General features: G+C 67.5%; 101 protein-coding genes, 2 tRNA genes and 2 pseudogenes (1 of these 105 running past the window's edge). 61 read left to right on the top strand and 44 right to left on the bottom strand.

Features of this window, described 5'->3' with window-relative positions; translation table 11 throughout:
* Positions 1-307: 307 nt before the first annotated feature.
* From ACP2AD_RS16435 to rpsF, 5 genes and pseudogenes are all read right to left on the bottom strand, one after another.
* Positions 308-553 (bottom strand): hypothetical protein, encoded by a 246-nt coding sequence (locus ACP2AD_RS16435; RefSeq protein WP_425231110.1) that lies wholly within the window; start codon positions 551-553, stop codon positions 308-310.
* A 182-nt stretch (positions 554-735) separates the two neighbouring features.
* On the bottom strand, positions 736-1,098 hold the full coding sequence (rplI, locus tag ACP2AD_RS16430; RefSeq protein ID WP_425231109.1) for a 50S ribosomal protein L9: 363 nt from the start codon (positions 1,096-1,098) through the stop codon (positions 736-738).
* Complete coding sequence (locus ACP2AD_RS16425) at positions 1,038-1,253, bottom strand: hypothetical protein (protein ID WP_425231108.1); 216 nt, start codon at positions 1,251-1,253, stop codon at positions 1,038-1,040. The genes rplI and ACP2AD_RS16425 overlap by 61 nt, the downstream gene beginning before the upstream one ends.
* An 11-nt stretch (positions 1,254-1,264) precedes the next feature.
* Positions 1,265-1,488 (bottom strand): annotated as a pseudogene (gene rpsR, locus ACP2AD_RS16420) (30S ribosomal protein S18); the annotation flags it as partial.
* Positions 1,489-1,632: 144 nt separating this feature from the next.
* On the bottom strand, positions 1,633-1,995 hold the full coding sequence (gene rpsF, locus ACP2AD_RS16415) for a 30S ribosomal protein S6 (RefSeq protein WP_425231107.1): 363 nt from the start codon (positions 1,993-1,995) through the stop codon (positions 1,633-1,635).
* 1,803 nt (positions 1,996-3,798) lie between these two features.
* Here rpsF and ACP2AD_RS16410 point away from each other — a divergent pair.
* From ACP2AD_RS16410 to fabG, 3 genes and pseudogenes are all read left to right on the top strand, one after another.
* On the top strand, positions 3,799-4,122 hold the full coding sequence (locus ACP2AD_RS16410) for a hypothetical protein (protein ID WP_425231106.1): 324 nt from the start codon (positions 3,799-3,801) through the stop codon (positions 4,120-4,122).
* Positions 4,119-4,511 carry a hypothetical protein gene (locus tag ACP2AD_RS16405; RefSeq protein ID WP_425231105.1) on the top strand — a complete coding sequence of 131 codons (393 nt, stop codon included), beginning with the start codon at positions 4,119-4,121 and terminating at the stop codon, positions 4,509-4,511. Before ACP2AD_RS16410 ends, ACP2AD_RS16405 begins: the two co-directional genes overlap by 4 nt.
* 439 nt (positions 4,512-4,950) lie before the next feature.
* Positions 4,951-5,661: pseudogene (fabG, locus tag ACP2AD_RS16400) on the top strand (3-oxoacyl-[acyl-carrier-protein] reductase).
* Here fabG and ACP2AD_RS16395 read toward each other — a convergent pair.
* A complete protein-coding gene (locus ACP2AD_RS16395; RefSeq protein WP_425231104.1) occupies positions 5,658-5,987 on the bottom strand; it encodes a hypothetical protein in 330 nt (109 codons plus the stop codon). The pseudogene fabG and the gene ACP2AD_RS16395 overlap by 4 nt on opposite strands.
* A 245-nt stretch (positions 5,988-6,232) precedes the next feature.
* Between ACP2AD_RS16395 and ACP2AD_RS16390 the strand changes: the two genes are divergently transcribed.
* The 5 genes from ACP2AD_RS16390 (at position 6,233) to mltG (ending at position 10,333) form a co-directional block, all read left to right on the top strand.
* Positions 6,233-6,469, top strand: a complete 237-nt coding sequence (locus ACP2AD_RS16390) for an acyl carrier protein (protein WP_425231196.1) — start codon at positions 6,233-6,235, stop codon at positions 6,467-6,469.
* A 245-nt stretch (positions 6,470-6,714) separates the two neighbouring features.
* Positions 6,715-7,974 (top strand): beta-ketoacyl-ACP synthase II, encoded by a 1,260-nt coding sequence (gene fabF / locus ACP2AD_RS16385; RefSeq protein ID WP_425231103.1) that lies wholly within the window; start codon positions 6,715-6,717, stop codon positions 7,972-7,974.
* 70 nt (positions 7,975-8,044) lie between these two features.
* Positions 8,045-8,662 carry a hypothetical protein gene (locus ACP2AD_RS16380; protein WP_425231102.1) on the top strand — a complete coding sequence of 206 codons (618 nt, stop codon included), beginning with the start codon at positions 8,045-8,047 and terminating at the stop codon, positions 8,660-8,662.
* 40 nt (positions 8,663-8,702) lie between these two features.
* The gene (locus ACP2AD_RS16375) at positions 8,703-9,212 is read left to right on the top strand and encodes an FUSC family protein (RefSeq protein WP_425231101.1); all 510 of its coding nucleotides are present in this window, start codon (positions 8,703-8,705) and stop codon (positions 9,210-9,212) included.
* A 125-nt stretch (positions 9,213-9,337) separates the two neighbouring features.
* The gene (mltG, locus tag ACP2AD_RS16370; protein ID WP_425231100.1) at positions 9,338-10,333 is read left to right on the top strand and encodes an endolytic transglycosylase MltG; all 996 of its coding nucleotides are present in this window, start codon (positions 9,338-9,340) and stop codon (positions 10,331-10,333) included.
* A 295-nt stretch (positions 10,334-10,628) separates the two neighbouring features.
* On the opposite strand, the gene ACP2AD_RS16365 is transcribed toward mltG, so the two are convergent.
* On the bottom strand, positions 10,629-11,393 hold the full coding sequence (locus tag ACP2AD_RS16365; RefSeq protein WP_425231099.1) for a hypothetical protein: 765 nt from the start codon (positions 11,391-11,393) through the stop codon (positions 10,629-10,631).
* A gap of 154 nt (positions 11,394-11,547) precedes the next feature.
* Positions 11,548-11,814, bottom strand: coding sequence for a hypothetical protein (locus tag ACP2AD_RS16360; RefSeq protein ID WP_425231098.1), 267 nt, complete (start codon positions 11,812-11,814; stop codon positions 11,548-11,550).
* A 355-nt stretch (positions 11,815-12,169) separates the two neighbouring features.
* Between ACP2AD_RS16360 and ACP2AD_RS16355 the strand changes: the two genes are divergently transcribed.
* Positions 12,170-12,718: an OmpA family protein gene (locus ACP2AD_RS16355; RefSeq protein ID WP_425231097.1), complete on the top strand. Its 549-nt coding sequence runs from the start codon at positions 12,170-12,172 to the stop codon at positions 12,716-12,718.
* 100 nt (positions 12,719-12,818) lie between these two features.
* Positions 12,819-14,015: a hypothetical protein gene (locus ACP2AD_RS16350; RefSeq protein ID WP_425231096.1), complete on the top strand. Its 1,197-nt coding sequence runs from the start codon at positions 12,819-12,821 to the stop codon at positions 14,013-14,015.
* Here the strand turns inward: ACP2AD_RS16350 and folD are convergent.
* Complete coding sequence (folD, locus tag ACP2AD_RS16345) at positions 13,968-14,849, bottom strand: bifunctional methylenetetrahydrofolate dehydrogenase/methenyltetrahydrofolate cyclohydrolase FolD (protein WP_425231095.1); 882 nt, start codon at positions 14,847-14,849, stop codon at positions 13,968-13,970. The two genes, ACP2AD_RS16350 and folD, sit on opposite strands and share 48 nt — an antisense overlap.
* An 82-nt stretch (positions 14,850-14,931) precedes the next feature.
* Here folD and ACP2AD_RS16340 point away from each other — a divergent pair, with 82 nt between their 5' ends.
* On the top strand, positions 14,932-16,236 hold the full coding sequence (locus ACP2AD_RS16340) for a hypothetical protein (protein ID WP_425231094.1): 1,305 nt from the start codon (positions 14,932-14,934) through the stop codon (positions 16,234-16,236).
* Here ACP2AD_RS16340 and ACP2AD_RS16335 read toward each other — a convergent pair.
* Entirely contained in the window at positions 16,233-17,261 is a 1,029-nt protein-coding gene (locus ACP2AD_RS16335; protein ID WP_425231093.1) for an NAD(P)/FAD-dependent oxidoreductase, read from the bottom strand. The two genes, ACP2AD_RS16340 and ACP2AD_RS16335, sit on opposite strands and share 4 nt — an antisense overlap.
* A 121-nt stretch (positions 17,262-17,382) precedes the next feature.
* On the opposite strand from ACP2AD_RS16335, the gene ACP2AD_RS16330 reads away from it, so the two are divergent.
* Positions 17,383-19,062, top strand: a complete 1,680-nt coding sequence (locus tag ACP2AD_RS16330) for a long-chain-fatty-acid--CoA ligase (protein WP_425231092.1) — start codon at positions 17,383-17,385, stop codon at positions 19,060-19,062.
* A gap of 82 nt (positions 19,063-19,144) precedes the next feature.
* On the opposite strand, the gene ACP2AD_RS16325 is transcribed toward ACP2AD_RS16330, so the two are convergent.
* Positions 19,145-19,534: a hypothetical protein gene (locus ACP2AD_RS16325; RefSeq protein WP_425231091.1), complete on the bottom strand. Its 390-nt coding sequence runs from the start codon at positions 19,532-19,534 to the stop codon at positions 19,145-19,147.
* A 446-nt stretch (positions 19,535-19,980) separates the two neighbouring features.
* On the opposite strand from ACP2AD_RS16325, the gene ACP2AD_RS16320 reads away from it, so the two are divergent.
* From ACP2AD_RS16320 to ACP2AD_RS16305, 4 genes are all read left to right on the top strand, one after another.
* Positions 19,981-20,379 carry a hypothetical protein gene (locus tag ACP2AD_RS16320; protein ID WP_425231090.1) on the top strand — a complete coding sequence of 133 codons (399 nt, stop codon included), beginning with the start codon at positions 19,981-19,983 and terminating at the stop codon, positions 20,377-20,379.
* A gap of 11 nt (positions 20,380-20,390) precedes the next feature.
* Positions 20,391-20,888, top strand: coding sequence for a DUF2793 domain-containing protein (locus ACP2AD_RS16315; protein WP_425231089.1), 498 nt, complete (start codon positions 20,391-20,393; stop codon positions 20,886-20,888).
* Between the two features lie 195 nt (positions 20,889-21,083).
* Positions 21,084-22,220, top strand: coding sequence for an OmpA family protein (locus tag ACP2AD_RS16310; protein ID WP_425231088.1), 1,137 nt, complete (start codon positions 21,084-21,086; stop codon positions 22,218-22,220).
* 586 nt (positions 22,221-22,806) lie between these two features.
* A complete protein-coding gene (locus tag ACP2AD_RS16305) occupies positions 22,807-24,123 on the top strand; it encodes a UDP-glucose dehydrogenase family protein (protein WP_425231087.1) in 1,317 nt (438 codons plus the stop codon).
* A 39-nt stretch (positions 24,124-24,162) separates the two neighbouring features.
* On the opposite strand, the gene ACP2AD_RS16300 is transcribed toward ACP2AD_RS16305, so the two are convergent.
* A complete protein-coding gene (locus ACP2AD_RS16300) occupies positions 24,163-24,639 on the bottom strand; it encodes an RcnB family protein (protein ID WP_425231086.1) in 477 nt (158 codons plus the stop codon).
* Positions 24,640-24,762: 123 nt separating this feature from the next.
* Positions 24,763-25,473 (bottom strand): YgfZ/GcvT domain-containing protein, encoded by a 711-nt coding sequence (locus ACP2AD_RS16295; protein ID WP_425231085.1) that lies wholly within the window; start codon positions 25,471-25,473, stop codon positions 24,763-24,765.
* A gap of 23 nt (positions 25,474-25,496) precedes the next feature.
* On the opposite strand from ACP2AD_RS16295, the gene pyrC reads away from it, so the two are divergent.
* Together pyrC and ACP2AD_RS16285 are read left to right on the top strand one after the other, a co-directional pair.
* The gene (gene pyrC, locus ACP2AD_RS16290; RefSeq protein ID WP_425231084.1) at positions 25,497-26,534 is read left to right on the top strand and encodes a dihydroorotase; all 1,038 of its coding nucleotides are present in this window, start codon (positions 25,497-25,499) and stop codon (positions 26,532-26,534) included.
* Complete coding sequence (locus ACP2AD_RS16285; protein WP_425231083.1) at positions 26,516-26,998, top strand: RES family NAD+ phosphorylase; 483 nt, start codon at positions 26,516-26,518, stop codon at positions 26,996-26,998. Before pyrC ends, ACP2AD_RS16285 begins: the two co-directional genes overlap by 19 nt.
* An 88-nt stretch (positions 26,999-27,086) precedes the next feature.
* Here the strand turns inward: ACP2AD_RS16285 and ACP2AD_RS16280 are convergent, their stop codons facing one another.
* Positions 27,087-27,824 (bottom strand): DUF1134 domain-containing protein, encoded by a 738-nt coding sequence (locus ACP2AD_RS16280; protein ID WP_425231082.1) that lies wholly within the window; start codon positions 27,822-27,824, stop codon positions 27,087-27,089.
* Between the two features lie 176 nt (positions 27,825-28,000).
* On the opposite strand from ACP2AD_RS16280, the gene ACP2AD_RS16275 reads away from it, so the two are divergent.
* Positions 28,001-28,090, top strand: a tRNA-Ser gene (locus ACP2AD_RS16275).
* A 454-nt stretch (positions 28,091-28,544) separates the two neighbouring features.
* On the opposite strand, the gene ACP2AD_RS16270 is transcribed toward ACP2AD_RS16275, so the two are convergent.
* The 7 genes from ACP2AD_RS16270 to ACP2AD_RS16240 all read right to left on the bottom strand — a co-directional run bounded on the left by ACP2AD_RS16270 (position 28,545) and on the right by ACP2AD_RS16240 (position 37,482).
* Positions 28,545-29,237, bottom strand: a complete 693-nt coding sequence (locus ACP2AD_RS16270) for an HWE histidine kinase domain-containing protein (RefSeq protein ID WP_425231081.1) — start codon at positions 29,235-29,237, stop codon at positions 28,545-28,547.
* A 391-nt stretch (positions 29,238-29,628) separates the two neighbouring features.
* Positions 29,629-29,934, bottom strand: a complete 306-nt coding sequence (locus ACP2AD_RS16265; protein ID WP_425231080.1) for a response regulator — start codon at positions 29,932-29,934, stop codon at positions 29,629-29,631.
* 178 nt (positions 29,935-30,112) lie between these two features.
* Positions 30,113-34,321 carry a PAS domain-containing protein gene (locus ACP2AD_RS16260; RefSeq protein WP_425231079.1) on the bottom strand — a complete coding sequence of 1,403 codons (4,209 nt, stop codon included), beginning with the start codon at positions 34,319-34,321 and terminating at the stop codon, positions 30,113-30,115.
* Complete coding sequence (locus tag ACP2AD_RS16255) at positions 34,239-34,913, bottom strand: GAF domain-containing protein (RefSeq protein WP_425231078.1); 675 nt, start codon at positions 34,911-34,913, stop codon at positions 34,239-34,241. Before ACP2AD_RS16255 ends, ACP2AD_RS16260 begins: the two co-directional genes overlap by 83 nt.
* A 194-nt stretch (positions 34,914-35,107) precedes the next feature.
* Entirely contained in the window at positions 35,108-35,299 is a 192-nt protein-coding gene (locus tag ACP2AD_RS16250; protein ID WP_425231077.1) for a hypothetical protein, read from the bottom strand.
* 41 nt (positions 35,300-35,340) lie between these two features.
* A complete protein-coding gene (locus tag ACP2AD_RS16245) occupies positions 35,341-36,306 on the bottom strand; it encodes a ribokinase (protein WP_425231076.1) in 966 nt (321 codons plus the stop codon).
* A gap of 9 nt (positions 36,307-36,315) precedes the next feature.
* Entirely contained in the window at positions 36,316-37,482 is a 1,167-nt protein-coding gene (locus ACP2AD_RS16240) for a glycosyltransferase (RefSeq protein ID WP_425231075.1), read from the bottom strand.
* Positions 37,483-37,651: 169 nt separating this feature from the next.
* Between ACP2AD_RS16240 and ACP2AD_RS16235 the strand changes: the two genes are divergently transcribed.
* The 11 genes from ACP2AD_RS16235 to ACP2AD_RS16185 all read left to right on the top strand — a co-directional run bounded on the left by ACP2AD_RS16235 (position 37,652) and on the right by ACP2AD_RS16185 (position 49,045).
* Positions 37,652-38,470, top strand: a complete 819-nt coding sequence (locus ACP2AD_RS16235; RefSeq protein WP_425231074.1) for a DUF2334 domain-containing protein — start codon at positions 37,652-37,654, stop codon at positions 38,468-38,470.
* A 10-nt stretch (positions 38,471-38,480) separates the two neighbouring features.
* The gene (locus tag ACP2AD_RS16230) at positions 38,481-39,413 is read left to right on the top strand and encodes a hypothetical protein (protein ID WP_425231073.1); all 933 of its coding nucleotides are present in this window, start codon (positions 38,481-38,483) and stop codon (positions 39,411-39,413) included.
* Positions 39,410-40,666, top strand: coding sequence for an LptF/LptG family permease (locus ACP2AD_RS16225; protein WP_425231072.1), 1,257 nt, complete (start codon positions 39,410-39,412; stop codon positions 40,664-40,666). The genes ACP2AD_RS16230 and ACP2AD_RS16225 overlap by 4 nt, the downstream gene beginning before the upstream one ends.
* 10 nt (positions 40,667-40,676) lie before the next feature.
* Positions 40,677-42,158, top strand: coding sequence for an ArnT family glycosyltransferase (locus ACP2AD_RS16220; protein ID WP_425231071.1), 1,482 nt, complete (start codon positions 40,677-40,679; stop codon positions 42,156-42,158).
* 71 nt (positions 42,159-42,229) lie between these two features.
* Positions 42,230-42,757 (top strand): DUF2141 domain-containing protein, encoded by a 528-nt coding sequence (locus ACP2AD_RS16215; RefSeq protein WP_425231070.1) that lies wholly within the window; start codon positions 42,230-42,232, stop codon positions 42,755-42,757.
* A 22-nt stretch (positions 42,758-42,779) separates the two neighbouring features.
* The gene (locus ACP2AD_RS16210) at positions 42,780-43,643 is read left to right on the top strand and encodes a glycosyltransferase family A protein (protein ID WP_425231069.1); all 864 of its coding nucleotides are present in this window, start codon (positions 42,780-42,782) and stop codon (positions 43,641-43,643) included.
* Between the two features lie 22 nt (positions 43,644-43,665).
* Positions 43,666-44,421 carry a ChbG/HpnK family deacetylase gene (locus ACP2AD_RS16205; protein ID WP_425231068.1) on the top strand — a complete coding sequence of 252 codons (756 nt, stop codon included), beginning with the start codon at positions 43,666-43,668 and terminating at the stop codon, positions 44,419-44,421.
* Positions 44,418-44,984: an RNA polymerase sigma factor gene (locus ACP2AD_RS16200; protein ID WP_425231067.1), complete on the top strand. Its 567-nt coding sequence runs from the start codon at positions 44,418-44,420 to the stop codon at positions 44,982-44,984. The genes ACP2AD_RS16205 and ACP2AD_RS16200 overlap by 4 nt, the downstream gene beginning before the upstream one ends.
* A complete protein-coding gene (locus ACP2AD_RS16195) occupies positions 44,981-45,925 on the top strand; it encodes a FecR family protein (protein WP_425231066.1) in 945 nt (314 codons plus the stop codon). Before ACP2AD_RS16200 ends, ACP2AD_RS16195 begins: the two co-directional genes overlap by 4 nt.
* Before the next feature lie 46 nt (positions 45,926-45,971).
* The gene (locus ACP2AD_RS16190; protein ID WP_425231065.1) at positions 45,972-48,263 is read left to right on the top strand and encodes a TonB-dependent receptor domain-containing protein; all 2,292 of its coding nucleotides are present in this window, start codon (positions 45,972-45,974) and stop codon (positions 48,261-48,263) included.
* 38 nt (positions 48,264-48,301) lie between these two features.
* Positions 48,302-49,045 carry a nitroreductase gene (locus tag ACP2AD_RS16185; protein WP_425231064.1) on the top strand — a complete coding sequence of 248 codons (744 nt, stop codon included), beginning with the start codon at positions 48,302-48,304 and terminating at the stop codon, positions 49,043-49,045.
* On the opposite strand, the gene ACP2AD_RS16180 is transcribed toward ACP2AD_RS16185, so the two are convergent.
* Genes ACP2AD_RS16180 through ACP2AD_RS16170 form a run of 3 tightly spaced genes read right to left on the bottom strand, consistent with a single transcriptional unit; the run spans position 48,976 to position 51,133 of the window.
* Complete coding sequence (locus tag ACP2AD_RS16180) at positions 48,976-49,161, bottom strand: helix-hairpin-helix domain-containing protein (protein WP_425231063.1); 186 nt, start codon at positions 49,159-49,161, stop codon at positions 48,976-48,978. The genes ACP2AD_RS16185 and ACP2AD_RS16180 overlap by 70 nt on opposite strands.
* A gap of 9 nt (positions 49,162-49,170) precedes the next feature.
* On the bottom strand, positions 49,171-50,403 hold the full coding sequence (locus ACP2AD_RS16175; RefSeq protein ID WP_425231062.1) for a tannase/feruloyl esterase family alpha/beta hydrolase: 1,233 nt from the start codon (positions 50,401-50,403) through the stop codon (positions 49,171-49,173).
* On the bottom strand, positions 50,378-51,133 hold the full coding sequence (locus ACP2AD_RS16170) for a phytanoyl-CoA dioxygenase family protein (RefSeq protein ID WP_425231061.1): 756 nt from the start codon (positions 51,131-51,133) through the stop codon (positions 50,378-50,380). Before ACP2AD_RS16170 ends, ACP2AD_RS16175 begins: the two co-directional genes overlap by 26 nt.
* An 83-nt stretch (positions 51,134-51,216) precedes the next feature.
* On the opposite strand from ACP2AD_RS16170, the gene ACP2AD_RS16165 reads away from it, so the two are divergent.
* On the top strand, positions 51,217-51,999 hold the full coding sequence (locus tag ACP2AD_RS16165; protein ID WP_425231060.1) for a helix-turn-helix transcriptional regulator: 783 nt from the start codon (positions 51,217-51,219) through the stop codon (positions 51,997-51,999).
* Positions 52,000-52,086: 87 nt separating this feature from the next.
* Here ACP2AD_RS16165 and ACP2AD_RS16160 read toward each other — a convergent pair whose 3' ends face one another.
* Both ACP2AD_RS16160 and ACP2AD_RS16155 read right to left on the bottom strand, forming a co-directional pair.
* Positions 52,087-53,379, bottom strand: a complete 1,293-nt coding sequence (locus ACP2AD_RS16160) for an MGH1-like glycoside hydrolase domain-containing protein (RefSeq protein WP_425231059.1) — start codon at positions 53,377-53,379, stop codon at positions 52,087-52,089.
* A 68-nt stretch (positions 53,380-53,447) separates the two neighbouring features.
* Positions 53,448-56,015: a TonB-dependent receptor gene (locus tag ACP2AD_RS16155; protein WP_425231058.1), complete on the bottom strand. Its 2,568-nt coding sequence runs from the start codon at positions 56,013-56,015 to the stop codon at positions 53,448-53,450.
* A 143-nt stretch (positions 56,016-56,158) separates the two neighbouring features.
* Between ACP2AD_RS16155 and ACP2AD_RS16150 the strand changes: the two genes are divergently transcribed.
* The 10 genes from ACP2AD_RS16150 (at position 56,159) to ACP2AD_RS16105 (ending at position 67,635) form a co-directional block, all read left to right on the top strand.
* Complete coding sequence (locus ACP2AD_RS16150; RefSeq protein WP_425231057.1) at positions 56,159-57,061, top strand: LysR substrate-binding domain-containing protein; 903 nt, start codon at positions 56,159-56,161, stop codon at positions 57,059-57,061.
* A gap of 68 nt (positions 57,062-57,129) precedes the next feature.
* The gene (locus ACP2AD_RS16145; RefSeq protein ID WP_425231056.1) at positions 57,130-58,527 is read left to right on the top strand and encodes a glycerate kinase type-2 family protein; all 1,398 of its coding nucleotides are present in this window, start codon (positions 57,130-57,132) and stop codon (positions 58,525-58,527) included.
* A complete protein-coding gene (locus ACP2AD_RS16140) occupies positions 58,524-59,603 on the top strand; it encodes an ADP-ribosylglycohydrolase family protein (RefSeq protein ID WP_425231055.1) in 1,080 nt (359 codons plus the stop codon). The genes ACP2AD_RS16145 and ACP2AD_RS16140 overlap by 4 nt, the downstream gene beginning before the upstream one ends.
* Entirely contained in the window at positions 59,600-60,847 is a 1,248-nt protein-coding gene (locus tag ACP2AD_RS16135; RefSeq protein WP_425231054.1) for an MFS transporter, read from the top strand. Before ACP2AD_RS16140 ends, ACP2AD_RS16135 begins: the two co-directional genes overlap by 4 nt.
* Positions 60,832-61,857, top strand: coding sequence for a zinc-binding dehydrogenase (locus ACP2AD_RS16130; RefSeq protein ID WP_425231053.1), 1,026 nt, complete (start codon positions 60,832-60,834; stop codon positions 61,855-61,857). The genes ACP2AD_RS16135 and ACP2AD_RS16130 overlap by 16 nt, the downstream gene beginning before the upstream one ends.
* A complete protein-coding gene (locus ACP2AD_RS16125; protein WP_425231052.1) occupies positions 61,857-62,819 on the top strand; it encodes a Gfo/Idh/MocA family protein in 963 nt (320 codons plus the stop codon). Before ACP2AD_RS16130 ends, ACP2AD_RS16125 begins: the two co-directional genes overlap by 1 nt.
* Positions 62,816-64,498: a glycoside hydrolase family 36 protein gene (locus tag ACP2AD_RS16120; RefSeq protein WP_425231051.1), complete on the top strand. Its 1,683-nt coding sequence runs from the start codon at positions 62,816-62,818 to the stop codon at positions 64,496-64,498. The genes ACP2AD_RS16125 and ACP2AD_RS16120 overlap by 4 nt, the downstream gene beginning before the upstream one ends.
* Positions 64,495-65,484 (top strand): UDP-glucose--hexose-1-phosphate uridylyltransferase, encoded by a 990-nt coding sequence (locus tag ACP2AD_RS16115; RefSeq protein WP_425231050.1) that lies wholly within the window; start codon positions 64,495-64,497, stop codon positions 65,482-65,484. Before ACP2AD_RS16120 ends, ACP2AD_RS16115 begins: the two co-directional genes overlap by 4 nt.
* Positions 65,481-66,626 (top strand): galactokinase, encoded by a 1,146-nt coding sequence (gene galK / locus ACP2AD_RS16110; RefSeq protein ID WP_425231049.1) that lies wholly within the window; start codon positions 65,481-65,483, stop codon positions 66,624-66,626. The genes ACP2AD_RS16115 and galK overlap by 4 nt, the downstream gene beginning before the upstream one ends.
* Before the next feature lie 7 nt (positions 66,627-66,633).
* The gene (locus ACP2AD_RS16105; RefSeq protein ID WP_425231048.1) at positions 66,634-67,635 is read left to right on the top strand and encodes a LacI family DNA-binding transcriptional regulator; all 1,002 of its coding nucleotides are present in this window, start codon (positions 66,634-66,636) and stop codon (positions 67,633-67,635) included.
* Here ACP2AD_RS16105 and ACP2AD_RS16100 read toward each other — a convergent pair.
* Complete coding sequence (locus tag ACP2AD_RS16100) at positions 67,624-68,643, bottom strand: YeiH family protein (protein ID WP_425231195.1); 1,020 nt, start codon at positions 68,641-68,643, stop codon at positions 67,624-67,626. The genes ACP2AD_RS16105 and ACP2AD_RS16100 overlap by 12 nt on opposite strands.
* 123 nt (positions 68,644-68,766) lie before the next feature.
* Here ACP2AD_RS16100 and ACP2AD_RS16095 point away from each other — a divergent pair, with 123 nt between their 5' ends.
* Positions 68,767-69,984, top strand: coding sequence for an MFS transporter (locus tag ACP2AD_RS16095; protein ID WP_425231047.1), 1,218 nt, complete (start codon positions 68,767-68,769; stop codon positions 69,982-69,984).
* A 134-nt stretch (positions 69,985-70,118) separates the two neighbouring features.
* On the opposite strand, the gene ACP2AD_RS16090 is transcribed toward ACP2AD_RS16095, so the two are convergent.
* Together ACP2AD_RS16090 and ACP2AD_RS16085 are read right to left on the bottom strand one after the other, a co-directional pair.
* Positions 70,119-72,608 carry a TonB-dependent receptor gene (locus ACP2AD_RS16090; protein WP_425231046.1) on the bottom strand — a complete coding sequence of 830 codons (2,490 nt, stop codon included), beginning with the start codon at positions 72,606-72,608 and terminating at the stop codon, positions 70,119-70,121.
* A 66-nt stretch (positions 72,609-72,674) separates the two neighbouring features.
* Entirely contained in the window at positions 72,675-73,751 is a 1,077-nt protein-coding gene (locus ACP2AD_RS16085) for a Gfo/Idh/MocA family protein (RefSeq protein ID WP_425231045.1), read from the bottom strand.
* 37 nt (positions 73,752-73,788) lie between these two features.
* Between ACP2AD_RS16085 and ACP2AD_RS16080 the strand changes: the two genes are divergently transcribed.
* The 4 genes from ACP2AD_RS16080 to ACP2AD_RS16065 are packed head-to-tail and all read left to right on the top strand — an operon-like array spanning position 73,789 to position 77,388.
* Entirely contained in the window at positions 73,789-74,700 is a 912-nt protein-coding gene (locus tag ACP2AD_RS16080; RefSeq protein ID WP_425231044.1) for an aldo/keto reductase, read from the top strand.
* A gap of 2 nt (positions 74,701-74,702) precedes the next feature.
* On the top strand, positions 74,703-75,779 hold the full coding sequence (locus ACP2AD_RS16075; protein WP_425231194.1) for an LLM class flavin-dependent oxidoreductase: 1,077 nt from the start codon (positions 74,703-74,705) through the stop codon (positions 75,777-75,779).
* A gap of 51 nt (positions 75,780-75,830) precedes the next feature.
* Entirely contained in the window at positions 75,831-76,997 is a 1,167-nt protein-coding gene (locus ACP2AD_RS16070; protein ID WP_425231043.1) for a molybdopterin-dependent oxidoreductase, read from the top strand.
* Positions 76,984-77,388 carry a hypothetical protein gene (locus tag ACP2AD_RS16065; protein ID WP_425231042.1) on the top strand — a complete coding sequence of 135 codons (405 nt, stop codon included), beginning with the start codon at positions 76,984-76,986 and terminating at the stop codon, positions 77,386-77,388. The genes ACP2AD_RS16070 and ACP2AD_RS16065 overlap by 14 nt, the downstream gene beginning before the upstream one ends.
* Positions 77,389-77,538: 150 nt before the next feature.
* Here ACP2AD_RS16065 and ACP2AD_RS16060 read toward each other — a convergent pair whose 3' ends face one another.
* On the bottom strand, positions 77,539-77,790 hold the full coding sequence (locus ACP2AD_RS16060; RefSeq protein WP_425231041.1) for a CBU_0592 family membrane protein: 252 nt from the start codon (positions 77,788-77,790) through the stop codon (positions 77,539-77,541).
* A 249-nt stretch (positions 77,791-78,039) separates the two neighbouring features.
* Here ACP2AD_RS16060 and ACP2AD_RS16055 point away from each other — a divergent pair, with 249 nt between their 5' ends.
* Positions 78,040-79,533, top strand: coding sequence for a deoxyribodipyrimidine photo-lyase (locus ACP2AD_RS16055; RefSeq protein ID WP_425231040.1), 1,494 nt, complete (start codon positions 78,040-78,042; stop codon positions 79,531-79,533).
* Positions 79,534-79,535: 2 nt separating this feature from the next.
* Here ACP2AD_RS16055 and ACP2AD_RS16050 read toward each other — a convergent pair whose 3' ends face one another.
* From ACP2AD_RS16050 to ACP2AD_RS16025, 6 genes are all read right to left on the bottom strand, one after another.
* Entirely contained in the window at positions 79,536-81,734 is a 2,199-nt protein-coding gene (locus ACP2AD_RS16050) for a PQQ-dependent dehydrogenase, methanol/ethanol family (RefSeq protein WP_425231039.1), read from the bottom strand.
* Between the two features lie 69 nt (positions 81,735-81,803).
* Positions 81,804-82,970: a hypothetical protein gene (locus tag ACP2AD_RS16045; protein WP_425231038.1), complete on the bottom strand. Its 1,167-nt coding sequence runs from the start codon at positions 82,968-82,970 to the stop codon at positions 81,804-81,806.
* Positions 82,967-87,871: a hypothetical protein gene (locus tag ACP2AD_RS16040; RefSeq protein WP_425231037.1), complete on the bottom strand. Its 4,905-nt coding sequence runs from the start codon at positions 87,869-87,871 to the stop codon at positions 82,967-82,969. The genes ACP2AD_RS16045 and ACP2AD_RS16040 overlap by 4 nt, the downstream gene beginning before the upstream one ends.
* Before the next feature lie 52 nt (positions 87,872-87,923).
* Positions 87,924-88,976: a hypothetical protein gene (locus tag ACP2AD_RS16035; RefSeq protein WP_425231036.1), complete on the bottom strand. Its 1,053-nt coding sequence runs from the start codon at positions 88,974-88,976 to the stop codon at positions 87,924-87,926.
* A gap of 68 nt (positions 88,977-89,044) precedes the next feature.
* Positions 89,045-89,503, bottom strand: a complete 459-nt coding sequence (locus ACP2AD_RS16030; RefSeq protein WP_425231035.1) for a hypothetical protein — start codon at positions 89,501-89,503, stop codon at positions 89,045-89,047.
* Positions 89,504-89,528: 25 nt separating this feature from the next.
* On the bottom strand, positions 89,529-90,536 hold the full coding sequence (locus tag ACP2AD_RS16025; protein ID WP_425231034.1) for a hypothetical protein: 1,008 nt from the start codon (positions 90,534-90,536) through the stop codon (positions 89,529-89,531).
* Positions 90,537-90,744: 208 nt separating this feature from the next.
* On the opposite strand from ACP2AD_RS16025, the gene ACP2AD_RS16020 reads away from it, so the two are divergent.
* Entirely contained in the window at positions 90,745-91,386 is a 642-nt protein-coding gene (locus tag ACP2AD_RS16020; RefSeq protein ID WP_425231033.1) for a response regulator, read from the top strand.
* A 24-nt stretch (positions 91,387-91,410) separates the two neighbouring features.
* On the opposite strand, the gene ACP2AD_RS16015 is transcribed toward ACP2AD_RS16020, so the two are convergent.
* Positions 91,411-94,686 carry a PAS domain S-box protein gene (locus ACP2AD_RS16015; protein ID WP_425231032.1) on the bottom strand — a complete coding sequence of 1,092 codons (3,276 nt, stop codon included), beginning with the start codon at positions 94,684-94,686 and terminating at the stop codon, positions 91,411-91,413.
* 75 nt (positions 94,687-94,761) lie between these two features.
* Between ACP2AD_RS16015 and ACP2AD_RS16010 the strand changes: the two genes are divergently transcribed.
* Entirely contained in the window at positions 94,762-95,079 is a 318-nt protein-coding gene (locus ACP2AD_RS16010; protein WP_425231031.1) for an Hpt domain-containing protein, read from the top strand.
* On the opposite strand, the gene ACP2AD_RS16005 is transcribed toward ACP2AD_RS16010, so the two are convergent.
* Together ACP2AD_RS16005 and ACP2AD_RS16000 are read right to left on the bottom strand one after the other, a co-directional pair.
* Positions 95,076-96,233 carry a serine hydrolase domain-containing protein gene (locus ACP2AD_RS16005; RefSeq protein WP_425231030.1) on the bottom strand — a complete coding sequence of 386 codons (1,158 nt, stop codon included), beginning with the start codon at positions 96,231-96,233 and terminating at the stop codon, positions 95,076-95,078. The genes ACP2AD_RS16010 and ACP2AD_RS16005 overlap by 4 nt on opposite strands.
* A 152-nt stretch (positions 96,234-96,385) precedes the next feature.
* On the bottom strand, positions 96,386-96,952 hold the full coding sequence (locus tag ACP2AD_RS16000; protein WP_425231029.1) for an HNH endonuclease: 567 nt from the start codon (positions 96,950-96,952) through the stop codon (positions 96,386-96,388).
* Positions 96,953-97,070: 118 nt separating this feature from the next.
* On the opposite strand from ACP2AD_RS16000, the gene gluQRS reads away from it, so the two are divergent.
* The 6 genes from gluQRS to ACP2AD_RS15970 are packed head-to-tail and all read left to right on the top strand — an operon-like array spanning position 97,071 to position 102,849.
* Positions 97,071-97,916 carry a tRNA glutamyl-Q(34) synthetase GluQRS gene (gluQRS, locus tag ACP2AD_RS15995; protein WP_425231193.1) on the top strand — a complete coding sequence of 282 codons (846 nt, stop codon included), beginning with the start codon at positions 97,071-97,073 and terminating at the stop codon, positions 97,914-97,916.
* A 9-nt stretch (positions 97,917-97,925) separates the two neighbouring features.
* Positions 97,926-98,159 (top strand): twin transmembrane helix small protein, encoded by a 234-nt coding sequence (locus ACP2AD_RS15990; protein ID WP_425231028.1) that lies wholly within the window; start codon positions 97,926-97,928, stop codon positions 98,157-98,159.
* Positions 98,160-98,163: 4 nt separating this feature from the next.
* A complete protein-coding gene (locus ACP2AD_RS15985) occupies positions 98,164-98,715 on the top strand; it encodes a cob(I)yrinic acid a,c-diamide adenosyltransferase (RefSeq protein ID WP_425231027.1) in 552 nt (183 codons plus the stop codon).
* A gap of 39 nt (positions 98,716-98,754) precedes the next feature.
* Positions 98,755-100,005, top strand: a complete 1,251-nt coding sequence (egtB, locus tag ACP2AD_RS15980) for an ergothioneine biosynthesis protein EgtB (RefSeq protein WP_425231026.1) — start codon at positions 98,755-98,757, stop codon at positions 100,003-100,005.
* Entirely contained in the window at positions 100,005-100,994 is a 990-nt protein-coding gene (gene egtD / locus ACP2AD_RS15975) for an L-histidine N(alpha)-methyltransferase (protein ID WP_425231025.1), read from the top strand. Before egtB ends, egtD begins: the two co-directional genes overlap by 1 nt.
* A 37-nt stretch (positions 100,995-101,031) precedes the next feature.
* On the top strand, positions 101,032-102,849 hold the full coding sequence (locus ACP2AD_RS15970; RefSeq protein WP_425231024.1) for an aminopeptidase P family protein: 1,818 nt from the start codon (positions 101,032-101,034) through the stop codon (positions 102,847-102,849).
* A gap of 160 nt (positions 102,850-103,009) precedes the next feature.
* Here the strand turns inward: ACP2AD_RS15970 and ACP2AD_RS15965 are convergent, their stop codons facing one another.
* Positions 103,010-103,168 (bottom strand): hypothetical protein, encoded by a 159-nt coding sequence (locus ACP2AD_RS15965; RefSeq protein ID WP_425231023.1) that lies wholly within the window; start codon positions 103,166-103,168, stop codon positions 103,010-103,012.
* A 67-nt stretch (positions 103,169-103,235) separates the two neighbouring features.
* Here ACP2AD_RS15965 and ACP2AD_RS15960 point away from each other — a divergent pair.
* Positions 103,236-103,310 (top strand) — tRNA-Thr (locus ACP2AD_RS15960).
* Positions 103,311-103,421: 111 nt separating this feature from the next.
* Here the strand turns inward: ACP2AD_RS15960 and ACP2AD_RS15955 are convergent.
* Complete coding sequence (locus ACP2AD_RS15955) at positions 103,422-103,688, bottom strand: GNAT family N-acetyltransferase (protein WP_425231022.1); 267 nt, start codon at positions 103,686-103,688, stop codon at positions 103,422-103,424.
* A 47-nt stretch (positions 103,689-103,735) separates the two neighbouring features.
* Here ACP2AD_RS15955 and recQ point away from each other — a divergent pair, with 47 nt between their 5' ends.
* The 5 genes from recQ to ACP2AD_RS15930 all read left to right on the top strand — a co-directional run bounded on the left by recQ (position 103,736) and on the right by ACP2AD_RS15930 (position 107,635).
* Entirely contained in the window at positions 103,736-105,511 is a 1,776-nt protein-coding gene (gene recQ, locus ACP2AD_RS15950) for a DNA helicase RecQ (protein ID WP_425231021.1), read from the top strand.
* Between the two features lie 41 nt (positions 105,512-105,552).
* Positions 105,553-105,993, top strand: a complete 441-nt coding sequence (locus ACP2AD_RS15945; protein WP_425231020.1) for a TIGR01244 family sulfur transferase — start codon at positions 105,553-105,555, stop codon at positions 105,991-105,993.
* Positions 105,990-106,406, top strand: a complete 417-nt coding sequence (locus tag ACP2AD_RS15940) for a hypothetical protein (protein ID WP_425231019.1) — start codon at positions 105,990-105,992, stop codon at positions 106,404-106,406. The genes ACP2AD_RS15945 and ACP2AD_RS15940 overlap by 4 nt, the downstream gene beginning before the upstream one ends.
* A 58-nt stretch (positions 106,407-106,464) precedes the next feature.
* Positions 106,465-107,370 carry a sterol desaturase family protein gene (locus ACP2AD_RS15935; RefSeq protein ID WP_425231018.1) on the top strand — a complete coding sequence of 302 codons (906 nt, stop codon included), beginning with the start codon at positions 106,465-106,467 and terminating at the stop codon, positions 107,368-107,370.
* Between the two features lie 73 nt (positions 107,371-107,443).
* Positions 107,444-107,635, top strand: coding sequence for a hypothetical protein (locus ACP2AD_RS15930; protein ID WP_425231017.1), 192 nt, complete (start codon positions 107,444-107,446; stop codon positions 107,633-107,635).
* Between the two features lie 198 nt (positions 107,636-107,833).
* Here the strand turns inward: ACP2AD_RS15930 and ACP2AD_RS15925 are convergent, their stop codons facing one another.
* The 3 genes from ACP2AD_RS15925 to ACP2AD_RS15915 all read right to left on the bottom strand — a co-directional run.
* On the bottom strand, positions 107,834-109,276 hold the full coding sequence (locus ACP2AD_RS15925) for an ammonium transporter (protein ID WP_425231016.1): 1,443 nt from the start codon (positions 109,274-109,276) through the stop codon (positions 107,834-107,836).
* A gap of 26 nt (positions 109,277-109,302) precedes the next feature.
* Positions 109,303-109,641, bottom strand: a complete 339-nt coding sequence (locus ACP2AD_RS15920) for a P-II family nitrogen regulator (RefSeq protein WP_425231015.1) — start codon at positions 109,639-109,641, stop codon at positions 109,303-109,305.
* 174 nt (positions 109,642-109,815) lie between these two features.
* Positions 109,816-109,963: the 3' end of a M13 family metallopeptidase gene (locus tag ACP2AD_RS15915; RefSeq protein ID WP_425231014.1), read on the bottom strand. 1,874 nt of this gene lie beyond the right edge of the window; only the last 148 of its 2,022 coding nucleotides appear in the window; its start codon lies off the right edge, out of view; its stop codon occupies positions 109,816-109,818.

The following is a 109,963-nucleotide window of genomic DNA, read 5'->3' as shown; positions in this document are numbered from 1 at the left end:
CTGCAAAGGGCTGGCAATGGCCCGGGGCCATCGACTGTGAGCGTGCCATCGAATGCCTTAATGCTTTTTAGTGCATCGAGTGGTGACGATGATGGCGCCCGTTCTGCGGCAATCGCGGCGGCCGGGAATAGCGACCCAGCCTGGGCAGAACGCTGAGGATTGATCTGCGGACGAGGCGGCAGGGCACGTGGGGCCAAGGGCGCAGGCAGCGTTGGGACTGAACCATGCGGCAGGGTGTCGAGGAAACTATGCGGTGCCAAGTTTCCGATAATGGCGCCCAACCCCGCCGCGCCAGCCATCACTTTGCCTAAATCGATCTTTTGCGGAACTCCACCGCAGCTGATGCTCGGTACACGGTGTTCTGACCATTGACGCTGTTGCCGCGATCATCGCTAAGGGCATAGTTGCCGTTAGCGCGGTCGAACGTAACGTGTAAATCGGTCGATACCCCCGTGTGCCTGGTCACGCTGCCATGGCTATTGTTGTTTTTCGGGGTTTCGGGTTTTTGCGGTTGGATGGACTCAACCGGGTCGAATGTGGTCGATTTCGTCATGGTGTTTGCTCCCTGTAGATTGTTTTTACGCAGATCTATGCCTGCCTCATTACTTTACTTGAAAGATATGACAGTTTGATGACGACCAACAAAAAACCCAACCGAATGGCTGGGTTTTTCATTTTCGTGATGCGGAAATAACCTAGGCTTCGGATTCTTCCTCGGCGGTGTTGGCTTCCGGCTCATCGAAACATTTCGGTGTTCGCTTCCGCTTTCGCATCGCCTTTGGCTTCCAGCTCCTGCGCGAGCAGGCCTTCGGCGTTGCGGGCAACCTGTACTTTTACTTTCACGTGAACTTCCGGGTGGAGGTTCAACGTTGCTTCGTATACGCCGAGCGACTTGATCGCGGTGGTAAGGTCGATGAAGCGACGCTCGACCTTGTGGCCGGCTTCCTGAAGCGCAACTTCGACGTCACGTGCAGCAACCGAACCGTAGAGTTTACCATCTTCCGAAGCCTGGCGGATGATGCTGACCGAAAGGTCCTTCATCGTCGCGGCCTGTTTCTCAGCAACCGCTTTGGTCTCCGAGTTCTGTTTTTCCAGCACGGCGCGGCGGCCTTCGAAGACTTGCTTGTTGTCTTCGGTGGCGCGCAGGGCCTTCTTTGCGGCAGGAGGAAGTTACGGGCAAAGCCGTTCTTTACTTTCACCACGTCGCCGACGGAACCGAGGCGGCTGATGCGTTCCAAGAGAATTACATCCATGATCTATACTCCTATGACTGGACGACGTAAGGGAGAAGGGCGAGGTTGCGGGCGCGCTTGATCGCTTGGGACAAGGCACGCTGCTTCTTCGCGGAAACGGCGGTGATACGGCTCGCAGGATTTTGCCACGCTCCGAGATGAAGCGGCCGAGGAGTTTCACGTCCTTGTAATCAACAGTCGGCGCGTTCGGACCGGTGAGGGGGCACGACTTGCGACGGCGGAAGAAGACTTTGCGGCCACCGGCGGCATCGCCTTCGGCACCGGGACGGGCCGGACGGCCTTCACGGTCACCGCCGCCGAAGCTACGGCCTTCACTGCGGCCACCGGCCGGACGGTCGCCACGAGGGGCGCGGGATTGGAAATCGTTCATGGTAGCTCCTTATGCGGCGGAAGTGAGATGGGATTCGTAGCTGTCGCCCGATTTGCTTTGCATCATGACGGTCGGGGTCGTGTCCATCGTGTCGGCACGCACGGTCAAGGTGCGGACGATGTCCTCGTTGATACCCATGTTGCGCTCGAGCTCTTTCAAGGTCGCGGCTTCGCAATCGATGCCGAGCATGGTGTAGTGGCCCTTGCTCATCTTGTTGATCTTGTAGGCGAGCTGGCGCAGGCCCCAGTATTCCGTTTTCACAATCGAGCCTTTACCGTCGGTGACAATCTTGCTCAACGTGTCGGTGAGTTTCTGGACGTCAGCGCGGGAAAAATCCGGACGCGTGACGAAGGTGCATTCGTAAAATGCCATTCTCTATCTCCCATTAACGGCCAGCGCGCTTGTAATTGATTTCCAGGGCCAACTACCCCATGTAGTGGTGTACGGATGACCTATGAATTAAGGTTCCCCCTTCGAGGGAGCCGGGCTTATAGGCGGTGGGAGGAGGATTGGCAAGGGGAAAATGGTAGTAAAAGGGACGTTTTTCTGCCGATTGTCACAAAAACTTCACAAATCTCCCGCGGAACTGTCACGAAACTGTCACATTGGGGTGGTACGTTGGGTGTGTCGACCTACGACACCAAAAAACAACAACATGATGGAGCAAACATATGACTCGACTGAGTACACCTAAACCATTATACTGACCAAGCTGATAGCCACTGCACCTGATTGCCCCTCCTGCCGCATGCAAGCGTGGACCCGTTATACTGCAGCCGCCGCCGCTGTCACGTTATCTTCAATACATTATCGAGCCTGCCGCCCCGGCTAGCTTGCGCTCGCGAGATAACCTAAGCAATGGAGCCAGCGTCCATGGCCACGCTAGCAGCGATAATGCGCCGGGAAGAACGTGGCGACACCCGCGCCAAGACCAATAACCCCGGCCACCTGCCGCGGCGTTTCGACAAGTTCTTTAAGTGCAGGCACTTCTTGCACACATGGTGACCAGTTCCCCGGTGATCCGCAGGGACGGATCACGAAGGATGCGACAAAGACAGGACATCGTGCGGTACGAACCTCTTACGCGCGATCGGCCATCCGCGCGAATGGTATCAATCAGGCGTACGCTGACGCCGTGACCCCAAAAACGGCCTCAAGGCAACATTGACGCTCAGTGAGTAAGCGACCCTCATAGTAAGGGGTATGAGGAGATTACGCGTCAAGAAAGTGCTGAGGCTTCGGGTTTACGTCGTCACCGACGTCACGCGTGAGAAAATCGTGGAGTTTACAAAGCGCAAACCGGCAAATCGCCGCGCAGCTTCCTACGCTGGCTGAACCTAGCGTTTATGATGCCTCCCCGACGGTCAATCCGTGTCATGTTGGCGGCACTGCAACACAGGATGCCTACGCACTGCCCAAGCCTGAAGCAACAGCGACTTAAGAAGCTGCAGTGATTTTGCGGAAGATCCCTGGGCACGTAACTCATTGCATGCTGACTTGCGACAAAATGGCCAGTGGAGCACACGTCCAGAGCTAAATCGGTTACCTCGTAGCGACGGTAGAAGTTAACCAAGCCTCATCTCCTTGACTGAGGAAATTTTTATGACCACCGCACTCGCTATTCAGGGCGTGCCCTGCACATGAGTTCTCAAATAAATCGTTGAACAGCTTAACAGAGCGATCGCCGCTGACGTGATGCTATTCCCCGCTAACCACGGGAAGTCCCCTTGCCCACCATAGTGGACAAATCCGTTGTCGTTCAAACTTTCAGCGCCTCATTGTTAACCGCAATGGGCCGGAAGCGTTTTTGACCGCGTACACAGAATGCGCAACCAGCTGATCATCCCGGGCATCGCTCCCGGCGATCCAGCCGCGTAATGCAGCAGCAACTCTAGGTTAGAGTTTGCTGCAACTGCCGGCATCCCGTGCACGTTGCCCGGGCATTCGACTAGTGCGGAGTATTGCGGCGCTGACGATGCGACGGGTAATATAAGCCGTGCTAAATGCGAAGGAGAAGAAATATGACCACCGCACTTGTATTCCCGAGGCCAAGCAGGTCCCGGTGCCATTGGTATGGGGCAGGGCGGGATGGTCGATACCTTCCCCGAGGCCGCGCGATGGTGTTGGTGAAAGAGATCGTGGACGACGCGCTGCAATTTCAAGCTTTCCGCGCTGATGAAAGATCGAGACCGCGAAGCCATAGCTCGACCGCTACCCAAAACGCCCAACTCGGCGATTATGGCGAAAGCGTCGATTGAGCTGGCATTTGACGTGGCGATGCAAAAGGGCGCGAAGCTGGGCATTGCCGCTCGTTGTCTCCGCTGGGTTCGATCTGCGTCGCCGATGGCACTCACTGCGGCGAAGGTGATGGAAGGCGCATTAACGGGCGCGCAGGTAAAAAATCCGCTAGTGCCGCTCATCGCCAACGTAACGGCGGCACGCCTCCTGGCGCATTCGCGGCAACGCGATGCAAGCACTGCTGGTGCCAGCGGGGCGTGACGGGCATGGTGGCGGTGATTGGCCCGGATAGCATCGAGAAGATGCGAGCGCCATTGTCATCGAAGCGCGTAACCGCGATCGGCCACGGCGAAATTATGCGAGATTGCGGGCTCATCAAGCGCATCGCACCGGAAATACCAGATTGTGACTTTCCGGAAGCGCGCGTGGGACCTGGACGCGTTCGCGATCGAAGGCGGCGAAAGAAAAAGGCCGCCAAGCGGCGGCATTCGCCGCTTGCCGCTTTCCGCATCCGTTTCGATTGCAGCCTGATGGCGCCCAGATCAATCTGCATTGGTGATGCAATGATGGCGGCTAAGCGGTCCTGCATGAACTTAAATCTCCCGCAGTGCCCCTCATTGCGCAACGTGACGCGCCGAGCTGGTTGTTGAGGCGGACCCCGCCTTCATGCAAGGAGCTATTGGTGCAGGCAAGTCGACACTGGCATGGTGCGGCTGGGTGGACAGCGATCGCGCGCATGAAAGGTCATCGGCGTCGGTGCGCAAGTCATGTGAAATCGGCGTTCACGGTTAGTATCGACCGACTTGTCGTGGCTTAATCAAACGCATCGCGCCGTGAGGACGCTTGCCGGCACGGCTGGTGAATATCGGGACGCCGCAGCGGATGCTGCGATGGCAAGTTCAGTAAAGCAGTGGTGAGTCCCCAACCAAGTCATAGCCGGACTTCATGGTACGGCATCCATCTTTTAAGATTCACTGAAGCGAAGACTGGACCTTCGCGCTTGATGAGGCAAGCCGGACAGGTTAGAGAAACGAAAATTGAGAATAGGAGGACATCCAATGAGCACACTTACAGGGAAAAAAGGCACTCATCACCGGCGCATCGGGCGGCATTGGTGGCGCAATCGCCAAGGCGCTAGTCGCTGCAGGGCGCGAGCGTGGCGATTTCCGGCACACGGGTCGAGGCGCTTGAGGCAGTTGAATGTCGGAACTGGGTGGCGTCGCGAAGATCCTGACATGCAACCTGACGGATGCGGTAGCGGTCGATGCGCTGCCGGGGCAGGCGGAAGCGGCGTTGGGCGGGCTGGATATTCTGGTGTGCAATGCAGGCGTGACCAAGGACGGACTTGCGATGCGGATGAAGGATGAGGATTTCGAAAGCGTGATTGCGATCAACCTGACTTCGACATTCCGTTTGAACCGCGCTGTGCTAAAACCGTTCATGAAACAGCGCAGCGGACGCATCATCAATATCAGTTCGGTGGTAGCGGTGATGGGTAATCCGGGCCAAGCGAATTACTGTGCGAGCAAGGCCGGGATGATCGGCATGAGTAAGTCATTGGCGCAGGAAGTAGGCAGCCGCGGCATCACGGTGAACTGTGTCGCGCCGGGTTTCATCAAGACGGCGATGACGGAGAAATTAAACGACGAACAGCAGAAGCGGATCACGGCTAATATTCCTGCCGCACGTTTCGGCTTGCCGGAGGATATCGCGGCGGGGGTGGCCTTCCTCGCGAGCGATGCGGCAAGCTACATTACGGGGCAGACGCTGCATATCAATGGCGGGTTGTTAATGGTCTAGCGTTCGCGCGAGGCTTTACAGAGATTGGGGATGGCATTGACTGGGGCTTGATAGAACCGTGTTCCGTAAAACGCATAACGCAATAAGTTCGAATCTACTTCAAACAAGTTGTACAGCATATGCGCAATTTCCGACTCTTGTGGCTTGCAGATTTTCTCTCCGGCACCATTGATGACAATTGCTGACATATCACCATAACGCACCAACTGATTGCCTTGCTGATCGGTCAAGGTCACAGAATCGGAAGGGATTGCAGACCTGAAGCCTATTCTCGTCAGCAACGAAAAATCAGATTGTTTTGTCAGTATATCTGTACTGTCGGCCATATTTTTATCCAAGTTTGGTATATATATATCTTACCTTCCACAAAACGTGAGTGTGTTAAGCTTTCATGACATTTGCTAATTGGCTGGTTGCAAGCTAGTGACAGGCGCAGGTGGTTGTTATATTCAGTAATATTTTTCTGGCCAAAGCATTCGAGCCTATGGTAAAGCCGCCAGACGTTCCCGAACTGGCCACGATAAACATAAATGCCGCTCGTTCGCTTGATTCACTAAACCATGAGGATTCCATGTCTGATACTGCAGTGCGCGTCAAAAAGATTGTCGTTGAACATCTCGGCGTTGAGGAAGCAAAAGTGACCCCCGAGGCGAACTTCATCGATGATCTGGGCGCTGATTCGCTCGATACGGTGGAACTCGTGATGGCGTTCGAAGAAGAGTTCGGCGTCGAGATCCCGGATGAAGCGGCGGAGAAGATCCAGACCGTAAAGAATGCCATCGATTTCATCGAGCAGAACGCGGCGTAAGCATTACGCTGAGAGATAATTGAAAAGCGCGAGCGAGCGACCTATTTTTAGGAATCTTGCCGCGCTTTTTGTTTTTAAGCCTACTGTTCACAATTATTTGAATTGATCGAAAGCTACCCGCACCGTCATTGGAGCACCTAAGCGAAGCAATCCATCCTGGCCAAATGAAGACAGATGGATCGCCGCGGCCTGAAGGCCTCGCAATGACGGGGTGAGGGTGGAACTAAATAGTCACAGGAGTTTTTATGAACCGTCGCGTCGTCATTACCGGCATGGGCCTCGTCACCCCGCTTGGGCCGAATGTGGACACCACATGGAAGAATTTGATCGCCGGGAAATCGGGTATTACGGCCATCACCAAATTCGACACAAGCGATTTGAAGGCGAAGATCGCTGGCCAAGTGCCGCGCGGCAAGGGCGACGGCGAATTCGATGTCGACCTGCATATCGAGCCGAAGGAACAGAAGAAGATGGACGAATTCATCCATTTCGCGATGGGTGCGGCGGATGAGGCGATCAAGCAATCTGGCATCGACCTGAGCACGGAAGAAAAACGCGTGCGTGCGGGCGTGATGATCGGTTCCGGTATCGGCGGCTTGCAGGCGATCGAGGAAACAGTGCTGATGATGAAGGAACGCGGGCCGAGCCGGGTGTCACCGTTCTTTATTCCGGCCTGCCTAATCAATCTCACGAGCGGCCAGGTGAGCATCAAGCACGGTCTGAAGGGCCCGAACCATTCAGTAGTAACGGCGTGCAGCACAGGGGCGCATGCAATCGGCGATGCGGCAAAAATTATTGCGCGTGGCGATGCGGACGTGATGGTCGCGGGTTCGGCGGAATCGGCGGTATGCCGGATCGGCATCGCGGGGTTCGCGGCGGCGCGGGCGCTCTCGACGAGCTATAACGAGACGCCGGAAAAAGGCTCGCGGCCGTGGGACCAGGGCCGTGACGGCTTCGTGATGGGCGAGGGGGCGGGCATCGTGGTACTTGAGGAATACGAGCATGCAAAAGCGCGCGGCGCGAAGATCTTTGCCGAGTTCGGCGGTTATGGGATGACAGGCGATGCGTATCATATTACCTCACCGAGCGAAGATGGCGATGGCGGTTTCCGCAGCATGCAAATGGCGCTCGCGGATTCCGGTTTGAAGGCGGAGGATATCGGCTACATCAACGCGCACGGTACGAGTACGCCGAAGGGGGACGAGATCGAGGCAGGTTCGGTACGCCGCCTGTTCGGCAATACCACGGTGAGCATGTCGAGCACGAAATCGGCGATTGGGCACCTGCTCGGCGGGGCGGGTTCGGTTGAGGCGATCTTCGCGGTGCTGGCGATGGTGCACGGGGTATTGCCGCCGACGCTGAACCTTGAGAACCCAAGCGAATCGGTCGCGGGCATGGACCTTGTGCCGTTGAAAGCCAAGGAAAAAAAGGTAGAGGCGGTGTTATCGAACAGTTTCGGTTTCGGCGGCACGAATGCAAGCCTGATCTTCAAAAAGGTGGCCTGAATCTTCACGTAACTGTCACATTATCCCCAGGCTTCCCAATATATATTCTCTTAAACCTTTGGAGGATAGCATGAGTGAAGCAATAATGAATACCGAAACAGGGCGGCTGGAAGGCGAGCGTGCTGCAAAGATCGCAAAGCGTTGGAATGAATTAGCGAGCGGCCGTAGGCACAGTCGTCGTCGTTACTGCGATGAAATTCCCGGGGTCGACGCGGACGTTCCGCCGCCAAAATCTTATATTGATGCGATCAGAGCGCATTCGATGAATGATAATGGCGAGCTCACTTACCCGCAGGAAATCGTATTCGCCGCCACGGTGGAAAAGCGTTTGAAGCGCTCGCCGTTGCAAAACCTCTCCGAAGGCGGCATTACGAACGTGGCGTTCGATCCGGATAAACAGGGCGGGATCATGATGTCGATCGAGTATGGCCACAGCAAAAACGACGGTTTCCTGAAAGACCTCGAAATCAAAGAATTCGGCGTTAAGGTCGATGCGTTGATTGCGAAGGCCGGTTCCGGCCAAGTGACGCGTACCGGGAATGCAGTTGCCATCCGTGGCGCGGATATGGAGCAAGTCATGGCGACGACCAATCACCTGATGGAATCCGTGACTCAGAAAAACACATTGAGACCGCAGGATTACCAGATCCGTCCGCAGGATTTCGGAATCAGCGTCGTCCAGCGTTAATACGGTTTACTTTTGACCGCGGATGATTAGCGTGCATGGCATGCCGATCACCTCCCATCACAAGAATATTGCGCTCTACATGGTGAAGTGCGTCGTCGGGTTCGTGGCGATCATGGGCGTAGGGGCCGCGTTTTCGATTCCCGATGTGACGTGGGTCGTCATCTCCATGCTGCTGGTGCTGTCGCCGGATAGTAAGGAGGTGATCCCGCTCACCACGACGCGTATCAAGGCGAACCTGGTGGCGAGTTTCATCAGCGTCGCGTGCGTCTTTCTGGTGCCGAACGTGACACTAGCCATCTGCATCGCCATCATCATCACTATCCTGGCCTGCGAATTGCTGAATTTGATGAGCGCGAGCCGTCCGGCACTGGCGGCGATCGTCATCGTCTCGCTGCATCCGGCGGGTGTGCATTTGTGGAGTACCGCGCTCGAACGCGTAGCGGCGGTGGCAGCGGGATGCATCATGGGGCTGTTGCTCACGTTCATTTTTCACCGGCAACTGCATTTCCGCCAGCGCATCCTTGGTAGCGGGCTGGGCGGCGATGCGTGATCGCAAGCGCGGCGATGATTGGTTTCTGGCCGCCCCCCCGGACAATCCTCGTTTACTTTCTTCACGCGTAACGATAGCTCTCAGGAATGAGAACATTACTCCTCAGCATCATCTTCGTCACTGCGTTGAGCGTACTGGGCTTCACGTTCTACAGTATCTCGGCGTACCGCACGCCGGGGCAGTATACAGCGACGACGGTGATCATTGCGCCGCATACAGGCGTGCGGCAGACCTTGGCGCAATTACATGACGCGGGCGTTATGCCGCCGACGCTGATGACGGCACTGCCGGTCGTTATGTCGCATCAGTATTCAGCATTGAAGGCAGGGGAATATTATTTCATGCCGGGACTCAGCCCGGCACAGGTCATCGGGCAGATCGTCCGTGGCGACATCGTGATCCATAAGGTGACGATCCCCGAAGGCTGGAATGCCTATCAGGTGCGCGCGGCGCTGTTGGGGGAACCTTTGCTCGCGGGCGAGGTGCCGCCAATCATCGAAGGCAGCGTGATGCCAGACACGATGCGTTTTACCCGCGGTGAAGCACGCGCGGTGGTGCTGGCGCGATTGCAGAAGGAACAGGCAGATTACCTGGCAAAGGCGTGGGAAGGTCGCGCGGCGGATTTGCCGGTGCATTCAGCGGAGGAAGCGCTGGTGCTGGCTTCGGTGGTGGAGAAGGAAACGGGCGTGGTGGATGAACGGGCGATGGTGGCAGGTGTGTTCATCAACCGTCTGCGCGCGGGGCAGCTGCTGCAGTCCGACCCGACGGTGGTGTATGGCATCGAGCTGCTGCAAGGCGGCGCCCCGATGGGGCGGCCGCTATCGAAGACGGACCTGGTGACGGATACGCCGTATAATAGCTATACGCGCCCGGGATTGCCGCCGACGCCGATCTGCAACCCCGGCAAGGCCGCGATCGAGGCGGCGCTGCACCCGGCCCAGACGGATGCATTGTATTTCGTGGCGACGGGAACGGGCGGGCATCATTTCGCCGCGACGCTGGCCGACCATGAAAAGAACGTTGCCGCTTACCATGCGGTGCGCGGTGACGAGCTGGTAGTCGTGCCGGTGAAGCCGGTTGCGGTGAAGAACGTAATAGTCAGGAAGGCCAGGAAACGCTGATTACTTGCCGCGGACTTGCGTCTGGGTGGGCAGGTTCGCGCCGGCAAGGGCAGCACGGGCATCCCCCGCGAGGGTGTCGAAATCCGCAGTCGTTACCCGATGCGCACTGGGATCTCGCTGGGCGCGTGCGGCACTGTCTATAACGTCTTTGGCCAGCTTCGCCGCGAGCTCAGGATTATTGACCGTTGCGTGCGCTGGCTGGCCATTCGGACCTTTGGCACTGTAATCATAGACTTCGAGTGTAGGGGCCTGCCCAACTTCCTGCCGCACCCACCTGGCCTCTAAAAAAGCTCGATCACGACGCTCGGCAGTTATGTCTGTGCGCGAGGAAAAGACGAAACCGCCCGTCGGATTTCTGATGGAAATAAATGTCGCAATCGCCGGGCGCAACCGTTGGCCCTTCTGCAAAACCCTGAATAGCCTCAATTTTTTCGGGTTGGCCGAAGGGTGCGTTTTTAGATAAGCGGGTTGCTATGTATATACCGCTTTTACCCTCATCAGGACGCGCTCGTGTAAAATATAGCTCTAGTTCATCCCCGGAGACGCCAGCCGCATAATCAAGGTCATCCTTGGAGTTAATCTCACCCAGTATCTTGGCCGAGTCCGGATCACGCATAAAAGAACCCGTCGCCGTTCTATGGGCAACAACGAGTTCCGAAATATCCATGCTGCCAATAAGAGGCTTATGATTGTCGGTAAAATACAGGGTCTGTCCGTCGCTACTCACTTCGGAGTCCATGTTGAACCAGAAGGTTTTGTGGCGGCTAACGTCGCCTTGCAGGAGATGCACCCCCAAAACCCCAGCCTGTGACCACTTCCCAGTGAATATCGTAGACTTGTCGGCGGCATAGGATCGCGGCGAGGTGAAGAAGAGGTTCCCGCTCTGGTCCATTGTGGGGACACCTTCAAGCGCATCTGTGTTTACGCCGCCGACCCTGCCCAGATACTGAAAGGTCAGTCGATCAAGCTTTGTCGCATAATGAAGGTCGGTATTCTGGGAGTCCTCGTTTAGGTTGTTAAAGAACATAGTCATGCCGTCACGAGTGATGAATGGCTCCATCGCGTCACCTTCATAGCCGCGGATTGTTACCATCACCGGCGGGTCGAACAATGCTGTGCTACTGGAGGATGCGCTTGAGGTCGCGGCGGCTAGTAACGCACACGCGAGAAATCCGCCGGTCGCAAATTTATATATCCGCGGAAACATCATGGATTTAAGCCGGGTGAGTTTGCAGGGAATGGCTTCGGGTTTTTGCGATATACTGGCGGCCCGATTGCTCGATGCCGACACTGACTTGCGTGCTTTTAGGATCCCGATTGAGAGAAACATCGACGTTGTCGCCCGTTGAGTTTTTGCCAAACGCAAGGGCTTCGGTACTCTGCACAGCAGGACTGGTGATGCTGCGACGATCAACGCCGTTCGTACTTACTTGCATCGTGCCGTTGCGGGCGACTCTTGCTACATCCTGATTGTCGGCCATGGGCTTAATCCTTTCAGTTCTTGTTACTGATAGTACTGGAAAAAAGTTTAAGAATCTTTAAATTAAACGTTACGGGATGCTTATTTCATCCGACTCTGGCAATCACGGCCAATAGCACGAATAATTTCTTTTCTTCGCATATTTTTCATTGAGTTAAACATCAACGGTTGGGTCAGCCACAGCTGTGGTAAAGTTGCAACAGGTGGGGGGTCATCGTGGCTTAGCAGGCCCCTTGAAGCACACATTATTTGCATCTTACTGGCGAATCGGCAGATATGATCGCGATGCACTGCTCAAGCGCCCTGCGCGATGTGGTGTAGCGGTTCACTACTTATAACAGCTTAAGGAAATCATCATGAAACTTCTCAAAACATCGACGATTCTGGCAGCCGCAAGCGTACTGGTGATGGCAGCATCGGCAAGCGCAGCGTTTGTCACGAAAGATTACGTTCGCACCGTTGGCGGTAGCCCGGTCATGACAAAATTCGGCGACTGCGTTCTCACGAAATGGGATGCAGCTTCGGGTAAATGCGGCGCTGTTGTCGGCAGCGAAATGCGTACTGTTTACTTCAACTTCAACAGCTCGTCGTTGACGCCGGCTGCGAAGACGAAGCTGAACACGCTGGCTGCTTCATTGCGTTCGAACCATGTATCGGCCGTAAGGATCGTCGGTTATGCTGACATCATCGGCACCGAGAGCTACAACCTGCGCCTGAGCCAGAAACGGGCGAATACCGTTGCAGCGTACCTGCGTGGTAAAGGCATCAAGGTGACCGGTCGTTCGGAAGTACGTGGCCTCGGTGAGACCTCGTCGAAATCCGAGTGCTCGGGCGTCGCCAAGGGCAAAGCCGAACAGGCGTGCCTGTGGCGTGACCGCCGCGTGGAAGTCGAGATCGTCAACTAACGATTTTGATTCCCAGCAAAGAATGAAAGGGCTCCCAAGTGGGAGCCCTTTTTTTTCTGGCTGTCATACCGTTGTCATATGCAGCTGTTATTATCTTACGATGTTAGTGAAATTGAACCGTGAAGAAGGCAAGCCGCCCGAGCTAGAGCGGGTAAATCCGGCGAGCCTGCATTACGAGCCGGGACGTCGCCGCGTGATCCTTTTCCCCGGAGAAGGGGTGAGCGACCAGGCGGGAGCCCGTTTACTGATAGGGTCATTCAAATACATCGAGCAGGCGCTGACGAGCGCCCGCGCGCAGCAAGCAGAGCCGGTCGATATCTTCCTCAATACCTACGAAATACCGTATGAAGATTTCGGCGCGCAGCACGCGCATTACCGGATGGAGCGTCAGCCGCAGTCCCACTACGGGCGTCTCGCCGCCCAGTTCGCGGTATTGCCGATGCTGCTGGGCAAGGGCGAGCGACTCAGCGACCTGACGCCCGAGATGTTGAAACAACGTTTCAGCTCGCTAACCCTGTTCAGCCATAGCTATGGTTCCATCGCCGTGCAGGATACGGCCGACGTACTGGTGTCCGAGCTGAAACGCCTCGGTTGGCAGGATGCGGTGATCGCGGAGACAATGAAGGAACTGGTCGAGATCAGTGTCGCGCCGATCGCCCGCGGCGATTTTCCGGCCCCGAACCTGACCAAATTTTACTTTACCGGCACCAACGATATGACGGCGATCCATCGCATCCGGAGCGTGAATTCAAAGCCCGAGACACTTCTGCCGATTTTGAAAGCCAGCGGCTATGGCACCGCGGCGAGCGTCATAGCCGCGCATGCGGACGTAGTGGCGGACAGGCAATTACTGGCGGAGATAAAGGAAAAAGTGACGCAGCGGCGGAATCCGGATCGCATGCCCCGCCCGACCATCCAGCGGCTACCCGCGGGATATGTGCTGAGCGGCCTGCTGCCCGAGGACGAGATTCGCTGGATCGAAGAGAATTCCAAAGGTGAGCAAGTTAACCGGCATTTGCATGTCAGTGATTATTCCCAGGATAGCATCGTGCATGATCCCCGCACATTCCTGCATAGCGACCATAAGCTCGGCGAATGCCTGATCAATGTGGCGAATAATGCGGTGATGCGTGAGCCGGGCATCGGCGACGCGCATCAGCTTCTGATGACGACGGAACTCACGCGTGGACAGCTGCATACGCGCCTTGAGAATCACAAGCGTGTTGAGCCCTTCATCAGTCAACGTGCCCTAGCCGAGAGGAAAAGCCACCCCATGGATAGCGCACGCGGCCTGTAGGGTGTTGCGCAGCAGGCAGGCGATGGTCATGGGGCCGACCCCGCCAGGCACGGGAGTAATGAATTTCGCGAATTCTGAAGCGGCGGTGAAATCGACATCGCCGACGAGCTTGGTCGTGCCATCCGCTTTGGCGACGCGGTTGATGCCGACATCGATGACGGTAGCGCCGGGCTTGACCCAGTTGCCCTTAACGAATTCCGGCTTACCGATCGCGGCCACGAGAATATCGCCGCGGCGAGTTTCCTGCGACAGGAACTCGGTGCGCGAATGGCAGATGGTGACGGTGCAGGATTCTTTCAGCAGCAACTGCGCCATCGGCTTGCCGACGATGTTGCTGCGCCCGAGGACAACGGCATGTTTACCGGCAAGGCTGCTCCCGAGCTTGTCTTTCAACAGCAGAATGCAGCCTAGGGGCGTACAGGGGACGAGGCCGTCCTGACCGACGGCGAGCTTGCCGGCATTGATTACGTGAAAGCCGTCGACATCCTTTAACGGGTCGATGGCGTTGATGATTGCCTGGGCATCGATATGATCCGGCAAGGGAAGCTGGACGAGGATGCCGTGGACGTTAGTATCGGCGTTGTAGCGCGCGATCTCGATAAGGAGTTCGGCTTGCGTGATGCTGACTGGCAGGATCTTCTCGAAGGAAGCGATGCCTGCCTCCGCGCAGGCTTTGCCTTTGTTGCGGATATAGACCTGGCTGGCCGGATCCTCGCCGACGAGAATGACGGCAAGGCCGGGGGTGACCGATGCTTTGACGGTTTTTACGCCGTGAGCGACCTGTTTGCTTAAATGCGCAGCGAAAGCTTTGCCGTCGATGATCTGGGCCGTCATGTTCTTAACCAAATTGTCATAATTCACATCGTTTAATGTTGTAATAGGGGGCTGAATAGCAATCTAGGCGAAAATTATCTTCATGGCAAAATATCCGTACCGACATACGCTCGATATCAATCGGGACCCGAATTTCGATGCGCGTGGCCGGGCGATCATCAACGCGGCATTCGAGGTGGCGACGCTGGCGCATGCGGGCCAATCGCGCGACAAAATCGACCCGCAGTGGAAATATATTATTCATCCGATCCTCACGTTCGACCTGATGCGGGCGATGGGCGAGAAGGACCCGATTACCCTTGCCGGGGCACTGCTGCATGACAGCCTCGAGCAAGATTCGAAATACCATGGCGATACGCAGGAACTGCGCAAGGCACTGTGGGGGCGTATCCAGAATACGGATAAGCTGGCCAGTTTCGACGATGTCCTGCCAATCCTTTTACTCGTGGGTGAAGTGACGAACCCGGCGGCGTATGGCGAAGGCAAGGAAATGTATCAGGTAGACCGCGCCCGCACCATGAGCCTCGCCGCAAAAAAGGTCAAGATCGCCGACCAGACTGCGTCGCTCATCTGCAACCTGACGATGGAGAACGATCCACAGAAATTCTCCAATGCGAAGGCAGCGAATTTCACGCAGAAGGCGACGAGCCTGGTCAGTGCGATTGTGCGCTCGGCCGAGGATGTGCCGGAGGAAGCTGGGACCATTCGCCCGTATCATCATTTGTTCGGCCGGGTGCTGCGGCGGGCCGTTCCGCTGCTGAAGGAAAATGACCTTGCGAGGCGCAATATATTGCGGGAGCAGTTCAATTATGATCGCACGCTCCAGAGCAGGAGTGAAGTATCGATCCTGCCAGTACAGACGGATGTGGCAGCGCAGCTGAAATTCGAAGGGCCGATGATCGATGGGGTGCGTGGTGGTGTGGCGCGCGTGGATATCGACCAAAAAGGGCGTGTCTGTAGCTTCGTCATGCGGACTGCACCAAGCGGCGGCCCGCAGCATTGGGTGAACCGGATGCAGCAGGATATCGTGCAATTGCTACGTGATCGCTCCAGCATGGCCCATAGCCAGTTGCAATTGGGCGAAGGGCTCGATGAGCCGCTTCCGGATGGAAGCTATGGGCGGATCTACCGCCTCAACGTGCATCCATTCCTGTTCGTTTCAGCGGCGGGGGAAGCGGGCAGCAAACTGGCGGCTGAAATGAAACTTCCGGCCGCGAAGTATGCGGCGATGAGCAGGGAAGGCATGGATACCGTGCGAAACGAATGTAGCCGAATTGAAGCTACAGACGACTCCGATTGGCGTCAAAAAGTTGAAAAGCGGCGACGTATTGCGGATATAGGCAAGTTATGGGAGCGTAGTTTTGACGGCGAAAGACACCGCCGCTAAACTGTTTTTATCCCCTGAGTCGTTGAATATTCGAAGTGATAGGCCTGACCGGGATAAACGATCTCGCGAATGGCTTGCGCCGCATGCGCTGCTTCCGAAAAGCCGCAAAGGATGAGTTTCAGTTTGTGCGCGTAGGTGGCGATATCGCCGATGGCGAAGATGCCGGGTGTGGTAGTCTGCATCGTGCCGTGATCAACGGTGATATGGTTCATATCGAGGTTGAGTCCCCAGTCGGCGATGGGACCCAGCTCCATAGAGAGGCCAAAGAACGCGAGCAGATGGTGCGCGGTGATGGTGCGCTGCGTGTTGTCCATGTTCTTGACGATAACACCGGTGAGTTTTGTGCCGGCACCGTCAAGCGCTTCGAGCTGGTAGGGCACGACCATTTCGATTTTGCCCGAGGCGGCGAGGGCATACATCTTTTCAACCATGTCCGGCGCGGCGCGGAATTTATCGCGGCGGTGGACAACGTAGATTTTTGCGGCAACATCGGCGAGGGAGACGGCCCAGTCGACGGCGCTGTCGCCACCCCCGGCGATGACGATATTCTGGTCGCGAAAGTCTTCACGCTTGGCGACCATGTAGTGGATGCTTTCCCCTTCGTACTGTTCAATGCCGGCCAGCGGCGGACGGTTGGGGCCGAAGGCGCCGCAACCGGCAGCGATGATAATGGCTTTGGCGAGAATGGTTTTGCCCTTGCTGGTGCTCAAGGTGAAGCCACCAGCGGTTTTGCTGCACTGCGTGACCTGCTCGCCGAGGATGTATTCGGGTGCGAAAGGCGCGGCTTGCTTTTCGAGCTGGGCGATGAGTTCGGCGGCAGGAATGTTCGGGAAACCAGGGATGTCGTAAATGGGTTTTTCCGGGTAAAGCGCTGTGCATTGGCCTCCGACCGCGGGCAATGTATCAATCACACAGCTTTTTATCTTCAGCATACCAAGCTCGAACACTGCGAACAGGCCGACCGGCCCGGCGCCGATAATGGCGACATCCGTTTGAATCGGATTGCTGCTTTGCATCATGCTCATTTGACGGATGGACTTAAAACACGCATACTCAGGATACAACAAAAAAACTAGGGCAAGCTGGGAATAGCACGATGGGTTGCCGCGTTGCGGACGCTTCTCGCACTGACGAAAGGTTGTTATGGTGTCCGCATATTCCTATCCCTGGGAAGCCTGCTACCCCAAAGGCTTAAGCTGGCATGAATCCTTCTATGGCCGTCCGCTTTATTATTTGCTGGATGATGCGGTAGCGAAATGGCCCGACAAGAATGCGCTCGATTTCTTCGGCAAGACCTACACCTATAAACGCCTCGGCGAAATGGTGAACCGGGTGGCGACAGGGCTGGCGGCCATCGGTGTCACGAAGAATACGCGCGTGGGTTTGTTCATGCCGAACTGCCCGCAATATGTAATGTGCTATTACGCGATCCTGAAACTCGGCGGGACGGTGGTGAATTTCAACCCGCTCTATTCGCGGCACGAGATCGAGCATCAGCTGAAGGATGCGAAGGTGGAGGTGATGGCGACCGTGAATCTGCGCCAGACCTATGACAAGCTGGTACCGTTCATCAACAGCAGCACGCTGCGCAAGATCGTCGTCTGCAATTTCGGCGAGGCGATGCCGATGGCGAAACGGGCACTTTTTGCCGCAGCTAAAGCGAAGGACATCGCGCACCCGCCGCATGACAGTTTCCATGTAACGCTAAACACATTGCTCGAGTCGGCGGAGCTGAAAGATTCGCCGAACATCATCCCGGATTCGCACGTCGCAGTGCTGCAATATACCGGCGGCACTACGGGCGTGCCGAAAGGGGCGATGCTGACGCATACGAATCTTTACGCGAATACCATGCAATGTACGCGCTGGATGACGGGGTTGAAGGCGGGCGAGGAAACGATGCTCGCGGTGATCCCATTCTTCCATGTGTTCGCGATGACGGTGGCACTGAACCTCGCCATCGCCAACGGGATGACGATCATCATCCATCCGAAGTTCGACCTCAAACATGTGCTGGCAGATATCGATGCGAAGAAGCCGACGCTGATGCCGGGCGTGAGCACGCTCTATGCGACCATCAACAACGCGCGGACGCTCGATAAATACGATCTGTCGAGCATCAAATACTGCATTTCGGGTGGCGGGCCGCTACCGATGGAAGTGAAATTGCAGTTCGAGAAGCTCACCGGCTGCGTGTTAGTGGAAGGGTACGGCTTGACGGAAAGCTCGCCGGTGACACATTGCAATCCGCTGATCGGGGAAAACAAAACGGGCTCGATCGGTTTGCCGATGCCGGGGACGTTGGTGGAAGTCATCGACAAGGATGACCGCAAGACAGTGCTGAAGCAGGGCGAGATCGGCGAAATTTGTATCAGTGGGCCGCAGGTGATGGCGGGGTACCTTAACCGCGCGGATGAATCGGACAATGTGCTGCGCAACGGGCGGCTGCATACGGGCGATGTCGGCTACATGGACGAGGACGGGTATTTCTACATCGTCGACCGCATCAAGGAGATGATCATCGTCGGCGGGTATAATGTGTATCCGCGCAACGTTGAGGAGCAGATTTATTCGAATCCGAAGGTGAAAGAATGCGCGGTAATTGGCCTCGACCATGCGACACGCGGGCAGATGATCAAGGCGTATATCGTGCTGAAGGATGGCTGCACGCTGGATGAGGCGGAATTGAAAGCGTACCTCAAGCCGCGCATTACGGCGTATGCATTGCCGCATGTGGTGGAGTTTCGCGATAGCTTGCCCAAAAGTGCCATCGGCAAGATCATGAAGAAGGAGTTGGTGGCAGAAGAGAAGGCGAAGAAGGCTTGATTGCTTCAAGTGCTCCGCTGACCGACTTTGCGCGCAGTTTCGCTGGCTGATGGTTCGCCCGGCTCGCGTGCGTTTCGATTTTCTAGAACTTGTAATCCATCTTCGCGCCGAGTTGCAGGCGGCTGTTCTTCGGCTCGATAAAGGTACCGGCCGGGATGGTATCCGTGCCCGAATCCTCCATATGGAAGTAGCGCACGAAGGGTCCGAATTCGAGACCGCGGCCCGCATCGTCGAGGTCATTCAGCATGAAGTCGCCGCGGACTTCGTAGCCGCTGCCCTGATGGTTCTCGAGCTGTGAGTAGCCGGGGATGTTCTCAAGGCGCGTGCTGACATTGCCGTAGAGCAGCGGGCCGCCCTCGATGGTGGGCAGGAAGTGGAAGCCGCGGCCCGTCGGGATGTCATACGTCACGCCGACAGGCAGCATGAGCTGGAAGATGCGGCGGTCATACGCATTGAAGCCGAGGCTGGTCACGCCGCCTTTGCCTTCGTCGCGGTAGTAGCGCGCATCGAGGCCGAGATAGGGCTTGATATGGCCGCCATTGCCGGTGGACTGGTCGTAACCGGCGAGCAGGCGGCCGTCGAATTCCCACTGGTCGGTCCCGTCGAGCGAGCCGCTGATGGATTTGTAATCCTCGCGGCCGTAGCCGCCGCGCAGTTCGGTGCGGGAGAACCAGTTGGGGCTGTAGTGGTGCTCCCAACCCAGGTCGAGTGCGCCGTAGCCGGAGTTGCTCTCGAGGCTGGCGATATCCTCGCGGTAACGGTCCCAGTAGCCCTCGACGCCGACGGAATAGCTATTCGCCCGGTAGGCAGGTTGCGACGCATACGTATAAGCAGGGGAGGGCGACCGCGACCGGCGCGGCGGCGGGGACGCGGTTCGCGCTGCTGACGCCGGATACGGCCAGAGCGATCGACCTGCCGTTGGCCAGCCTGGGTGGCGCGGTGCAGCTGATGGCGGCGGGGATCGGTGACGGCGTCGCGCCCGCGGTGCTACGCGTGGCGGTGACGGGCGCGTCGGTGCTGCCGCCCGCGCCGGTGGCGCTCGGCTGGACCGCGACCGAGGAGGGCGGCGCGGCGGTGCGGTGGACGCGGCGCAGCCGCGTGGGCTGGCGCTGGCTAGACCGCGTTGACGCGCCGCTGTGCGAAGAGCGCGAGGAGTATCGCGTCACCGTCGCGGTGGCGGGCGGCCTGCGCGAGGCGGTGACCGCCGCACCCGTGGCCCAGGTCACCGCCGCCGACCGCGTCGCCGGGCCGGTGACCGTGAGCGTGCGTCAGCGCGGCACGTTCGGCGAATCGACACAAACCGAAGTCGTGATCTGAGGAGGGGACTGATGAGCGAGACGGGACGCTGGGCGCTGCCGCTGCTGGACGCGGGGCAGGCGCAAAAGGAGGTGACGCACAACGAGGCGCTGGCGATTCTCGATCTGCTGCAGGGCGCGAGCGCGGTGGCGGTGGGGACCAACACGCCGCCCGCCACCCCGGCGATCGGGCAGTGCTGGGTGCTGGGCGGCGCACCGGTCGGCGGCTGGGCCGGGCATGCCGGTGCGCTGGCGGCGTGGACGTCGGGTGGCTGGCGCTTCGCGGGGCCGCGCGAAGGGCAGGCGGTGTGGAGCCTCGCCGACACCTGTCCCGCGGTCCATTCCGGCGGGCAGTGGCGGGTCGGACGGATCGCCGCGACGGAACTCTTCATCGGCGGGCAGCAGGTGGTCGGCGCGCGGCGACCGGCCGTCACTGCGCCGGCCGGGGGCAGCGTCGCGGACGCCGAGGCGCGGAGCGCGATCGGCGCTATCCTGGCGGCGCTGACCGCGCACGGGCTGATTGCGGGCTGAGGCGCGACAGTCACCGGCCGACCCAAGATCGCAGCCGCCAACATCCTGCCATCGTCAACTCGCGCATTTCCTTGGATTGGTCCGCACACTGTGGCCCATGCGCCACAGATGCCGTGCATTGTTACCTTGCGCAGCAACCATCGCTTGAGTAGTAAGTTTGCGCTGTCCGAAGTGACACTGTGAAAGGGGTTTAAAATGCGGAAGCTTGCCATTGCTCTGGCGCTGGCCTCCACGACCCTCGCTACGCCTGCTCTGGCCCACGACAAGTCGTGGTATGTCGGGGTTGAGGGTGGCGGGGCCATCGTCGAGAACATCAATTTCGACATCACCACCGCGGCCGGGGCGCGCACTGCGCGGGCCGGCGTCGTCAATCACGACTATGGTTGGGATGTCGGCGGCACCATCGGCTATGATTTCGGCGGGTTCCGCGTCGAGTCCGAGGTGAGCTACCGCTCCGCGTCGGTCGACAGCTATCGCTCGTCGCTGACCACGCCGTATACCACGACGTCCGGCACGACCGCCAACGTTCCGTCCGGCATCTACGGCTATGCCGACGGCCGCACCAACGCCTTGTCGTTCATGGTCAACGGCCTGCTCGACTTCGGCAGCGATGACGGGGTGCAGGGCTTTGTGGGCGGCGGCGTCGGCGTCGCGCGCGTTAAGGGCACCTATGGCCTGACCCGTCGCGGCTTCTTCGCCGACGACTCGGATACGGTGTTCGCCTATCAGGGCCTCGCGGGTATCCGCGCGCCGCTGAGCGATCATATCGATGCGACGCTGAAATATCGCTTCTTCACGGCGGACAGCGTCCGGCTGATCGACACGACCAACCGGACCTATGACGGCAAGTTCCGGTCGCACAGCATCATGGGCGGTGTGACGTACAACTTCTTCACCCCGCCGCCGCCCCCGCCGCCGCCGGTAACCCCGCCGCCGCCGCCGCCGGTGGACGTGACCCCGCCGCCGCCGCCGCCGCCGGTCTGTTCGCCGGGACCGTTCATCGTGTTCTTCGAGTGGGACAAGTCGGACATCACGCCCGAGGCGCAGTCGATCCTCGACAACGCCGTTACCCAGTATCAGACTTGCGGCAACGCGCAGGTCATGCTGGCGGGTCACGCGGACCGCTCCGGCGCGCCGGCGTACAATGTCGGGCTGTCGCAGCGTCGCGCCGACAGCGTGAAGGCATATCTGTCGCAGCACGGCATCGCCGATTCGGTGATCACGACGCAGGCGTTCGGTGAGAGCCGCCCGCGCGTCGATACTGCCGATGGTGTCCGCGAAGTGCAGAACCGCCGCGTGGAAGTGACCTATGGCCCGGGTGCGGGTCAGTAAGTCGCTTACGTTCGGATGAATGTGAAGAGGGGGTCGGCCGCAAGGCCGGCCCCTTTCTGCTTTAGGGGCGCTTAATTCTACGGACGCGGCCTGCCTGGGTATTCGGCTACGTCCGAGCTGGAGCATTTCAGCGCGTTAGGCTCAGGTCTCGATCGCTTGCAGATCGAACGTGCAAGGCCGGATATGCCAATGTTGGGCCTTGGCCTGCTGCGGGGCACAGCCACGTTGGTGGCGGCCTGCGAGAAGCAACCCTCGAGTCGGACATCGGCCGTGGTCGCCAACATCGCGCCGGGGCTTCGTCCAAGATGGGATGCGGACAAGGTGCAGGTCACCGTGCGAAGCGCTGGCGGTCTTGTCGCTGTGGAGAACGGCCCGCTTGCACTGCTGACGCGCCATGTCGGCGACACGGTTCCGGCATCAGCCCAAGGACTAACGCTGACATTGAACGAACGGGCATGTGTCCGCTGACCGCGGCCGTCGGCCAGTCACATTGATAGGCGGCCATGTCGCCAACACCGCGCCGGGTGGCAATTGCCGGGCGCTGCGGTAAGGCCGCGGCCAACCTCCTCGGCAACACGGTTCTACTATGCGCATCACCATGATCGGTTCGGGCTATGTCGGCCTGGTTTCCGGCGCCTGCTTCTCCGATTTCGGGCATCAGGTGACCTGCGTTGACAAGGATGCGGGCAAGATCGAGGCGCTCCGGGCGGGCCGCATGCCGATCTACGAGCCGGGGCTGGACGACCTGGTCGCGACTAACGCGGCAGCCGGGCGGCTGCGCTTTGCGACCGAGCTGGCGCCCGCGGTCGCGGATGCCGACGCCATCTTCATCGCGGTCGGCACGCCGTCGCGGCGCGGCGACGGACACGCCGATCTTTCCTATGTCTTCGCCGCGACCGAAGAGATCGCCGCCGCGCTGACGCGGCCGAGCGTGGTCGTCACCAAATCGACGGTGCCGGTGGGCACGGGCGACGAGGTGGAGCGCATCCTGCGCGAGAAGCGGCCCGACACCGCCGCGCCCGTCGTCTCCAATCCCGAGTTCCTGCGCGAGGGCGCCGCGATCGGCGATTTCAAGCGCCCCGACCGCATCGTCGTCGGCACCGACGATCCCCATGCGCGCGCGGTGATGCAGGACGTGTACCGCCCGCTATATCTCGGCGAGAGCCCGATCCTGTTCACCGGCCGGCGCACCAGCGAGCTGATCAAATACGCCGCCAACGCCTTCCTCGCGACCAAGATCACCTTCATCAACGAGATTGCCGATCTGTGCGAGGCGGTAGGCGCCGATGTCCAGGAGGTCAGCCGCGGCATCGGGCTGGACAACCGCATCGGGCGCAAGTTCCTCCACGCGGGACCAGGCTATGGCGGCTCGTGCTTCCCCAAGGACACGCTGGCGCTGCTCAAGACAGCGGAGGATTTCGGCTCGCCGATCCAGATCGTCGAAGCGGTGGTGAAGGTGAACGACAGCCGCAAGCGTGCGATGGGGCGCAAGGTCCTGGCGGCGCTTGGCGCCGGTGCGGAGGGCGGGGAACCGCGAGGCAAGACGGTGGCGCTGCTGGGGCTGACCTTCAAGCCGAATACCGACGACATGCGCGATGCGCCGTCGCTGGCGATCGCCCAGGCGCTGGCCGATGCCGGTGTCGAGGTGCGCGCCTATGATCCCGAGGGCATGGACGCAGCAAGAGCGATGATGCCTGTGCTGACCTGTTGCCGCGATGCCTACGAGGCCGCGACGGGGGCGGACGCGACCGTGATCGTGACCGAATGGGATGCCTTCCGCGCACTCGACTTCGCGCGGCTGAAGGAGGTGGCGGCGGCACCGGTGCTGGTCGACCTGCGCAACATCTATCGGCGCGAGGCGGTGGAGGCGGCGGGGTTCACCTATGTGGCGGTGGGGCGGTAACGGGACCTCGCCCTGCTTGCGCAGGGCGAGGCCGCCGGCTCAGTAGAAGAAGCCGCCGAACACGCGCAGGACGCGGCCCGAGCGGATGTCGACCAGCACGACGTCGTTACCGTAGCGGATATATTGCTGGTTATAGCCCGGCCGCGCCAGCCGGTAGCGGCTCCAGTCATTGACCCAATAGTTTCGGCCGTAATAGCTCGGCGCGAAGCGGAAGCCGACCGTCACCGGGCGATAGCGATAGCCGCGGGGACCGGCATAGGCGGAACCACGATAGATGTCGGCATGGCTGCGGCGGTAATCCCGCCAGTCCTCGCGGGTCTCACGCTGATCGTCGCGCAGGTCGTGGCGATCGTCACGCGCGGCGCGATAATCACCCCTCGCCCGGTCGTCGCGCACGTCGCGGCGGTCGTCACGGACTTCACGGCGGTCGTGGCGGACTTCGCCATAGCTCTGCGCGGACGCCGCCACGGGCACCAGCGCGGCGGCCGCAAGTGCGGCGGTGATGAGAGTACGCATGCAATCAACTCCTTCTGCGATCACCGGGGGTGGGTCCCGGCATGCACAAGGCAGTACGTCCGAGGCGGTGAACCGGTCCCGAACCGGCCGGTCAGGGCCGCGTCAGGGTTGTAACAGCATGTGTCAGGCGAGTGCCGTCGCCAGCCAGCCGGGGATCAGCGCGTCGCCGAGCGCATCGATGCGGCGCTGCTCGACGGTGAGCCCCAGGCCGGGGTACGCAGCGCGGATACGATTGTGGGACGCGCCGAATGGTGTGACGACAAGGCGCCGGTTGACCTTGGCGCGGTGGTGCATGCGGGCGGTGTTCTCCTGGCCGACATAGCAGCCCTTGGCGAAGCTGACCCCGTTCAGTTCGCCCGCATTGCATTCCAGCCAGAGCGTCTCGCCGCTGCCGAGCTCGGCGACGCCCTCGGTGACGCCGAGGCGGAGGCGGCGCTCCAGCCAGCCAATCGCCGGGCCGGCCGGCGGCGCGAGCCAGCGGCGGCCGAGATCGGCAAGGCGCGGGTCGGGAACGCCGTCGCTCCCTGCGGGCGACCAGTGGACCCCGCGCGCGTCGGACACGATGTCGATCCGACGACGCAGGCGATAGATCGTCAGCCGCTTGTTCAGCGCTTCGGCCTGCGCGGCCTCGCAATCGATCAGCACAGCCTCGCCGTCGGCCCACAGGATGAAATCGAACAGCGCCTTGCCCTGCGGCGTCAGCAGCCCGGCCCAGACCGGCCGCTCGGGCGTCAGCGCGCTGACATCGTTGGTGACCAGCCCCTGGAGGAAGCCACGCACATCCTCGCCGGCAAGGCGCAGGACGGATCGGTCAGTGAGGGTGGTTCCAGCCATGCTGCAAAGGTAAGCACGAGCGCATGGCCGACCAAGTGCTCACCATCTCCTCCTTGACTCTCAGGCGCCCCGACGACTGGCATGTCCATCTGCGCGACGGCGAGATGCTGGCGGCGGTCGCGCCCTATACCGTGCGGCAGTTTGCGCGCGCAATCGTCATGCCCAACCTGTCGCCGCCGGTGACGACCGTGGCGATGGCGCAGGCGTACCGCGCGCGGATTGTCACGGCAGCGGGGCCGGATTTCACGCCGCTGATGACCTGTTACCTGACCGACGGCACCGATCCGGCGGACCTGATCGCCGGGTTCGAAGCGGGCGTGTGGGTCGCGGCGAAGCTATACCCCGCGCACGCGACGACTAACTCCGCGCATGGGGTAAGCGACGTCGCGCGCATCCGCCCGGTGATCGCCGCAATGGAGCGCGCGGGCATGGTGCTGTGCGTGCATGGCGAGGTGACCGACCCGGCGGTCGACATCTTCGATCGCGAGGCGGTGTTCCTGGACCGCGTGCTTGCGCCGCTACTGCGCGACTTCCCGGGGCTCAGGGTGGTGCTGGAGCACATCACCACCGCCGACGCGGCGCAGTTCGTGGCGGACGGGCCGGCGACGCTGGCGGCGACGATCACGCCGCAGCACCTCCACCTCAACCGCAACGCGCTGTTCGCCGACGGGCTCAGGCCGCACGCCTATTGCCTGCCGGTGGTGAAACGCGAGCGGCACCGGCTGGCGGTGCGCGCGGCGGCGGTGTCGGGCAGCCCCAAGTTCTTCCTTGGTACCGACAGCGCGCCTCATGCGGTCGCCGCGAAGGAGAGCGCGTGCGGCTGCGCGGGCATCTTCAACGCGCCCCATGCGCTGGAGAGCTATGCGGCGGTGTTCGAGGCGGAGGGCGCGCTCGACCGGTTCGAGGGCTTCGCGAGCGAGCACGGGGCGCGGTTCTACGGGCGGCCGCTGAACGAGGGGACGGTGACGCTTGTGCGCGAGCCGGTGGACGTGCCGGACCGGGTGGCGGGGATCGTACCGTTCCATGCTGGGGAGCGGTTGGCGTGGCGGGTGGTGGGCTGACGTCCTTAACGGGCCGGTGCTGGCGTGCGGTGCCGCGAGGGCACGGCGCGGCGGTGCTCGAAGGCACAATCCGCGCTGGCCGCTACAATCGGCCCGGCCAGCGGACCCTCTACATGAGCGGATCGCGCGCGGGCGTGGCTGCAGCGATGGCTCGCTACGGCGCGGCGCCACGTACAGTCGCACGCCTGTCGGTCGACGCCGAACGGCTGATCGACCTGCGCGACCCCGCTGCGTGTAACGTTCTCGGCATCGACGCCAGCCGGGTCAAGGAAGACTGGATCGCGGCGCTCGACCGGGGAGACGAGCCGGCGTCGTGGCGCGCATCAGACCGGGCGCGTGCTATCGGTGCGCAGGGACTGATCGACGGCTCGCGGCGACTGCCGGACGCGTGGCACCTGGTGCTCTTCGCGTGGAATAACGAGCGCGGTGCACGGGTTAAGTTCGAAGGGCCGTCACGGGAGTAATCCCGTGACGTCGGACAGGCTCGGCTCTGCCGACCTGCCGGCCGGCCTTGCCCGAATTAGTCGGGCGTGGCCGGCTGCCGGGCTGCGGCTAAAACGGCAGCAGCTTGCTGCGGTGGGTGAACTTCATGTAGCCCACGTTCACCCCCGCGCGCACGCCGACGCCCAGACGGACCGGGATCAGCACGACGTTGCCGCGGCGCAGGTAAGTCGCCGCGAAGCCGCCGACGAAATACAGGCGCCCCTCGCCGCCCGGGAAGCGGTGGTACAGATCCTCCGTGTCGTAGAGGTTGTAGACCAGCACGAAGACCTTGGCCGCGTCGCCGCCGACGTCGAAGCCGACCGATGGCCCGGTCCAATAGACCGGCTGCTGCCCCTCGACCCGGTGGCTCAGCACGCCCGAGCCGTAGCGCAGCCCGACGACGAACGCGCCTGACGCCTCGCGGCCGGCGATATAGGCGTTGGGGCGGCCCTGTTCGCGCAGCGTCCGCTCGATGATCCCCGCCAGCCCCTGCGCGCCGCGTCCGAACACGCCCTCCGCCGCGCCGAGCAGGTCGTCGCGGCTATAGGTGTCGGCGGAGCGGGTGGTCGCGTCGGCGGCGCTCTCGCCGGGCGGCGGCGCGGACGGCACCTGTGGCGGTGGCGTCGTGTCAGCGGCAGGCCGCTCGTCGGCAGGAACCGGCTCGGCCGGAGGCGCCACCGGCACGGGCGGCGGCGTCGTCTGCGGCGCCGCCAGCGCTGTGTTCGGGTCGACCGAGCGCACCTGCGCGGACGCGGCCGCTGCCACAAACAGCGCTGCTCCCGCCATTGCCGTCCAGATCGTCCGCATCCGCCTCGCTCCCGCCATCGCGCGAGGTTAACCACCCGGCGCGTTGCGGCGCAATGAACCGACGCGCCGGACAGAGTCGGGCGCGCGCCGAGCCGTCGCGCGCGCCGGCGCCGGCAAGCCGCCAAGTCCGGTTGATCGTCCTTGCCCCCGCCGCTATAGCCATGTCAGCCATAGCCGGAGACGTGGGTGAGTGGCTGAAACCAACGCTTTGCTAAAGCGTCGTACCGGAAACGGTACCGAGGGTTCGAATCCCTCCGTCTCCGCCACCTAGTATTCAGTTTCGCAGGGCTACAGATAAACAGGGCAAAACGCCCCCGTTTTCGGCCATTGCTGCGCTTGTTCGGTACCGCGGAGGGCCGGCTCCACGCGCCATCGCGCGATCTTTGAGGCATTTTCTCTGCCCCGAGAGGCGCAGTACCGAACCGGAATGTGCGCCAATGATGTGACGAACGGCTGCTTGCGGGCTGTTCATCAGGGAAGAAAAAGAGGGTATAAGCGGGCCAGCGATCCCGCATTTGGCAACCCGGCCGCCCTGTATCCTCCACGGGACGGGGATTGCGGCGTTTCCCTGTTTTCGCTCGAACAGGGAAACGTAGAAAAGGCTGGGCGGCGTAGGCTTTTCCCGATGGGCGTGTTGGATGAAATCGTTCCGCAAGGAGCGTGGGTTCGGTTCTCGCCCGCACCACTTATTCCAACGACTATATTCGGTAAGTCTTGAGGTCAGTTCTGGTCCTGGACTTCGACGACACGCCCGATCTGGTCAGTGAGGGGGAAGCGCAGGGTGCACCGTAATCCGTCGGCCTCAAAGGCGAGGGCGGTCGTTGCTTTCAGCTCATAGGCAACCGTGCGGGTCAGAACTTCGGTTCCAAACCCTTCATGCGAGCCCTTGCCGACGCCGTTCGAGCCAAGTTCCTTCCAGATGATCGTCAAAAGGGGATCAGCCTGCTCTGCTGCAACGTTCCAAGCGATCTCGATCTGGCCGGCGCCAGCGCCAAGGGCGCCGTGTTCGACCGCGTTGACGGCGAGTTCGTGGACCGCCAGCGCAAGGACCTGCCCCGCTCTTGGCTGAAAATGGATTTCCGGGCCAGACAGTGTGACTTGCTCGCCTTCCTGCGCCTGGTATTGGATCAGTTCGTCTACGAACAGGTCGTAAAGCCCGACCGATCCCCGCTCGTCGGCGGCGCCCTGCGCACGCGCCACGGCTGCCACCCGATCTTCGAGGTGGTTGACGTAAGCGTCCAGGTTGCGGTTGGTTTCCGCTGACTTGCGAATGATGACCCGCAGCATCGCCAGCGTACTCTGCAACCGGTGCCGAAGCTCGCCCGGCGCGTCGCGCTGATCGAGGAGTCGGCGCAGCCTCCCATTGTCCGCTTCTAGCTCTGCAAGACGGGTTGTGTTGTCGTTCTCTGCCACAGCCACTTCCTGCTATTACGCAGTTCTAATGCTCGTCGACTCTAGCCGTTCAGCCCGGCGTCTTCTCTTAATTGCCGCAAGGTTGCGATGTGAACAAGCCCCGCTCGGTGCCGCGTGATGCTGGCACAGACGAATATGGGCGGGGCAAGTTCAATAACTCATGTTAGCGAGCGACGTGGATTTCTGGCCTGATATCTTTGCCGATCGATTTTGTCGGTCGCTGGAGCGAACTGGCGCATGTGGCCGAGTTCGATCCTCAGGTCCTGCTGCTGAAACAGCACCCTGAAGGCCTCGCCGCGTAAACTGCCGGGACCTATACAGTCGATCACGCGCCTGATGTGGACGCTGCTCTCCTTGGCATGCGCGCCGCTCCCGCCGCGATCAGCGAAACTTATTGCGCATCATGCCCGGCGTGCAGTGCACGCGTGACGGCCGCAGCGTTCACCGGCTTTTCGCAGCGCATGACGTGCCGCCAAGCCGTTGGCACCGCCGCTTCATCATAGCCGGTCGCGAAGATAAACGGGATTCCGCGCGCGGTGAGCGCGTCGGCGACCGGATAGACCATTTCCCCATTCAGGTTGATGTCGAGTATCGCGCTATTCACGTCGGGCGCACCATCCAGCAGCGACAGCGCCTCCGTCACGGAGGAGACCGGCCCGAGCACCGTCGCGCCCGCGTCCTCCAACGCCTCCAGCATGGCGTCGGCGATGAAATAATCATCTTCGACCAGCAGGATGCGACGGGCGTTTAACAAAGCCTAATTCACGGTGATACCCCGCTACCCGCAATCGGCACGGTGATCGTGCAGCGCACTCCGTCGCGGCCAAGCTCGTATGTGGTCCGAGCGTGGAGCTGGTAGGGGAGCGCGCGTTCGATCAGCTCGCGTCCATAGCCGCCGCCGCGCGCCGGCGCGCCAGCTTCGGGCATGTCGACGTCGCTCTCCTGCCACTCGACATGGAGCTGAGGCGAACCGTCGGACCGCTCGACATGCCAGCGAACGGTGAGCCGTCCGTCCGGGTTGGCTGGCGACAGGGCGCCATATTTGTCGCGTTGGTGGCCAGTTCATGGAGCGCGAGCGCGAAGGTCTGGACCGTGCTTGAGCTAAGCGGCACCCCGGCCGGGCCGTCGAGCGTCACCTTCTCACCCGTGCCGTTCCCGGCGAGCGCGGCCAGTTCGGAGCGTAGCAACTCGTCGAAGCTAATCTTTTCGACCGAGGTGGTGCGTGAGAGCAGTCCTTGCACGCGCGCGAGCGATTCCAGCCGGTGCTGAAAGCGCCCCTTGAAGTTTTCGAGCGAACCCGCACCACGCACCGTCTTGTCGGCGATCGAGCGGACGACCGCGACGAGGTTGCGGGTGCGGTGCTGCAGCTCCGCTACTAGTATTTCCTGACGATCGCCCGCCTCCTTGGCGTCGGTGATGTCCGCACCAACGCCGGCGATCCACTGAACCTTGCCGGCTGCGTCACGCAAGGGGAAGTCGGTATTTTGGACCCAACGCAATGCGCCGTCTGAGGCACGCCGCATGCGGAACTCCATCTCTATCCGCTCCCCGGCGCGCACGCGCCGGAAATTGGCAAAAACGATTTTTCGGCTTTCCGGCTCGATCAACCGGGCCCAACTCAACAGACTTCCATCCCCGCCGCGATCAGGGCCGGGGATACCATAGATCGCGTCGAAGGCGGGGCTTGCGAACGTCATGCGCAGCGACTGCGCGTCCCTGATCCACAGGACATTGGTGGAGGCGTCGGCGAACTGGCGGAAGCGGGTTTGTTCTTCATGCAGCGCCGCCTCGGCGCGCGCGCGCTCGATTGCCGCCCAGATGCGCTCCGCTGCCTCCTCGAGCAGGACGATCTCGCCCGCCGTCCATTGCCTCGGTTCAGTCGACACGGCGCCGATGGCCCAGATAAGCGTCCCACCGCCGCGGCGGATCGGCACCGCGGCGTAGCCCACGGCGCTCAGACCCACGAACGACTGCCGATCCTGCTCGGTCAGGCGGGGGTCGGTACGGACGTCGGTATAGATGATGGGACGCTCCAGAAATTCCTTGAGTGCATTGGGAAAAGCCGAGCTGTCATATGTGCCCAGCATCGGCGGCATGTCCGCGTGATGGACGTCATGGGTGACCTCTATCCGGTCGTCGTCGAGGTTTGCCGTGACGAAGTAGACGCGGTCCAAAACCAGGGCGTCGGCAATCATGCCGGCCCCCAGCCGGCCGACGGCGTCAACGCCCTCCTCGGCGCGCAAGGCATCGCCGAGCTTGAGCAGGAAGGTCTGCCGCTCCTCGCTGTCACGCAGCGCCGTCTCGGCCCGCTTCCGGTCGGTCATGTCCTCGTACAGCAGGATGAGGCGGTCGCCGCCCTGCGGGTAGGCGAAGGCGGAAAACCAGCGGTCGAGCGGGCCGAGGGCGAACTCGAACTGTTCCGGTACGCCGCCGCGCGCGACGCGACCGAACGTCTCGTGCCACCAAGGCTCCATTCCGGGAATGACCTCGCTCGCGAGACGGCCCTTCGCGTGCGCGGCCGGGATGCCGACCAGCCGCTCGAAGGCTGGGTTCAACTCGAAGTAGCGGTGATCGACCGCGCGTCCGTCGGCGTCGCGCACGACCTCGACTTCCCCATACCCCTGGCCCATCGTCTCGAACAGCGAGCGGTGCTTCTTCTCACTCGCGCCGAGAGCGGCCTCGACGCGCGCGCGCTCGACCGCCGCCCAGACGCGTTCGGCGGTGTCGTCGATCATCGCGATCTCGGCGGCGGTCCACTCCCTCGGCCGATCCTGAACCACGCAGAGCGCGGCCTCCACTCGGCCGCGCTTGATGAGAGGGACGTCGACCCAGGCGATGACGTCGACGCTCGCGTAGTGCTCCCGCTCGGGCTCGCTGATATCCGCCGTGGCGTTGTCCTCAACGATCCAGGTGCGGCCCTCGCAGAGCCTGTCGTATGCGGAACGGAAGGTATCGATCGGATATCGCGCGGCAAGGCTGGCCGTTCCGGGCGTCGCGTAGTCGCGTGTGACCTCCCCGTAATCGGCCCCAGCCGGCCACTGAACGTAGTACACCCGGTTGGCGCTAAGCTGTTCGCCGAGCAGCCGGGTCGCCGCCTCGGTGATCTCGCCGGTGTCCGCCAGCGGGCGCAGGGCGTTGCTGAGTTTGAGCAGGAACGCCTGCCCTTCCTCGCGCTCCCGCTCGGCCTCCTCGGCATAGTGGCGCTCGGTCTGCCGGTCGACCTGGTGGATGATGGCGGTGACGTTGCCGTCCGCGCCGAGCAGCGGCGCGTTGGTGGCCAGCCACCAATGCGGCTCGAACCCCTCGGGAGTCGCGAGATCGTAGCGCACGCGCTCCATCGCATCGGTGCTTTCCGTCGCGAGAACCTTATTTAGCGAGATGGCAAGCGCTTCCGACCCGAGCTGACCCGGGCGGCGCGGATCGTCGGTGAAGACGTCGAATAGCCGCCGGCCGACAAGCGTTTCCGGCGTCGTCAGCGTCGCGGCGAAATAAGCTTCGTTCGCCGCGGTGATGATGAAATCCGGCGGGTTCGGGTCCAGCACCATGAACGGTACCGGCGACGCGGCGAACAGCGCTTGGAACCGCGCCTCGCTGTCGCGCAGGCGCTCTACCGCTTCGCGGCGTTCGGTGACGTCGCTGCCGGCACCGAACCATTCTACGATCTCGCCTTGCTCGTCGAGCAGCGGCACCGCGCGCGACCGCACCCAGCCCACACCGCCATCGGCAAGGCGTACGCGATGTTCCAGCTCGAACATCGACTTGGTACGGATCGCTTGGCTGATCGCGTCGCGGACAGCTGGCAAATCGTCCTCGGGAATGTACTTCTCTATCCAGTCTTCATTGGGATTGGCCGTAGCCGCGAGCGTACCGCCGTCGAGCTCGAACATCAGCCGCCAGTCGGGGCTCATCCGATAGATGGAAGCCGCCCCCGTGGTGGCCAGCGCGCGGAAACGCTGCTCGCTGTCGCGTTGCGCCGCCTCGCGACTCCTCCGCTCGGTAGTGTCCGCGGAGACGACACAGACCTGTCGGCGTTCATCGCCTCCGACGCGGGTCGCGAACACATTGTACCAGCGGCCGGTGTGCTGGTGATGAATTTCGAAGCGCTTCGACGTGTTGGTGCGCGCGACCTCGCTGAACGTCTCGATCCAGACGGCGTCGTCGCCGGGGTTGATCTCGCTGCCCAATTTGCCGGTGACGTTCTGGTTGCCGGTCTGCCGCTCGAACGCGTCGTTGACCTCCACGAAGCGAAAGTCCGGCTGCTGGCCATCGGTGTCCGGCAGGAACTCGATCAACGCATAGCCGTCGTCGATCGACTGGAACAACGAACGATATTTGAGTTCGTTTTCGCGCAGCGCATCCGCGGTCCGCTTGGCGTCGTCAATGTCGCTGATGACGCTGGCCTGTGCCGTGACCTGCCCGTTCGTATCGTGGATCGGCACCGATGCGACGCTGGTCCAAACCTCGCGACCGTCGTCAGACGTGTAAAGCATCTCCTGACCGGGCACGACGCGCTCGCCCCGGATGGCGCGCGCGCCGGGAAAGTTCCCGGGTTCGAGCGGACGCCCCTCCGCATCCCAGGCCCGCCATCGATCTAAGACGCCTGGATCACGGGAAGGGAGCGTTCCGTGGGGCAGGAATCGCCTGTATTGCTGGTTGGCCGTCACGACTTTGCCGTCCATGTCGATGACGGCGAGGCCGACCGGCACGCTCTCGAACTCAGCCGCCAGCCGAGCCTCGCTCTCACGCTGCGCGACCTCGGCCTGTTTGCGCGCCGTGATATCGCTCGCCGCGCCGAACCATTCCACGATTTCGCCAGCGGCATCGAGGATCGGAATAGCGCGCGACATTGCCCAGCCAATCTCCCCGTCCTCGCGGCGAACTTTGTGCTCAAGCTCAAACACACCCTTGGTCTCAATTGCTCGACGGATTGCCTCGAGAGTCCGCGCGTGATCTTCGGGCGGGATGTAATCGCGGAGCCAGTCGCGACTTGGGCTGGCGGCATCAGCAATGAAGTCGCCCCCCCGCCAATTCACGCAGTTCGCGCATGTCGGAATGCATGATGTAAAACACGTCCGAACTGGCATGAGCCAAGGCCCGAAGACGTGTGTCGCTTGCCAGTCTGCCCGCCTCGGCGGAATGGAGGGCGAGTGTCATCTGGTATCCCGCCGACGCGAACCGGGCGAGCCCTTGGAGCAGGCGCGCGTCCTCACGGTCGAACTTACGGTCGGCGCTGTGCAGATTGATCCAGAGCGTTCCGACCGGTCTGCCGCTCACATGAAACGGCACCAGGAGTCCTTCGCGGATCAGCGGTTCGACCTGCGCCTCTGCAAAGAATCTTTCCGGGCTTTCGATCAGCAGCAGCTGGTCGCGCCGAACCGCTAATCCGCAGGGGCTGGCGTCGAACGGGATGGTGCTGCCACGCAGCTGGCTCCAGACACCGGCGAGGGCTACCCAACGAAACCGGCGTATTTCCGCCACCTCTTCGATGCTGACACCGGCAGAATCCCCGATACCGAGCTGAACGATCGTATCGGCCAGCTTTTGAAGCAGATTCTCAGGATGCTCCGCCAGCTCCTTCGCCAACGCTTCGAGCGCCCGGCTTTCGGCGGCGTAGTCCCGAGGACGGCTGATCCTTCCGTTCAGCCGGTCGGTGACGATTATGTCGTCGGCGTTCAAGCCTTCTTGTTCGGGATATTCTGGACTCCTGTCGGTATCCGAACGTGTTCCGTGCGAGTGATTTACCCACGACGGCAGCCACCTCAACGCACGGCAAGCGGCAATCGATCATGACACCATCAGAGTGGGCTGCTTGCCACATTCACGAACGCGCGCAGACGCGACATTGCTTGGCGTAGGGCGCGCCATGAACGCTAAAAACCCGTCCAGCCGCGGCCTCGCGTGATCGGCTGGGGTCGCGCCGTTTGATAGACGCCGTTCGCAAGCATGGCGCGGTCGATGTGGATACCCACTGCCTCGCCGGTCACCAACCACTGGTCCAACGCGCGCCGCTGGTGACAATGACCGGCATGCCCGCCGCCGTCCCGCTCGGCGGCATCCACCATATGGCCTTTCGTTGCCGCGACGCCGAACAGACGCGCTGGTTCTACGAGGATGTGCTGGACCTGCCCGCCGCCGCCGGGCTGGTCGTCGAGACCGTACCGGGAACCGACGCCGTCACCTCCGCCATCCGCGGCATCGACGGCGCCGCCCCCGCCCGGCCCACCGCCAGCGCCGCCGCCGCATGCGCGACCGCGAGCGACGGGGCGAGCGGCGTGCCCGCAGCCAGCCCGGCGCATAGATAGCCGCAGAAGCAATCGCCCGCGCCGGTCGTGTCCACCACGCTCGCCGCTACGCCGGGCGACAGCAAAACGCCGCCCCGGTCGACGGTGACCGAGCCCGCCGCACCGCGCGTGACGATGATCCGCTGGCCGGGGCGGGTCAGGAGCGTTCGCGCGAGAGCGGCCACCTGCTCCGGCGACCATGGCGCCGTCTCGCAACCTCCAAACCCGGCCAGCTCGGTTTCGTTGACGATCACCACGTCCGCCGACGCGAGACAGCGCACCGCATCGGGACGGAACGGCGCCGCGTTCAGGACGGTGGTCGCCCCGGGTGGCCGCGCGGCGAAGAAGGTCAGCACAGCCTCCACCGGCGACTCGAGCTGCGCAAGCAGCACCGCCGCGCGCACGGGCGGCGGTGTGCCCACCAGCGCGTTGGCGCCGCTCGCCACGACGATCTGGTTTTCTCCGGCTGCGTCGACCAGAATATAGGCAACACCCGTGGGCGCGTCGACGACCCGCACGTCATCGGCGTCGATTCCCTCGGCCTGCAGCATCCCCATCAGCGCCCGGCCGTCCGCATCGTCGCCGACCGCGCCGATCAGGCGGACGGCCGCACCCGCGCGCGCCGCGGCGACCGCCTGGTTCGCACCCTTGCCGCCGGGATGGCGCGTAACCGCCGCCGCCGAGATCGTCTCGCCGGGTTCGGGGAAGCGTGCCACCGCAACAACCACGTCCATGTTGACGCTGCCCAGCACCGCGACGCTGCCAAGCAACGGATCGTCGTCAGTCATCGGCATCGCTCAGGCCGCGAGCCGCCGCTCCCCGCGCAGCCTGCCATAGATCGTCAGCAGTTCGGCGAAGTGATCGTCCATCGTCCGGACGCGATCCGACCGCACCGGCCGGTTGCGCACCCCGATGCCCGACGCCGCCGCGATCATCACATCGCGCAGCGCCGCGCCGTCGCCAGCGCGGTAGCGGCGGTCGGCCGGCGAGACGGCGTGATCCGCCGCGCCGCCGCGGTCGGGGACGATCAGCGGCAGCCCGCTGGCGCGCGCCTCGGCCGCGACCATGCAGAAGGTCTCCGCCTCGCAGCCATGGACCAGCGCGTCCGCGCTCGCCATCACGCGCGCCATCTCCGCCCGGTCGCGCACCGCCTCGCCGATCACGACATGCGGCGATCCCGCGGCGCGCATGAGCAGGCTGCGCCGCCCACGGCCGTCACCGACCAGCAGCAGGCCCACCGGCCGCTTCGTCCCCGCCGCCACCGCCGCGTCGATCACCATCCCCCAGCGCTTCTCCGGCGAATAGCGCCCGACGCCGAGCAGCAGCACGCCGTCGGGCCCGAGTCCACAACGCCGCAGCAGCGCCGCGCGCAGGGCGGGATCGTGGTGCCGTGCAGAGAAGGCGCCGGGCTCCACCCCCATCGGGATGGTCGTCGCTCCCGCGATGCCCCCGGCACGCAGCCGCGCGGTCAGATTGTCGCTGGCGCTGACGATCAGGTCATAGCCCTCGTCCAGCCGGCGGAGATGCTCCCAATAGCGTGCGAAGCCGCGATCGATCAGGCTGATGCTCGCCAGCCCCCCGAACCAGCGATAGGCATAGGCTGACATCGGATCGGCGTGCATGATCAACGCGCGGGGCACCGACCCCGGCCAGCGCGCCACCATCGACGCGCTCGCCCAGGGAGAGGATGCCTCGACCATGTCGGGCCGCACCGCATCGAGCGCGCGGTGGAGCACGGCCTCGTTGTGAAAATAGCGGTAGCGCCGGTCGAACGGCAGCGCGGGCGAGGCGAGCCAGTGGATGCGCGCGCCGGGAAACCGCTCCTCGACCTGCGTCCGCGCGCCCGGCGCGATCACCGTCACGTCGTGCCCCGCCGCCGCACCCGCGGCGAGCTTGCGGTCGACATAGGTCTTAACCCCGCCGCCGTGGGGCGTGTAGAAGGCGCAGACGTCGACGATCTTCATGGCCGCACGCTCACGACCGGCGGCAACGGGGCAAAAACGGTCACGACGGCTCCGGACAGATGCGCTTCATGGCTGTGACGACACCGGTCGGCCAGAACCGCACCCGTTTCAATTAAACTTTGGTTCAGCATGCTGCGGGTCATGGCGGTCGGCGGCGTCAGGGATACAGATGAGCGTTTCGACCACCCCCGCTGAACCGGCGCTGACCCGGCGGCTGCTGCTGTCGATCCACGACGTCTCGCCGCGGTTCGAGGACGAGACGGCACGCCTGTATGATCTGTTGCAGCAGGCGTCGGCGGGCGCGCCGGTGGCGATGCTGGTCGTGCCCAATCACTGGGGCGCGGCGCCAATCCGGCCGGGTACCGCCTTCGCGCGGCGGCTGCGGGCATGGGCGGAGGCGGGTACGGAGCTGTTCCTCCACGGCTATTTCCATCGCGACGATAGCGCGCACCGCACCGCCTGGGCGCGGTTCAAGGCGAAGCGGATGACCGCGGGCGAGGGCGAGTTCCTGGGACTTGATGCGGCCGAGGCGGGTGCACGGATCGCCGCGGGGCGGACGCTGATCGAGGATCTGAGCGGGCAGCCGGTGGCGGGGTTCGTCGCGCCCGCCTGGCTGTACGGCGCGGGCGCGAAGCAGGCGCTGGCCGGCGCGCGGCTGCCGCTCGCCGAGGATCACGGCAAGGTTTGGCGCCCGGCCGACGGCGCGGTGCTGGCGCGCTCCCCCGTCATCACCTGGGCGACGCGGACCTGCGCGCGCGAACAATCGTCGCTGGCCGTCGCGACGCTGGCACGGTTGCTGCCCGGACCGCGCGTGATGCGCCTCGGCGTCCATCCTGGCGATGCCGGTTCGGCACGTGTCTGCCGCAGCATCGCCGCCACCATCCGGTCGCTGGCGCGCGGGCGGACGGCCTCGCGCTATCGCGACCTCCTCGCCGACCAGCGAGCGCCGTTACCGGCCGCGCACGCCGTTCCGCATCTCCAGCATTGAGTCACGTCCTTTGAGCACCGCCGCCTATACCCTGGTCGGACCCGCCGACCCGCTTCCCGCCGCCACCGGCAACGCCGCACCCGACTGGCGCGAGCGGCTGGCGACCTGGGCGGGGGCGGCGCTGTCGGTCGCGGTGCTGATCGTCGTCGCGCGCCAACTCGGCGGCGGCGGCATCGCGCGGCTGGCGGAGGCGGCGACCGGCTCGCCCGCTTTTTGGGCGGCGTTCGTGCTCACCTATATGGCGACACCCGCGTGCGACTGGCTGATCTTCCGGCGGTTGTGGCGGCTGCCGGGGACCGGCCTGCTCGCGCTATTGCGAAAGGAGGTCTCGAACGAGCTGTTATTCGGCTATGCCGGGGATGCGCAATTCTACCTGTGGGCGCGACGGCATGTCGCGATGAGCGGCTCGCCCTTCGGCGCGGTCAAGGATGTGGCCGTGCTCTCGGCGGTCGCTGGCAACGTCGCGACCCTGGCGATGATGGCGGCGACCGCACCGATGCTGGCGCACTTCGCCGACCGGCCGGGCGCGGAGGCGTTCGTCGGCTCGGTCGCCGTGGTGGTCGCGATCTCGCTCGCGCTGTTCCTGTTCCGCCGGGCGGTGTTCTCGCTGCCCGCGCGCGAGTTGCGCGCGGTGTTCGCGATCCATTGCCTGCGCATCGCACTGCACATCGGCCTGTCGGCGCTCACATGGCATCTGCTGTTGCCTAGCGTGCCGCTGGCGGCGTGGATGGCATTGGCGACCCTGCGCCAGATGGTGACGCGGCTGCCGCTGGTGTCGAACAAGGACATTCTGTTCGCCGGTCTCGCCACCTTCCTGCTTGGCCGGGCGGGCGGCGTCGCCGACGCGATCGCGACCTTGGCGAGCTTGACGGTGGGCGCGCATCTGCTGGTCGGCGCGGTCGCGCATGCGGCGCAGCTGGCGACACGGGAGGAGCGGGCATGAGCCGAGCGATGGATCGGCTGACCCGCCGGGTTGCGATCTGGCGGCCGGGCGCGATCGACCGCTACCTGTTCCGCCTGGTCGGACTGCGCATGCTGAGCGTGATCGGGGTCGTCGTGACGATCATGACGCTGGAGAATGCGCCGCGGCTGACCGCCGACCTGGAGCATGCCGACATGCCCGGTCGGTTGCTGTGGCGGCTCAGCCTCGATCTGGTGCCCGAACATCTCGCGATCGCGATCCCGGTCGCGGTGCTGGTCGCCGTAGCGTTTTCGGTCAGGACGCTGGCGGGGCGCGGCGAGTGGCAGATGCTGGCGGCGGCGGGGATGTCGCCGGCGCGCGCGCTGGCCGCACCGACGCTGCTGGCGGCGCTGGCGGCGGGGGCGCTGCTGGTCAACGGACTGGCGCTGCGGCCGCTCGGCGAGCGCAGCCTGGACGGGCTCTATACCGAGCTGGTCACCGGCAGCCACGGCGTCGCGGTGCCGCTGCGCGAGCCGGTCCCGCTTGACGCCGACACGACGCTGATGGCGGAGGGCGCCGGCCCTGCCCCGGGCGAGCTGACCGGCGTGCTAGTGCGGCGCGGCGCGACGGTGCTGACCGCGGGCAGCGCCCATATCCAGTCGGACGGACGCGGCCATGTCGCGCTGCTGCTGGGCGAGGGCTCCAGCCTGGAGACGCGCGCCGACGGCTCGACCCAGCGGCTCGCCTTCACCGGCATGATGCTCCACGGCCAGCCGCCGATGCTCGACCTGGTGCCCGGCAATTTGCGCCACCGTCTCGACCGGCTGGGCGGCGCGGGGCTGTGGGCGCTGGCGCATGACGGGGCGGCGGACGCGACGCTGCGCGACGGCGCCGCGGCAGCGCTGCTCGCACGGATCGAGGCGGCGCTGTTCTGCCTGCTGCTGCCATGGCTGGCGGCGGCGGTCGGCGTGCCGCCGCGGCGTCGTGCGGGCGGCGCGGCGATGCTGGTCGGCGTCGTCTTGATCGTCCTCCATCTGCAAACCGCGGCAGTGGTCGAGGACGGTTTCGCCGCCGCCGCGCTGGGTGCCACTGCGGCACATGCGGCGCTGTGGGTCGCAATCACGGCCGGGCTGACGCGGTTCGTGCGGGCGCGGGGCGACGGCGCGATCGACGACGCCATCGCGCGCGCGGTTCCCGCTGTCCGGCGCCTGGTCGCCGTGCTGGCGCCCGTCGCGACCCTGCGGGCGATGCTGGGCCGCCTCCGGCCCGCCATGCTGACTCCCGCCACCCGCTGAAAGGCCGGTGATGCCGGGGAATCGCGCGGCACCCTGGCGTGCGCGCGTACCGGCCGGATGGCGATTATTCGTGCTGCTGCTGGTCTGGGCGGTGATGCTGCGCGCGCGCGATTTCGGCAATCCGATCATCCATGTCGATGAGCAATATTATCTGCTCGTCGGGGACCGCATGCGTCACGGGGCGTGGCCCTATCTCGATCTGTGGGACCGCAAGCCGGTCGGGCTGTTCCTGATCTTCGCCGCGATCCGCCTGCTGCCCGGCGACGCGATCTGGGGGTATCAGCTCGCCGCGACGTTGTTCGCCGCCGTCACCGCCTGGCTGATCGCGCACGGTAGCCGCCGGCTTGGGGCGGGTCCGGCGAGCGCGGCGGTGGCGGGGCTCGCTTACATCCTGTGGCTGTCGCTGCTGAGCGGGCGCGGCGGCCAGTCGCCGGTCTTCTACAACCTGTTCATGGGAGGCGCCGGCGTGCTGACGCTGCGCCTTCCTGATCTCGCGGCGCGACGCGCAGGCGGCGCAATTGCCACTAACGGCATCGCGGCATGTCTGCTTGCGGGACTGGCCGTACAGACCAAATACACCCCCGCCGTCGAAGGCGCGTTCTTCGGCCTCGCGCACATGTGGTACGCGCACCGTGCAGGGATGCGCCCGGTAACGCTGGCGGCGGCGGCGCTGCTATGGGCGAGCCTCGGCCTGTTCCCGACCGCGCTCGCCGCTCTGGCCTACACGCTGCACGGTCCCGCCGCGTTCGATGCCTTCTGGTTCGCCAATTTCACCTCCGTGTCGATGCGTCGCGGTTATCCCGCGATGAAGATCGCCGCGCGGCTGGCGGGGACGGGCGCGCAGCTGCTCCCCTTCGTCGTCGCCGCGGTCGCCATGTGGCGACGCACCCCGCGGCCCCCCGCAGTAAATATCGCGTTCGGCTGGCTGCTCGCGGCGGGCATCGCGTTTGCGATGATCGGCGCGTTCTTCGATCATTACGCCATTCCGCTGATGGTGCCGCTGGCGATGATTGCGGGCGCGGCGCTGCGCGGGGAGATCCGATGGGCGGCGGCGCTGCTCGGCTATGGCCTGATCCTGTTCGTCGCGCGGGTGCTGCTGGTGCCGACCGAGGCGTCATCGGCGCGGTCGGTGGCCCAGGTGATGAAGGCGTATGACGGCAGCGAGTGCCCTTATGTCTTCGCCGGCGATGCCGTGTTGTACCTGCTCGCCGACGCCTGCGTCCCTACCGCCTATGCCTTTCCATCGACGCTCGCCTATGATCCGGAGCGCGGCGCGACGGGCGTCGACGAGGCGGCGGAAGTCCGCCGCATTCTCGCCCGGGGACCGCCGGTGATCGTCACGATGGACGAGCCGATGGCACCGTGGAACCCGCAGACGCAGCCGCTGGTCGCGGCGGTGCTGGCGGCGAAGTATCAGCGCGTCCTCACCGCGCCGCGGGAAGACGCGCATCTGCTTGTCTACGTCCGCCGCGATCGTCTGCATCAGCGCTGACATTTCGATGTGCGGGTCGGCGCGGCCCGCGTCGTCTGATGGTTGAGAAAGTGTTAACCGGGACTATTGCCATGCTTCGTGCCGCGCTCGCCGCCCAGCTCTTCGCCGTCGCCCTGATCGCCCTCACCCATGCCTCGCCAGTGCCCGCGCATGTTCTGGACGAGGACGCCGCCGCCTGTCGCAGCGGCCAGGGACCGGCGATCCAGGTCAACGTCTCCGGCCTGCGCGATCGTTCGGGCGAGCTGTGGGCGGAGCTTTATCCCAACAACGAGGCTGATTTCCTCGCCGACGACACCGCGCTTGTCGCGGCGGGAAAGACCTTTCGCCGTGTCCGCACGCATCCTGCCGCCGCCGGCGCCGCGTCGGTCTGTGTCCGCGTGCCGCATCCCGGCCGCTACGCGCTGCTGCTGCGTCACAACCGGACGGGCCGCGACAGCTTCTCGATGTGGAATGACGGCATCGGCTTTGCCGGCCACCGCGCGATCGGCCGTTCGCGACCGCATTTCGACCAGGCGTCGATCGAGGCGGGTAGCGGCGTCACGGTGATCGGCGTCCAGATGCAGTATCTGCACGGCTTGCGCGGTTTTCAGCCGAGCTGATCGCGACGTCCGGGGCACGCAGATGTATCTTGATCCGGATCGCGCGAGCGGCGCGCTTGTCACCGCGGCGCACGGGCGGCCGTGCTGGACAGTCCTTATCCCGTTCTTCAACGAGCAGGATTATCTCGCCGCGACGATCGCCAGCCTCGCGGACCAGACCGAGCGCTTCGAACTGGTGCTGGTCGATAACGGTTCGACCGACGCCAGCCCTGCCGTCGCGCTCGCCGCCGTGCAGGCGCACGGCCTCCCGGTGCGGCTGATCACCGAGCGGCGCCCGGGCAAGGTGTCCGCGCTCGCCGCCGGGCTGGCGGCGGTGGGCACCCGCTACGTGGCGACCTGTGACGCCGACACCATCTATCCTGCGGGTTATCTGCGCGAGGCGGGGCGGCTGCTCGCCCGCGCCGGCTGCGTCGCCGCGGGCGCGTTCTTCGTTGCACCCGGCGCGTCCGCTGCAGCTTGCAGAGTGGAATCGGTGAAGATCGTCGCCGCGGGTGCGCTGCTGCCGCGTCTGTGCCATGCGGGCGGGGCGGGCCAGTGCTTCGACACCGCCGCGCTGCGCGCAGCGGGCGGCTTCGATCCTATGGTCTGGGACTTCATCCTCGAGGATCACGAGGTCTTCCACCGCCTGCTCGCCCGCGGCACGATGCTATACTCGCACGCGTTATGGTGCGTGCCCTCGCCGCGCGATCGTGACCGGCCCCAGACGCGCTGGCAGCCGCTCGAACGCCTGTTCTATGTCGCCGCGGGGCTGGGCGCGGGCGACTGGTTCTTCTACCGCTTCCTCGCCGGGCGGCTGGCGCGGCGGCGGCTGATGAGCAGGGAGTTGCGGGAACGTGGCGGCGAGACCGGAAGCTTCGCGACAGCCGCACCTCATCCTGTGTGCTGATGATTTCGCCCTGTCGCACGGGGTGAGCGAGACGATCGCGGACCTCCTCGGCGCGGGCAAGCTTAACGCGACCAGCTGCATGACGACCATGCCCGGCTGGCCCGCCGATGCCGCCCTGCTGCGCCGGATCGACAGGCCCGCGCAGATCGGGCTCCATCTGACGCTGACCGGCGAGCGGCCGCTGACGGCGACGCCGATGCTGGCGCCCGACGGCGTGCTGCCCCGCATCGATCCGCTGACCTGGGCGGCGATGCGCGGACGGTTGCCGCTGGCGGAAATCGCGGCGGAGGTGGCGGCGCAGTTCGATGCCTTTGCGGCCGCGATGGGCCGCGCGCCCGACTTCGTCGACGGCCACCAGCATGCGCATGCACTGCCCGGTGTGCGTGACATCGTGCTGGCGGAGACGGCGCAGCGTGCACCCGATGCCTGGCTGCGCGATTGCACCGACACCGTGGCGGGCATGCTGGCGCGACCGTTCCGCGGCAAGGCGATTGGCAGCGCCTTCCACTCCCGCGGCTTCGCCCGCGCCGTCGCAGCACATGGTCTACGCTGCAATGACGGCTTTTCCGGGCATTATGATTTCGCCGGCGATTACGGCGCGCTCTTTCCCCGCTTCCTCCGCCGCCCGGGCGCGGTCCACCTCGTCATGTGCCACCCTGGCCGTGATGCGCCGGCGGGAGACGCCATCGCCGCGGCGCGGGTTGTCGAGGCGGAGGCGCTCGGCACGCTGCCGGTCGTGGCGGTCGCGGCGGCGGCGGGGCTGGTCTTCGCCGCGTGACGTCGCCGGAAGAAGGTGCGGGCGGCCTGCGCGCCGTCTTCCTGGCCGAACGCCCGATGCTGTTGCGCCTGCTGGCTGCGCGGCTCGGCAGCCGCGAAGAGGCGGAAGACGCGTATCAGGACCTCTGGCTCAAGCTCGACGGACTGGCCGACCAGCCGATCGCGCAGCCCGCCGCCTTTCTTTACCGCACCGCCGCCAACGCTGCGACCGATCGCCGCATCGCAGCCGCGCGCCGCACCGCGCGCGACACCGGCTGGCTGGAGGTGCAACCCGGCGCCGGCGAGCTGCCCGACGCGGAGCGCATCCTGGTCGCGCGCGACGAAATGCGCAGCGTCCAGGCTGTGATCGACGCCATGCCCGATCGGATGGCGACCGCACTGCGCCTATTCCGCATCGACCGTCGCCCCCAGCGCGAAATTGCCGATGAACTGGGGATCAGCGTCAGCGGCGTTGAAAAACTGCTGCAGCGCGCGATGCGGATAATTCACGATCGGGTGCAGGCACATGCTGCGGATATGCCCGCACCGCGTCGTCAGGATAGCGGAGGGGATCAAAACCCGTGACGACCGATGCGACGATTGTCGACCAGGCGATCGCCTGGCAGCTGCGCCAGGACAGCATGGCTGCGTCCGATTGGCCGGCGTTCATCGCCTGGCTGGAGGATAATGCGCACGCCGCGGCCTTCGATCTGGTGGCGCGGACCGATCGGCTGCTGGCGGAGGTTCGCTTCCCCGCGGTGGAGCCGTTGCTGGTCGCGGCGAATGATGACGCACCGGCGGCGCGCCGCTGGTGGTGGGCGGCGGGCGGGACGGGCATCGCCGCCGCCCTGGCGCTTGCGGTGCTGCCGCTGCCGGTCGCGACCGGCGGCGGCCAGGTCTATGCGACGCGCGACGGTGGACATCGCACGGTCGCCCTCGCCGACGGGTCGGAAATCGCGATGAACGGCGGCACCGCGATCACGGTCGACCGGGGCGGCCGTTCGGCGCAGCTCGATCGCGGTGAGGTGATGCTGCGTGTCGCGCACAACCCCGCCGCCCCGTTCGTGCTGCGCGCGGGCGACCAGACCATCCGCGATCTCGGCACGCGCTTTGACGTGGCGCTGACCGGGCGCACGCTGGTGATAGCGGTCGCCGATGGCTCTGTCGGCCTGCAGGGTACAGACCGGTCGGTGGTGCTGCAGCGTGGCGACGCGCTGACGATCGACCGCCGCACCGGTGCGGCGCTGCGCGCGGCGGTCGCGCCCGCCACCGTCGGCGGTTGGCAGGCGGGCGTGCTCAGTTTTGACGGTGTGCCGCTCGACGACGTCGCCGCCGCGCTGCAACGGCGGCTGGGAACCCAGGTGACAATGGCGGGCGACTTGTCGCTGCGGCCGTTTACCGGCATACTCCGCCTTTCGGGAACAGCCGAGCGCGATGTACCGCATCTGGCCGGGTTGATCGGGGCGACATGGCGGCGTGACGGCAAGCGGTGGGTTCTGTCGGAGGATAATAGGACACCGCGCTGACCTGACCGCGGCCGCGCTGATTGCCATCATGGCGGCAGGGGCGGGCGTGCCCTCGCCCGCGGCCGCGCAGGCTCCCGTCGCCGTCTCGCTGCCCCCGACGACGCTTGATCTCGCGCTGATGACGCTGAGCCGCGCGGCCGGGGTTGACATCATCAGTACCGAACCGGGCTTGCGCCAGGTGCGCACCCGCGCCGTGGCGGGGCGATTGACGGTGCGGGTGGCGCTGGAACGGCTGCTCGCGGGCACCGGATTCCGCGCCGTGTCGGTGCCCGGTATCGGCTTTCGCATCGTGCCGGCGCCGGTCGCGCACGCCCGGCCGCGCGCCGCGCCGCCGCCGCAGGTCGCGACCGGCGACGTTGTCGTCACCGCCAGCAAGCAGCGCATCACGCTCCTCGCCTATCCCGGCACGCTGACGCGGCTGGCGGGAGCCCCGACGCTGCCCGGGGGGGCGGCCGCGGCGCCCAGCGATCTCGCCCGCATCCTGCCGGTGATGCAGAGCACGCAGCTCGGCCCCGGCCGCAACAAGGTGTTCATCCGCGGCGTCGCCGACAGCAGCTTCAACGGCACCACGCTGTCGACGGTCAGCGTCTATCTGGACGACGTCCAGCTCAGCGCGTCGGGTCCCGATCCCGGGCTGCGGCTGTACGACCTGCGCAGCGTCGAGGTGATGGAGGGGCCGCAGGGTACGCTGTACGGCGCCGGCAGCATCGGCGGTGTCGTGCGTCTGAGCTCCAATCCGCCTGATCTCGGGCGCGTCGAGGCATCGATCGATGCCGGGGTGAGCGCCATTCGATCGGGGGAGCCCGGCGGCGACCTGGCAGCGATGCTCAACCTGCCGCTGGCGGACGATCGGCTGGCGGTGCGCGCGGTCGGTTACGTCGTGCATGACGGCGGCTATCTCAACGACGCCAGCCGCCGGGTGCGCCACGTCAACGACAGCGATACGGCGGGCGGACGGGTCAATCTCGCCTGGGCGCCCGGCGACGGCTGGCACATCGAAGCGGGCGGGGCGCTGCAGGCGGTGCGCGCGCGCGACGGTCAATACGCGCAGGCCGGCGTCGGTCCGCTGACCCGGCGCGCCGTCATCGCTCAGCCGTTCGACGGCGACTTTCACTTCGGCCGCGCCGTGATCGAAAAGACCTGGGACAGCGACCTGCACTTCGTCGCGGCGACCGGCGTCTCCGCCTACGATACGTCGGAGGTGTTCGACGCCACGCCGGCCGGGACGTCGCCCACTGTCACGTCGCACGTCGATACCACCAAGCTGCTGCTGTCGCAGGAGCTGCGGCTGTCGCGCTCGACGGCGAGCGGCCGTTCGTGGCTGATCGGTGCGACGCTGATCGACGACCGCTCGGTGCTGTTCCGCTCGGCCGGATCGCTGGGCAGCGAGGCCGACATTATCGGCGTGCGCAACGTCACGCGCGCGGGCTCGGCGTTCGGAGAGGGGACGGTGACGTTCTTCCGCGATCTGTCGGTCACGCTGGGCGCGCGCTACACCATCGCCCGCGTCGACAGCGAGCCGTCGCAGATCCCGCGTGCCGCCCCCTATGTCAAAGGCCAGAAGACCAGCCGTGTCGATCCCACCGTCGCGTTGTCGTGGCGGGTCGCGCCCGGGCTGGCGGTGTTCGCGCGGCATCAGACCGGGTTCCGCACCGGTGGACTGGCGGTCGCCCGCGGGGTCGGCCGTGTCGCCAATTTTGAGGCCGACTCGATCAACGTCAACGAGATCGGGCTGCGCCGCCTGAAGAGTTCGCCGCGCAGTGTCCAGCTGTCGCTCAGCGTGTCGGACGCGCACTGGCGAGACATCCAGGCCGATCTGCTCAGCCGCCGCGGTCAGCCCTATACCGCCAATATCGGCGACGCGATCATCCGCGGCGTTGAGGCCGCGTTCGACTGGCAGCCGATCGCCGGGCTGAGGCTCGCTGGATCGGGGCTCTATACCGCCAACATGGTCACCGGCGCGATCGCCGCGCAGTCGCAGCGGAGCAACCGGCGCCTGCCCGAAACGCCTGCGCTGGCCGGCTATGCGGAGGTCAGCTACGCGCTGCCCGGCGCGCGCCGCTACGCGCCGAGCATGACGGCAACGCTGACCTATGCCGGACCATCGGTGCTCGGCACGGGCGACCTGCTCGACATCCGCCAGGGCGGCTACGTGCTCGCCAGCGCCGCCGCGGGGCTGCGCCGCGGCCGCTATGCGGTGTCGCTGCGCGTCGATAACCTGCTCGACAGCCGCGCCGACCGTTTCGCCTTTGGCAACCCCGCCGGCTTCGCGCTGCGCGACCAGCGCACGCCGCTGCAGCCGCGGACGCTTCGGATGTGCTTTTCCTCTGCCTGGTAGTCTGTTCAGCGCCGCGGCCCGGCGATAGGGCGCGGGGCATGGACTTTGACGACGTCATCCTCGGCCGCCGCAGCATCCGCGGCTACAAGTCCGATCCCGTGCCGCGCGCGCTGATCGAGGAGGTGCTGACGCTGGCGATGCGCGCGCCGTCATCGATGAACACGCAGCCCTATCATTTCTACGTCATCACCGGCGCGGCGCTCGACCGCATCCGCGCGGGCAACACCGAGCGCATGGTTGCGGGCGTGCCGCAGAGCCGCGAGTTCCGCACCGGCACGGCGTTCGCGGGGTCGCATCGTGAGCGCCAGATCGGCGTTGCCAAACAGCTCTTCACCGCGATGGGCATCGCGCGCGACGACGCCGCGGCGCGGCAGGATTGGGTGCTGCGCGGCTTTCGCCAGTTTGACGCGCCGGTCTGTGTCATCATCACCTATGATCGTGACCTCGCGGACAGCGACGACACCGCGTTCGACTGCGGCGCGGTGGCGACCGCGCTGGTCAACGCCGCCTGGTCGCGCGGGCTGGGCGCGGTGATCAACAGCCAGGGCATCATGCAGTCGCCGGTGGTGCGCGAGCATGCCGGCATCGCCGCCGATCAGGTGATAATGAAGAGCATCGCGCTTGGCTGGCCCGACGACGGCTTCGCTGCCAACGCGGTAGTGTCGGAACGCCGGCCGGTCGGCGAGACGGCCGTGTTCGTCGGCTTCGACGGTCAGAGCGGCGAAAGGTCGGCTGCGGCGGCGTCCCATTTGCCCACCAGCCCCGGCACCTCGTCGAGCTGACGCAGCGCGGTGAAGCGTCCGCGTTCCTCCCGATAGCGCACGATCTCATATCCGTGGCCTTTCAGCGCGGGCAGCGCATCGAACTCGGCGGCGGTGGCGGTGTTCACGTCGATCATCGCGGTGCGCTACAACCGCGCGGGCGACAGCACCACCATCTGCGTCGCGTCACCCGGTCGGGTCGCGATCAGCCGCGCCGGCGCGCGCCCCCGCTCGACCCATGCTTCCAGCGCGCGGCGGACGTCATGCTCGGCGTCGTCTGCGCCCGTGGGGGCGGGGAGCGACTGGCCGATTGCGTGCGGCGCGTCGCCGCCCTGGCAGTGCTCCATGCCCGGCACCATGAACAGCCGGTAGAAACCCGCGCGTGCACCGGCCGATCGCGCATCGCTGACTGCAAAGCCGGACGGCAGCACCGGGTCGGCTGTTCCGAAATAGGACAGCACCCGGCCGCCTCTCGCCGCGAACGCGCGCAGCGGTCCAACCGCGAACAGCCGCTCGGCCCAGGCGGGCGGCGTGGCCGCGTCCCATAGTGACGGCGCTTGCGCGACGAACGCCGCCTGTGTGCCGGTTGCCGCGTCGCGGTTGTAGATCCACTGCCCCCACGCTGCGGCGCTGGCGTGGCGCAGCGGGTAGCCTGCGCGCTCGATCGCCGCGACGCCGCCGCGCTGTGCGGGCGTCAGGCCGCTCGTGTCGTGGCGGGCGATTATCGTCGCCAGCTGCGCCGCTTCGATCCATGCTCCCGGGCGCGCCAGTGCTGCATGGATCGCCGCGAACCCCCGCTGCCGCACCGTCCAGCGCGTCGCGGGTGCCCCCGCGATCACCCCGTCCCAGTCGCCGGGCCAGCGCGCCGCCGCCACCAGCGCCTGCCGCCCGCCATAGGAACAGCCCATGAAGTACCGCCGCCGCGCATCTTGCCCGTAATAGGCCCGGGTCAGCACCCGCGCGGCGTCGCTGGTGATCCTAATCGAGCGCCACGCATAGTCCTCCACAAGGTCGCGCCGTCCAATCGCCCAGCCCGCCTCGAACCCATTGCCCGTGTGACCTGTGTCGGTCGCTGCCGCCACGTCGCCGCGCGCCGCCGCCGCGGCGAGCGTCGGGCGATCGACATGGCCCGCAAAACCACCATTGCCCATCTGATAGTAACGCCCGCTCCACCGCGCCGCAGGCGGCAGCCATATCTCGATCCCGATCCGCGCCGCCGGCCGCGGCCGTGCAACCGCGGCAACGCGGCACAGCGTTCCCTCCTGAACGGCCTCGGTGATCGTCAGCGTCGGCGAATGCAGCCGCGCAAGGTCGGCGCACGCCGCCGGCGCGGCATGCAGCAGCAGCGCCGCCTTAAGCAGCCTTGCTCTCCCACGCAAAGGCGAACTGCCCCGCGGTCGGGTCGACGCCCACCAGCATCATCCCCTGGCCGCGGCTGCCATGCCCTTCCTTGAGCGGCGGATCGGCGGGGTCGCGCAGCTGCACCAGCAGCGTGGTCCGCGGCTCCTCCGACACATTCAGCCCCGACCCGTGCGCGAGCAGGTAGGAAAAGAAGATCGCATCCCCCGCCTTTGCCTCGATCGGCAGCGCCCCGCCGAGCGGGAACTCGGCTTCGGACAGATGGTGATCGCTGCCTTCGAACGGCAGCGGCCCACGTTTGTGACTGCCGGGATAAACACGCAGGCAACCCTTCGCGTCCGGCGCGTCGTCGAAATGGAAGATGACCGCGATCATCGAATGATCGCGATGCGGGAAATAGGGAAAGTCCTGATGCATCGGAAAGGGCGAGCCCTTTTCCGGCGGCTTCACGAACATCTTGGTGTGGTGGAGCTGGACGTTCGGGCCGATGATGTCCCGCGCCACCCCGGTCAGCCGGTCGTCGACCAGCAGCCGGGTGAACGCCGCCGATCGGAACTGCACGTCGTGGCAGTGCGTCAGCTGGGTGCCGCCCTTCACGCTCGACCAGGTCGCATCGCGCGCTGCCGTGGTGGCGGCGATGGCATGCACCTCCGTGCGATAGGCCGCCGCCTCGCCGGGCGTCAGAAAGCCGGGCAGGTGGATGAAGCCCTGCTCCCGATAAAAGGCCTGTTGTTCCGCGGTCAGCCGCATCGTGCTTCTCCTTGCCGCTGCCATGCGTCCGCGACGCGGGCCTTGCCACTGCTGGCGGCGATCGCCATGGTACAAAAACGCATATGACTGAAATTATGATCCCCGTCGATCGGTCGCCCGCCGTCCGGCTGGCCGGGCGTTTTGCGCTCGCAGATCGCGGGTTCGAGACGCGCTATCTGGGCGGGGCGCACGCGCTCCACCTCCACGATTACGCGGGGCAAATGCGGCTGGCGGGGGTGGAGATTGCGCTCGCGCCCGGCGACGTGACGCTGAGCCCGGCGGGGCTGGCGACCAGTTACCACCTGCCCGCTGCGGGACGACACTGGGTGGTGCATTTCACGACGTCGGCGCGAGCAGACGGCGCGCTGAAGCTGCCGCTCCACCTCCCTGACGCCGCCGCCGCGCGCGAGCGGTTCGCGGAGGTTGCGTCGCTCCACGCCCGCGCCGATCCGCTCGGTCGCGCACGGGCGGCGGCGGCGTTGCTGCAGCTGCTGCTCTGGCTCGGCGACCGCGACCGCCCCGCCGACGATCCGGCCGAACGCGCCGCGCGCGTCATCGACACGCGCTTCGCCGAGCCGCTGACCGTCGCCGTCATTGCCGACGCCGCGCGGGTCGGACCGGCGCATATGGCGCGCGTGTTCCGCCGCCGCTTTGGCGTGACAGTGCCCCATCGCCTGCTCCAGCGCAGGGTCGAGCATGCCCGCTACCTGCTCGAAGCGACCGACCTGCCGGTATGGCGTGTCGCCGAGCGCGTCGGCATTCCGGATGCCCAGCATTTCAACAAGACGGTGCGGCGGCTGACCGGCATGAGCCCGAGCCAAATCCGCGCCCGGACGGCGGGGGCGCTGGTCGATCCGGATCGGTAGCGCAAAAAAAAACGCCATGCCAAAGCCGCGCCGTTGGTCGGGAGCGTTTCGCTTCCCGCCCGCCGGGCTCGGCGGTCTCGTCCGCAGCTACACTGCGGACCTGTCGCCAGCGACCCAGGCCAGCCAGATCGCCGCCGTCCAGCTGAAGTCGTCCCCGCCGCTGCCGGTGCCGTCGACGGGGCTGAACGCCTCGTAGAAGCCGTTGCGCGCGATCAGGTCCAGCGTGTCGCGCTTCACCCGCGCGGCGGGCTCGGCGTGCCCCGTCTCGGCCAATCCGGTGCCGATCATCCAGTTGACCACCGCCCATACCGGCCCGCGCCAATAGCGGATCATCTGGAAACCAGGGTCGGCGGGGTCGAGGCTGGGCATGAGATACGGCACGCGCGCGCCGATCCGGGCCAGATGCGCCAGCGTCGCCGCGTCCTTCGCCGGATCGCGCAGCCCCGCATAGAAGCTGAGGAACGAGGCGCTCGTCACGAACCCGGAACGCCGCCCGGTCAGCAGGTCGCGCGAGCACCAGCAGCCGTGCGCCTCATCCCACAGCCAGCCGATCCCCGCCTCCGCGCGCGCAATCCATGCGGCGATCGCGCCCGTGTCGCGGCCCAGCATCGCGCCAAGGTCGCGCAGGTCGCGGTTGGCGCGGAGCAGGATCATGCTCATGCCGACATCCGCGACCCTGAACGGATTGCCTGCGGCGATGGCATGATGATCCCAGCCCTGTGCGCGGCCGTACTGCACCAGCGCCAGATAGCGGTCATATTCCAATTTGGTCGGCCGCATCTTGGCGTCGAGATGGCCGGTATCGCGGCGGACATAGTCGCCGACCTTCGAGACGTCGATCGGCTCACCGGGCGCATCCCATTCGGGTGAATTATCGCGCCCCGTCTCCCAAGGATGCATCGCAACCACAACGCCGCGCCCCTCCGGATCGCGGACCTCCGCGAACCAGCGGTGATAGGCGAGCAGCTGATCATACAACCGCTCCACCCGCGACCAAAAGGCATCGCCCTCGCCCGCCGCAAGGGCCGTGTCCCAAAGCCGCCGCACGACCGTCGCCGCGACCGGCGGCTGCGTAATGCCGGAAGTGCGCGGCTCGCGGCCCGTGTCCCACACCGACGGACCGGGAAAATAGCCCGCATCGTCGGCCCAAAAGACGATATGGGGCACAAATCCGTCCTGCCATTGCGCGCTGAACAGCGTCTCCACCTCCTGCCACGCGCGCACCCGATCGAAGGTGTCGAAGCCGAGCGCAACGAATGCGGAATCCCAGTTCCACTGAAAGGGATACACGCGTCCGTTGGGGACAGTGTAGCGGCCGCCCGGCCCCTGGCGGTCGTTGCCCCGCAGGATTGCGCGCGCGGCGTCGGTGAGATCGGTCATGGACGGCCCTGAAAACAAAACAGGCGGGCGCTCCCGCTGGAGGCGCCCGCCCAGGGGAGGAAGGTCGTTCAGAAGTTGAAGCTGACGCGCCCCGTCACCCGGCGCGGCAGCACCGGGCGGCCGACGAAATATGCACCGCCGACGGTCTGGTTGGCGTCCTGCCGTGGCGAGCCTTCGGTAGCGGCGTCCTCGTTGAAGACGTTGAAGACGTTGACGCCGACGCGGACATGCCGGTCGCCCATCACGCGCAGCTTCACGCCCGCGTCGAGATTGGCGACGTACCAGCCGTTGAGCCTGATCTGGTTGGTGTTCGCCGTGAAGTTGTCGCCGGTATAATTCGCGAAGAACGACACATCGAACGTGCGATCGTCATAATAGAGCCCGGCATTGTAGAGGAAGTCGGGCTGGCGCTCCAGATCGCGGCCGATCACCGCCGTGTTGGGCGACGGTATGTTGTTCACCAGCGCCTGGCTTTGCGTATAGCGCGCATTCTGCAGCGTCAGATTGCCGTTGAAGTGCAGGTTGCGCATCAGCCGCAGGTCGAATTCGCCCTCCATGCCCCAGCTGCGCGTCGCGACCAGATTGACCGCCTCGGTGAAGCCGCCCAGCCCATTGTTGATGAACAGCACCTGTCGCCGGTTCTTGAGGTTGGTGTAGAAGGCGGAGACGGTGAAGTTGAACCAGGGCTGGTCGACCTTGATGCCGCCTTCGACCTGCTTGATGATCTCGCCGTCATAGCTGGCGGTGCCCGGCGCCACCGTCACCGTCGCCGCCGTGGTGGTGGGCTGGAAACCCACCGCGCGGATTTCCGGAAAGAAATAGCCGCGGCTGCCGTTCACGTAGAGGCTGACGCGATCGGTCAGCTTGTAGAGCGCGCCCGCCGCGACCGCCCATTCGGTGGTGTGGACATTGCCGGTCAGAAAGCCGCCGGTGCCGTAGTTGACGGTGTTGAGCTCGGTCGACTGTCCGGCCAGCACCACCGGGATGGTGGTGGCGTTGCGCTCGCGCCGGATCGAGCCGTTAAGGTGTTCGACCCGTGCGCCGATGTCGAAGTTGAAACGGTCGCCGATCTTCATCTGGTCGGCGAAGTACCCGGCATAGCGCTCCACCTGATGATAGTTGTTGGTGTAGGTGCCGGCCGGGCTTTCGTTCAGCACGCCGCCGCGTGAGATGACCGTGCCGTTCGCGGTCAGGCTGACCAGCCGCGGCTCCTCATTCAGTTCGGCGAGATAGGTCGTCGTCACGTCGAAGTCGCGCGCCCACGCATTGGCGTAGAAGCCGCCCAGTGTCACCGCATGCTCGATCGAGCCGGTGCCGCCGTTCCACGTCAGGTTCAGCTCGCCGGTATAATCGTGGTTTGGCCGGTAGCGGTCGGTGAACCGGTTTGCGAACAGCAGGGCATTAGCAGGCAGCACCGTCGTCGTGCCGGCATAGGTGAAGGTCGAATTCGCGGGTGTCGCCCCGGCCAGCTCGACATAGGCGGCGCGGCGCGTCGTGTTGCTGAGGAACGCAGCCTGCGTCTCGGGCACGTTGACCAGCCCGTCGCCGTCGGACCACAGCCCGAAGCGCGTCGCGTACTGCGAATATTTGCCGCGGCCGTTCAGCCCGAAGCCCGAGTCCCCGAAATGCGTGTCGAAGGCGAGCGCGACCTGCCCACCCTTGGCGGTCACGCCATCGGTGATGTGGGTGGTGAACGTGCCGCCCGGCACCGCATAGCTGATCCCGGCGGCGGCGGGGGTGATGACCTGATAGACCAGGTTGCCGTCGTTGCCGCGGACCCGGCTGCGGTCGGCGCCGTTGAGCGGGATCGGCAGGTAATACTGATCCTTGTCGTCGATCCACTGACCCGACAGCGTGATCGAGTTGCGGCCGCCCCATTCGTATTTGAGGTTGCCGCGGACCTGATAGCCCTTGGTCGGCAGGCCGGTGCGGACCGGGCCGTCATCGTGCCGATACCAGCCCGACACCGCGAAGTAGAAGCCGTTGCCGAGCGGCCCGCTGATCGCGAGATCGCCCCGGTAACGCCCGCGCTCCGCCACCTCGACCTGCGCCGTGCCGCGCAGCTCGTCGCCGCCGGTGCGGCTGATATAGTTGATCAGGCCCGCGACCGAACCGGGTCCGAACAGGTTGGACACGCCGCCGCGGACGAACTCCAGCCGGTCAATACCCAGGTCGTTGCGGTAATAGACGTCATAGGCCGACGAATTGAGGCCGAAGGAGGAGAGAACGGGTATGCCGTCATATTCCAGCGGCGTGAACTGATACTGGCCGCCCGACGGCAACCCGCGGACGAAGACATTGGCCGCGACCTCGCCGCCGCCGCCGTCCGCCTTGATCGTCGGGATGGTGTTGAGGATGTCCGCCTGGTTGATCGCGCTGGTCCGCTGCAACTGCTGCGCATCGAGCGAGGTGACCGCCAGCGGCGTGTCGAGAGCGCGCCGCGCGACGCTGGTCGCGGTGACGATGATGTCAGATTGCGCGCTCTGCGCGGGGGCGTCGTCGGGGGTGCCGACGGGGACCGGCGCGGTGCTGGTCTGGGCCGCGCCCTGCGCCATCTGGGCATAAGCGGGCGGTGCGAACGCCAGGGCCGTGCCCCCCAGCAGCGCGAGGCGCAGCGCGGCGGTGCGATGTGTCATCATGGTTCCTCCCCTTCGCTCGGGCCGCGTTGACACGTGCCTCGATCATGCCGGAAGCGTGATGGCCGGGAGCTTCCACCGGAAGCCCGGTTGCGCGCAACGGACTGTTGCCCGCCTGGCAACGGTGGACTAGCCTGCCCGCTATGCTCGACCTCGGCGACCTGATGGTGTTCACCAAGGTGGTCGAGACCGAAAACCTGACGCGCGCTGGGCAGCAGCTCGGCCTGCCCAAATCAACCGTCAGCCGGCGGCTGTCGCGGCTGGAGGAGCATTTGGGCGTCCAGCTGCTCCACCGCACGACCCGCGCGGTGACGGTGACGCAGGACGGCGCCACCTTTTTCGATTATTGCCTGCGATCGATGGGGGTGCTGCGCGACGGCGAACGCGCGCTCCAGAACCAGCGGGCGACGCCACAAGGCGTAGTCAAGATCGCGGTTCCCTATGTCCTCGGGCAAAGCCTGATCGGACCGTTGCTGGCGCGTTTTCTGCAGCAATTTCCCGACGTCCGCCTGGTTAGCGTGCTCAGCGACGATGCGGTCGGGCTGTTGCGGTCGGGCTTTGACGTGGCACTGGCGGTGGGACCGTTCGCCGACAGCGGGCTGATCGCCGTAAAACTCGGCGCGACCGGCTGCGGCGCGTTCGGCGCGCCGGGCTATTTCGAGCGTGTCGGCATGCCGCAAAGCCATGCCGAGCTGCCGCGCTTTGACCTGCTCGCCGCGGGCACGGTCGACCGCCGCCACCGTTGGAGCCTTCATTCCGCCGACCATGAGGTGCAGGTCGAGTTCACGCCCAGACTGCTCTGCAACGACCTGATCCTGCTGCGCCAGGCAGTGCTGAGCGAGCTTGGCATCGCCAGTCTGCCGGCCTTTCTGTGCAAGCGCGATCTGGCGGAGGGGCGACTGGTCGAGGTGCTGCCAGGCTGGCAGGCGGCGGACATGCAGTTCTTCGCGCTGTTCGCCGATCCGAAGGGCGTGCCGGTGCGGGTCCGGACGCTGATCGACTTTCTGGTCGAGCATCTCCGCCCGACATTGAGCTGGGAGCTTTGATCTCGTTGTCACCCGCCGGCAGGACAAGGTTGCAGGTTCGGCAACAATCCGTTGCGTCCGCCACGGCTATGCCGCCCATCGCCGCCGCGGCAGCCTGTCCAAGGACCCGCGCCACAAGCGGGCAGGGGAGGCTCACGATCAGCACCGCGCCCATACTGGCGGCCGAACGGCCCCGCGCGGACCTGCACGCGCTGTTCGATGCGGCCGTGCGTGCGGTGTCGCCTGCGGTCGCGATGCCGGCACAGCTACCGCTCTCCCCGCACGGCCGTACCGTCGTCATCGCGGTCGGCAAGGGTGCGGCCGAAATGATGCGGGTCGCCCAGAACGCCGCGCATTCGCCGGCGGTGCAGCGGCACAAGGCGCGGCCGCTGGAGGGACTGGTCGTCACCCGCCACGGCCACCTTCCCGCGAGTGGTGCGTCCTGGCCTGGGGTCGAGGTGATCGAGGCGGGGCATCCCTATCCCGATGAGAACAGCGTCCGCGCCGCCCACCGCGCGCTGGCGCTGGCCGGCGAGCTGGAGGCGGGCGACCGTCTCCTCGTCCTCCTGTCGGGCGGCGGCTCGGCGCTGATGGCGGCCCCTGCGCCCGGGCTGACGCTCGCCGACAAGCAGGCAGTGACCCGGGCGCTGCTCCAATCGGGCGCGACGATCGAGGAGATCAACCGGGTCCGCAAGCATCTGAGCCTGATCAAGGGCGGGCGGCTGGCGGTCGCCGCGGGGCATGCGGCGGTGACGACCTGGATCATCTCGGACGTGCCCGGTGACGATCCCAGCTTCGTCAGCTCCGGTCCGACGGTTGCCGACACCAGCAGCCTCGCCCAGGCGCGCGAGATCGTCGCGCGCTACGGCATCGCCACCCCCGCGCCGGTTGACGCCGCGCTCGCCGACCCCGCCAATGAGACCCCCGCGCCCGACAGCCTCGGCCTTGCGGGTGCGGAGACCGCGGTGATCGCGCGCGCCCGCGACGCGTTGCGTGCCGCTTCGGGCGAAGCCGCCGCGCGCGGCTATCAGGTCACCGATCTGGGTGATCAGCTGCAGGCGGAGGCGCGCCACCTGGGCGCCAGCCACGCCGCGCTCTCCCGTCGCCTGGCGCGGGACGGCGGCCGGCGTGCGATCGTGTCGGGCGGTGAAACCACCGTCACCGTCGTCAACAAGGCGGGGCGTGGCGGGCGCAACATGGAATATTGCCTGGGTCTCGCGATCGCCCTGGCGGGCGCGCCCGGCATCTGGGCGCTGGCCTGCGACACCGATGGCATCGACGGGACGGAAGACGCGGCGGGCGCGATCGTCACGCCTGACACGCTCGCGCGCGCCGCCGTCCGCGGGCTCGACCCCGCGAGGTTCCTTGCCGAGAACAACGCCTATCTCTTCTTCCGCGAACTGGGTGACCTCGTCGTGACCGGGCCGACGCTGACCAACGTCAACGATTTCCGCGCCATCCTGATCGATACGGCGGCGGGCGCGTGAGCGCGGCGCTCCTCGATCGCATCCACGGCTGCCTGATCGGTGGCGCGATCGGCGATGCGATGGGCGCGCCGGGCGAGGATTGGCATTACGCCGACATCCGCGCCGCCTTCGGACACATCGACCGCTTTCTGCCGCAGCCCGCGCGCAAGCGCGACGGCGCGCCTGGCCAGATCACCGACGATACGACGCTGCGCCACTATATGTGCCTCGCGATCATCCGGAAGCGCGGGCGGATCACCCCGGACGATTACGCCGCGGTGTGGCTGAGCGACCTCAACCCCGACCGGCTGTTCGTCACCGAGCGGATCGTGCTGGAGAAGCTGCGGCTCGGCATGAACCCGTGGGAGACCGGGCGCGGCCAGCCCGCCGCCGACGCGGCGATCATGGCAGTGGCGCCGATGGGCATCGTCAATGCGGGCGACCCCGCCCAGGCCTATCAGGACGCCGTCGCGATCTCGTCGATCCACCAGGACGGGCTGGAGCGCGATGCGGCGGGCGTCGTCGCCGCCGGGGTGGCGGCGGCGCTGGTGCCCGGCGCGACCACCGACGGCGTGTTGGCAGCGATGACCGCGCACGGCTCGTTCGACACGAAGCGGCTGCTCCGCATCGCGGCCGATCTTGCCGCCGCCACTGGCGACGTCGATGCGTTCACCGAGCAATTCTATCTCCGCCATCTTGACCGCTCCTTCCCGCGCCCGGCGGACGTCAGCTGGGACCAGGACCGCACCGTCAGCCCGACCAGCCGCGAGGTGCTGCCGATCGTCGCCGGGCTGTTCGCGCTGTGCGACGGCGACCCGCGGCAGTGCATCGTCGCGGGCGCGAGCTTCGGCCGCGACGCCGACACGATCGCGACCGTGCTCGGCGGGCTGAGCGGCGCGTTGCGCGGCGCGGGCGTGATCCCGGCGGACTGGGTCGCGGACAGCGAGGCGGCCAATCGCGGCTTCTTTGAGGAGGTCGGCGACGCCGGACCACCCGACTTTCACGCCACCGCGGTGGCGCTTTACGATGTGCTCCACGCCGAGCAGCGTCGCATCGCCGCCCGCGCCGAGGCGCTGGGCGCGCTGCTCGCCGCATGACGCGCGCGCCGTCATCGCGCTATCCGTGGCTGCTGATCGGCCTGCTCTGGGTCGTCGCCTTCCTCAACGCCGCCGACCGCAACATCCTGATCGCGGTTCTGCCGCAGCTCAAGGCCCAGTTCGGGCTCACCGACACGGAGCTGGCGCTGCTCGGCTCCCTGTTCTTCTGGGTCTATGCGATCGGCGCGTTCGTCGCAGGGCGGGTCGGCGACAGCGTCCGGCGCACTCGCGTCATCCTGCTCGGGCTGATCTTCTGGAGCGTCGCGACCGGCGCATCCAGCCTCGCCAACGGCTTTGCGATCCTGCTCGCGATGCGCGGCCTCGTCGCGGTCGGGGAGAGCGCCTATTACCCGACCGCTACCGCACTGATCGGCGACTGGCACGCGCCCGCGATGCGCAGCCGCGCCTTGTCGATCCATCAGACCGCGGTGTTCGCGGGCGCGGGATTGGGCGCGGTCGCGACCGGGTTCATCGCCGACCGGCTGAGCTGGCACGCGCCGTTTGTGCTGTTCGGCGGCATCGGCCTGCTCCACGCGCTAGTCCTGTCGCGCACGCTGCGCGACGCGCCGATCCGCCACACCGCCGCGGATGCGGGCAAGCCCGCCGAGCCGATCGGCATCGTGCTCGGCATCCCGCCGGCGGTAATGCTGTGCTTCGTCTTCGCGCTCGGCACGGGAGCCGCGACCGGCGTCACCTTCTGGGCGCCGTTCTATGTCCACAAGGTGCTGGGCATGAACCTTGCGGGATCGGCGCTGGTCGGGTCGGCGACGATCAACATCGCGGGTTTTCTGTCGGTGCCGCTCGGCGGCCTGCTCGCGGACACGCTGGCGAAGCGGTCGGCGGTCGGTCGGTTCGTAACGCTGGCGATCGGACTGGGGCTCGCCGGGCTGCTGCTGCTGCCGCTCCTCGGCGCGCGAACCGCGGCGCAGATCGGCCTCGTCCTGGTCGCGACCAGCGTCGCCAAGGGACTGTTCGACGGCTGCATCTATGCCGCGATGCAGGACGTTGTCCCTCCGCATGCGCGCGGCACGGCGGTCGGGATGATGACGATGATCGGCTTTTTCGGCGCCGGCATGGCGCCGCTGCTGGTGGCGCGGATCGGCGACGCGGCGGGGATGGGCGCGGGCATCGTCGCGATGGCGGCGTTGTACGCGCTCGGCGTGGTGCTGTTGCTGGCGACGATGGGGTCGAGCCGCCGTGCCGTCCGCGCCAATGAGCAGGCGATTGCATGGCAAGATCACTGATCCTCGAAGCGCCCCGCACGCTCGCCTTCGTCGACACGCCCGACGCGCCGCTCGGGCCGGACGAGGTGCGGATCGCGACGCTCTTCTCCGGCATCAGCGCGGGCACCGAACTGACGCAGTATCGCGGCACCAGTCCGTTCATGGGCAAACGCTGGGACGAGGTGCTGCGCCTGTTCGTGCCCGGCGAGGCGAGCTGGCCCTATCCGGTCGCGAACCTCGGCTATGAGGAGGTCGGCGAAGTCGTCGAGCTGGGGTCCGCGGTCGTGGACCTGGCGATCGGCCAGCGCATCTACGGCACCTGGAACCACCGGACCCATCATGTCGCCGCGGCCGAGTGGGCGCGCGAGCGGCTGTTACCCGACGCCGCCGATCCCCGTATCGGGATCTTCAGCCATATCGGGGCGGTGGCGCTGAACGGCGTCCACGACGCGCGTATCCGGATCGGCGACACCGTCGCGGTGTTCGGGCTGGGCGTCCCCGGCCAGATCGTCGCGCAGGCGGCGCGGGCAAGCGGCGCGACGGTGATCGGCGTCGATCCGGACCCGGCGCGCCGCGCGGTCGCCGACCGGCTGGGCGCGCACCGGACGCTGGACGGCCCCGCCGCCGAGGCGATCAAGGACATGACCGGCGGCCGCGGCGCCGACGTCTGCATCGAGGTGTCGGGCGCGCCGCCCGCGCTTGCCGACGCGATCCGCGCCGTCGCCTATTCGTCGCGCGTGGTCGCCATGGGATTCTTCCAGGGCGAGGTGCCGGGGCTCAGGCTCGGCGAGGAGTTCCACCACAACCGCGTCGAGCTGGTCTGCTCGCAGATCAGCGGCACCGCGCCCGAGGCGATGCACCGCTGGTCGAAGCCGCGGCTGTGGCGCACCGCCATCGAATTACAGCATCGCGGCGTCCTCGACCTGCTGCCGCTCATCACCCACGACGCGGCCTTTGCCGACGCGCCCGTCTTGTTCGACCGGCTCGATCGCGGCGAGGCGGGTCTGTTGCAGGCGATGCTGCGGTTCTGATGCGCATCGCCATTCTCGGTCCCGGCGGGATTGCTGCAAAGCACGCCGCGGCCGCCGATGCGCTGGGGCATGAGCTGGTCGCCGCGATCGGCCGCGACCCGGCGCGCGCCCGCGCCTTCACCGGCAAGCATGGCGGCGAGCCCTTCACCGGCCTCGACGAGGCGATCGACGCCACCGCGCCCGACCTGTTGATCGTCGCGCTGCCGCCCTTCGCGCATGCGGGCGAGGTCGAGCACGCAGCGGCGCGCGGCCTCCACCTCCTCGTCGAAAAGCCCTTGGCGCTGACCGCCGCTGCCGCCGAGCGCATGGTCGCCGCGGTCGAGGCGGCCGGTGTCACCGCCGCCAACGGCTTCATGTACCGCTTCGGCGACGCGGTGCGCGCCTGGCGAGAGGCGGATACGGGCCCGGCCGGGCTCTTTGCCGGCAGCTATCACTGCAACTCGCTTCACGCCCCGTGGTGGCGCGACCGGGCCAGGTCGGGGGGCCAAGTGATCGAGCAGGTCATTCACCAGATCGACCTGATCCGCCACCTGATCGGCGAACCCGACACCGTCTTTGCGCGCCGCGCCAACCTCTTCCACCGCGATGTCGAGGGCTATACCGCCGACGACGTGTCGGCGGTGGTGTTCGGCTGGGACGATGGCCGGATCGCGACGCTCAACGCGGGCAATTTCGCGACCCCCGGCATTTGGGCGAAGGAGTGGCAGGTCTATGCCGAGCGCCTGACCGGCCGGTTCGCCGGCTGGAACGACGCAATGTTCACCGCCACCCAGCCGGGGGCCGTGCCGCAGCAGGTGACCGGCGCCACCGACGTGTTCCAGGCGCAGCTTGCGGATGTGGTCGACGCGATCGAGCAACGCCGCCCACCCGCCGTGACGCTGGCCGACGGCACGCGGAGCCTCAAGCTCGCGCTCGCCGCCGTCCGGTCGGCGCATGAGGGTGGGGAGGTGCGGCTGACATGACGGCGCCGATCTGGTCCAGCCGCGGCGTCCGCATCGAGATCGTCACCCCGCTCCTCGATGGCGGGCCGAACGACACGGTGAAGGTGACCACATCTGACGGCGATCCACACGCCATCGACCTGGCCGCGCCGCCCGGCAGCAGCCCCCAGGCTCTCGGCGTTCGCCTCCGCGTCAGCGGCGCGCGCGCGTATCTTCGCAACGGCTATCAGAGCTGGGACGGCTGTTATTTCGTTGCCGCCGGTACGCCAGCGGGCGAGGTCCCGCCTGCCAAGGCGCCGACACTCGGCTTCGCGATGACCGCGCTGCTTCCCGCAGGGGCCAATGGGGAGGGGGGCGCGGTCGTCCTCGGCTTCAACCGCCACGACCGGTTCCAGACCCGCTTCCGCTTTTCGGGCACCGCCGACACGCTGCTGATCGACGTCGAGACCTTGCTCGACGGGACCGGTGAGACGCGCGCAGAGACGCTTTACCTGTTCGACGGCGATTTGGTCGAGCCGGCGCTGCGCCGCTGGTCGGCGCGGGTCGCGGCAGCCGCGCCGCTGCCGCCGCGGCTCCCCGCGAAGCGGCTGACCGGCTGGTGCAGCTGGTACAATCTCTACGCTGCGATCGACGAGGCCAGCATCCGCGAACATCTCGATGCCGCACGCGCGTTCCGCGACGCGCACCGCATCCCGCTCGACATCTTCCAGATCGACGACGGCTTCACCCCGGAAATGGGCGACTGGCTCGACATCAAGCCGCAGTTCCCGGACGGCATCGCGCCGCTACTCGCCGACGCTGCCGCGGCGGGCTTCGCCCCCGGCCTGTGGATCGCACCGTTCCTGGTTGGCAACCGGTCGAAGCTTGCTGCCGCGCATCCCGACTGGCTCGTCGGCGACCGGCAGACCGGCGAGCCGCTCGTCGCCTTCCATTTCTACGGTGAGTTCCGCTGGCACAAGCGGTCGGAGGAGTATCACGTTCTCGACGTCACCCACCCCGACGCCGCCGCCTACCTCCATCACGTGCTCCGGACGTGGACGCACGACTGGGGGGCGCGGTACATCAAGGCCGACTTTCTCTACCACGGCGCGGAGTATGGGCCGGAACGGGCGCAGTGGCGCGAGCCCGGCCTGTCACGGATCGCGGTGTGGCGGCGCGGCATGGCGCTGATCCGTGATGCGATCGGCCCTGACACGATCTTGTCGGGCTGCGGCTGTCCGCTCTGGGCGGGGGCCGGGCTGGTCGACGCGGTCCGCATCGGCCGCGACATCGGCGTCGAATGGCATGGCGAGTACAGCGCGGAGAGCCTGCTTCGCGACCTCCAGACGCGCAACCACGCGCACGGCGTGCTGTGGCAGGCCGACCCCGACTGCATACTGCTCCGCGACCATTTCCACAGTTTGTCCGACGAGGAGGTCGCCTTCCTCGCGCGCTTCGCCGCCGGTGCGGGCGGCGTCCTGATGACCAGCGATCATCTGGGCGAGCTCCCGCCCGCGCGCGCCGCGCTGTTCGCGAACCTGCTGCGCGAGGGCGCGACCGCGTGTGACTTCCCGCTGCTCGGGCAGGACGGCGGTCTCGTTGTCCAGCGCCGCCGCGCCGGTGACGTGGCAATCGGTGCGACGAAGTTCAATCCCAACGACGCCGCCGTGGCCGCCCTAGACGGCGGTACGCTCGCGCCCCGCGGGGTGCGCGACGCATGACCCCCCACCGTCGCCTCAACCCGCTGACCGGCCGCCACGTCCTCGTCTCGCCGCAACGCGCCGAGCGCCCGTGGCAGGGCGCGGCCGAGGTGGCGGCCGCCCCACGCGGGCCGCGCCACGATTCCAATTGCTACCTCTGCCCCGGCAACCGCCGCGCCAATGGCGAGCGCAACCCGGATTACGGCGGTGTCCATGTGTTCCCCAACGACTTCTCCGCGCTCCTTGCGACATCCGAGCCGCCGGTCGCGGGCTCGATGTTCACCGCCACACCGGCGCGCGGCGAAACGCGGGTCATCTGCTTCTCTCCCGATCACGGCGCGACGCTCGCCGACCTCGACCGGCCCGCGCTCGAAGCGGTGGTGAACGCGTGGGTGGCGCAGGCCGAAGAGCTGGGCCGCCGCTTCGTGTCGGTGCAGCTGTTCGAGAACAAGGGCGCGGCGATGGGTTGTTCCAACCCGCACCCGCACGGACAGGTCTGGGCGACCGACTTCGTACCCGACGAGCTGGCGATCGAGGACGCGCATCAGCGCGCCTGGGCCGACACGCATGGCGCGCCGCTGCTCGCCGAGGTCGCCGCGCGCGAGGCGGACGGCGGACGCTTGGTCGAACAGACCGGGGACTGGCTCGCGATCGTGCCGTTCTGGGCGAGCTGGCCGTTCGAGCTGCTGCTGCTGCCGCGCTTTCCGGTGCAGCGCCTGCCCGCCCTGACACCGCCGCAACGCGCCGACCTTGCGCTGATCCTCGGCCGTATCGCGCGGCGCTATGACGCGTTGTTCCGAGTCAGTTTTCCGTACAGCATGGGCTGGCACGGCGCGCCCTTCGACGGCGGCGACGCCGCGCACTGGCAACTCCACGCCCATTTCTACCCGCCGCTGCTGCGCTCGGCGACGGTCCGCAAGTTCATGGTCGGGTTCGAGATGCTCGCCGAAGCGCAGCGCGACCTGACCCCCGAACAGGCCGCCCAGCGGCTGCGCGAGGCCATGTGAACAGCCGGAACCGCGCCCGCGCCGCGTTCATCGAAAGCTATGGTCGCGGGCCCGTTACGCTGTGGCAGGCCCCGGGGCGCGTCAACATGATCGGCGAGCACACCGACTATAATGACGGTTTCGTCCTCCCCTGCGCGATCGACCGCCGCACCGTTGTCGCGGTCGGGCCGGGGAGCGACGGCGTCCGCGTCGCTGCCGCCGACCTGGGCGAGGGCGACCGCTTCGCACCGACCCTGCCCCTCGCGCACGGCGTGCCCTGGGCCGATTACGTACGGGGGGTTGCACGCGAATTGCTCGCCGCGGGCCATCGCATCCCGCCGCTAGACCTGGCGATCGCGGGCGACGTACCGCTCGGCGCGGGCCTGTCCTCGTCGGCGGCCCTGGAGGTCGCGGTCGCGCTGGCGCTGACCGGCGGCGCGATCGACCCGGTCGACGCCGCGCTGACCGGCCAGCGTGCGGAGAACAACTTCGTCGGCTGCCAGTGCGGCATCATGGACCAGCTCGTCAGTGCCTGCGCGGTCGCCGGCCACGCGCTGCTGATCGACTGCCGCACGCTCGCCCGCCGCCCCGTGCCGCTCCCCGCCGGTGTCGCGATCATCGTGATCGACTCGGGCGTCCGCCACGCCCATGCCGGCGGCGACTACAACCAGCGCCGCGCCGAATGCGACCGCGCCGCCGCGCATTACGGCGTGCCGAAGCTGCGCGATCTCGACCCGGCGGCGCTGGCGGCGGGCAGGGCAGGGCTCGACGACCTCGCGTTCCGCCGCGCGCGCCACGTCGTCACCGAGAACGCCCGCGTCCTCGCCTTTGCGGACGCCATGAGCGCCGACGACCTCGCCGCGATGGGCACGCTGATGGCTGCGAGCCATGCCTCGATGCGCGACGATTTTGCGATTACCATCCCGGCGATCGATCACATCGTCGCGCTTGCGGACGAGGTGCTGGCGGGAGAGGGCGGCTCGCGGATGACCGGCGGCGGCTTCGGCGGCAGCGTCGTGGCGCTGGCTCCAAAAGGCCGCGCCGCCGCGGTCGGCGAACATATCGCCGCACGCTACCGCACCCCCGACGGCGCGCCGCCGACCGTCACCCTCTTCACCGCCGCGCCGGGTGCTGGCCCGCTCGCCTCACGCGCGCTAGACTGACGGCCGCATGGGGCGGGTGACGATCAGCGACGTGGCGGCGGCGGCGGGGGTGTCGATCAAGACCGTCAGCCGCGTCCTCAACAAGGAGCGCTATGTCGGCGACGCCACCCGCGCCCGTGTCGAGGCGGCGGTGGCGGCGCTCGACTTCCGCCCCAGCCTCGCCGCCCGTGCGCTCGCCGGCGGCCGTGCGCATCAGATCGCCTTGCTCTGCGATAACCCGTCGCCTTTCTACATCCATCAGATGCAGCTCGGCGTCCGCGATCGCTGCGCGGAGGCGGGGGTGCGGATGATCGCGCAGCCCTATGATCGCCGCTCGGGCCGTGTGCTGGACGAGGTCGAGGAGCTGGTCGCGACCACGCCGCTCGACGGGCTGATCCTGACCCCGCCGATCGCCGACGGCGATGCGGTGCTGGACCGGCTGCTCGCGCGCGGGCTGCCGTTCGCGCGGGTGTCACCGGGGGTGCGGCTCGACTGCGCGCCGTCGGTCTTCATCGACAATCGCGCGGCGGCGGCGACGGTGACGCGGCACCTGCTCGACCTCGGCCACACCCGGATCGGCCTCGTCGCGGGGGACCCCAGCTTCGCTGCCAGCGCCGTGCGGCGCGCGGGCTACGCGGACGCGCTCGCCGCGGCGGGGGTGGCGTCGGACCCGGCGCTGATCCGCCCGGGCGACTTCTCGTTTGCGGCCGGGCTCGAGGCGGGGCAGGCGTTGCTCGCGCTGCCGCGGCCGCCAACCGCGGTGTTCGCGGCAAACGACGAAATGGCGGCGGGGCTGCTCTCCGCCGCACACCGCCGCGGCGTCGCTGTCCCTGCGCAGCTGTCGGTCGCGGGGTTCGGCGACGATGCGGTGGCGAGCGTCGTATGGCCGCCGCTCACCACCGTCCGCCAGCCGACCCGCGCGCTCGGCCGCACCGCCGCCGACCTGCTGCTGGCGCCCGGCGGCGAGCAGCACCGCGAGCTTCGGTTCGAGCTGGTCGTACGCGCCTCGACCGCGCGCCTAGAGCAATAGCCCTGCCGCGCACCCCGCCAGCGCCAGCGCGGTCAGTGTCGCCGCGCCGATCACCAGCAACGGCCGCGGCCCGGTCTCCAGCAGCTGCGCAAGCGGCGAGCGGATCGCGGTCGCGGTAACCGCCGCCGCCAGCAGCGCCGCCGCCACCTTCTCCGCGCCCCTGGCGACCGCGACGGGGATCACGCCGGTCGAGTTGATCGCCAGCAGCGCGAAGAACCCGACCACGAACCACGGCACGCCTACGCCCTTGCCGCGCTCGTCCCGCGGCAGCGTCGCCGCGACCACCGCCAGCACCGGCGCGAGCAGCGCCACGCGCGTCAGCTTCACGATCGCCGCGATCTGTCCGGCACCGGGCGAGAAGGCATAGCCCGCGCCCAGCGCCTGCGCGACGTCGTGGATCGACGCACCGAGCAGGAACCCCGCCTGCAGGTCGGTATAGCGCAGCGCGTGCGCCAGCAGCGGATAGCTGACCATCGCGCCCGCGCTCATCGCCGAGATGCCGACCAGCACCAGCGTCAGCTGCGCCTGGCTGACGCGCTTCTCGCCCAGCGTCGTCGCCAGCGCCATCGCCGCCGACGCGCCGCAGATCGCGACCGCGCCGCCCGCCAGCGTCCCGAACGCACTGTCCAGCCCCAGCCGCCGCGCCGCCAGCACGCCCATCCCCATCGTCGCCGCGACAATGCCGATGACGCAGACCAGCGCGACCGGCCCCAGCGCCACCACCTGCGCGCCCGTCACCCGCACGCCGACCAGCACGATCCCCCAGCGCAGCAGCGAGCGCGACGCGAACGCGAGGCCCGGGTGCAGCCGCACGTCCGCCGACAGGAAGTTGAGCGCCAGCCCGATCAGCAGCGCCATCAGCGTCGGTGGCGCGCCGTAATGGTCCGAGAGGAACCCCGCTGCCAGCGTCCCCAGCGCGACGATCGTAAGGCCGGGCGCATAGCTGCGCCACCCCCGCCGCGGCGACGCTTCGGCATAGAGCAGGTCGCCGTACAGGTCGGCGGCCATCGCCGCATCGGCGCGCGGCGCGACGGCGCGAGTGCTCATCGTGGCGCTACCGGGACCATGTCCGGCCTGCTATCGCGACAGCGTCGGCCTGACAACGCTATCGGGCTGCCGGGAGAGCGGCGCATGGCCAATCGCAAGTGGATCGTCGCCTTTGTCTTCGTCGCGATCATGCTCAACTATGTCGACCGGCAAATCCTGGCGCTTTTGAAGCCGACGCTGGAAGCGCGGTTCGGCTGGTCGGATCGCGACTACGCCAATCTGGCGACCGTGTTTCAGATCGCCACCGCCTTCGCCTTTCTGGGCACCGGCTGGTTCATCGATCGCGTGGGGCTGCGGCGCGGCTTCGGCATCGGCGTGGCGGTGTGGAGCCTGGCGGCGATGGCGCACGCGGCCGCCGCTACCGTGGGCGCCTTTTTCGGCGCTCGCATCGTGCTCGGTGCAGCGGAATCGATCGGGACGCCTGCGGCGGTGAAGACCGCGGCGACCTATTTCACGGGGCGCGCGCGGCAGGTCGCACTCGGCATCGGCAACACGGCGCCCAATGTCGGCGCGGTCGTCGCGCCTGCGCTGATACCGCCGCTGGCCGTTGCGTTCGGCTGGCAGTCGGCGTTCCTCGTCGCGGGCGGGCTCGGCCTGATCTGGGTCGTGCTGTGGTTTACCCTTCGCGCCGAGGCGGTCGCGCCGCTTGTTGCGGGAGCCGGACCGCTCCGGTGGCGGGAGATCGCCGGACGGCGCGAGACGATCACGATCGCGGCCGCGAAGGTTCTGAGCGACCAGGTGTGGTTCTTCATGCTGTCCTGGCTGCCCGACCTGTTCAACCGCCTGTTCGGGTTGAAACAGGGACAGCTCGGCTGGCCGCTGGTGCTGGTCTATGCGATGGCGGCGGGCGGGGCGCTGACCGGCGGGTGGCTCGCGCCGGCGCTGCTCGCGCGGGGGTGGAGCCCCGATCGCGCGCGCAAGGGGGCGCTGCTGCTGTTCGCGCTGCTGGTGCTGCCCGTTGCCTCCGTCCAGTCACTGCATGGTCCGTGGATCGCGGCCCTGGTGCTCGGGCTGGGACTGTTCGCGCACCAGGGCTTCTCGACCAACATCTTCGGGCTGGCGACCGACATCACCCCGGCGGCGTCGGTCGGCTCGACGATCGGCATGGCGGCGTTCTGCGGCAACCTGTGGTCGGTGGGGCTGATCCAGTTCCAGGCGTTCGCGCTCGCGGCGGGCTGGGGCTACACACCGGCGCTGGCGATCTGCGCGGTCAGCTACCTGACGGCGGTGGGCGTGATCCAGCTCCTGATCCCGCGCATCGTGCCGGTCGAGGACAGGGGCGAGCTACTGGGCGCGCATTGAACTCCTCCCCGGGACGGGGAGCGGGACCATGCGCAGCGACGGTGGACGGGAGGCCACGCGCAATGGCCTCGTGGCCCTCCCCCTTCGTCAGCCGCTGCGCCTGCCACCTCCCCGTAAACGGGGAGGACTTGCCGTCAGAACCCGACCCGCGCCGTCACGCCGTAATAGCGATCCGCATCGCGCGGGATCTGGTACCGGTATGCACCCGCCGGACCGCCATTGACGATCGCGGCGGCGAAGCTCTGGTCGAGCAGGTTGCGCACCTGCGCCGTCACCCGCACCCGATCATTGGCGGTGACGATCCCCGCCGACAGATTGATCAGCCCATAGGCATGGATCGTCCCCAGCTGGCGCTGCACCGGGTCGGGCGCGAACAGCGACAGCTCGCTCGACTGATAGCTCGCCTGCACGCCGCCGAAGAAGTCGACGCTGCCCCCTGTCCGGTAGCGATAGTCGGCGTTGAGATTGCCCTTCCACTTCGGCGCGAAGCCCAGCGGTGTGCCCGCGGGGACGATCGCGGTCGCCGCCGCGCCCGGTGCGGCGAAGAACTGGTCGACATGGGCGTCGGTGTACGCGCCGCCGCCCGAGATGGTGAAGTCGCGCGCCGGCTGCCAGATCAGGTCCAGCTCGCCGCCGCGGGTGGAAATCTCGCCCGCATTGGTGAAGCGCGTCACCACCACGCCCGCGACCAGATCGGGATTGTTCGCCTGGAAATTGTGGTACTTGGCGTAGAAGCCCGCGATGTTGATCACCAGCCGCCCGTTGAGCAGGCTGTTCTTCAGCCCCGCCTCATAGGCGTCGCTCGTCTCCGGCGAGATGCGGTTGGTGCCGGTCGCGGTCAGGTTGAAGAAGATGTTGTATGCCGGTCCCTTGTAGCCGCGCGAATAGGTGGCGTAGAGCGTCGACTGCGGCACGATCTCGAACTGGAAGCCGCCCTTGCCCGACCAGTTGTCGCTGTGCGTCTTGGTGCGGAACGGGATGCCGTTCGATCCCAGCGGCGCCGCCGCCAGCGCCGCCGCGACGGTCGAGCCGCCCGCGACCAGCTGGTTGTAGCGGTCGAACACCCCTTGGTCGAAGGCGGGCTGAATGCCCGGCGCCGCGGTCGGCTGACCCGCGCCGTTGGTCGCCAGCCCCGTCGCGGTGCGGCGGTGGAACACGCCAAGCTCGTCGCTGGTGTAGCGCAGGCCGCCGATCAGCCGGAAGCGGCTGGCAATGTTGATCGTCGCCTGCCCGAAAAACGCCAGGTTCTTGAAGGTCGACCCGAAATCCGCGGTGCCGCTCGGGAAGGTCGAAGGGTTGGCGAGCGTGGACGAGCACGGCGTCAGCGCGGTCGGCGCGGGCGTCACCGCCGAAGTGCAGACCTGGTCGTTGCGCGTGAAGACGCGCTCGCTGAATGCGCGCGAGTAGAAGCCGCCGACGACATAGTCGATCAGCTGATGCCCCGGCGACGACAGCCGCAGTTCCTGGGTAAAGGTGTCGCCGGTCTGCGGCCCGAAATCGTGGAGCTGGTTGAAGCCGATATAAGCGCGGTCCAGCCAGTCGCCGTCGCGGATCTCCGTATTGCGCCAGTTACGGTAGGAGGTGATTGAGGTGACGGTGCCGAGCGTCCCGGTGATGTCGAGCTGGCCCGAAAAGCCGTACCCAGTCTCCACCGTCGAGGTGACCAGATCCTGATTCACTGCGCGCGTCCGGTCGCCGCGCGGCGTCGGCAGCGCGGTGAAGACGGCATTGGTCGTGGTGAACCCGGTCGCCACGTTGTTGACGACCACGGGCGTGCCGGTGCCGATGATGTCGGCGCAGCAGTCGTCGTCGTTATGGTGATAGTCGCCGATCAGCGTCAGCGTCACCGCGGGCGACAGGTCCGCCACCAGCTGCGCGCGCCCGCCATAATGTTCAAAGCCGTTGACGTGCGTGCCGCCATGCGCCGCGTTGGTGACATTGCCGTCCCAATTGTCGTAAAAACCGGTGAAGCGCGTCCGCACGCTGTCGCTGAACGGCACGTTGAGCACCGCGCGGCCGCGATATTCGGCGCGGCTGAAATAGCCGGCTTCGACATAGCCGCCCAGTTCGCGCGTCGGCTGCTTCGAGGTGATGTTGATCACGCCTGCGGAGGCGTTCTTGCCGAACAGCGTCCCCTGCGGCCCGCGCAGCACCTCCATCCGGTCGATGTCGACCAGGTCGCTGAACGCCTCGCCCGCTCGCGAGAAGACGACGCCATCGACCACCGTCGACACCGACGGCTCGCCCGCGATCGAGAAGGTGGCGGTGCCGACCCCGCGCAGGAAGATCGACTGGTTGAGCGTCGTCCCCGATTTCGCGAAGTTCAGCGCCGGGACGAGGTACTGCGCGCCCTCGATCGAGGTGCGGCCCTGGTTGTTGAGCAGGTCGCCGCCGATCACGGTGACCGCGAGCGGCACGTCCTGCAGCCGCTCCGACCGCTTTTGCGCCGTGACGATGATGTCGCCCGGCGCCGCGGCATCGGTGTTCGCCGGCTCGGCCGTCTGCGCGTTCGCCTGGGTGTCCGCCGACGGGGCGTTGACGCCGCGCGTGGTCGTATCCTGCGCGAACGCGGGTGCCGGGGTCAGCGTGGCCAGCGCCACCCCCGCCATCAGAAACTTCTTCATCAGACTTCCCCTCTCACTTGTTCTTCCCGGGCCCGACCGCCCAGGCCCAACCTCACAGGCTCAACCTCACAGGCCCAGTTCGGCCATCTCCACCACGCGATGCTCGCGCGCGCTGATCTCCGCCGCCGTACCGATGGCGACGGCGCGCAGCCCGTCCTCGGCGGTGACCTCTACTGGGCCTTCGCCACGCACCGCGCTCAAGAAATGCTGGTGCTCGTAAAAGGTGGAGCCATGGTGGTGCCCCGCCGCCAGCGCCGCCGGATCGGTCTCGACCACCCGGCGCGTGACCTGTTTGGGGCTGCCCAGCGGCACACGCGGGCTTGTCACCAGCTCGCCCGAGGGGATGGAAACCTCGATCCGCGCGCGGTCGCCGGTCGCTGCGATCTCCTCCTGCTGCTCTGCCCCTTCGGCGAACATCGACAGGTCCAGCATCGCGCGAACCCCGTTGGCGAAGTCGACGGTCGTGTAGCTGTTGTCGATGATGTCGGGCGTTTCATCGCCGTAGCGCTCGTCGAGATGGTTCACGTCCATCGCGCCCGAGCAATAGACGCGCACCGGCTCCGACCGGATGATCAGCCGCATCAGGTCGAAGAAGTGGCAGCATTTCTCCACCATCGTGCCGCCGGTGTTGCGGCTGAAGCGGTTCCAGTCGCCGACCTTGGGCAGGAAGGGGAAGCGGTGCTCGCGGATCGACAGCATCCGCAGACCGCCGATGTCGCCGTCGTGCACCGCGGCGACCAGCGCCGCGACCGGCGGCATGTAGCGATACTCCATCGCCGTCCAGAACACGCCCGGTGAACCGGCGACACGTTGGACGATCCAGCGCGCATCCTCGACCGTCGTCGCGAGCGGCTTCTCGCACAGGATGTGGAGCCCGGCTTCGAACAGCGGCGCCAGCACATCGCGATGCGTGTGGTTTGGCGACGCGACGATCACCGCATCGCACGATCCGCTCGCCGCCAGCGCCGTCGCGCTGTCGAACACCGCCACGCCGTCCGCCCGCGCGCCCAGCGCGCCCTTCGCCCAGCCGAGTGACGCCGACGTTGGATCGGCGAGTGCGGTGACGACCGCGCCGGGGGTGATCGCGAGGTTCTGGAGATGCTCGATCCCCATCATCCCGGTACCCACCAGCCCGTAACGCACTTGCTCTCCCAACCCGGATACCCTTATTATGACAGCGATGTCTGAAATCACCTTATCGCCCGAACCGCGTGCCCTCGGCAAGAGCGGATTGCACATCTCGCCCATCGCCTGGGGCATGTGGCGCTTCGGCAGTGCGACCGTGGCGGAGGGTCGCGCGCTGATCGACGCGGCGTTCGCGGCCGGGGTGACGCTGTTCGACACCGCCGACATTTACGGCTTCCAGTCGGTCGAGAAGGGCTTCGGCGACGCCGAGACGCTGCTGGGCCGGATCTTCGCCGAGGCGCCCGAGCTGCGCGCGCGCATGGTGCTCGCGACCAAGGGCGGCATCACCCCGCCGGTGCCCTACGACTCCAGCCGCGACTATCTGACGGCGGCGCTCGACGCCTCGCTGAAGCGGCTGGGGGTCGATCACGTCGACCTCTACCAGGTCCACCGCCCGGACATCCTGACTCATCCCGAGGAACTGGCGGCGACGCTCGACGCCATGGTGGCGAGCGGCAAGGTGCGCAGCGTCGGCGTCAGCAACATGACGCGCCATCAGACGACCGCGCTCGCGGCGTTCCTCGACACCCCGCTCGCCAGCCTGCAGCCGGAGTTCTCAGCCCTCCATCTCGATCCGATGGTCGACGGGCTGTTCGATCTGGCGATGGAGCGCGACTATGCAGTCCTCGCCTGGTCGCCGCTGGGCGGCGGCCGGCTCGGCGACCCGTCGACGCCGCGCGGCACGGCGGTCGCGGAAGCCCTCGACGCCGCCGCCCGCGCGCATGGCGTCAGCCGCGCGGCGGCGGCGTATAGCTGGATCATGGCGCACCCGGCGCGCGTCATCCCGATCGTCGGCACGCAGCAGCCGTGGCGGATCGCCGAGGCCGCCGACGCCTTCAAGGTGACGTGGACGCGCCAGGCCTGGTACGAGGTGCTGGTCGCCGCGCGCGGGGAGAAGCTGCCGTGAGCATGCCCCCCGCCACCCGAAGCGCTTGCGAGGTCAGCTGGTTCTCGGCGCTGTGCGACGACGACTACGAGTTCCTCGGCGTTCCCGACCCGCTGCTAAAATCCTCCTGGGAGCATTGCCGCGACATCGTGCTGCAGGCGGAGACGGGTGGCTACGACAACATCCTGCTGCCCTCGGGCTATGCGCTCGGCATCGACACCACCGCCTTCGCCGCCGCCATCGCGCCGCTGCTCAGGCGGCTGGCGCTGCTGATGGCGGTCCGCATCGGCGAGACCTGGCCGCCGCAACTCGCGCGCCAGATCGCGACGATCGACCGGCTGCTGGGGGGGCGGCTGACGGTAAACATCATCAGCTCCGACATGCCCGGTGAGACGCTGGCGTCGGCGCCGCGCTACGCCCGCACCGTCGAGGCGATGCACATCCTCAAGACGCTCCTCAACGGCGACGCCCTCGACCATCAGGGCGAGTTCTGGCGGCTCAAGCTCGACCCGCCTGCGGTGCGCACCGTCTCGGGCAAGGCGCCGCTCCTCTATTTCGGCGGCCTGTCGCCCGACGCGCGCGAGGCGGCGGCGAAGGGCTGTGACGTCTTCCTGATGTGGCCCGATCGCGAGGAGACGGTCGCAAGCATCATCGCCGACATGAAGGACCGCGCCGCGAAACACGGCCGCAGCTTGCGCTTCGGCTATCGCGCCCACGTCATCGTCCGCGACACGGAAGCCGAAGCACGCACCTCTGCCGACCGCCTGCTCTCGAAGCTCGACGCCGCGCAGGGTGCGCAGATCAGGGCCAGGTCGCTCGACTCGACCAGCGCCGGGGTGGCGGCGCAGGCTGCGCTACGCGAGACGGCGGCGGATGACGGCTATGCCGAGGCGAACCTGTGGACCGGGGTCGGCCGCGCCCGCTCGGGCTGCGGCGCTGCCATCGTCGGCGATCCGGACCAGGTGCTCGCCAAGCTCAACCGCTACCGCGACATGGGGATCGAGGCGTTCATCCTGTCGGGCTATCCGCATGCCGCCGAAGCCGATCTGTTCGCCCGCCACGTCCTGCCCAGTCTGGACCATGCCCCGCTGGCCCGCTGACCGCGCTCTTCACCCCTCCCCCGCAGGGGAGGGGCTTGCTACGATAAGCCGGTGGAACCGCTAGCTCTTGCTCATACCCGCCGCGCGCTGCTCGCCACCGGTGCGCTCGGCGCGGCGGGGATCGCGGCGGGGCAGGGGATGCCCAGCTTCTCCGACAAGCCCGGTCTCACCGTGCTGCGCGCCCGCCCGCCGCTGCTCGAAACCCCGCTCGCGCTGCTCGGCCGCGACGTGTTCACACCGAACGACCAGTTCTTCGTCCGCTGGCATTGGGCGGACATCCCGACCGCGGTCGACCCCACGCGCTTTGCGCTGCGCCTGACCGGCCATGTCGCGCGCCCGCAGGCGATCGGCCTCGCCGAGCTGCTGCGGATGCCGCGGATCGAATATGCCGCGGTCAACCAGTGTTCGGGCAATTCGCGCTCGCTGTTCAGCCCGCGCGTCCCCGGCGCGCAATGGGGGCATGGCGCGATGGGCAATGCGCGTTGGACGGGTGTGCCGCTGCGGCTCCTGCTCGACCGTGCCGGGGTCCGGCCCGGCGCCGTCCAGGTCCGCTTCGGCGGGCTCGACCGGCCGCTGGTCGCGGGTGCGCCCGATTTCCTGAAGTCGCTCGATCTGGATCATGCGCGCGACGGCGAGGTGATGGTCGCCTTTCAGCAGAATGGCGAGCAGCTGCCGCTCCTCAACGGCTTTCCGCTGCGGCTGATCGTACCTGGCTGGTTTTCGACCTATTGGGTGAAGGCGCTCGACTCGATCGAGGTGCTCGACCGCGCCGACGACAATTTCTGGATGGCGAAGGCGTACCGCGTGCCCACCGCGCCCCACGCCACCGTCGCGCCGGGGGCGAAGGACTTTCCTACCGTGCCGATCAACCGGATGCCGCCGCGATCCTGGGTCACCAGCGTGGGGCCGGGCGACCGCGTCGCGTGGGAACCCCGGCTCGGCATCGGCGGGCTCGCGCTCGGCGGCGCGCACGGCGTCGCGCGGGTCGAGGCGTCCGCCGACGGCCGCCGCTGGGTAGCGGCGCAGCTCGGGCCCGACCATGGCCGCTACTCCTTCCGCCAGTGGCAGGCCGACGTGCCCGCGGGCGCCCGGGGGCCGCAGCGCCTGATGAGCCGCTGCTGGAACACCGCCGGCGAGGTGCAGCCCTTTGCGTCCGTCTGGAACCCCAGCGGTTACGCGCGCAACCAGGTGGAGGTCTCTCCCATTGTCGCGGCGTAACGGTCTTCCCTTCGGCCTAATCGGCTTCGGCGCGGTCGCCGCAGCGGGCGCGCTGCTGCTGATCCTGGGCCAGCCGCGCGACCGCAGCACCCCGCGCGCCGTCCCCGCGCCCGAAGCCCCCGGCGTCACCGTTGGCGGGGTTACATTGACTGCGGTGGCGGCCGACCTGCCCGTCGACGACCGGGCGCTACCTGCCGGACAGCACCTCGACGCCGTCCAGACGAACTGCACCGCCTGCCACTCGCCCGCAATGATCCTCGGCCAGCCGCACCTGACCCGCGAGCAGTGGCAGGCTGAGGTCGAGAAGATGCAAAAGGCGTATCACGCCCCGATCGACGCCGCTGCGACGCCGGCAATCATGGATTACCTGACGAACCTGAGCGGCTCCTGACCCCTCTTGCCTTGTGGGAGGAGGAGGGAGGCCCGCAGGGCCGGACGGGTGAGGCGCGTCGCCGCAACGCGGCCACGCGGGCCCGCGGCTCGCACCCCTCATCCGGCGCTGCGCGCCACCTGCTCCCGCAAAGCGAGAAGGGCCTGACTGCTATCGGCTACGCAACCACCACCGCACCAGCCCCGCCGCCGCGATCACCGCCCAGGCGCTCTCGATCACCGCCGACGACCAGTTGAACGCGCGCGTCAGCGACACCAGCACCGCCACCGCGCCAATCAGGTTGCACACCAGCGCCGCCGGCCGCAGCGGGTCGATCCGCCCGCTCACCGTCAGCGCATAGGCGATCAGCATCAGGACCACGCCCGCCATGCCGATCGCATCCAGGGGGGTAAAGGAAGCCATTGCCCCGCATGACCGCTGCGGCAATCTCGCGCAACGGCCGCGCGATTTCGGACTGTCCTACATGCCCCCGGTCGTGGCATCCGGCGCGCGATGTCGGATCGACCCTTTTCCATCACGCCTGCATCCGGGTCGGCCGGGTCGGAAGGCGATGGCACGTCCGAGGCATGCCTCTCGATCAGCGGCCGGGCGCGACCGGCATTCCGCGAAGAATAACACGCCTATGCCTCTACTTCCCCTCTACTTCCGCGGATGACGCTCCCGGCGGTCCTTGCCGGCTGGCGCGAGGCGCCGCGCGTCAGCCGCCTCGACGATCGAGCGTTGCGCGAACCGGCGCGGTACATCCTCTGCTGGCTGCAACAGGCGTTGCGCGCCGCCGACAATCCGCTGATCGACGCCGCGATTCGCCTCGGGGACGCGATCGGTCTGCCTGTCCTCGTCTATCATGGCCTGCGCGAAGATTACCCCTACGCCTCCGACCGCCTCCATCGCTTCATCCTCGGCGCCAGCCGCGACCTGGAGCGCGACTGCGCCGCGCGCGGCCTCGCCTGTGTCCAGTTCGTCGACCGCGCGGCGAAGCGCGAGAAGGGCCTGGTCTATCGGCTCGCGGCCGATGCCGCCGCCGTGTTCGTCGAGGATCAGCCCGCCTTTGTCGCGCAGTGGCAGACCGGGCGGTTCGCGGCGCGCACCGACGCCGCCGTCTTCGCGGTCAACGCCGCGTGCGTGGTGCCGCCGCTCGCGCTGGACCAGGGGGTGAAGACCACCGCCGCCTTTCGCCGCCGTCACGTCGCCGTGCGCGAGGACTGGTACGACTGGACCGACGAACGATCGGCGCAGCCCGCCTATGCCGGGCCGCTGCCCTTTGAACCGGATCGGCTCGCCGACGCGACCGATGCGGACCTCGATGCTTTGGTCGACGCCTGCGCGATCGACCACACGCTGCCGCCGTCGGCGATGTTCCTGCCGACCCGCGCCGAGGTGGCGCTGCGCCTGCGACGCCTTCAGACGGAGGTGCTGCCCGACTACGCCGAGGCGCGCCGCAACGCGCGGCGGCCCGAGGGGGCGAGCACATTGTCGCCCTATCTCCATTTCGGCGTCGTCGGCCCGCGCGAGATCGTCGCCGCGGTGCAGGCGGCGGACGTTCCGCAGGCGACCCGCGCCAAGTTCCTCGACGAGCTGCTCACCTGGCGCGAATGGTTCCATTACCGCGCCCGGTCGCTGCCGGTGCCCGAGCGCTACGATCGCGTTCCGGCCTGGGCGCAGCGCGAGCTGGCCGAACATGCCGCCGATGCGCGCCCGGAGGCGGAGACGCTCACCGCACTGGTTCTTGGCGAAACCGCGGATGCGCTGTGGAACGCCTGCCAGAAGCAGTATCTGCTCGACGGCTGGATGCACAACAATCTGCGCATGTACTGGTCGAAGCGGCTGATCGCGATGACGTCCTCGCCCGAAGCCGGCTGGGCAACGGCGTGCTACCTCAACGATCGGCTCAGCCTCGACGGTCGCGACCCGTCGACGTACGGCAACCTCGCCTGGGCGTTCGGCGATGCGCAGCCCGGCTATCGCCGCGGTCCGATCTATGGGCTGGTCCCGAGCCGCACCGACACGACGCTGCGGAAGGTGCTCGGCGACGACTGGATCGCGCAGGCCGCCGCGCGTCCGGTGCGCGATCTTGCGATCCCCGACGAGCCGCCGGTCGACCCCTACCTCACGGGCACGCTCCCGCTGCCGCGCGCCGGAGCGTAATCCTACTGCGTCGCCCCCGTCGGCATCCGCGGCGCTGACGGCGCAGGGGCGATCGGCCCCGGCAGATGCGTCTTCGCCCAGTTCGCCTCGTCGATCACATAGGCCCGCACCTGCTCCGCCTGGGCGGCCGTCATCACCCGTGCGAACGACACCATGCCCTGATCCTTTAGCATGCCGTCGATCAGCACTTGCCGCCACACCGCCTGGTCGGCCAGCACGCCGGAGCGTTGCAGGTCGGGCAGCACGCCCGCGCCACCCGCGCTGGCGCCGTGACACACCTGGCAATAACGCCCGAACAGCTGCCGCCCGGCCTCGACGTCAGCAGCCGCCGCCGTCGCGGCCGGCGGGTTGAGCGCCGCGACCTCCACCGGCGCGGCGGCGGGCAGATGCGCCGTCCCGCCCAGCCTGAACACCAGCAGCCTCGGCATGTTCGGCACCGTCCGCGCCCGTCCAATCGCATAGCCGATCGCCAGCGGCAGCGCTCCGCCGCGCCCGGTCATCACCGCCACATATTGCGTATTCCCAACCATATAGGTCGCCGCGCCTGCCATCACACCGGTCTGGGTCGGATAGCTGAACAGCTGCCGCCCGGTATCGGCGGCATAGGCGCGGAACTCACCCAGCGACGTGCCCTGAAACACCAGATTGCCAGCGGTCGCCATCGTGCCGCCGTTCCACGGGGTCGGATAGCTGACCTTCCACCGCGCCCGCCCGGTCGCCGGATCCCAGGCGACGAGCGACCCAGTCGCCCCTGCCGTCGCCGCGGCGATCTGCTGCGCGTTGCGCGGATACATGCCGTCCGCGGTATCGGTCCCGACGTTGAAGCCGATCGCATGCGCCTGCGCATCCTGTGGCCGCGCCGGCGGGATATACGCCATCGCCACCTCCTGCGCCGGCACATAGGCGAGGCCCGTCTGCGGGCTGAACGCCATCGGCTGCCAGTTGTGCGCCGCCAGCGCACTCGGCACCGCCAGGAAGGGCTGGCCGGTGCGATAGAAGCGCGCCGCCGGGTTCTCCACCGGCCGTCCGTCCGCGCCGTAATGGTCCGCCCAGGTCACGTGATCGATGAACTTGCTCGCGTTGATCAGCCGGCCGTTGGTCCGGTCGACCACGAAGAAGAAGCCGTTCTTCGGCGCCTGCATCAATACCTTGCGCGGGCGGCCGCCGATCGGGATCGTCGCCAGTGCGATCGGCTGGGTCGCGGTGAAATCCCACGTCTCGCCCGGCGTCTCCTGATAATGCCACAGATACTCGCCCGTCTCGGGCTTCAGCGCGACGATCGACGACAGGAACAGATTGTCGCCTTGGCCGTTCGAGCGCAGCCCGTGGTTCCAGGGCGATCCGTTGCCAACGCCGAGGTACAGCTGGTCCAACTCGGGGTCGTAGACGATTGCATCCCACACCGTCCCGCCGCCGCCCGACTGGTGCCACTGCCCACCCTGTGCGGACCAGCTGGCGTTGGCCCGGTCGTGGAGCACCCGGTCGCTGACTTCGCCGTCGGGCGAACCGTTGGGGTTCGGCACCGTGTAGAAGCGCCACTTCTTCGCGCCCGTCGCCGCGTCATAGGCGGTGACATAGCCGCGTACCCCGAACTCGGCGCCGCCATTCCCGATCACCACCATGTCCTTCACGACGCGCGGCACGCCGGTGATGGTATACGGCTTGCTGGTATCGGTGGTCTGCACCGACCAGTCGACCGCCCCCGTTCCGGCATTCAACGCGATCAGCCGTCCGTCGAGCGTGCCGAGGTACAGCCGCCCGCGCCACGCCGCGACGCCGCGGTTGACGACGTCGCAGCATGCCTGGGCGCCCTTGGCGCGATCGACGCCGGGGTCGTACTGCCACAGCGGCCGCCCCGTCGCCGCGTCATAGGCGAACACCTTCGACCACGGCCCGGTCACGAACAGCTTGCCGTCGATGACGATCGGCGTCGATTCCTGCCCGCGCGCATCGGGCAGGTTGGCCGACCAGGCGAGGCCGAGCTGCGCGACATTGCCCGCGTTGATCTGGGTCAGCGGGCTGAACCGCTGTTCGAGATAATTGTATCCGGCCGCGGCCCAGTTGCGGCCGTCCCCCGCCGCCGCCAGCATCGCGCCGTCAACGCCGCTGACCGCGTTGCGCGGCACGTCGCGTCCGCATCCGCCCGCCGCCGCCAGCAGCGCCAGCGCCGCCCAGCCTCGCCCGATCGTCCAGCGCCGCATCGATCCTCTCCTCTTTGAGGAGCATGCTGCCGCATTCCGCGCGAGGACGCCAGCGTCGCCGCCGCCGCGCTATTTTACGCGCGCCACGAAGTTGATCGAGAAACTGGAGTTCGCCGCCATCTGGCCGGACGGCGTGATCCGCACGGCCTTGACCCGGTTGTCATAACCGGTGGCGGGCGCATAGGCCCATGTCGCGCCGCCGTCGCTGGAGTAGGCGGGCGAGGTGCTCGTCAGCGTCACCCCGCTGCTCCCCGACACGATCGAGAACGGCGCGCCGGTGCTGGCGTCGAGCGTGGTGTTGCGAAACTCCACCGCCGCGGGCAGCACGTCGGTCAGCACGATGCTGCTCGCGTCGACCGGGCTGCCGCCGTTGTTGGTGACGGTGAGCGTATATGCGATGTCGCTGCCCGGCAGGTTGAACGCGCCATACGTCCCTGCGATCGGCGCGGAAGTCTTGGCGACGGTCACGTCGGGCATCGGGCAGAAGCTGATTCCGGCGAGGCCGATCGCCTGCTGACCGGTCGTGCTTTCGCCCGACGTGTACGGCGCGTTGCCGTAAACGATGGTGACGGTGGTGACCGGCTGCGCAAAGGCGGCGCTGATGATGCCGTCGTCGGAATTGTTGCCCGACGCGCCGGTCCCCACCCCCTCGTTCGCGGCGAGCGTGATCGGCGCGCTCCCTGGTCCGAAGGTGACGCTGGACCCCGACGCCGTGCGAGGCACGCCCGCACCGTTGCCGTTGCCCCAACTGGCGCTCAGTACCGGCGTATAGGTCGTGCCGCCGTTCGCGCCCGTCACCGCCACCCAGTCGCGATACTGGTTGGCCGAGAAGTCGATGTCGTGGAGCGTGGCCGCAAAATCGCGGATCGGCTGAGCAAACGTAAAGGTGACGGTGACGACACGCCCACCGCTGGTCATGCTCGTCGTGCGCCCGGCAAACGTGCCGCCCAAGACAAGATCGCGCTTGCTCGCATCCGCACCGGTGATCAGCGTGCCGATCGCGGGCAGCTGCGTCGTATTGACCTGTGTCGAGGTGAGGCCGTTCTGCGCCACCGCCATCGTGAAACCGCGGGAGGCGCCGCCGCTCGTCGCGGCCGTGTAATTATAGCTGCCGCCATAGGCCAGCGTCGCCGCCGCCTGATTGGCGAAGGCGAAGCTGTAGTTGTTGGCCGCCGGGCATGCCGCAAACGCCGACGCGGGGACGAGAGACAGCGCAAGCGCGATCAGGCGTTTCATCGACGGCCCAGTCCAAGGAACGCGAAGCTGTTGCGGTCTAGCTTCAGCTTCGCCGTCACATACGGCCCCGACCGTGTCGTCCGGGCTGCAGCGAAGTCGCGATCGGCGAAACCGTGCAGGTTCCACCCGGCGGTCACCAGCATGTCGCGCACGGGCCGCACGCCGATCGCGGGGCCGTATTGATAGCTGTACACGCCCCGGCCGAGATCGCCGCGAACCGTCACCGCGCCGCCCAGCTCGACATGCGCGCCGATCGCGATCCGCGCATCGGCGCCGATCATCGTGCTGAAGCCCGTTACGTTCAGGGCATCCACGCGATCGAAGGCATAGCGCAGTCCGACGAACAGCCCAAACTCAGCCCGTTCACGCCCCTGCCGCGTGCGTGACAGGACGTCGGTCGACAGGCTGGCGAGCGCGCGGCGGTTGGTCACGCCGTCGACGCGGGCACCGGCATATTCGATCTTGGCGAGTACCGCGCCTTCGCCTGCGGGCCGCAGCGCAAGCGAACCGGCGAGGTTCGTCGACTCGGCGATGCCGCCGGTCGGCGCCGTCGCGCGGGTCCAGGTGGCGAGCAGGCCCGCGGTCGCCCCGTCCCCCAGCTGGCGCAGCACGCCCAGCGTGGCCGCGGCGCGATCCGCCTGCGCGCCGATGCGGTATTCGCCGCGCCCCGTCACCGCCCACGGCCCGGCGCGCAGCGTCGCGCCCAGCGTCATCGCCGTGAAGTTCTCCGTCACGGTCGCGCCGTCGCCGACATAGCCGCCCGCCGCAACCGGCTGTGTCGGGTTCACGACCCTGGCGGGGTCGATCCCGTGCAGCGTATGGTTGCCGTCCAGCGTCGCGTCCACGGACAGCTGCGGCGTCACCGCCCAGCTCTGCGCCAGTCCATAGGCGGCATAGGTGCGGCGGCCATATTCCGTCACCTCTTGGGTCGCGATTGCCGAGGTCAGCCGCGCGCCCGCCCACGGCTTGATGTCGAAGCCGAGCCGGGCGGTGCGTGCGTCGACCGCGGCCCCCGTCGCGATCTCATAGGTGGCGGTCAGCGCGACGTCGGATGAAACCTGCAGCCGGACACCCAGTCGATGCTGCGCCGCGAAATCGACGCTGCCCGCGCTCCCGAGCGGCACCGATGTGCGGGCGTCGAGCTCCAGCCTGTTGTCGAACAGCCGCCGCGTCGCGCCCGCTTCGAGCAGCATCGAACTCGTGCCGCCGGCGGCGGTGTGATCCGCGGCATAAGTCAGCCCGGCGCGATATTCTGCGCGCTCCGTGCGATACCCCGCCTCGACCTTGGCGGCGCGACGGCTTGCCCGCCCGGTCAGATCGTCGTCGGTCCACAGGCTCGTCGACAGCGAAAGCCGCTCCGACAGCCGCAGCCGCGCATCGACGCCGACCTTTCGCCGCCCGCGCTCGGCGGCGTTCTGCTGCGCGACGCCAAACGCACCGTCGAGCTGGCGCGCATAGGCGAGCAGGTCGAGCCGGGCATCATGATGCTCGAACTCCGTCACCCACGCGGCGGCGAAATGGCCGTCGTCGCGGCTGCCGCCCAGCTCGGCGCGCATTTCGCTGTTCTCGCCCAGCCTCACCCGCGCGTCGACGCCGCCCAGGTCGGTGGAGCCGTCGCCGTCGCGAACCACGGTCGCGCCGAGGCGGATACCGCCGCGCGTCCAGGTCGCGCGCGCGCCGGCGCTGACCCGATCGCCTGCAACGCTATCGACCTCGTAGTCGACGACGATGAACTGTGGGTTGAGCGCGGGATCGCGGCTCAGTACCGGGTCGGCGAACCGGATCGCACCGGTGTCGTAATCAATGTCGTAGTCGACGAAGCGGGTCAACGATCGCTGCTCGACGATCTGCTCCGATCGCAGCCGATCGCGAACCTGTACGGTGATCTGTTCGCTATTGGCGAGGATCGGGCCGGTGCGCAGCCGGTAGCCTGTCGACAGACCGCTGCCCTGGATCTCGTCGCGCCGATGGGTGGACGGGAACTGCGCCGCGAACGCGGACGCGGCGACGGTTGCGCCACGATATTCGGTCTTGAAGCCGGTCCCAGCGCGTTGGTAGCGGGTGAGTTCGGTGTCGGCAAAACCGGTCTGGAAGTCACCCCACAGGGCATAGAACTGCCGTGCTTCCAGCTTGAGGTAGAGTTTACGCGTCGATGCGGCGTCGTAGCGTCGGTCCGACCGGTCGCCATAGACGGTGTAATAGGTGTTGGGATCGATCACGCCGGTCAGTCGCTGGTCCTGTCGCCGCCGGGCGCTGTCATAGGCGAGCGTCAGCAGCCACCGCCCGAGGATGCGGCCCTTGGCGTAAAGCGCGAGCCGGCCGTCCACAATCGACGAACTATCCCGGTTCGGCTCAACGTGGCGACCGAGCCGGCCTTCAGCCAGTCCGACCACGGTCCACGGCCGGTCGCCGGGCGACAGCCATGCGTCGAGCCGTTGGCGGCGGACCTGATCGTGGTCGCGAAAGGTGAAATCGATCTGCACTGCCCCGCTCGCCGTGGTCGGCGCCAGCGCGATATAGGCGACGCCGTCGTCACCCGTGACATGCCAGGTCGGGCTCGCCCGCTCCAGACCGGACAGCGCGCGCGCCTGCTCGGCATCGATCGCCTGGGCAGTCTCATAGGGCGCGCCAAGCTGCAGGTCGCCGACGCTTCCGGCATGGACCGGGTGGCCGCCCGCATCGGTGAAGCGCACGGCGATGAGAGGGCGCTGCAACCCATCGGCGACCAGCCGTGACTGGGCGGGAAGGTAGGTCGCGCGCGCCGCGGCGCTGACGAAGCGGACGTCGCGGGTCAGCACACGGGCGAGCGAGCCGTCTTCATTGCGAACCGTTGCGGTGAAGCGGGTGAGCGCCGCGGTCAGCGGCACACCGCGCCACAGGCTGACGGCGAAACGGTGATCGGGGCTGGTGCGGCTGCCGTCAAAGGCGATCGGATCGACCACTGCACCATTGGCGGCGAGCGCGACCTGCTGACCGGGCAGATGCCGGATCGCGACCCGCACCGCGGGTGCGCGCGGGTTGTGCTCGGGCGCGGGGAACAGCCAGGCAATCATTCCCGCCGCGTCGGTTGGCGCGTCGGCGAACCAGTCGCGCTCGGCGCCCGCGGCAGCGCGATCGGACGGCGCGGCTGGCGTCGCATTGATGTCGGCGGCCGCGGCAACATGCTGCGACAGGTCGGCGGTGAAGTCGGCGATCACCAGCGATCCGCCCCGACCGCTCACGAAACGCGAGCCGGGGTTGCCCGCCGATCGCGTCGAGCGGGCGCAGTCGACCAGTCGTCCGCCCGCGGGCAGCGTCGCCGGATCGGCCTGGGCGACGTGATCGCCCGGTAACAACCCGTCGAAATGATAGCGGCCGTCGCGGTCGGTAACGGCATAGCTGCCGTCCTCCAGCGTGACGCGGACATTGGCGATGCCGTGCCCGTCGGCAGCACAGCCCTCCACGACTCTTCCGATCAACGTCATCCGGCCCGCGATCGTCTCCGCGGTGATCCGCACCGCGGCGCTCGCCAGGCTGCGGTTGCCGGATGGATCGGTCAGTACCGCGTGATTGATCGCCGTGCCCGTACTGGCATCGCCGCGCACCTGAACCGCATAGGTTATCTTGACGGTTGCACCTGGCGTGATGCGGGAGAGGGCGTAGCCCAGCGACCGGCCGTCGCTGCCCAGCGTCAGTCCAGCGGCGGGCACTGCCCCGTCGATCCGTACGGTGCCCGGCCGGAAGCGCAGCATGCCCGGCAGCGTATCGACCAGCTGCAGGCTGCGGCGGACGTGGGTGGCATCCGGATTGCGCACGGATACCGTGTACAGGATCACATCACCCGGCGCAGCCGCCGCGCGCGAGACGGTCTTTGTGATCTCGACGGGCGTGGCAGGCGTATCGAGCGGAATATCGACCCGCAGCTTGTCCACCCCGTCGACGGTGAACACCCGCCCATAGGAGCCGTCGCCGATCGCGAGTCGCTTGCCGTTGCCGCGCGCCAGCGTCGCCAGCGCCGCCGGGGTGGCGGTGGAGGCGAAATGATAGGGCGCGGGGGGCTCGACCTGAAGACGATAGCGCCCCGGGCGGACCCGCGGGAACTGGTACATGCCGGGCGCGGCGCGATAGATCGTGCCGGCGGCATCGGTCGTTACCTGACCGGAGACCACGCTCGATGGGTAAGCGGTAACCAGATCGGACGCAAACACCTGCGCGGGCAGGCCGGTGTCGGCGTCGAACAGCGTTACGCGCGCGCCGCTGACGGGACCGCCGTCGATGCTGTCGAACACCTTGCCCCGCGGATCGACGGGAACGCCGATCGTCTGCGTCGCCAGCGGCGTACCGGTGTCGCCGCCGACCACGGTGACGGTGACGCGATCGCCGTCCTGCAGCCCGAGCGTACAATCGCCCGCGGTCGCGGCCGGGGGGACGGCGGCGGTGGCGAGCACGGCGGCGAAACGGCCGGTGTCTACACCAGTCTCGTGCAGGGTCAGCGTCTCGCGGTCGCCGCTGACCGTCGCGACGACGGTGGCGGTGATCGTGTCGACCCGCGCCACGTCGGTGTTGGCGGCGGGGGCGTCGACCTCGATGACCAGCGTGTCGCCCTGGGTCAGCGTCGTGGCGGACGACACGCCGACGCGGACCACGGCATTGATTGCGCCCGCGGCGGCGGCGCAGGAGCGGCCGTCGAGCGTCTGGAAGTCGGTGGAGCCGGGGTCCATCCGCAGCAGCGTCACGTCGACGCTGCTCGCCGTCACGTCGAGATCGACCTGGTTGGACGAGACACTGCGGGTGACACCGCCGTCGCTCCAGCTCGCCTGCGCGATGTTGCTGACGCGGGTCGCGGCGATCGCCGGACGCACGCCGGCACTCACCAGAACGGTGAGGAAGAGCCAGCAGAGCGCGAGCCGGAGAAGGGACATGGTACATTGGCCGGCGGCGCCCAAAGGGGACAGACGCCGCCGGCCGGGGGGCTCAGTTGATCGTCACGCGGAACAGCATGGTGCGCGCCGCTCCCGCCGCGACCGAGGCAAGCGTGCCGCTCACCGCGCCGCTGGCAAAGGTGCCGCCCGCCGCGCCGTCGGCGTTGCACGCGGCGCCGGTCACCGTGCCGTTCATCAAGATGCCGAAGCTCGACAGATAGGTCGTCGTCGTCGGCAGCACGTCGGTCAGCGCGACATTGTTGGCCGCTGCGCCGCCCGCGGCGTTCGCGACGGTGATGCAGTATTCCACGGTCGCGCCGGGGATCATCTTCGGATTGGTCGTGCCGTTGACCGGATCGCTGATGATCTTCGACACCTTGGTGACGGTCAGCGCCGCTGCCGACACCGTATAGTCGTCCCTGGCGGAGAACGCCGCATCGCGCGCCGCGTCGGTCGCGCCTGCGCCGTCGGCGAAGACGGTGTCCATCGCACTGGTGTTCGCGCCCGCGGTCTGGACCAGTGCCGCACCCATCGCGCCCGCACCGCCGCCTTCGCGGCCCGTCGCCGTCAGCGTCACCACCGCGACGTCGTTGGTCGCACGGCCGAGCGGGATGTCGCTCAGCACGAACACGGTCTTCGTTCCGTCGGCCGCCAGCTCGTCGAGATAGGTGACCAGCGTGTCGCCCGCGTCCCAGACGCCGTTGCCGTTGGTGTCAACGTAGATCTTGGCGTTGGTGGTATCGAAATTGTCGGTGTTGCTGTGTGCGCCGGCGCCGCCCGTCTGCTGCGCCGTCGTCAACGCGAAGTCGAGCGTCGCGTTCGACAGGTTGGTGACCGAATAGGTTAGCACGGCTTGGCTCTGCCCCGGCGACACCACTATTGTGGCATTGCCGACCTCCGCCACCGTGACGTTGATCTTGCGATCGACGGTAAAGGTGTCGGACGCGGTCTGCGCGTTCTGGGCGACGCCGCCGACCTGATAATTGACGGTGACGGTGTTGGTGATCGTCGTGCCGGCTTGGGTGCCGGCGGCGAGCGCGGGGGTGGCGAGGCCGGCGAGCGCAAGGGCGCCCGCCGTCCCCAGCCAGCGGCTGAGGCGGGTCATGTTCGTTACTCCTTGGATGGCGCGCGCTGGGGAGCCGCCCGCGCGCCGGGGGCGGGTGAGCTAGGCCGTCAGCGTACGACGCCGCGGTAGGAGAGCTGGCCGGCGCCGCCGGGTGCGATGGAGGCGAGCGTCCAGCGCAGATGGGTCACGTCGGCCGGGATGGCGGGACGGGCGATGCCGTTCGCGCCGCGGACGCGCAGCGCGGCGAGCGCGCCGAAGGTGCGGCCACCGTCGATCGACGCCTCGACCCCGGTCGAGCCGTCGCCGGTCCAGGCGACGGCGGCGGGAACCGGATTGGTGACGACGAAGCGGGTCGCGGCAGCGGCGCCGGTGTTGCGATAGGTGGTGCGCAGTACCAGCCGATCGCCCGGCAAGACGTGGGCGGCAGGCGCGAGGACGACCTGCTGGCGGCCGTCGACGAGCTGGGTCTTCTCGACCTTGACGTCGCTCGACAGGGCGACCTGCCCGGCGGCGAACGCAGGGGCGGCGATCGAGAACAGGGCGGCGGTGATGAGGAAGCGAATCATGGCAGAGCTCCTGGGGGAAAGGGTATCAGTTGACGATGACGGTGAAGCGAACGGAATGGCTCTGGCCCGCAGCCTGGGTGCCCAGCGCGGCGTCGATCCCGGTCGCCGACGCCGTGCCCGGGTCGCCGTCGGCGGCGTCGGTCAGCGCCGCGCCGTCCAGCGTCAGCGTGCCGGGGCGGTAGCTGGTGCCAACCGGGAAGGTATCGGTGACGTGCAGTCCGGTCGCGCTGCCCGTCCCCGCGACGCTGGCATCGATGCGATAGGTGACCAGGCTGCCGGGGATCGCGCGGGTGCCGCCGAAGGGGTCGAGCACGGTCGCCGACTTGACCAGAGACACCGTCGCGCGCTGGATCGTGAAGCCGCCCTGGCCGACGGCAGTCGCATGGGTCGCGCCGATGATCGCATCGCCGCCGCCCGAGCCCTGGCCCGCGAAGACCGTGCCGGGTGCGCCGCTGCCGGTCAGCGACACCGCCGACAGCGCCACCGCGCCGCGGCCGCCGTCGGGCGCACTGGCGGGGATGGTCGAGATGACGAAGACGGTGACGGCGGCATCGGGCTCCAGCGCGGAGATGCTGCCGTCGGCGGCGACCGCAGCGTCGACGCCCGGCTCGTAGATGCCGTCGCCGTTGCTATCGAGCACCAGCGCGGTGACCGCCGGATCGAACCCGTTGCCGCTGACGGTGCCAGCGCCGGTCAGGCGGAAGGCCTCCGGGCCGTTGCCCGCGTTGGTGACGGTGAAGGTCCGCACCTGGCCGGTCGCCCCCGCCTGCGCCGCCGCGTCACCCGCATCGCGCGCGGCGACGGCGACGTCGATCACCTCGTCGACGCGGAACTCGACGGTGTTGGAGGTGATGGTGACAGCGGTGCCGCTGCCGTTGTCGAAGCTGGCGGTAGCCGTGTTGCGGATCATGGTGCCCGCCTTGACTCCCGTCGCGTGCGCAGGCGAAGACAAGCCGATCAGCGCCAGCGTCGGCGCGAACCACGGCGCCGTGCGGCGGGCATGGGTCAGGAAAGGGCGAGACGACGTGGGCATGGGCAGGCTCAAGCCCCGGCGAGGTTAACGACTTGCTGCGGGGTCGGCGGCCTCATCCCAAAGGACGATGGGGCTTGCGCTTCGCCATCATCCTTTGGGGCGATAGGGTCGCCGGCGGGGTGAAAACAGCCGTCCGATGCCGGGCCGGGGCACGTCGTATTTTTCCGATTCGGAGCAACTTTGGACTGGTGGGGGCGTAAGGGGGGCGATGTTGAAGCGTATTCTGATCGCCGACGATCACCCGCTGATCGTCACCGCGCTCTCGATGGCAGCGCATGCGATCGACCCGGCGATCCTGATCGACAAGGCGGGCACGCTGGCGGAGGCGGAGGCGCATGTCCGGGCGACGCCGCCAGACCTGATCCTGCTCGATCTGGTGCTGCCGGACGTCCAGGGATTTGCCGGACTGGCGTTGATGCGCGCAGTGGCGCCGGGCAGGCCGGTCGCGATCGTGTCGTCGCGCGACGAGGAGGCGGTGATCCGCCAGGCGATCGCGCTCGGCGCGCGCGGCTATCTGTCCAAGGCGTCGCCGCTCAATCAGATGATCGCGGCGATCCGCGTGCTGCTGGCGGGCGGTCAGTGGCTGCCCGACCAGCTGCTCGCCGCGCCGCCGAGCGCCGCCGCCAACGACATTGCGGCGCGGGTGGGTACGCTGTCGGTGGCGCAGCTGCGCGTGCTGCGCGCGATCGCCGACGGCCGCCAGAACAAGCAGATCGCCTATGACCTGCAGCTCGCCGAGCCGACGGTAAAGTCGCACCTGGCGGCGATCTTCCGCAAGCTGGGCGTCGCCAACCGCACCCAGGCGGTATTGGTGCTGCGCGCGCTGGAGCCTGAGGACGAGGCGGCGTAGCTGCCGCCGTCCGGGACGCGATAATCAGGCGGCTGCGGCCACCGGGCCCCGCGTCCATTCCCGCAGCGTGTCGGCCAGCTGCGCCAGTTGCAGCGGCTTCGCCAGATGCCCCTGCATCCCGGCCTTCAGGCACGCCTCGACGTCGTCGCCAAACGCATTCGCGGTAAGCGCCACGATCGGCAGGTCGTCGGCGCCGAATCCCGCCTCGCGGATCAGCCGGGTCGCCGCCAGTCCGTCGATGTTGGGCATCTGCATGTCCATCAGCACCAGCGCGAACGGATCGTCGCCCGCGGCGCGTACCGCCGCCACCGCCTCTGCGCCGTCGGCGGCGATGGTGGCGCGGCAGCCGAGCCGCGCGAGCATTGCACCGGTCAGCATCTGGTTGATCTCGTGATCCTCCGCGAGCAGCACGCGCAGCCCCAACCCGCCGGTCCCCGTTTCCGCAGCCGCCGTGGCGGCGGCAGGCGCATCCAGCTCAGTCGATACCGGCGTCAGCGCCAGGCACAGGAAGAAGCTGGTGCCGGCCCCCGGCTCGCTCTCGACCCGCAACTCGCCCCCGAGCAGCCGCGCCAGCTTGGCGCTGATCGCCAGCCCCAGCCCGGTGCCGCCATATTGCCGCGCGATCGACACGTCGGCCTGGACGAACTGTTCGAAGATGCGCCCCAGCCGCTCGGGCGCGATACCGATGCCGGTGTCGCGCACCTCCACCTCCAGCCGCCCAGCGTCGGTCATCCGCAAATAGACGCCGACCGACCCCTGCGCGGTGAACTTCACCGCATTGCCGAGCAGGTTGAGCAGGATCTGACGGAAGCGCAGATCGTCGCCAAGCACCTGCGCCGGCACCATGTCCTCCAGATACCAGTCCAGCTCCAGTCCCTTGCGCGTCGCCAGCGGCACCATCAGCTGCAGGCAGCCGCGCACCGCGTGCGGCAGGTCCATCGGCTCGGCTGCAACCTTCATGTGCCCCGCGTCGATCTTCGACAGATCGAGGATGTCGTTGAGCAGCCGCATCATCGCGCGTCCGGACTCGGCGATCATGCGCAGGTGGCGGCGCTGTTCGGCCGTCACCTCGCTGCCCAGCAGCAGTTCGGTGAAACCGATCACCCCATTCATCGGCGTCCTGATCTCGTGGCTCATATTGGCGAGGAAGTCGGTCTTGGCCTGCGCCGCGACCTGCGCCTGGTCGCGCGCCGCCGCCAGGTCTATCTCCATCGCCTTGCGGTCCGTGATGTCGCGGATCGAGACGATCACCTCCTGCGGCGCGCCCGCGCCATCGCCGTTCGCGTCGCGGACCAGTCCGCAGTTCGCCTCCAGCCACCGCCAGGTATAGGGCCGGTCCATCGGTTGCGACCGATAGGTCATGACGATGCGGTCCATCTCGCCCGCCGCCAGCTTCGCCCAGGCGCTGCGCACCTGCGCGTCGTCGTCGGGGTGGAAGCGGTCGATCATGTTGAACCCGACCAGCGCGCGCGGATTGATCCCGATCACCTCGCCCACCGACGGGCTGGCATAGCGGCAGATGCCGTCCAGTCCGAGCCGGAACACCGCGTCGGTCGCGTTGGTCGCGAGCAGCTTCAGCTGCGCCTCGCTGTGGGCCAGCCGCTGTTCGGCCAGCTTGCGTTCGGTGATATCGATGTTGATGCCGATATAGCCGGTCACGCCGCCGTCGTCGCCGAGGATGGGCGCACCGCTGGTATGGAGCCAGCGGACGCTGCCGTCGGGCTGACAGAAGCCGAGATCCTGGCTGCCGGGTATCGGATTATTGCCGTTGGCGACGAAGTCGGCGACGACGCGGGCGCGCTCATCGGGCAACAGTGCGTCGACCCAGCCATGGCCCAGCGCGCCAAACGCCGTCAGTCCGGTCAGCGTCAGGAAATGACTGTTCACATAGGTGACGCGCGCGCGCTCATCCATCCGGAACAGCCCTACCGGCGCGTGGTCCGCAAGTGCCTGGAACCGCTTTTCGCTTTCGCGCAGCGCCAGGTCGGCGCGAACCCGATCGGTCACGTCGCGGATGCTGCCGATCGCACCGTCATAGCAGCCATCGTGCGTCAGCACGGCGCGGGCGCTGACCTCCAGATGGCGGCAATCACCGTCGGCGAGCGGGAGGCGGACATTGAGCTGCGCGTCCGGCATCAACCCGGAGCGCAAGCCGGCGATCAGCGCCGCGACGCGGGTCAGGTCGTCGGGATGGACGAGTTTGGAGGCATGCCAGCCGATGCTCTGCGCCGGGGTGAAGCCCGTCAGCCGCTGCCACGCCGGGTTGAGGAAGGTCCAATAGCCTTCGGCGTCGGTGCGAAAAATCACCTCCTGCATGTTCTCCAGCATCGCCTGGCCGAAGTCGCGCCGCCGCTTCAGCTCCGCGCGCGCGCGCCCGAGACCGGCGATAAGCGCGCTGACGGGTAGGCCGGTGGCGAAGCAGGTGAAGAAGAAGAGCTGCAGGATGAGCAGCTTGTTATGGATGTCGGCGGTCCCCAACATGACTGGGCCGCGGCCGACCGCCGTGGCGGCCGTCCCGATCGCGACGATCCCGGCGATCAGGAGTGCGGTGCAGCGTGTGCCGAGCCGGACCGCAGTGAGGACCAGTACGGGACCGATGCAGAAGAGCAGTGGAAAGCTGGTCTGCACGAAGATTGCGGTCGCGATTGCATAGCCCAGCGCGATGATGCCCGCCGCCTCCGCAAAGCGTGCCCACCGCCACGGCGCGCGGTGGGCGGGTGGCCGCGTCGCGTCGATCAGGGCGAGCACCAGCGGAGCGCCGCTGAGCAGGCCGAGCGCGCTGGTCGCGATCCACGGAAACATATCGCCCGTAACGTTCTCGCCTGGCTGTTGTCCCAGCAGCACTGCGGCGATCAGCGCCGACACCACGGGCGCGATGACGCCGGCGATCAGGGTGAAGCGGCCGAGATCGCGCAGCTCGGTAAGGTCGATCGGCCGCGCATGACGGTGGAGCAGCGCCAGCGCGACGCCGACCTCGATCTGATTGAGCAGCGCGAAGGCCAGCCCGCGCGCTAGCGGCACGTCGTGCGCGGCGTTGACGCCCAGATTGGCCAGACAGCAGGCGCCCAGCAGCCACGGCCACCGGCCGGACGGGCTGCGCAGCAGCATGCCGAGCAGGATCGCATTGGGAAGCCACACCGGCGCGATGCGGCTGGGGTCGAGGGCCAGCGCCAGGCCGAGACAGGCGAGCAGCGCGAACAGACCGGCGGTCAGCGCGACCACAGCGGCGTCGTGCAGGCGAGAATGGCGCAGGCGGAAGAACATCGGTCGGAAATCCGGCGGCAAAAGCTGTCCGGTCATCGACGAACAAGGTAAACGAGCCGTTAAGTCCGGCCGGACTTGCCATCGCGATCGCGGCATGTTTGCGCGGTTGCGATGATCCTTGGCGCTCTCCCGATGATCGAGACGCTGCTCGGCCGCGACCAGCGCGACACGCTGTTGCGCATGGGCGTCGCGGCGGGGGAGCGGTCTGGCGCGGTGCTGCAGGAAGCGCTGGCGGCGGGCGATGTCGCGCGGGCGAAGCAGGAGGCGCATTCGCTGCGCGGGGCGGCCGGACCGTTCGGGGCAGAGGAATTGGGCGCGTTGTTGCGGCGGATCGAAACGGGCGAGGCGGTGTCGGCCGCCGCGGTCGCAGCGGGTGTGGACGCCTTTGTCGCCGCCTGCCGCGCGGCGCTGACCGGAATGAGCGACTAGGGCCGCGTGTCGTGCGCCAGCGCTTGCTCCGTTGCGGTAAATCCAGTCTCGCCCGCAACGTCGGTCGCGAAATAGGCGACCCCCGTGCCGCGTGCCGGGTCGATCCACAGGCCGGAGCGCAGGCCATAGGCCTCACCGGCATGGCCGAGCCGCTGCCTGCCGTCGCCGAACGGATCGTCCTGACATCCCGGCGTGGCCAGGTAAGCCACCGCCAGCCCGTAGCGGCAGTAGAAGCCGTCTTCGCTTTCCCCGTTGCCGGGGGCTGCGATCCAGAGCGGCCGTTCGAGCAGGACGAAGGTCGCGGGGCGGAGCAGCCGGACCCCGTCAGCCGTTCCGCGTCCGAGCAGCAGCCGCCCGATGGTGGCAAGCCCCCGCGCCGAGATGCGCAAGCCTCCCTGCGGCGCGAAGATCGCGCCATTGGCGCCCGCCCGCCACTGCGCGAGGTCGCAGGTTCCGTCGCGTGCCGGCGTCACCGGACACGCGGCGATCATTGCCGGCGTGTCCTTGGTCGCGACACCTTCACGATATTGCACGACCGCGCGAGCGCGGGCCGCGGGCGAACAGCTCGCCCATTGGTAGCAGGCGTCGAGCCGCAGCGGCCGGAGCACGAGCCGCGCCATCAGCCGGTCGAAGCGCTCCCCCGTCACCCGCTCCATCACCGCGGCGACGACCGGGAAGTTGAAGTTGGTATAGTGGAACCACGTCCCCGGCGCGTGCGCCGCGTCCCAGGCGCGGGGCTCGGCGAGCACGCTCCGCATGTCGGCGTCGAGCGGCAGGACGTAATCGACCGTGTCGGTCAGGCTGGACCGGTGCGACAGCAGCAGCCTCAGCGTGATCGGCGCGTCGGGAAAGGCTGGGTTGCGCAGCCGCCAGCCGAGCACGGTCGAGACGTCGGCGTCGAGGTCGAGCCGGTGCTGCTCGACCAGCCGCAGCACGGCGATTGCGACGACCAGCTTCGAGACCGACGCGACCCGCACCGGATCGTCGGCGCTGATGCTGCGCCCGGTGTCGTGGTCCGCAAAGCCGTCGGCGCGGACGGAGGTGACGCCGTCGCGATCGAACGCGACGCGGACGGCGGCCATCGGCGCGCGTGGCGGAGGTAAGGAAGCGGCGGCGGCGGCCTGCACGGCGGCCAGGATCAGTCCGATTATCACCGTCGCACCTCCGTCATCCTCACGCAGGCGAGGATCCCGCTTCTGGGGCCCGCCGCGGTAAAGCCGCGTCGCCGGAGGGGCGCGCTGCGCTTCCCGCCGGCCGGGCCGGCGCCTCTCGTACGTAGCGGTGCTACGCGCGTGCGCGCCGCGCCTTACGCTTCCAGTTCAATATCCCAGTACAGCCAGTCGCGCCACGTTTGGTGCAGGTAATTGGGCGGGAAGGACCGGCCATGCTCCTGCAGTTGCCAGCTGGTCGGGCGGATCGGCTCCAGGTGCAGCGGCATCCGCGCCTGACGCGGGGTGCGGCCGCCCTTCTTCAGGTTGCACGGGGCGCACGCGGTGACGACATTCTCCCATGTCGTCCGCCCGCCCTGCGCGCGCGGCACGACATGGTCGAACGTCAGCTCGCGCCCGTGGCCGCAATATTGGCAGGCGAAACGATCGCGCAGAAACAGGTTGAAGCGCGTGAAGGCGGGGAATTGCGACGGCTTCACGAACTGCTTCAGCGCGATGACGCTGGGGAGCTTGAGCGCGACGGTGGAAGAGCGCACCTCGCGCTCGTAGGAGGCGACGACGTCGACGCGCTCCAGGAACATCGCCTTGACCGCGGTCTGCCACGGCCAGAGGCTGAGCGGGTAATAGGAAAGCGGCGTATAGTCGGCGTTGAGGACGAGCGCAGGGCAGCTATCGGGATGGCGGATCAGGTCGGGATGGAACACGGGCCCTCCAGCAACGCTTTCGCGCCCCGGCGCTATCGCCCGCGACCGTGACGCGGGCATGACAGCACAGCCGGTGATTCCGGGTCAAGAGCGTAGCGCCGTGCGGGCTGCGGATGAAGTGTTCACGGCGGCGGTGAGCCGCTTCGCGCCGTCGCCGACCGGCCGGTTGCACCTGGGGCACGCCTGGTCCGCGGTGCTGGCGCATGATCTCGCGGCGGCGCGCGGCGGCCGCTTCCTGCTCCGGATCGAGGACATCGACGGCACGCGATCGCGGCCGGAGCATGTCGCGGCGATCCTGGCCGACCTCGCCTGGCTCGGCCTCGACCACGAAGCGCCGGTGTTCCAGTCGGCGCGGCTCCCGCTCTACGCGGCGGCGCTGGACGACTTGCGGGCAAGGGCGCTGTTGTACCCATGCTTCTGCACTCGCGCCGACATCGCAGCCGCCAGCGCGAGCGCACCGCACGGGGCGGAGGCGGTGTATCCCGGGACCTGCCGGGGGTTACCCGAGTGCGACCTGAGCCGCCCGCATTGCTGGCGGCTGGATGTGGGCGCCGCCCTGACCTCCCTTGATGTCCTACGCTGGCACGACGCCACCGCGGGCTGGGTCGCCGCCGGCCCCACGGCGCAGGGCGACGTCATCCTCGCGCGCAAGGACGCGCCCGCCTCCTACCATCTCGCCGTCACCGTCGACGACGCGGCGCAAGGCGTGACCGACGTGGTCCGCGGCCGCGACCTGTTCCGCGCGACCGACATCCACCGGCTGCTCCAGGCGCTGCTCGGGCTGCCGACGCCGCGCTACCATCATCACCCGCTTCTCACCGGCCCCGACGGCGAGCGGCTGGCCAAGCGCCACGGCGCGCCGGCGCTGGCCGCGATGCGCGAGAGCGGCGTCGACGGGCGCGCGCTGGCATCTACGTTACGTGCCGGCCTCTTGCCCACTGGTTTCATGGTGGCGAACGCCTAGATTGAAGCCATGGGAAACACGATCCTCGTCATCGCGCTCATCGCCGCGATGATCGCTACGGTGACGGCGCTGGTGCGCGGCATCATCGCTTTTCTGCAGGAGAGCCACGCGCAGGTGCGCGACGGCGAGGGGCCGAGCGCCGCATCGCTGAAATCCAACAAGATGATGCAGATGCGCATCTTCTATCAGGCAATCGCAATCGTCATCGTCGTCCTGATCCTGGCGACCGCCACCCGGCACTGATCGGTTGGTCAAGCTCAACCGCATCTACACCCGCACCGGCGACGCCGGCACAACCGGGCTGGTCGACGGCTCGCGCGTCGCCAAGTCGTCGGCGCTGATCGCCGCGATCGGCGATGTCGACGAGGCGAACAGCGCGATCGGCGTCGCGTTGACGACACTGGCTGGCGATCCGCTCGCCGCGCCGCTCCACCGCCTCCAGCACGATCTGTTCGACCTCGGCGCCGATCTCGCGACGCCGCCTGTGATCGACGGCGCGCTGCGCATCGTGCCCGCGCAGGTCGAACGGCTGGAGGCGGAGATCGACGCGATGACCGCGCGGCTGACCCCGCTCACCAGCTTTGTCCTTCCCGGCGGCGCGCCCGCCGCCGCCGCGCTTCACCTCGCCCGCGCGATCACGCGGCGTGCCGAGCGCAGCGCCGTCGCCGTCCAGCCCACCCCGTCCGCACCCGCGCTCGCTTATCTCAATCGCCTGTCGGACTGGCTGTTCTGCGCCGCCCGCCTCGCCAATGACGAGGGCCGGGGCGACGTGCTCTGGCAGCCCGGCGCAACCCGCTGACGGTTGGCCGGTTGGCGCAGGCATGATAGCGAGACGGTCATGCTGAAGCCGGCGGCCGCCGTGTCTACCCTGCTCGACACGTTCCGGCGCGTCCGCGCGCTGACGGCCGACCTTGCCCGGCCGCTGTCCGACGCCGACGCCACCGCGCAGTCGATGGCCGACGCGTCCCCCGCCAAATGGCACCTGGCGCACACGACCTGGTTCTTCGAGACCTTCGTGCTGCGCGATCACGTCCCCGGCTACCGGCTTCACGACGACCGCTGGCCGTTCCTGTTCAACAGCTATTACGAGGCGGAGGGGCAGCGGCAGCGGCGCGACCGGCGCGGGCTGGTGACCCGCCCGTCGCTGGACGAGGTGCGCAGCTATCGAGCGCATGTCGATGCCGCGCTGGCTGCGGCGCTGCCTCGGCTGAGCCCGGAGGCGGCGGCGCTGGTCGAGCTCGGCTGCCACCACGAGCAGCAGCATCAGGAGCTGCTCGTCACCGACCTGCTTCACCTCTTCAGCCTCAACCCGCTCGAACCCGCGCTCTGTCCGCCCGCGCCCAAGCAGCCGGTGCCGATGCCCGGCCTGACCGGCTGGATCGAGCATCCCGGCGGGGTGGTCGAGATCGGCGGTGCGGGGGCGGGCTTCGCCTTCGATTGCGAAGGGCCGCGTCACGCCGCGCTGCTCGTCCCGCACGCGATCGCCGACCGCACCGTCACCAACGCGGAGTGGCAGGTCTTCATCGCCGACGGCGGCTACACGACCGCGGAGCATTGGCTGTCGGACGGCTGGGCCTGGGTGCAGGCCGACGGCGTCGCCGCACCGCTCTATTGGGCGCAGCAGGACGGCGGCTGGACCCGTTTCGGGCTCGACGGCCGCCGCCCGATCGACCCTGCCGCGCCGGTCACGCATATCAGCTTCTACGAGGCCGACGCCTATGCCAGCTGGGCCGGCGAGCGGCTGCCGACCGAGGCCGAATGGGAAGCCTTCGCCGCGCCCCACGATCCCTTGGGCGGCAACCAGCTCGACGCGGCGGGCCCGGTCGAGCCGCGCCCCGCCCGCGGGACCCCCGCGCCGTTCGGCGACGTGTGGCAATGGACCGGCAGCGCCTATCGCCCGTATCCCGGCTTCCGCGCCGCGGCGGGGGCGGTGGGCGAGTATAACGGCAAGTTCATGGCCTCGCAGTTCGTGCTCCGCGGCGGTTCCTGCGCCACCCCGCGCGGCCATCTGCGCGCGAGCTACCGCAACTTCTTCTACCCCCATCAGCGCTGGCAGTTCACCGGCCTGCGGCTCGCGCGCGATCTGTAATGCTCAAGCCCGAGCCTGACGTGGCGCCGCCAGCGACGGCCGACCCGCAGTTCCGCGCCGACGTCCTCGCCGGTCTCGCCCGCCGCCCGCGCGCGATCCCGGCGCGCTGGTTCTACGACCATCGCGGTTCCGAGCTGTTCGAGGCGATCACCGCGCTCCCCGAATATTACCCGGCCCGCGCCGAGACCGCGATCCTGCGGCGGATCGGCCCCGATCTCGCCGCGCTGACCGGCGAGGGCTGCGCGGTCGTGGAGTTCGGCTCCGGCTCGTCGACCAAGACGCCGCTGGTCCTCGCGGCGGTCGCGCCCCGCGCCTATGTCCCGATCGACATCTCCGGCGCCTTCCTGCGCGAGTCCGCCCGCAGCCTTGCCGCCGCCTTCCCGCAGCTGCCCGTCATCCCGCTCGAGGCCGACTTCACCGCGCCGCTGACACTTCCCGCCGCGGTCGCCGCCGCGCCCAAGCTCGGCTTCTTCCCCGGCTCGACGATCGGCAACCTGGCGCCGGCCGCCGCGGTCGATCTGCTCCGCGCGATGCGGACCTCGCTCGGGGCCGATGACCAGAGGGGCGCGCAGCTGCTGATCGGCATGGACCGGATCAAGGACGCCGAGACGCTGATCGCCGCCTATGAGGACGCCGCCGGGGTGACCGCGGCGTTCAACCTCAACCTCCTCGCGCGCATCAACCGCGAGCTGGCCGGAACGGTCCCGCTCGACGCCTTTCAGCACGAGGCGCGGTGGAACGACTCTGCGGCGCGCATCGAGATGCACCTGATGGCGACGCGCGCGGTGAGCTTCGTCGTCGCCGGCCTGCCCTTCACGTTCGCCGAGGGCGAGAGCATTCACACCGAGAACAGCCACAAATACGGCGCGCGCGACGCCCGGCTGCTGCTCCGCGCCGGCGGCTGGACGCCGGTGCGCGAATGGCTGGATGACGAGGGCCGGTTCGCGGTGATCCTCGCCGAAGCGCTGCCGCCGGAGCCCGCTCCCTAGCTGGCGACCGGTTTGCGGCTGTGGCAGGACGGCGGCGATGCAGCCCTACACCGATCGTCTCCGACAGCTTCGCGCCGTCCTTGCCGCCCGCAGCCTCGACGGCTTCGTCGTGCCGCTCACCGACGAGCATATGAGCGAATATGTCGGTGCCTATGCGCAGCGGCTCGCCTGGCTGACCGGCTTCGGCGGCTCGGCGGGGACGGCGGCGGTGCTCGCCGACACCTCCCGGGGCAAGGGGGCGGCGATCTTCACCGACGGCCGCTACACGCTGCAGGTGCGCGAGCAGGTCGACGGCGCCGACTGGGACTATGTCGACGTGCCCGCGACCAGCGTCGCCGACTGGCTGGTCGCGCATGTCGGCGAAGGCGACGTCATCGGCTACGATCCGTGGCTGCACACCCGCGCCTGGGCCGAGGCCACGCACACGCGCCTGCAGGCGGAACGCGCGGCCAGCCTCGTCCCCGTCACCGACAACCCGATCGACGCGGTGTGGACCGACCGGCCCCGCCCCTCCGTCGCGCCGATGACGGTGTACGACGACCCCGCCGCCGGCCGCTCCTCGGCGGAGAAGCGCGCCGACATCGCCGACTGGCTGCAGCAAGAGCGCGCCGACGCGGTGGTCCTGACCGCGCTCGATTCGATCGCGTGGCTGTTGAACGTCCGGGGCGGCGACGTCGCGCATACGCCGGTGACGCGCGGCTATGCGGTGGTCAACGCCGACGGCACCACCGACCTGTTCGTCGCGCCCGAGAAGGTGGACGACCGCCTGCGCCAGCATCTCGGCAACGCGGTACGCGTCCACGGTTACGACGAGCTTCCGACCGGGCTCACCGGGCTGGCGGGCAAGCGCGTTGCGGTCGACCCCGAGCGCGCCGCCGATGCGATCAGCTCGCGGCTCCAGGAGGCGGGCGCGACGATCCTGCCCGCGCGTGACCCAGTCGTCCTCGCCAAGGCGATCAAGCACCCCGCCGAGACTGCCGGCCACCGCGCCGCCAGCATCCGCGACGGCGCGGCGCTGACCCGCTTCCTGCACTGGGCGGAGGCGACGCTGCCGGGCGGCGGCGAGACCGAACTGTCGGCGGCGGCGAAGCTGCTGGCGTTGCGCGAGGAGACGGGGCTGCACCGCGACAGCTCGTTCTCGACGATCAGCGCCACGGGCGCGCACGGCGCCAGCCCGCATTATCATGTCACCGAAGAGTCGAACGCGCCCATCGAACCAGGGCAGCTGTTCCTGATCGACTCCGGTGCGCAATATGTCGACGGCACCACCGACGTCACCCGCGTCGTGCCGATCGGCGAGCCCAGTGCCGAGATGCGCGACCGCTTCACCCGCGTGCTCAAGGGGCATATCGCGATCGCGACCGCGGTGTTCCCCGACGGCGCGTCGGGCGCGCAGATCGACGGCTTCGCGCGGCGGCCGCTGTGGGAGGCCGGCCTCGACTTCGCGCACGGCACCGGGCACGGCATCGGCAGCTTCCTGGCGGTGCACGAAGGGCCGCAGCGGATCGCCCAGCCCAACTATCCCGGCGGCGCCAGCCTGGAGCCGCTGCGCGCGGGCATGATGCTGTCCAACGAGCCCGGCTATTACAAGGCGGGCGAGTACGGCATCCGCATCGAGAACCTGGTGCTGATCGTGCCGCGCGAGATCGCGGGCGGTGACCCGGACCGGCAGATGCTCGGCTTCGAGACGCTGACCTGGGCGCCGATCGAGCGGACGCTGATCGACCCCGCGCTGCTGACCGCGGACGAGCGCGCGTGGCTCGACGCCTATCACGCACAGGTGCTGGCGACGCTCGGCCCGGTGCTCGCCGGCGAGACGCGGGGCTGGCTGGCCGCGAAGTGCGCGCCGGTTTGAGCCGCCGTTTCCGCTGTCCTACAGCAAGGGAGGCGGCGTAGCGTCGCCGCCGGCCCGCTTTGCCGGGTCGATCGGGCGAACCGAGGCCGAGGCGGGGACGGCGAACATGCCTCTACTTCCCCTCTACTTCCGCCACCTGCAGCCGGCGGCGCCGCCTGGTTCAGCCCTCTACTTCGCCTCTACTTCCATCCGCATCCGGCACGGTGCCGGCCGGATCGCCCGACGCCGTGTCGCCCGCCCGCACCCCCGCCTTGCGGCGCTTGAGATTGGCGCGGAGCTGCGCCGCCAGCCGCGCCTCGCGCTCTTGCCGTGCCGTCACTGCCGTCCTCCTTCCTTGACAAGCCCCACCCCGTCCGCTCTAGGGCCCCCTCGCCGACAGGCCGGTTGCTGCCGTAGCTCAGTGGTAGAGCGCATCCTTGGTAAGGCTGAGGTCGTGAGTTCAATCCTCACCGGCAGCACCATCCTGCAGCCTGCACGGCGCTAGCATCGGGACGGGCAAGGACGGCTGGCCTCGGCATTACTCAGGACGACGGGCCGGATCACTCCGGTCCGATCCCCGCCAGCGGCAACCCTCACGCCACCTTGGCCGCGTCGGGATGCTTCGCCAGATACGCCGCCACGAACGCGCATTGCGGCACGACCTTCAGCCCGCGCGCCCGCGCATCCGTCAGCGCCCCCTCGACCAGCCGCGTCCCGATGCCGTGCCCGCCCGCTTCGGGCGGCACGACGGTGTGGAGCATCGTCATCGTGTCGCCGTCCAGCGCATAGACGATCACCGCCGGCCCCGCCTCGGTCGGCAGTTCGTAGCGGTGTTCGGCGCGATTGTCGGTAACGGCCATGTCTGTCCCCTAGCACCGGGCGCGCCTGCCCCGATATAGGGCGGCCGATGGCGCTCGATCCGCTCCCAACGCTTAAGCAGGTGTTCGGCTTCCCCGCCTTTCGCGGGGTGCAGGATCAGGTCGTCGCGCGCGTGCTGGCGGGCGAGCGGACGCTGGCGGTGATGCCGACCGGTGCGGGCAAGTCGCTCTGCTATCAGCTCCCCGCGGTGATGCTCGACGGCACCTGCGTCGTGGTGTCCCCGCTGATCGCGCTGATGCACGACCAGCTCCGCGCCGCGACCGCCGTCGGCATCCGGGCGGCGACGCTGACCAGCGCCGACGAGAACCGGGCGGAGACGCTGGCGCGGCTGCGGGCGGGCGACCTCGACCTGCTCTACGTCGCGCCGGAACGGGCATCGCAAGGTCATTTCCGCGACCTGCTCCGGGAGACGAGGCTTAGTCTCTTCGCGATCGACGAGGCGCATTGCGTCAGCGAATGGGGGCATGACTTTCGCCCCGATTATCGCCTGCTGAAGCCGCTGCTCGATGCCCACCCGACGGTGCCGCGGCTGGCGCTGACCGCCACCGCGGACGCACACACCCGCACCGACGTGGCGGTGCAGCTCGGTATTCCCGCCGACGGCATGATCGTCGCGGGCTTCGACCGCCCCAACATCCGCTACGCGATCAGCCCGCGCGATCAGGTCGCGCGCCAGATCGGCGATCTCGTGCGGGACCAGCCGGGGGCAGGAATTGTCTATGTCCAGAGCCGCGCAGGGACCGAGCGGATGGCCGAGACGCTGGCGCGTACCGGCCGCCCGGTCCGCGCCTACCACGCGGGCCTCGATGCGAGCATCCGGGCGCGCAACCAGGCCGATTTCGTCGCGTCGGAGGACATGGTGATGTGCGCGACGGTCGCGTTCGGGATGGGGATCGACAAGCCCGACGTCCGTTTCGTTGCGCATGCCGGGCTGCCCAAGTCGATCGAGGCCTTCTACCAGGAGACGGGCCGCGCCGGGCGCGACGGTGACCCGGCGGTGGCGCATCTGTTCTGGGGCGCGGAGGACTTCGCCCGCGCCCGGCGGCACCTGAACGAGGTGGAGGAGGCGCGGCTGCCCGGCGAGCGCCAGCGGCTGGAGGCGCTGGGCGCGCTGGTCGAAACGCCGGGGTGCCGCCGCCGCCTGCTGCTCCGTCATTTCGGCGAGGAGCCCGCGGCGGACTGCGGCAATTGCGACAATTGCCTGGGCGGCGGCGCGCCGAGCGTCGACGCGACCGAGCTGGCGCGCAAATATCTCTCCGCGGTGTTCCGCACCGGCCAGCTGTTCGGCGCCGGCTATATCGAGCAGGTGCTCACCGGCCGCTCGGGCGAGCGAACGCTGATGAACGGGCACGAGGCGCTGTCGGTCTGGGGACTGGTCGGTGCGGAGGAGGCGGTGCTGCTCAAGCCGTTGGGCCGCGCGCTGGTGACACGCGACGCGCTGCGGGCGAACGAGCATGGCGGGCTGGAGTTCGGCCCCGGCGCGCGCGCGATCCTGAAGGGCGAGGCGGAGATCGCGCTGCTCGCCCCCGTCAAGCGCGAGCGCGGCCGCCGTCGCGACCGCGCCGCTGCCCCTGCGAATCCCGCCGACACGCCGCTGTTCGAGGCGCTGCGCACGCGCCGCCGCGAGCTGGCGCAGGAGGCGGGGGTGCCGCCCTATGTCATCTTCCACGATTCCGTCCTGCGCGACATGGCCGCGCGCCGCCCGGCCTCGCGCGCCGAGCTGGCGGTGCTGAGCGGCATCGGTGCGCGCAAGCTCGACGCCTATGGCGATGCGTTCCTGGAGGTCGTGCGCAACGCCGCGTGATCCTCTCCCCTTGTGCGGGCGGATTGAGTATGCGCCGTCCGATGCTCGATATCCGCTCCGTGAACGACCGCTTCGCTGTCGCCCCCCAGATCGCGCCCGGCGACCTACCCGCCATTGCCGCGGCGGGTTATGTCGCGGTGATCAACAACCGGCCGGACGACGAGGAAGCCGGCCAACCCGCCAGCGCCGCGATCCGTGTCGCCGCCGAAGCGGCGGGGCTGGGCTATGTCGAGGTGCCGGTGACGCATGCCGGGTTCAGCCACCCGCAGCTCGACGCGATGGCGAACGCGCTGACCGCCGCCGACGGGCCGGTGCTCGCCTTTTGCCGGTCGGGCACACGCTCGTGCAATCTGTGGGCGCTGGCGGCGGCAAAGGCGGGCAGGGCGCCGCATCTGCTGGTCGCGCAGGCCGCCGCCGCCGGGTACGACCTGTCCGGCATCCGCCCCACGCTCGACCTGCTGGTAGGCGGCGACACGGCGTGAACTGGCTGCAGCTCGGCGGCTCGCTAGCCGCCATTCTGGTGCTTGCGGCCATCGCCTGGGCGCTGCGGCTCGGGCGCGACGGCCGGATCGCCAGCCCCGAAGAGGCCGCTGCGGCCGCCGAAGCCGCGCTGGCGGGTTTTTGCGCCGCCGATGCCGTGCTGGGTGCCGACGGGGCAGGGGCGCTTGCCGTCAGTGAAGACGGCCGCCTCGCCGCGATCAAGCGCCACGGCGCGCGCGCCGCGGTGCGCGAGGTGCAATGGGCCGCCGTGCGCACGACGCCCGAAGGGGTGGTGATCGACACCGGCGAACGTCGCTTCGGCCGCGTCACGCTCGCCAAGGTGGACGCGCTCGACCTGCGGCAGCTGGCGGGCCAGATGGTGCTGCCGTTCGACGAAGCGCGGCGTCGCGCCTGAGCGCACCCCCGTAGCCGGATTGCGCCGCGTACCTACACAGATGTAAGTAGCTTCTGAAATGCCGTCGCTGCCCAACCCGGTCGACTTCGCGGTGCCCGCCTTCGTCCTGCTGGTGCTGGCCGAGATGCTCGTCGCCCGGGTCCGCGCCCGGCACCGCTATTGCCCGCGCGACACGCTGACCAGCCTCGCGCTGGGGCTCGGCTCGACAGTGGCGGGGGTGCTGTCGGGCGGGGCGGTGTTCGCGCTGGCGACGGGGCTTTATCGCGTCCGCCTCTTCGACATCGGGTTCGTCTGGTATTGGTGGCCGATCTGCTTCGTCCTCGACGACTTCGCCTATTACCTCTTCCACCGCTCCGCGCATCGGGTCCGCTGGTTTTGGGCGAGCCACGTCATCCACCACTCATCGCAGCACTATAATTTGTCGACCGCGCTCAGGCAGACCTGGACGGGGTTCGTCAGCCTCGCCTTTCTGTTCCGCGTGCCCCTGTTCATCCTCGGCTTCCCGCCGTCGATGGTGTTCTTCGTCGCGGGCGTGAACCTGATCTATCAGTTCTGGATTCACACGGAAGTGGTCGGCCGGCTGCCGCACTGGGTCGAGGCGGTGTGGAACACGCCGTCGCACCACCGCGTCCATCATGCCACCAATCCGCGCTATCTCGACCGCAACTATGCGGGCGTGTTCATCATCTGGGACAAGCTGTTCGGCACCTTCGAGCCTGAGCGCGACGACGACCGTCCGCGCTATGGCCTGGTCAAGGACCTGGGGTCCTTCTCGCTGCTCTGGGCGGCGTTTCACGAATGGTGGGGCATCGGCAAGGACGTCTGGGCAGCACCGTGGCGGCACAAGCTCGGCTATGTCTGGCGGCCCCCCGGCTGGAGCCACGACGGCTCGCGCGAGACCAGCGAGACGATCCGCGCGACATGGGCCGGGCGCAGACAACATCGCGCCGGCGTCGGAAGCTGACGGCACTCTTTGCCCGGCCGGGCGTTAGGGGCCGCTGACAGGCGCAGTTCCGCGCCCTGACAGGAGCAAAGCCATGGCCGACGCCGCCACCGAGACCCACAACGGCAAGACCGCGCTGACCGATGATATCCGGACGCATTTCTCGGGCGACGCGCCGATCGCCGACAAGCTCCGCAGCTTCGCCAAGGCCCGCCCGGGCGCGACCGCCGCGTTGGCTGGCGTGGCGGCGTTGGCGATCCTGAACACGCTGCGCGGGCGGAGCTGAGCGCCGCGTCGGGCCAGGCGGGCCGCCGCGGCGACGTGGCGTCTCCGCCGTCGCAATGGCGATGCCGGCAGGCCTCACGCACCGATGCCGATTACAGACAGAAGGAGGCCCGGTGCATCGCTGCACCGGGCCCAGGTGTGTCCGCAGGAGGAACCGCGGTTGGACGGCGGCGGAGAGGAGTGCCGCCGCCCAATCTCTTCAATAATGATAAGCCCGCTCGCCATGTTCGGCGATGTCGAGGCCGTCATGCTCGACCTCGACGCTGGGGCGCATGCCCCAGGTCTTGTCGATGACGAAGAACAGGATCGCCGCGCCGATGCCGGAGAACAGCAGCGTGACGATAACCGCCTCGGCCTGGATAATCAGCTGGCCGCCCATCGAGTAGGCGCCTGCCACCAATTGGCCCGGCTTGGTCGAGTAGTCGGCGATGCCCTGCCCGCCCAGCGAGGGTGCGACGAGGATACCGGTCGCCAGCGCGCCGGTGATGCCGCCGATGCAGTGGACGCCGAAGACGTCGAGCGAATCGTCGTAGCCGAAGCGCGACTTCACCGTGCTGACGAAGAAGAAGCACAGCGGCGACACCACCAAACCGAGCACCACCGATCCCATCGGCCCGGCGAAACCGCTGGCGGGCGTCACCGCCACCAGCCCCGCGACGACCCCCGAGGCAGCGCCCAGCAGCGATGGCTTGCCTCGGACGACCTGCTCGGTCAGCAGCCAGCTGAGCCCGGCGGCGGCAGTTGCGACGAACGTGTTGATGAAGGCGACCGCGGTGACGCCGTTGGCTTCCAGATTGGACCCCGCGTTGAACCCGAACCAGCCGACCCACAGCAGGCTGGCGCCGATCATCGTCATCGTCAGTGAGTGCGGCGGCATCGGCTCCTTGGGAAAGCCGACGCGCTTGCCGATCAGCAGCGCCAGCACCAGCCCGGTGATGCCGGCGTTGATGTGGACCACGGTGCCCCCGGCGAAGTCGAGCGCGCCCTTCTGGAACAGCCAGCCGGCATCGGCATTCTGCGTCGCCAGCGCCGCCGCGCCCTTCAGCGCGGCATTGGCGACCGCATCGGGGCCGCCCCAGTACCAGACCATGTGCGCGATCGGGAAATAGATCAGCGTCACCCACAGCGCCGTGAACAGCATCAGCGGCGAGAAGCGCACCCGCTCCGCCACCGAGCCGACGAACAGCGCCGGGGTGATGCAGGCAAAGGTCATCTGGAAGCAGATGTAGGCGTATTCGGGGATATAGACGCCGTTCGAGAAGGTCGCGGCCTGGGAGTTCGCGTCGACGCCCATCAGCAGCGCCTTGCCGAACCCGCCGAAGAAGGCGTTGCCCCCGGTGAACGCGATCGAATAGCCATAAGTTACCCAGATCACCGCCACCATGCACACGATCATCAGCACTTGGGTCAGCACGCTGAGCATGTTCTTGGTACGCACCAGGCCACCGTAAAACAGCGCCAGACCGGGCACCGACATCATCAGCACCAGGAGCGACGACACCAGCATCCAGGCGGTGTCGCCCTTGTTTACCGTCGCAGCGGGCACCGCACTCGCGGCGGCCTGCGCCTGCGCCAGCGCGGGGCCGGCCCATGCCCAGGCGCTCAGCGCCACCGCACCAAGCGTCCATTTCTTCACGTTCATGCCAACCCCCCTCACAGCGCCCCCGGTCACAGGGCGTTCGCGTCCGTTTCGCCGGTGCGGATGCGCACCGCCTGGCCGACGTCGAGCACGAAGATCTTGCCGTCGCCGATCGCGCCGGTGTTCGCCGCCTGCTGGACCGCTTCGACCACCCGGTCGGCGACCGCGCTGTCGCACACCACTTCGACCTTGATCTTGGGCACCATGTTGGTCGCGTACTCGGCGCCGCGATAGATTTCGGTCTGGCCCTTCTGCCGCCCAAAGCCCTTGACCTCAGTCACGGTCATCCCCGCCACGCCGAGCGTCGTCAGCGCTTCGCGCACCTCGTCCAGCTTGAACGGCTTGATGATGGCGATGACCAGTTTCATGGCCGCTCCCTTTTGTCCCAGGAGCATGTCTTGCAGGCCGCGTGCCAAGCGCGGATTGGCGTGCGCAGCAATGCTGCGGTGCAACAGAAATGATCAGCGAACGGGCAGCGGCGGAAAGGCGTGCCTAGATTCTAAGCAGGAGCACGGCCACGCCGCCGCGAAATCCCGGACGGCTCATCCCCACACCCTGACCCGCTGATCCGGCGCCAGGTACATCGCGTCGCCCGGCCGCACGTTGAACGCGCGATACCAGGGGTCAAAATTGCGGACGATGCCGTTGACCCGGTATTTGTCCGGCGAATGCGGGTTGCTGAGCAGCTGC

This window comes from Sphingomonas sp. (genome assembly GCF_965248875.1).
Lineage (GTDB): Bacteria > Pseudomonadota > Alphaproteobacteria > Sphingomonadales > Sphingomonadaceae > Sphingomonas.
This window is presented reverse-complemented; position numbering and strand designations above follow the sequence as displayed.

Bases quoted from the DNA above. Each gene is read 5' to 3' on its own strand.
- ACP2AD_RS16435 (WP_425231110.1), bottom strand. From the start codon at position 553: ATGACGAAATCGACCACATTCGACCCGGTTGAGTCCATCCAACCGCAA.
- ACP2AD_RS16425 (WP_425231108.1), bottom strand. From the start codon at position 1,253: ATGGATGTAATTCTCTTGGAACGCATCAGCCGCCTCGGTTCCGTCGGC.
- rpsF (WP_425231107.1), bottom strand. From the start codon at position 1,995: ATGGCATTTTACGAATGCACCTTCGTCACGCGTCCGGATTTTTCCCGC.
- ACP2AD_RS16410 (WP_425231106.1), top strand. From the start codon at position 3,799: ATGAAAGATCGAGACCGCGAAGCCATAGCTCGACCGCTACCCAAAACG.
- ACP2AD_RS16395 (WP_425231104.1), bottom strand. From the start codon at position 5,987: ATGGCCGACAGTACAGATATACTGACAAAACAATCTGATTTTTCGTTG.
- ACP2AD_RS16390 (WP_425231196.1), top strand. From the start codon at position 6,233: ATGTCTGATACTGCAGTGCGCGTCAAAAAGATTGTCGTTGAACATCTC.
- fabF (WP_425231103.1), top strand. From the start codon at position 6,715: ATGAACCGTCGCGTCGTCATTACCGGCATGGGCCTCGTCACCCCGCTT.
- ACP2AD_RS16380 (WP_425231102.1), top strand. From the start codon at position 8,045: ATGAGTGAAGCAATAATGAATACCGAAACAGGGCGGCTGGAAGGCGAG.
- ACP2AD_RS16375 (WP_425231101.1), top strand. From the start codon at position 8,703: ATGCCGATCACCTCCCATCACAAGAATATTGCGCTCTACATGGTGAAG.
- ACP2AD_RS16365 (WP_425231099.1), bottom strand. From the start codon at position 11,393: ATGGAGCCATTCATCACTCGTGACGGCATGACTATGTTCTTTAACAAC.
- ACP2AD_RS16360 (WP_425231098.1), bottom strand. From the start codon at position 11,814: ATGGCCGACAATCAGGATGTAGCAAGAGTCGCCCGCAACGGCACGATG.
- ACP2AD_RS16355 (WP_425231097.1), top strand. From the start codon at position 12,170: ATGAAACTTCTCAAAACATCGACGATTCTGGCAGCCGCAAGCGTACTG.
- ACP2AD_RS16350 (WP_425231096.1), top strand. From the start codon at position 12,819: ATGTTAGTGAAATTGAACCGTGAAGAAGGCAAGCCGCCCGAGCTAGAG.
- folD (WP_425231095.1), bottom strand. From the start codon at position 14,849: ATGACGGCCCAGATCATCGACGGCAAAGCTTTCGCTGCGCATTTAAGC.
- ACP2AD_RS16340 (WP_425231094.1), top strand. From the start codon at position 14,932: ATGGCAAAATATCCGTACCGACATACGCTCGATATCAATCGGGACCCG.
- ACP2AD_RS16335 (WP_425231093.1), bottom strand. From the start codon at position 17,261: ATGAGCATGATGCAAAGCAGCAATCCGATTCAAACGGATGTCGCCATT.
- ACP2AD_RS16315 (WP_425231089.1), top strand. From the start codon at position 20,391: ATGAGCGAGACGGGACGCTGGGCGCTGCCGCTGCTGGACGCGGGGCAG.
- ACP2AD_RS16310 (WP_425231088.1), top strand. From the start codon at position 21,084: ATGCGGAAGCTTGCCATTGCTCTGGCGCTGGCCTCCACGACCCTCGCT.
- ACP2AD_RS16305 (WP_425231087.1), top strand. From the start codon at position 22,807: ATGCGCATCACCATGATCGGTTCGGGCTATGTCGGCCTGGTTTCCGGC.
- ACP2AD_RS16300 (WP_425231086.1), bottom strand. From the start codon at position 24,639: ATGCGTACTCTCATCACCGCCGCACTTGCGGCCGCCGCGCTGGTGCCC.
- ACP2AD_RS16295 (WP_425231085.1), bottom strand. From the start codon at position 25,473: ATGGCTGGAACCACCCTCACTGACCGATCCGTCCTGCGCCTTGCCGGC.
- pyrC (WP_425231084.1), top strand. From the start codon at position 25,497: ATGGCCGACCAAGTGCTCACCATCTCCTCCTTGACTCTCAGGCGCCCC.
- ACP2AD_RS16280 (WP_425231082.1), bottom strand. From the start codon at position 27,824: ATGCGGACGATCTGGACGGCAATGGCGGGAGCAGCGCTGTTTGTGGCA.
- ACP2AD_RS16265 (WP_425231080.1), bottom strand. From the start codon at position 29,934: ATGCTGGAGGCGTTGGAGGACGCGGGCGCGACGGTGCTCGGGCCGGTC.
- ACP2AD_RS16260 (WP_425231079.1), bottom strand. From the start codon at position 34,321: ATGCCAGTTCGGACGTGTTTTACATCATGCATTCCGACATGCGCGAAC.
- ACP2AD_RS16250 (WP_425231077.1), bottom strand. From the start codon at position 35,299: ATGGTGGATGCCGCCGAGCGGGACGGCGGCGGGCATGCCGGTCATTGT.
- ACP2AD_RS16245 (WP_425231076.1), bottom strand. From the start codon at position 36,306: ATGACTGACGACGATCCGTTGCTTGGCAGCGTCGCGGTGCTGGGCAGC.
- ACP2AD_RS16240 (WP_425231075.1), bottom strand. From the start codon at position 37,482: ATGAAGATCGTCGACGTCTGCGCCTTCTACACGCCCCACGGCGGCGGG.
- ACP2AD_RS16235 (WP_425231074.1), top strand. From the start codon at position 37,652: ATGAGCGTTTCGACCACCCCCGCTGAACCGGCGCTGACCCGGCGGCTG.
- ACP2AD_RS16225 (WP_425231072.1), top strand. From the start codon at position 39,410: ATGAGCCGAGCGATGGATCGGCTGACCCGCCGGGTTGCGATCTGGCGG.
- ACP2AD_RS16220 (WP_425231071.1), top strand. From the start codon at position 40,677: ATGCCGGGGAATCGCGCGGCACCCTGGCGTGCGCGCGTACCGGCCGGA.
- ACP2AD_RS16215 (WP_425231070.1), top strand. From the start codon at position 42,230: ATGCTTCGTGCCGCGCTCGCCGCCCAGCTCTTCGCCGTCGCCCTGATC.
- ACP2AD_RS16210 (WP_425231069.1), top strand. From the start codon at position 42,780: ATGTATCTTGATCCGGATCGCGCGAGCGGCGCGCTTGTCACCGCGGCG.
- ACP2AD_RS16185 (WP_425231064.1), top strand. From the start codon at position 48,302: ATGGACTTTGACGACGTCATCCTCGGCCGCCGCAGCATCCGCGGCTAC.
- ACP2AD_RS16180 (WP_425231063.1), bottom strand. From the start codon at position 49,161: ATGATCGACGTGAACACCGCCACCGCCGCCGAGTTCGATGCGCTGCCC.
- ACP2AD_RS16170 (WP_425231061.1), bottom strand. From the start codon at position 51,133: ATGCGGCTGACCGCGGAACAACAGGCCTTTTATCGGGAGCAGGGCTTC.
- ACP2AD_RS16165 (WP_425231060.1), top strand. From the start codon at position 51,217: ATGACTGAAATTATGATCCCCGTCGATCGGTCGCCCGCCGTCCGGCTG.
- ACP2AD_RS16160 (WP_425231059.1), bottom strand. From the start codon at position 53,379: ATGACCGATCTCACCGACGCCGCGCGCGCAATCCTGCGGGGCAACGAC.
- ACP2AD_RS16155 (WP_425231058.1), bottom strand. From the start codon at position 56,015: ATGACACATCGCACCGCCGCGCTGCGCCTCGCGCTGCTGGGGGGCACG.
- ACP2AD_RS16150 (WP_425231057.1), top strand. From the start codon at position 56,159: ATGCTCGACCTCGGCGACCTGATGGTGTTCACCAAGGTGGTCGAGACC.
- ACP2AD_RS16145 (WP_425231056.1), top strand. From the start codon at position 57,130: ATGCCGCCCATCGCCGCCGCGGCAGCCTGTCCAAGGACCCGCGCCACA.
- ACP2AD_RS16135 (WP_425231054.1), top strand. From the start codon at position 59,600: ATGACGCGCGCGCCGTCATCGCGCTATCCGTGGCTGCTGATCGGCCTG.
- ACP2AD_RS16130 (WP_425231053.1), top strand. From the start codon at position 60,832: ATGGCAAGATCACTGATCCTCGAAGCGCCCCGCACGCTCGCCTTCGTC.
- ACP2AD_RS16125 (WP_425231052.1), top strand. From the start codon at position 61,857: ATGCGCATCGCCATTCTCGGTCCCGGCGGGATTGCTGCAAAGCACGCC.
- ACP2AD_RS16120 (WP_425231051.1), top strand. From the start codon at position 62,816: ATGACGGCGCCGATCTGGTCCAGCCGCGGCGTCCGCATCGAGATCGTC.
- ACP2AD_RS16115 (WP_425231050.1), top strand. From the start codon at position 64,495: ATGACCCCCCACCGTCGCCTCAACCCGCTGACCGGCCGCCACGTCCTC.
- ACP2AD_RS16105 (WP_425231048.1), top strand. From the start codon at position 66,634: ATGGGGCGGGTGACGATCAGCGACGTGGCGGCGGCGGCGGGGGTGTCG.
- ACP2AD_RS16100 (WP_425231195.1), bottom strand. From the start codon at position 68,643: ATGGCCGCCGACCTGTACGGCGACCTGCTCTATGCCGAAGCGTCGCCG.
- ACP2AD_RS16095 (WP_425231047.1), top strand. From the start codon at position 68,767: ATGGCCAATCGCAAGTGGATCGTCGCCTTTGTCTTCGTCGCGATCATG.
- ACP2AD_RS16090 (WP_425231046.1), bottom strand. From the start codon at position 72,608: ATGAAGAAGTTTCTGATGGCGGGGGTGGCGCTGGCCACGCTGACCCCG.
- ACP2AD_RS16080 (WP_425231044.1), top strand. From the start codon at position 73,789: ATGTCTGAAATCACCTTATCGCCCGAACCGCGTGCCCTCGGCAAGAGC.
- ACP2AD_RS16075 (WP_425231194.1), top strand. From the start codon at position 74,703: ATGCCCCCCGCCACCCGAAGCGCTTGCGAGGTCAGCTGGTTCTCGGCG.
- ACP2AD_RS16060 (WP_425231041.1), bottom strand. From the start codon at position 77,790: ATGGCTTCCTTTACCCCCCTGGATGCGATCGGCATGGCGGGCGTGGTC.
- ACP2AD_RS16055 (WP_425231040.1), top strand. From the start codon at position 78,040: ATGACGCTCCCGGCGGTCCTTGCCGGCTGGCGCGAGGCGCCGCGCGTC.
- ACP2AD_RS16050 (WP_425231039.1), bottom strand. From the start codon at position 81,734: ATGCGGCGCTGGACGATCGGGCGAGGCTGGGCGGCGCTGGCGCTGCTG.
- ACP2AD_RS16045 (WP_425231038.1), bottom strand. From the start codon at position 82,970: ATGAAACGCCTGATCGCGCTTGCGCTGTCTCTCGTCCCCGCGTCGGCG.
- ACP2AD_RS16040 (WP_425231037.1), bottom strand. From the start codon at position 87,871: ATGTCCCTTCTCCGGCTCGCGCTCTGCTGGCTCTTCCTCACCGTTCTG.
- ACP2AD_RS16035 (WP_425231036.1), bottom strand. From the start codon at position 88,976: ATGACCCGCCTCAGCCGCTGGCTGGGGACGGCGGGCGCCCTTGCGCTC.
- ACP2AD_RS16030 (WP_425231035.1), bottom strand. From the start codon at position 89,503: ATGATTCGCTTCCTCATCACCGCCGCCCTGTTCTCGATCGCCGCCCCT.
- ACP2AD_RS16025 (WP_425231034.1), bottom strand. From the start codon at position 90,536: ATGCCCACGTCGTCTCGCCCTTTCCTGACCCATGCCCGCCGCACGGCG.
- ACP2AD_RS16020 (WP_425231033.1), top strand. From the start codon at position 90,745: ATGTTGAAGCGTATTCTGATCGCCGACGATCACCCGCTGATCGTCACC.
- ACP2AD_RS16015 (WP_425231032.1), bottom strand. From the start codon at position 94,686: ATGACCGGACAGCTTTTGCCGCCGGATTTCCGACCGATGTTCTTCCGC.
- ACP2AD_RS16010 (WP_425231031.1), top strand. From the start codon at position 94,762: ATGATCCTTGGCGCTCTCCCGATGATCGAGACGCTGCTCGGCCGCGAC.
- ACP2AD_RS15990 (WP_425231028.1), top strand. From the start codon at position 97,926: ATGGGAAACACGATCCTCGTCATCGCGCTCATCGCCGCGATGATCGCT.
- egtB (WP_425231026.1), top strand. From the start codon at position 98,755: ATGCTGAAGCCGGCGGCCGCCGTGTCTACCCTGCTCGACACGTTCCGG.
- egtD (WP_425231025.1), top strand. From the start codon at position 100,005: ATGCTCAAGCCCGAGCCTGACGTGGCGCCGCCAGCGACGGCCGACCCG.
- ACP2AD_RS15970 (WP_425231024.1), top strand. From the start codon at position 101,032: ATGCAGCCCTACACCGATCGTCTCCGACAGCTTCGCGCCGTCCTTGCC.
- ACP2AD_RS15955 (WP_425231022.1), bottom strand. From the start codon at position 103,688: ATGGCCGTTACCGACAATCGCGCCGAACACCGCTACGAACTGCCGACC.
- recQ (WP_425231021.1), top strand. From the start codon at position 103,736: ATGGCGCTCGATCCGCTCCCAACGCTTAAGCAGGTGTTCGGCTTCCCC.
- ACP2AD_RS15945 (WP_425231020.1), top strand. From the start codon at position 105,553: ATGCTCGATATCCGCTCCGTGAACGACCGCTTCGCTGTCGCCCCCCAG.
- ACP2AD_RS15935 (WP_425231018.1), top strand. From the start codon at position 106,465: ATGCCGTCGCTGCCCAACCCGGTCGACTTCGCGGTGCCCGCCTTCGTC.
- ACP2AD_RS15930 (WP_425231017.1), top strand. From the start codon at position 107,444: ATGGCCGACGCCGCCACCGAGACCCACAACGGCAAGACCGCGCTGACC.
- ACP2AD_RS15925 (WP_425231016.1), bottom strand. From the start codon at position 109,276: ATGAACGTGAAGAAATGGACGCTTGGTGCGGTGGCGCTGAGCGCCTGG.
- ACP2AD_RS15920 (WP_425231015.1), bottom strand. From the start codon at position 109,641: ATGAAACTGGTCATCGCCATCATCAAGCCGTTCAAGCTGGACGAGGTG.